The following is a 115343-nucleotide window of genomic DNA, read 5'->3' as shown; positions in this document are numbered from 1 at the left end:
TTTTCATCTAAACTAAAACCTAGTGGCTTTATTAAATGGAGTTTACAATTTGTAAGCACACAAGTTCTAGCTATATTCCCTGTATTTTGAGGTATTTCTGGTTGAAACAAGACTATATTTAAATTCAAAATATTTTCCTCCTATTAAGATAAGATAAAACTATACTAAATGGTACAATAAATATATTACTCCATTATTAAGTTTTAGTAAAGACTATTAAGTACATCATATAGAAACTTTTCGACTATATAATATAATTTATACTTTCTTCTCCAAAATATTTTATTATATTATTTTTAAAAAAATCCTTCATATCATTTAAGTCTTGATCCTTATATATATATTTTCCATATCCAAATTGACCATATTTAAATTTTCTTTCTTCTTCTTCCATAGGAAGTAATGTACTTGGAAATATATCTAATATATTTTGTTTTGCTCGTTTTGTAAATCTATGAGATATAACTTCAAATTTTATTTCTTTATTCCTAAATAAATTTTTTATGGTTAACAATAAATCTGTATATTCATTTTTCCAATTATCATATATAAACACTGGTGCTATTATAAATCCAACTTTATATCCAGCATCTGCTACTTTATATGCAGCATTTAATCTATCCATAATTTGAGGAGTTCTATGTTCAAATTCTTGTATTATTTTTTCTGTATTTATACTAAATCTTATAGTTGTTTTATTATTGTGATTGAGATTTAATAAATTATCTATATTAGTAAACTTAGTAACAAACCTAAACTTCATATTATCTTTTTTACCAAAATATTCTATAGTGTCTTTTAAAGAATTACTATATGGTTCTACTGGTATAGGATCAGATGTTGCTGCCCCTTCAAAAATAGTAGTTTCAGGAAGTCTTTCTTTGGCATATTCTTCAGCTTTATTAAGAATTTCTAAAGTATTAGCATATATTTTTATATATGGTTTTTTACCCATTTGAGTGTTCAAGTAACAATACTCACACATTCCCATGCATCCACTAACTAAAGGTAATTGATAATGGGCTGAGGGTTTACAAGTTTGAAATTTTAAAGATTTTCTTACACCTACAACTAAAGTATTTTTTCCTTCTAAATACATATCGCTAGGAGTTTTACCAGGTATACCAGTTACTCTACCACTTTTTGAATATCTTATATCTAAATTTTTATCTTTAAATTTACTAAGTAATATTTTACCTTTTTCATAATCTAATGCTGCTTCTTCAAATACAACTCTTTTTGGATTAAACATACTTACTATCACCTCTAATAGTATTATTACTATAATTCTAAATTTTATTTACAATAATACTTAATAAATTAAAATAAATACTATCTATTAAACTCCCTTTTTAATTAATTTATCAACAGGTCTATAAAAATCATCTGATACTAATTCTTTTTTTATAATCTTACCGTTTTTTATTATATTTCTATAAGTTTTAACCTTATATCCCATAGATGAATTATTAGTAATTTCAATTTTTCCTTTAGGAATACTAGAGTCATATATATATTTTTCCTTTGGTGTTATAGTATCATAAACCTTAGAGCTTATTTTATAACTTATATTATTTAAAGATTTATTAGAATAAATGTTAAAGTTCACATTTCCATTTGAAGTTTTTCCTTCTATATATATGGGATATTTTAAAGTATTTTTAAATTTCAAATCTATGCTACCATAATTAACTGTAGCATCTCTTCCAAGTTCCACATAATGAGATGGAATTGAATGATGCTCTCTTTCTACTGGTTTTAAATTAGCCTCTAAAATACAATTATATAATGTACTAGACACTTGACATATACCTCCACCTAATCCTGGCTGAGCTTTAGTTCCTACTATTACAGGTGCTTTTTTATAGCCTTTTTTTAAAGTCCTTGGGCCTACTATTTTATTAAAACTAAATATATCATTAGGCATAAGAAGAGTCCCATTTATACTGTCAGTAGCAATTTTTATATTATTCATTCTCTCACTAGAAGAAATGCTTCCATAGTTTGTAGTATAATTTGATACATTTTTATTTATTACACTAAGTTTATTTTTTGTTATCTTTGCTTCAGATTCATTTACAGGAGCTTTAATATTTATATCTGAAAATGATTTAGATTTTATTTTTGATTCTAACATTTTGTTAAGTTTATCTTTATCTAGTTTTTTGCCCTTTTTATCATCTGTAATATTTATATTTCCATTTGATACATTTATTTTAGCATTTTCATAATTTCTATTTATTTTCTTTTCTACATAGTTCAAAAATTCTCTCAAATATTTTTTATCATAAGAAAGACTTAATTTATATTTTTTAGTTTCTTTTTTATTTATAATATTATATTTATCTAAAATTTTTAAGTTCTTCCCATAATCGAATGCTTCATCAATAGCTTTATCAATATCATATTTAGGTTTTAATTTAGAATATAAAAGAGAATAACTCTCTCCGTCATCTATTATATTTATATTTTTTTTCTCAATAGGATTTGAAAATTTTTTATTCATTATATTTTTTGCCTCAGTTTTACTTTTAGAAGATAAATTTATATTTTCTATATATACAGAAGGATATATTAAATTATTATATTTAGATACTTCATTCTTAATATATATATACCCTCCCCCTAAAGATATTAGTACTAATGTAACTAAAACTAAAAATATTTTAGTAATTTTACTCATATTAGAAAATTTCCTTACTGCCATAATTCACACCTCATAATAAAATATAAATGTATAGTTATATATACTTATAAAAATTAAACTTAATAACAAAATATAAAATTCATTATATATATTTAGTTTAAATTGATTTTTATATTCATAAATAAAACTATATACATTAAAAATAGCAAGAAAAAAAGTTAAGACTAAAAGTCTTAACTTTCTATTTAATATAGGTTATATTTATTTACCACTTGAATAAATATTAAATGCAATTTGACCATTACTAGTATAACTTTCAATGTATACAGGACTTGAAAAATTATTTTTAAATTTATAATCTATATTTCCAAAATCAACTGTAGCATCTTTTCCTTCTGGAACATAGTGAACTGGTAAAGTATGATGAGTTCTTTCAGTTGATTCTAAACCAGCTTTATCAACTGCATTAAATAATGTTGTTGATACTTGACATATTCCTCCACCTATTCCAGGTTCAAGCTTATCCTTTATTATAACAGGAGCTGCTTGATAACCTTTTTCAGAAGTTCTTTCTCCTACAATACCATTAAAACTAAATACATCTCCAGGCATTATTGTTGTACCATTTATAGCTTGAGTAGCTAGCTCAATGTTATTTTTTCTTCCTGGCTGTGAACCACCATAATTGGTAGAATAACTTCCTACTTGAGTACTTACAGAAGAAAGCTTGTCTGATGTAATTCTTGGCTTAACTGTATTTATAACTGCTGTTTTAGTTACATCATTAAAATTTTCAGGACTAATACTAGAAACTAATTCCTTTTTCAATTTATCTTTATCAAGTGCCTTACCATTTTGACCTGGTGTAACATCAAAATTTCCTCCATTTAATGACAAGGAAGCATTTACAGGATTAACTTTTACAGCTTTTTCAATCTTAGATACAAAAGAATCTATAGTTTTTTTATCATATCCAAAATTCAAATGAAAATTCTTTCCTTTTTTATGTTTTATAATATCATACTTTTTGAATATGATTAAATTTTTACCATAATTAAAAGCATCATCCATTACTTTATCTAAATTACTAGTAGATTTTAACTCAGAATACTTTAAAGTATAAGTTTTATCATTAGCTTTTACATTAATTTTTTTGCCAAGTATTTTATTCCAATAATTTTTTTCAACTAGTTTCCTAGCCTGTTCTTTAGTCTTTCCTGATAAGTCTATACCCTCTATAGATACCCCTGGATATATTAAATTGTTAAAATGTTTTATTTTTGAGTACTGATAAGTTCCAAATCCAGATAATACAAATAATATTATTAAAGAAATTATTATTGCATACATCTTAACTGGCTTTTTAGGTTTAGCCCTCCTTGTTACTCTTACTTTACTTTCCAAATCAATCACCCCTTTAAGACCATAAACATTATACTACAAAATATAAAAACTTTATACAACACATTTAAGTGATTATCTTTTAAAATAACTAATTATAGTATATACTGTAAATTAATCTAAAGTATTGTTATACTTTCAAATACTTTTAAATTTTTATACTTTAAAATTTATCTTAGTTATTTTTAAACTTAATTATAACATAATAACTTATACACACATAATATCAAAAAATCCCTTTTAATTTAATACATAAAGGTTACAACTTTTAAGGAGGTAGTAAATTTTATGGATAAAAAAAATAATATAACTACTAAAGAAAACAAGAAAAATATGGATAATAATAAAGTAGAATTTATTGTAGGTAAACTCTTAACAGAAAAAAACCTTACTATTTCTACTGCTGAATCCTGTACAGGAGGACTTTTAGCTGGAACTCTAATAAACTATCCTGGAATTTCATCGTCTTTTCTAGAAGGGGCTGTTACTTATAGTAATGAATCAAAAATGAAAAGATTAAATGTAAAAAAAGAAACTTTAGATAAACATGGAGCTGTAAGTACTGAAACTGCAAAAGAAATGGCAGAAGGAATACGAAAATCTTCAAATACAGATATAGGAATATCAACTACTGGAGTAGCTGGCCCTGGAGGAGGAACAAAAGAAAAGCCTGTTGGACTTGTTTACATTGGAATTAACATACATGATAAAACTTTAGTTGAAAAATTAAATTGTTCTGGTGATAGGCAATCCGTTAGAAACACCGTTGTAAATAAAACTTTAGATATGTTAAAAAAAGAACTTTTAAAATAACTGTTAAAACTAAAATGCATAAATGTTATATAATGTTTGCTATGAATAAATTTCTAAAAAATAATAATTAATTATTTTTTAGTATAAAAAGTCACTATGAACTTAAAATTTATATGATTTTAAGTTCATAGCAATTTTTATTATCTATTATAAATTTACTTTAAAAACTTTTATTTATTCATATTAATAACTACTTGTTTTACTGAATCTGAAACACATTTTGCTACTCTTTTATCAAAAGGATCTGGAATTATATATTCATTATTTAATTCTTTTTCATCTATTAAGCTAGCTATAGCTTTTGCTGCCGCTAACTTCATTTCTTCGTTTATAACTTTTGACCTTGCATCTAATGCTCCTCTAAATATTCCTGGGAATATTAAAACATTGTTTATTTGATTTGGAAAATCTGATCTTCCTGTAGCAATTACCTTAGCTCCTCCTAATTTTGCTTCATCTGGCATAATTTCAGGAGTAGGATTTGCCATAGCAAATATTATAGCATCTTTATTCATAGTTGATACCATTTCTTTTGTAACTATTTTAGGAGCAGATACCCCTATAAACACATCTTTTCCTTTTATTACTTCTTTAAGATTTCCTTCTTCTTTATCTCTATTAGTTATAGCTGAAATACTTTTTTGAGCTTCATTTAAGCCTTGTCCATTTTCAACTAAAGCACCATTTTTATCACACATTACAATGTTTTTAGCTCCAGCTTCCATAAGAAGTTTACATATAGAAATGCCTGCAGATCCAGCTCCATTTATCAGTATTTTAGCTTCTTCTAATTTTTTATTAACTACTTTTAAAGCATTATATATTCCTGCTAGAACAACTATTGCTGTTCCATGTTGATCATCATGAAATACAGGTATATCTAATTGTTTTTTTAATTCTTTTTCTATATAAAAACATTCTGGAGCTTTTATATCTTCTAAATTTATTCCTCCAAATGTAGAAGATATAAGTTTAACAGTTTTTATTATTTCATCTGGATCCTTACTATCTATGCAAATAGGAAAAGCATTAATATTTGAAAACTCCTTAAATAAAAGAGCTTTTCCTTCCATAACAGGAAGTCCTGCATAGGGACCTATATCTCCTAATCCTAAAACTGCTGTACCATTGGTAACTACTGCAACTGTATTTCCCTTCATAGTGTAATCATAAACTGAATTAATATCTTCTGATATTTTAATACAAGGTTCTGCTACCCCTGGAGTATAAGCTATAGCTAAATCTTCTTTATTTTCAACCTTTATTTTTGATTCAATTTTTAGTTTTCCCCTGTTTTCCTTATGTACCTTTAAAGCCTTTTGTCTTATATCCATAATTGCCTCCTTTTTCATTAAAAATTATCAACAGTTTATATTAAAAACATATCCACATGTGGATATGTTTTTAATATAAACTGTTGATAACTTGCTTATTAATATAATCATACTATATAAAATAGAACAAATGTATATATTCCTATAAAAACTTTCACTTGTCTAAAAAATACTAGTTTTATTTCACAAGGTTATAGTAAAAAATCAACTAACTTTAAAAAACATTTTTACATATTATATATTTTTTAAAATCCTAAATAAATATTTTTACTTATCAATAGAATTATTTATATTATCTTTATAGTAAACACAATATTTACTTATAGGACAAAGATTACATTTTGGGTTTCGTGCAGTGCAACATCTTCTTCCATGAAAAATCAAAAGATGATGCATAAGTATCCATAAATCTTTAGGAATTATTTTTTGAAGCTGTTTTTCAGTATTTAGTACGTTTTTACTTGAAGCTAATCCTATTCTGTTAGATACTCTAAAAACATGGGTATCAACAGCTATAGTTGGAACATTAAAAGCATTAGCTAAAACTACATTTGCTGTTTTTCTTCCTACTCCAGGCAAAGTAATTAAATCTTCATAACTATTAGGTACACTGCCATTAAAATCTTCTTTTAATTTTGTACACAAAGCTACTATATTTTTTGATTTGTTTCTATAAAGACCTATTTTTTTTATATACTCTTGAAGCTCTAATTGAGATAAATTTAAAAATTCTTCTATAGATGGATATAATAAAAATAAATCTTTAGTTACTTCATTAACTTTTTTATCTGTTGTCTGTGCTGATAATATAGTTGATATTAAAAGCTGAAATGGTGTTTTATAATTAAGTTCACATTTTACATCAGGATATAATTTTTTTAATTCATCAATAATATTATTTACAATCTTTTTTTCCATTTCAACACCACCTTCTATATTTAAATTTTATATACTCCTCTATATTCTTCTGGTAATAGATCTGCTATTTTATACATTATAAGATCTATACATCTTTTCTCGTGCTCATGTTTTGTTTCTTCTTTTACCTTTTTAGGTAACTCTAAAGGTTTTCCTATATTTAAAGTTACATCAGCATTTTGAAAACTTTCTAGAGCCATATTTTTATCATTTATAGGTAAAAGTTTTTCTGTACCACTTAAACCTAAAGGTACAAGTGTTGCTTTAGATAATTTTTTAATCAAAATTACTCCCTTTTTAGGCTCCATTAATTTCCCAGTTCTACTTCTTGTCCCTTCTGGGAATATAAGCATATTGTTACCTGCTTTTAATGTTTTTATAATATTAGATATTGCTTGTTTATCTGCACTATTAGGCTTTATACATACAGTTTTAGTGATTTCCATTCCAAGTTTAGTCAATTCATTACTATTAAGCTTTACACCTGCTACAAAAGTTATATCTTGATCTTTTAATATTTTATCTATAATTAGTGCATCTGAATTACTTAAATGATTACATACAAAAAGTATTGGTTTATCAAGATCTTTTATGTTCTCGTACCCTGTAATATTAATATTTGCATATTTTTTTATATATCCATTTAATATAGTTTTTGCAACAAATCTTAGAACCCCTCTAGGTAAACACCCTATAATCTTTGATGTCATAGGAGAAATCATAGTAAACACCTCACAAAAGTAAATTATTAAAAATTAATACATATAGATTATAATTTGAAATAGTCTAAAAGTCTATTATAATAATCTAATATATATGGGGAATTTATTTTTTCTTTATCAATATAAAGATTATTTAACTTCATCATATTTATTATAGCATTTCTTTGTAATATATTCTTTCCTCTCCACCCTGAAGAAGTTAATTTATATTTTTCTTTAAATATTTTATTATTTATATATATAAGTTCATCTAGGTTTATTTTTGACATAAAATCATAAGGTTTAAATTCATTTAAATTACTCATACTTATATTTTTATTAAAAGGACATACTCTTTGACAGGTATCACAGCCAAATATCCTGCCTCCTAATTTTTCAAACCATTTATCATCTATATGCTTCTTTTGAGTTATATAAGATAAACATATATTAAAATTTTTCTCTTTTAAAGCTCCTGTAGGGCAAGAATCTAAACACAACCTACATTCTCCGCACAAATTTTTTTTAGGTTTATCTTCCTCCATATCTATGTCTGTAATTATTTCTCCTAAAAATACATAGGATCCATATTTAGGAGTAATGAGCATTTTATTTTTGCCTATAAACCCTACACCTGCTAAATAAGCAATATATCTCTCTGGAAGAGCATTACTATCTACAAAATAACAAGCTTTTCCTCCTAAGGATTCTATATAACTACATATTTTTTTTAGATAACTTGAAACTACTATATGATAATCTTTTCCTTGAGTGTATTTAGAAAAATATACTCCTTTATTAATTTTATTATGGAATAAATAAGGGAAAGCAATAGAAATTATTGTTTTCCCATTTTCCATATATTTATAAAGATTAATTCTATTTTCTAAATTAGATTCTTCAAATTCATTTTCTAATCCGTTTAATTTTCTATTTTTTAATACTAAAGTAAGCTCATCAAAAATTCTACATTTAATAGTACCTATTGTATCAATCCCTAGTTCATTACAATAATTTTTTATCTTATTTTTATAGTTCATACTTTATACCTCTAGCATAAATTTTTATTATAACTTTATATTACCATATCATTAAATATTTCTTTTGCTTTTCCATCAAAACCATCTATAGTTATTATTGGAGATGTTTTTGTAGCTCTTACAACTTTAGCTGGTATTCCAACTGCTGTAGATCCTTCTTTTATATCTTTTAAAACCACTGCATTTGCTCCAATCTTACAGTTGTCTCCAATTTCTATAGGACCTAATACCTTAGCTCCGCAACCTATAGTTACATTATTTCCTATAGTAGGATGTCTTTTACCTTTATCTTTGCCCGTTCCACCTAAAGTTACTCCATGATAGAGCATTACATTATCTCCAATTTCTGCCGTTTCTCCAATTACAACTCCCATACCATGGTCTATAAAAAGTCCTTTTCCTATAGTAGCTCCTGGATGAATCTCTATTCCTGTAAAAAATCGTGCTAATTGAGATATAAGTCTTGCTATGAAAAACAACTTAATTTTGTAAAAAAAGTGAGCTATTCTATGCTGTATTAAAGCATGCATAAATGGGTATAAAATAATTACTTCTAATGGATTTCTAGCTGCTGGATCTTTTTCCATAGCACTTTTTATATCATAAGCTAACATTTTAAACGGATTTCTCATAACTTTTCCTCCTTATTTTAATTTAATCATATAATCCTGTGGATATATATTTTTCACCACCATCAGGAGATACAGTAACTATCTTTTTACCTTTTCCTATCTTTTGAGCTACCTTTATAGCTCCTGCAATATTAGCTCCTGTAGATATACCAACTAATATTCCTTCTTTTCTTGAAAATTCTCTAGCATATTTATAAGCTTCTTCATCAGATACAGTTATAACTTCATCTACAAATTTTTCTTCATACACTTTTGGTATAAAACCAGCACCTATACCTTGTATCTTATGAGCACCTGGTTTTCCTCCAGATATTACTGAAGAACTTGAAGGTTCTATAGCTATGATTTTTATATCTTTATTGATTTCTTTTAATTTTTTACCTATTCCAGATATAGTTCCACCAGTTCCTACAGATGCTATAAAAACATCTAAATCCTCTATATCTGAAATAATTTCAATTGCAGTAGTTTCATAATGTTTTTTTGAATTAGATGGATTTGAAAATTGTTCTGGTATAAAATATCCTTCTTTTCCTTTAGCTATTTCCTCAGCTTTTTCTATAGCTCCACTCATTCCTTTATTTCCTTCCGTAAGAACAAGCTCCGCTCCATAAGCTTTTATCATATTTCTTCTTTCTATACTCATAGAATCTGGCATAACTATTATTACTTTATATCCTTTAAGAACACCAACCATAGCAAGACCTATACCCGTATTTCCACTAGTAGGCTCTACTATAGTATCCCCTTTTTTTATTAATCCTTCTTTTTCTGCATCCTCAATCATACCAAGAGCTGCTCTATCTTTTATGCTTCCACCAGGATTAAATTTTTCAAGCTTAACATAAACTTCCCCCGAATTTTCTTTATCTGAACTTTTAAATTTTATAACAGGAGTATTACCTATCAATTGTAGTGCGTTATCATATATCATTATAATTCCCCCTTAAATTTAATATACTTTTTTAATATTTTAAAAATTTCACCACAAAGGAGCTAATATTTTATAAATAAAAAAACCCCGTCTCTAAAATATAGAGACGAAGTTATGCTCCGTGGTTCCACCCTAGTTATGCTATTATAGCATCTCTTGTTTTTTAAAGCACAGCACAATTTATCATAAGCTATACTCTATCTCTATAACGGGAGAACCCCGATGTAGCCTACTTCATTCGGTACATAACTCCAAAGGGCACTTCACATAAAACCTCTTTAGAAACCTCTCAGCAATTAGTTTCCTCTCTTAAAATTAATTTTATGTTACTTTCCTTTTTCAACGTTTTTATTTATTTCCGAGTATTTTAGTAAAGATTATATAATATTATTATATGACTATTTTGAATTTTGTCAACCATTTATTATAAATTTTTAATTACAAAATCTATGCTTACCTATAATCTTAATTAATGGTCTTGACCAAATCCAAGCACTTGTAGCCTTATCAGGGTTAAAATAATATATTGCACCTCCAGATGGATCCCAACCATTTAAAGCATCTCTTGCAGCATTTATTGAACTTTGTTTTATTTGAGCATTTATTTGACCATCAACTATAGCTGTAAAAGCACCCGGTTGATATATTACTCCTGCTACAGTATTAGGGAATTTAGAATTTCTTGTTCTATTTAAAACAACTGCACCTACTGCTACTTGACCTTCATAAGGTTCTCCTCTCGCTTCACCATTTATAAGCCTTGCAAGTAACATTACATCTTGATTATTAGTATATTTTTTGCTAGAAGAAGAAGTTTTACTACCTACATTTATACCTAATGCAGCTAAAGTTCTATCTCCTATAACTCCATCTACTTTTAACTTATTTTTTGACTGAAATTTTCTTACTGCTTTATAGGTATTATATCCATAAACTCCATCTACTGATCCAGTATAATATCCCCATGCCTTTAGTTTGGTTTGAGTGTCAGTTATTATTTTACCTTTTGAACCATAGTAATAAGATACTGCTCTACTAGCATTTTTATAAGGTAATATGTAAAGAGTTGTACTGCTATATGATAAAATTATTGCTAATACAAATATTATAGCTCTTTTTAAATATATATTATTCTTTTTCATAAGAATCCTCCTACTACAATTCCAATATCTAACAAATAATTTAATACTCTTTTATTTTTATAGTTTCAGAGATATTAACATATTTTTATAAATATTTTAAATATAATTATTTATAAACTTATTTTGTGCATAATAAAATAAAAAATACCTATTATTTCATAAAAAAACAAAAGAACCAGTACAATATTTATACTGATTCTTTAGGCACTGAAAATAAATAACAGGTCAAAGATGCGACGGATATCTATTTGAATGTGCCTTAATATTCTAATATATTATTTTTTATTTTAATATAATCTACATAATTAATCTTTTTATCTTTTTTTTCCACATAGGTTTAAAAACGTCTGATATTATATCATCTATAACTATAGAACCACACAATTTTTCATTGTCTTCTATAACTGGTATAGATAACAAATCATATTTAATAGCTAATTCTATAACGTTATTTATATTGTCCATATCTTTTATCTTTATAACTTCTTCATTCATAATATCTTTAAGTTTATTATTAGGAGATGCTATTATAAGATCTCTTAAGGATACTATTCCCTTTAATCTTTCATTTTCATCTACTATATATATATCATAAAACATTTCATCTTTAGGTTTTAATCTTCTTAATACATCTATAGTTTCTTCTGCAGTTATATTTACATTAAAAGATATAAAATCTTTATTCATCATACTTCCTGCTGTTTCTTCCTTATAGTCCATAAGCTTTCTTATATCTTTAGCATCTTTTTTTTCTATATTTATAAGTATCTTTTCTACAGTTTCTTCATCCATATCTAGTAAAACATCTGCTGCTTCATCTTTATCCATATTATATATTACCTCTATCTTTTTAGGTAGTGGTATATCTTTTAATATTTGAGCTTGAACTTCTGGTTCTATTTCTTCAAAAGTATTTGCTGCTAAATCTTCATCTAAATTTTCAAAAACTAATTTTCTATAGTTAATATTCATATCTTCTATTATGTCTGCTAAATCAGCTGGATGTAATTTAGACAACTTTTGATAAGGAACACATAATTTCAAATTATTATGAAGCATTTCTAAAGACTCTACATTGTCCCACATAATTAAAGTATCTGTAGGTTTTCTATTAAATGATTTATATAGCTTATAACCTAATTTCTCTAGCCCAATCTTTCTACTAAGTGCTAAAAACCCTGTATCAACAGCTATTACCTTGTATTCACCTGCTATTTGTCCTATTCTTAAATCATTAACTTTAACTAATTTTTTGCCATTAATATCTATTATTTGTTTATTCAAAAGATTTTCTGATAGTAAATAAGAATATTTTCTTAATATTATATCTCTGCATCCTCTAACTTTTATTATCGCTCTTCCATCATCATCGTAAAAATCTATATTCTTAAACTCATAATTAGATGTTTCTCTTCCTTTTTTTAGCTTATAAGCTATAGCCCTAGGATAACTATCTTCTGTAGTTACATAAATGTCTACAAGTTTTCCTATACAGTCTCCATACTCATCATATATTCTTTTGTTAAGAACTTTACTCAAGAAGAAACTTTGTAATTTTTTCATAAATATTCCTCCTCTCAATTGTGCAGAGGAATACCCATTAGACTTAGCTTAATAAAATATCCCTCTGCCTTTTATTTTTTTTATTTTTGATACTCCTCCGACTAAGAGGGACACCTTCCATCTAATCATCACCTTTACAAATTAATAAAATTAAAAGGAGCCTAAATTAGACTCCTAAATACTCAAACTAAAATTAACCTAAAAACTTTAATCGTTGAGTTTTAGCACTATATAGCTTTAGATTTAATAAAATCCAGCTACATTAAGTAGAACCTTAGTTCGGTAATACCTGGTGACCCATTGGCATCTCTCGATGTTTCCGGGCAGCAGCGTATATCTATATAGGAGCCTCACCTAACGTACAAATTATTATATTGTCTTATACTTTCATTATATTTATTATCATGCAAATTTGCAACCAAAATTATTAAAATTTATTTAATTCTTTTGGTAATTATGAAACATACAGGAATATTACAAATTTCATAGCTAATCATTTAATATTATCTATTTCCTTTGATAATATTTAAGTACACTTGTATAATAAGATTATTGTTAATAATAAATGATAGGAGAATAAAAAACATTGAAAAATAATAAATTTTTGCCTGTAAATAAAGAAGACTTAAAAGCTAGAAATATAGATCAATTAGATTTTATAGTAGTAACAGGAGATGCCTATGTTGACCATCCATCTTTCGGTACAGCAATTATATCAAGAATATTAGAAAGTGAAGGATTTTCTGTAGGAATTATTCCTCAACCTAACTGGCAAAACACTGAAGATTTCAAAAAATTAGGTGAACCTAAATATGGTTTTTTAGTTAATTCAGGTAATATAGATTCTATGGTAAATCACTATACAGCTTCTAAAAAAAGAAGACACGATGACCTATACTCTCCTGGTGGAAAAGGTGGCCATAGACCTGACAGAGCTGTAATTGTATACTGTAACAGAATAAAAGAAGCATACAAACATGTTCCTATAATTATTGGAGGAATAGAAGCTAGTCTTAGAAGATTTGCTCATTATGATTATTGGGATGATAAAGTACGTAGAAGCATATTAATAGATTCTAGTGCTGATTTACTAGTATATGGTATGGGAGAAAAACCAATAGTCCAGATAGCAAATCTATTAAAATATGGAATGAAAATAGATAAAATAAGAGATGTAGAAGGTACTGTTTTTGTATCTGATACCTTAGATGATATTAAAGATTACATACTATCCCCTTCTTTTGAAGAAGTATCTACAAATAAAAAAGCCTATGCAGAAAGTTATAAAATACAATACTATGAACAAGATCATATAAGAGGTAAAGCAATAGTACAACAACATAAGAATAAGTACATAGTTCAAAATATTCCTCAAGAACCTTTAGAGACAGAAGAAATGGATAAAGTATACAATTTGCCTTACGCTAGAACATATCATCCAATGTACGAATCTCAAGGAGGAATTCCTGCAATCAAAGAAGTTAAATTTTCTATAACAAGTCATAGAGGTTGCTTTGGAAGTTGTTCTTTCTGTGCTTTAACTTTTCATCAAGGTAGAGTAATTCAAAACAGAAGTGGTGAATCAATAATAAAAGAAGGAAAAGAAATTACCAAAGATGAAAATTTCAAAGGATATATTCATGATGTTGGTGGTCCTACTGCTAACTTTAGACATAAAGCTTGCAAAAAACAGGAAACTTATGGTACTTGTAAAGATAGACAATGTATGTTTCCAACTCCATGCAAAAACCTTATTGCAGACCACAAAGAATATTTAAGTGTACTTAGAAAATTAAGAAGCCTACCTGATGTTAAAAAAGTTTTTATACGTTCTGGTATTAGGTTTGATTATCTAATGCACGATAAAAACGATGAATTTTTCATAGAATTATGTAAACATCATATAAGCGGACAATTAAAGGTTGCCCCTGAACATATAAGCGATAAAGTTCTTAGCTGTATGGGAAAACCTAAAAAAGAAGTTTACAATGCTTTTGTTAAAAAATATTTTTCTATAAATAAAAAATTAAACAAAAAACAATTTTTAGTTCCATATTTAATGTCTAGTCATCCTGGAAGTGATTTAAATGCAGCTATTGAACTTGCTTTATACATAAAACAAATGGGATACACTCCGGAACAAGTTCAAGATTTTTACCCAACGCCAGGAAGTCTTTCAACTACTATGTACTACACTGGAATAAATCCTTTAACTTCTAAAAAAGTTTATGTTCCTAAAAGTCCAAAAGAAAAAAGCATGCAAAGAGCACTACTACAATTTACTGTACCTAAAAACTATGATTTAGTTAAAGAAGCTCTTATAAAAGCTAATAGATTAGATTTAATAGGATCTGGTCCTAATTGTTTAATACCAGATAAAAAACCTAGAAATTATAGAAAAAGAAATCACAGTAATACTAAAAATAAGCCTAAATCTAGAAATGAAAAAAATACTGAATATAAATCTAAATCTAGGTCAAAAAATATTTCTTTTTCAAAGAAATCAAAAACTAATAATAAAAACAAAAGAAAAAGACGCTAAAATAAAAAATATTTATTTTTTATTTACGCAAATAAGACGGACACATTTTTGTATCCGTCTTATTTATAATTAAATTTCACGTTATCTAATTTTTCATTCTTATATAAGATACCAAAATAAAATAATAATACTCCAATAGAAAATAGAATAATTTCATACATAATAATCCATTGAGCTGTAAACTCCTTTAAATTAAATAAACAAGTAACATTTAATGGATATACTTTTAATGTTATAAACAAAGTTTCAGATAATACGCAATAAAAAAATGGAATTAAATATGATATATACTTATTATTAATTATAGTTGAAATACCTAAAGCTAAAGTTGAAAATATAGCATAAAAAATAAATGAATTAACTAAAATTATAATGCAATATAACCATTTATTACTATAATATATATAATTAAAAGGCCCTTGTATATTAAGACTAGGGTTGATATTTATTATATTTATACCATAAGTACACCCTAAAATTATAAGCATAACTAATGATGATAACACTATTATAACTCCACTAACTACAGCATTAACAATCAATCTAGTTAATACATATGTATATTTATTTTCTTTACTATAAATAATATCTAAATATCCAGATCTTTTATCTTGTAAATATGAACTAGAATAAACTATTGCAGCTAATAAAGGTGATATTATAGAAAGCATACTAAACCTTCCAATATTTCTACAATATAAAAATACATCTATAAAATCATAAGTATTTTTAAAATTATATACACCTAAACGTATAAATTCTAGAAAATTAATAAAAAATATGCTTAAAATAACACCAAAACATATTATTGAGTTTTTAGAGAAAAATCCTCGTTTAAACTCATCTTTTATATAACTTATCATAAGTTTTCCTCCTTAAAAGCAAATTATTAATAAAAATAAAATTTGATTAATAATATATTGATTGTAAAATAATCTCTATTATTTAATTATCTTTTAAATATTACCAAAAATAAAATTTAAAGTAAACAATTTTATTAAAATTAAAAGCATTAAAATAGAGCTTAGCTCTATTTTAATGCTTTTCTACTTTTTTCAAATAATAATAAGTAGTATATACCCAGAATAAATCACAAATCATATTATAAGGTATAATGCTGTAGTCTCCTATATTTAGTATTGACTGAATAATACCTACAATACTACTTATTATAACCATAGATATTACATTAAAATTAACTAAATTTCTTTTTAAAATTCTAAAACTTACTACTAAAAATAATAAATTTAAAAGTATATAATAAATATCTATATCTATTGGAGTACATAAGTTCATTGTATATAATTTATTATTATATACATTAATCAAAGTAGGATATTTAACGGTAATAACTAAGTATAGCACTGTTAATACTAACATAACAAAATAAGTATAAGATAAATTTAATTTATTATTTCTAACAGATATATATATACAAATTAATCCTGCTATAGGTATAGATATGCTATTCATGAAATAAAAATATTTTAGTAAATATAAGTTTTTTATATTGGTAGAAAACATTAAAAAACTTATAGAAACATATCTTAAAATTAAAGTTAAAAACACAAATAGTAAAATAGCTTTAATCTTTTTAGGACAATATAAGGTCTTAATTAACCCTTTTATTAATAGCAAAAATATAAGTAATAAACAAAATATAATAGCAAAAATATCAAACATACTATATATCTCCAACAACATTATTCTTAACTTATATCTATTAATAAAAATAATCAATTATTACTACAAATTTTCTATTCTAAGCATCCAAGCACTTGTAATTTATCTTTTTCACATTCTATAGATAATGGAAAATCTGGACCTCTTTCTCCATCTATATCTGTAACAATATTTTCATGACATTCTATTTCTAATTTTTCTGTTTTAAAATATTCAATAGCATTTATATTTTCTAAATGCTCTCCCTTTATCATTTTTATAAATAAATTTATCATATCTTTTATAGGACATGCTTTTATTATTATTACATCTAATAAACCATCATCCATTTTAGCTTTGTAGGCCATATTTAAATTTCCTGCTGTTTGTCCATTAAAGACCAACATAAGATACATATATCCATCAAATTTTGACTCTTTTGAATTAACTTTTATTTTTAATTTTCTAAAGTTAGGTAATTGTTCTAAGCCTTTTACATAATAAGCTAATTTACCTATGGTGTTTTTTAAATTTACATCTGTTTTTTGAGATATGTCAGTAAATAAACCTGTACTTGCTACATTTACAAAGTATTTATTGTTAATTTTACCTAAGTCTATATATTTTGGCTTACTACTTAATATCCTTTCACAAGCAAGTTCTATGTCTAAAGGCATTTTTATAAATTTGGCGAAATCGTTAGCAGTTCCAACTGGAAGTATTCCTAATGGTAAATTTATATTTCTTTTTTTCATATGATTTACAACATTATCTACAGTACCATCTCCACCAGCAACTAATATATATCCATAAGTATCATCTATATCATCAAAGGCATTATCTATTCCATATTCAAGTCCTATTCTATAAGGAACTACTTCATAATTATATTTTTGATGCATCATTACAACAGTATCCAATCTTGATATTATCGTTTTTTCTCCTGAATATGGATTATATATAAATTTTACTTTTTTCATTTTCAAACCCCTCTATACAATGTCTTTCTTTATTATAAAATAACTATTTAATTATATCACTATATGTAGATAGTCTACAAGATTGTAATCTAAATCTTGTAGACTATAATTTTTTTAAAAACTAACTATTTTGCTGTGAAATACCTGATAGTGCACATCCTGCTTCATCTTCATGTTTAGGTTCTATTGCTATATCCCCTAAAGCAACTATTCCAACTATTTTATCATTTTCAGTAACTGGAAGTCTTCTTATTTGTCTTTCACTCATTAGTCTACTTGCTTCGTGTATATCCATATCCTTACTTCCGCATACTGGATTAGAAGACATTATATCAGATACTTTTAAATTATTATTTTGTTTTTCTGCAACAGATCTTAAAGCAATATCTCTATCAGTTATTATTCCTATTACTTCTTCATTATGGCATACTGGTATTGAACCTATATTATGTTTTTTCATAAGCTCTGCAGCTCTTTCTATACTATCGTCTCTTTCTAAAGTTATAACATCTTTGCTCATAACATTTTGTAAATTCATAAAAACACCTCCGAATTTATATTTCCCATAAATAATAAATTTTATTTTGGAAAATTTTGAGTCAATTCTTAATTTATTATAAAGAAAACATTATTTTTTGCATAAATAATGTTTAAAGGCTTAAATATATTGTAAAAATATTGTATAATAATATATAATCTATCCTACACACTATGATTTTACTTAATCGAAATTTAATTTTTTTTTTAGGAGTGATAAAATAATGGCTAAAATAGCTAAAAGTGCTGTGCCAAACACATTTACTTTAGGTAATTTAAGTTGTGGAATAATGTCTTTAATGATGACATTCCAACAAAACTATAGATGGGCTTGTTTATTTATATTATTAGCAGGAGTAATGGATAGATACGATGGTAGAGTAGCTAGATTTTTAAAAGTAGATAGTCCAATTGGAAAAGAGTTAGATTCTCTTGCAGATTTAGTTTCTTTTGGTGTGGCACCTTCTATATTAATTTTTCATACTTATAATTTTGTAAATTTAGGAATATTAGGATATATACTAGTTTTATTATTCCCTATAGCAGGAGCATACAGACTTGCCAAATTTAATATAACTGAATTTGACGGACAATTTTCAGGTATTCCAATAACTATAGCTGGAATGGTATTAGCTTTATTCAATCTTGTAACTTTAGGTAAAAATGTTTTACCTACTTTTACAATAATCTTAGTTGTAGCTTTATCTTATTTAATGGTAAGTAATGTAAAACTTAAAAAGTTTTAAAATCGTGGTTTTTAAACCACGATTTTTTTAATCTTTACATTCTAAATCTTCTTGTATTTCTTGTTGTATATTTTGAGCTTGAAGTTTACATCTTATAATTTTAGATTTTAATCTACAGTAATTTAAATAGGTACAATTTGTTTGTTCTAAAACACAAACAATTTCATCTATCATATTGCCTACTTCATCTACTCTTTCTAGTGCATCTTTAACCTGCTTTCTTCTTGCTAAAGCAATAGAATTTAAATCAGCTGCTCCTCCAATTAAAAGTCTATATGAATTAACTAATCTTGTAAGTATTTCGCATAAATTATTTACATCACAGTAATAGTTATTAACTACTTTTCTATATCCCATAAAATACACCAAATAAATTTATATCATAAATATTATATTATAAAAATCTTTAAATCATGCAATATAATAATAAGCAAGTGTAACTATAATATAGGTAGATATTAATACCACTCCTTCAAACCAATAAGTTTTACCATCTTGAAACACAAAGAATGACATAATTCCAGCTATAATTGCAATTATTATTTGAAAAGGACTAAATAATAAAGTCATGTTTAAATTTAAAAAATATGAAAATATAACTAGAATTGGAGTTACAAATAAAGATATTTGTATGCTAGATCCTATAGCTATTTCTAAACTTAAGTTTATTTTATTTTGAAAAGCACATATTATAGCTGATAAATTTTCTCCCATATTTCCCAATAGTGGTATTAGTATTATTCCTAAAAATTCTTCTGATACATTATATGCATGAACAACTTGTTTTATATTTAAAACTAGACTTTCACTTATAAAATAAATAAAGAGTGAACAAATTATTATTTCAAACAATAGTTTATAAAAATTTTTATCCTTTTTTAATATATTTTCTTCATTTTCTCCTGTTGTTACTATAAATAAATTACTATGGGTATATAAAGAAAAGACTAACCCTAAAATATATACAAAAATCAATACTACTGCAACTTTCACACTTAATACTGCTATGGTATGCTGACCCATTTTATTAAAAGAGGACAGGGAAGCTATTATTATCATAGTAGACAATGCTATAAAAAGCATACTAAAATTTGTCCTAGCTACTATTTTATTAAATTTTTGTTCTTTATATTTAACTCCTCCTGCAAATATAGATACTCCTAATACTAAAAGTATATTGCTTATTATTGCTCCAATCAAAGCAGATTTCGCCATACTTATCATTCCACATTTTATAGACCAAATTCCCATACTAAGCTCTGGTATATTACCAGAAGCTGCAGACAATAATCCGCCCTTTTTTTCTCCAATATATTCTGATATAAAAGAAGTATTTTTCCCAACTATAACTGCTAAAGGTATTATGATTGTAGAATATAATAATATATTAAATATACTGCTACTAGTAGAAATATTCATTATAAATATAGATAAACATATTATTATATATTTTATATATATTTTCTTCATATAAAGCTCCTTCTCACTGTAGTTAGCGAATAACATATTATTTAAAAGTAAGTTAACTTAATATAAATAAAATACAATCACATATTTAATTTTAATTATTTTATTCTCTAGTATTTTATTCCCTAAGGTTAAAAGTGTTACTTAAGGAATATAAAAATAAATAACAAGTAAAAAATAAAGAAAATATTTTATAAAAGACTTACTAATTAGTTATTTCACAGTATATAAATAACTAAAAAAATAAACTCGAAATAAAAAACTTTATTTCGAGTTATATAAAAACATTTAATATTTATAAAAACAACTTCCTCCTATAAATTCTCTTAAAATAGAATTATTAGGAACATCGTCTGTTGGAACTTCTTTAAAAAAGTTTAGAAAGCTTTTTAATCTTAAAGCTTCATAATAAACAGGACTTTGAACATTAATTTTATTAAGTTCTTCTAATGCATATTTTTTGAGCACACATAATTCATAAACTAGAGTTGAATTAAACATAACATCTGCATTTTCTTGAAATACAAATATATTTTTTTCTTCACCTTTTTTAATAGAAGGCCACATTTTTAATGTATCTTCTGCCCCGTATCCTCTTGATAAATAATCTCTAACTATTCTTCTTATAATTCTAACATCTGTAGTAGAAATCCTATTATGATCGTCTATATTAAGTTGAGTTAAAGCACTTATATATATTTTAAATTTATTTTTGTCAGGAATATGCTCAGTTAGTATATTATTTAATCCATGTATTCCTTCTATTATAAGTATGCCATTTTTAGGTATCTTTATTTTTTTACCTTCCCACACTCGCATTCCCTTTTTAAAATCAAATGATGGTAATTCTACTTCTTTACCTAAAGAAATATCTACAAGATTTTTATTAAATAACTCTAAATCTAAAGCATATATAGATTCAAAATCATATTCTCCATTTTCATCTTTAGGAGTATGCTCTCTATCAACAAAATAATCATCTAAGGATATTGAAAAAGGAACAAGACCATTAACTCTTAACTGTATTGATAATCTATTTGCAAATGTTGTTTTACCTGAAGAAGAAGGTCCTGCTATGAGTATTATCTTTACATCTTTTTTTTCACTTATAAGATCTGCTATATTGGCTATCTTTTTTTCATGAAGAGCTTCAGAAACTCTTATTACATCTGGAGTCTCTCCCTTTACCACTTTATTATTTAATGCTCCTACATCCCCAAGGCCTAGTATACCAGCCCATTTTTCTGTTTCTCTAAATATTCTTGTAAGCTTTTTATATTCTATAAATTCTGGAATTTCAATAGGATTTTCAGCTGTTGGATATCTTAAAATAAATCCTGGTTCATAATACATAAGATCAAAATTCTTTAATACTCCTGTAGAATAAACCATAGGTCCATAAAAATAATCTTTTCTACCTTCAAGCTCATATAACTTAACTTCTTTTAAAGATATATTACTTAAAAGTCTTACTTTATCTTCCATATTATACTGTGAAAATATTTTTATAGCTTCTTCTATTTTTACAGTAATCTTTTTAATAGGTATATCTTCCTCTATTATTTCTTTCATTCTATTTTTTATTTTAAATATATCATCTTCATTTAAAGAATTTGATTTATGAATTTCTCCAAATAATCCTTTACTTAAAGAATGTTCTATAGTAATTTTACAATCTTTAAAAACATCTAAAGCAGCTTTTATTAATACAAACCTTAAACTTCTTATATATGTTCTTAATCCCATATTATCATCTATAGTTACAGGAATAAAATCTCCCTCTTCATTAATTTTAGAACTAAGTTCATAATATTTTTTATTTATTTTTCCAAGAACTATAGGCATACTACTATTGAATTTACTGTGTTTTAATGCATCATATAAACTTTCGCCCCTAGAAACATGTATGTCCTTTCCATTAGGTAGATTTAGCTTAAACTTTTTCAACATACTCATCTCCTTATTTAAAGCTGTATTAATATTATATACTTTTAAATTAAAAAGTTGTTATATTACTCATATTTTTATTTAAATTCGACAAAATATATTTGTAAGGAGGAATACCATGTTCATTGTTCTTATAAGAACCTTAATATTATATTTCATAGTTGTACTATCTATGCGCCTTATGGGTAAAAAACAAATAGGTGAATTGGAGCCTTTTGAATTAGTTATAACTATAATGATATCCGAACTAGCTTCTCTACCAATGGAAGATAGTAGAATACCTATATTACACGGTATAGTTCCCATAATAACTTTACTTATAGCTCAAACTACTATATCCTTAGTTCAACTTAAAAGTGAAAAATTACGTAAAATATTAGATGGAGAACCTTCTATATTAATTAAACATGGGCAAATTAGTACAAAAGAACTTAGAAATCAAAGATTTAATATAAATGATTTAATGGAAGAACTTAGACTTCAAGGCTATTATGACATTTCAGATATAGAATTTGCTATATTAGAAACCAGTGGTCAACTGTCTATAATGCCTACACCGGAAAAAGACTTAATAACTAAAAAAGATTTAAATATAAAATCCTATAGTCCTTCTATACCAGTAACTTTAATTTTAGATGGTAAAGTAAATAAATTTAATCTAAAGTTAATAAATAAAAATGAATCTTGGCTAAAGGTCAAGTTAAAAGAACACAACATAGCATCTTTTGATGAAATACTAATTGCTACTCTAGATTCTAAAGGTGAATTTTATTATCAAAAAAAATAAATTGAAAGTAGGTGTTATTATTAAAAAGACTATTGTATCTATTATATTATTTATTGTAACGATAACTATAGTTACTTTTTATTCTTTTGCTTTAAACAAAGAATGCACTGAACTTATAAATCAAAGTAATACACTAGAGAATTTAGTCTTATCCAATTCATGGGATAAAGCTTACAAACAATCTAATAAACTATTAAAAGATTGGCAAAATGATGATAACAAAATATCTATGGTTATAAATCATTCTGAAATAGAAAACATACATGTTGAATTATGGAAATTTACACAGTATATAAAAATGAAAAATAAGGATGAAGCTTTAGCTTCAATTCATGTAATTAAATATTCCCTTAAGCATATCATAAATAATGAAAAAGTTAATATAAGAAATATACTATAATATTAGTTTAAATTAAAGAATAAAAGTATACTATTAACATATATATAATATATATTTGCACTATTTAGTTTGAAAAAGTATACAAATGTTTTATAATTATACTATAACAATATAAAATTAAATATTATTATAAGTAACATCTAGAAAATATTTGATTTATGGATTATAATATATCTATAGAGGTGTGAAATTCATCCCACAGGGACCAAATATGTCCCTAATTTATTATATCGGAAGGTGGAATTAACATGGCATTAGTAACAACTAAAGAAATGTTTAAAAAAGCTTACGAAGGTAACTACGCTATAGGTGCCTTTAACATTAACAATATGGAAATACTTCAAGGTGTAGTTAACTCTGCAAAAGCTGCTAACTCTGCAGTTATACTTCAAGTATCATCTGGTGCTTTAAAATATGCTGGACCTAAATACTTAAAAGCAATGGTAGACGCTGCTATCGAAGATACTGGTATAGATATAGCTCTACATTTAGATCATGGTGCTAGTTTTGACGTTGTAAAATTAGCTATTGATACTGGATTCACTTCAGTAATGTTTGATGGTTCTCATTATGAATATGAAGAAAATGTAGCTAAAACTAAAGAAGTTGTTGACTACGCTCACGAACGTGGAGTTGTTGTTGAAGCAGAACTAGGTGTTTTAGCTGGTGTTGAAGATGATGTTAAAAGTGACGTACATATCTACACTGAACCAGATCAAGCAGTAGATTTCGTAAACAGAACTGGTGTTGATTCACTAGCTATAGCTATAGGAACTAGCCACGGTGCTTACAAATTTGCTGGTGAAGCAAAATTAAGATTTGATATATTAGAAGAAATCCAACAAAAATTACCTGGACTACCAATAGTTCTTCATGGTGCATCTTCTGTTGATCCTGAATCTGTAGAAACTTGCAACAAATATGGTGGAGAATTAGGTGGAGCTAAAGGTGTTCCTGCTGATATGCTTAGAAAAGCTTCTTCAATGGCAGTATGTAAAATAAACATGGATACTGACTTAAGATTAGCTATGACAGCTGGAGTAAGAGAAGTATTTGGAACTGATCCTAAACAATTTGACCCAAGAAAATATTTAGGAGCAGGAAGAACAAGAATAGAAAAAATCGTTGCTGATAAAATCAAAAACGTATTAGGATCTACTGATTCTTTAAAATAATATTTAAGAGGATTTGAATTTTTCAAATCCTCTTTTATTTATATATATTAAAATATAATTTCAAACTTTATTTTAAATTAAGTCATATAATATATTTAAACCTCAATTTAAATATAAATTTTTATTTTTGAGTGTAATTACAAACATTTTTTATTGTTATATTTAAAGACCCATCTCCTACTCTTTTTACTTCAAGCCTAGAGTTGTCATTATATGATTCTTCATTTATGTATAGATCTATATCTTTATCAATTTTAAGTCTAATTCTTTTAAACTTTTTTTCTACCCATTCCTTATCTACATCTACTTTTTCATTTATTCCTTCATCTTTTATATATTGGTTATAATTAAGTTTAACATCATTATTTTCTCCAAATATATCTTCTGATAACTGTTTTACATCTATTGAATCATCTTCTTTAAGTTTTTGATTAACTGATCTTATAACTTTTTCTGCCATAGATGCATTATTTTCTAAATTAGATTTAGCCCACTCACCAGTAGCTTTTACAAATTTCTTAGTAGCATCTCTTTCATTTTCTACTATTTTGCAACCTAAATATTTATTTATAAAATAGTTAGATCCATATTCATCTTTTGACTTAGATTTTTTCTGTTTATCTATAACCATTAAATTAAATTCCTGATCTTCTCTTATAGGTTTTATAAAAGCACATTTCCTTATTTTTTGAGAACTTACTGGAAGTCCTGTAAGTTCAGGAATTATATTTATTCCTATTTTATCTTCTACAAAATCTACTACATGAATATAATTTTTAACATAATCCATTTTAAATACTCCAAGCATTGGACCATACTCTGTAGATATAGAAACTATCATTAAATCACAAGAAGATATATTATCATTTCCTTTCATTAGTATAAATAATTGCCTTGCTAATTCTTTAGAAACATTAACTATATCATTTTGGCCATTAAGATATTCTTGAGAAATCTCTTTTACTATATTTCTTTCATCATTAAAAATAGCATATTTTAGCTCTTCATCCTTTAAACATCTCTCTACATGCTTTAATATAAATTTATAAACTTCATCATTTAAACTAAGTTTATATTCATTTAATACTGCTTCATCTCCACTATTATCTAAAATATGTATAATAGCTTCGTTTATATTTACCTCTTTTATATATTCCACCAGTTTCACCTCTAGCATTATTTTACTTTAGACATATAAATGGTATGTCTTATTTATTATCTTTATATAAATATTCTTAAATTATTATTATAAATATTATAATAACATAAATTTTAAATACACTACATATGACTTTATGTTATAATTCTTATGTTAGGAGTGATATGGTTGAAAGAAATGGAAACAAGAATTATAAAAATTGACATAGATTTTATTAGAACTAAACTGGCTTCTATAGGCGCAAAAAAAGTAAAGCAAGAAAACCAAATAAACCATATATATGACTTTCCTGATAACAGATTAATAAAAAATAAAGGCTATGCAAGAATACGATACATAGATGATATGATAAATAGTACTAATAAATACTATATGACTGTAAAAAAATTATTAAATCAGGAAAAATATAAAGTAATGGAAGAAAATGAAACTTTAATAGAAGACTACATAGAAGGTCAAAAGATATTTGAAGCCTTAGGTCTAACTTTAATACAGTCTATAAAGAAATATAGGGAAAGCTACAAATTTAAAAATACATTAATAGAAATAGATATTAACGACAAATCTTTTTGCCCATTCCCTTATATTGAACTAGAATCGGAAAACGAATCTGAATTAAAAGAAATAGTTAAACTTCTAGGATATTCTATGAAAGACACTACTTCAAAAACTATATATGAAATATTAAAAACAGAAAATGGTGAATAATTTATATGTTTGGATACGTTACTCCCTGTAAAATGGAGTTAAAAATAAAAGAATATGAGAAATTCAAAGCATATTATTGTGGTCTATGTAAATCCATAAAAAAAATTTTTGGAGAACTTCCAAGGCTTACCATAAATTATGATATGACTTTTTTAGCTATATTATTAGATTCTTTAAAAGATGAAAAAAATACTTATAAAAAAGAACGTTGTATTGTTCATCCTATAAAGAAAAAAATCATAATAACTAGTAACGAAGCTATAGATTATGCAGCTTTTTTTAATATATCTTTAAGCTATTATAAGCTACTTGATAATGTTCAAGATGATAACTCTCTTAAAAGTAAAGTAACTTCTAAATTTCTTAAAAGATATATCACTGACAATGAGCTTAATAAACACAATATAGTTATAGAAGATAACCTAAATAAGTTATATAATATAGAAAAGAATTATAAAAATGAAAGCATAGATGAAATATCTCATCACTTTGCACATATTACAGGATATATTCTTTCATCTTATAAAGACTTTGAATTTAATGAACAATTGTATTGGCTTGGATACAATCTAGGAAAATGGATATATATAATCGATGCATATAACGATTTAAAAGATGATTTAGAAAAAAATAAGTTTAATGCTATAAATTCAGTATATAATAAAAATAATTTACCTTATAAAGAATTTAAAAATGAAATTAAAAATAGAATAGATTTTCTACTAGTAACTTGCGGTAAATGTTGCCTCCAAAATCTTAACAAACTTCCTTTAGTTAAAAACAAAGGTTTGCTATATAATATCTTACAACTAGGAATGGTAGAAAAAATGGATAAAATTCTAAAAGGAGTGGAAGAAAATGAACAATCCATATGAAATATTAGGGGTACAACAAAATGCATCAAAAGAGGAAATACAAAGAGCTTATAGAAAATTAGCTAAAAAGTATCATCCTGATCAATATGGTAATAATCCTTTAAGAGACTTAGCAGAACAAAAAATGAGAGAAATAAACGAAGCCTATGACTCTTTAATGAAAAATCATAGTTCTTCTAATAATAACAATAGTTATAATAGCAATAACTATAGTAACACTAATAATAACAATCCTACTTATCAATCTATAAGAATGGATATAAATCAAAGAAATTTTCAAGCAGCAGAATCTAAACTAAATAGTATAAATGTTCGTAATGCAGAATGGCACTATCTTATGGGACTTGTAAACTATTCAAAAGGCTTTTATGATGCAGCTTATAATAATTTAAATACTGCATGTAATTTAGATCCTTCAAACTTTGAATATAAAGATGCTTTAAATAGAATAAGTAGAAGCAATAGTTCTTATAGAAGGCCTTACTATGGTAACAGAAGAGGCAATGATTCTGATATGTGTAACATCTGTGCTCAATTATATTGTTTAGATTGTTGTTGTGAATCTATGGGTGGAGATTTAATAAGCTGTTGTTAGCCCCTTCATATCATTAGGTAGATTTAAATAAATAACTAGTCAGTATGATAGTCTATTTTCATATACCTTAATCTTTTTAATGGAGATGATAAATATGAAAAATAATTCCTCTAACTCACTTAATTTAGCTAAAGGTGGTATTTTTACAGCTTTAAGTTTTTTATGTATATATTTAAGTAGCATATTGCCAGTTAATAAATTATATTTATTATCTATGGCTTGTGCTTTAATAACAATTTCCGTTGTATATACTGATATAAAGAATGGATTTTTAGTATATTTAGCTAGTTCTATACTATCTATTATGTTAATAGGTTTAGGTAGAGTTGTAGTTATTTCTTATATAATATTTTTTGGATCTTACGGATTAATAAAATATTATATAGAAAAATTAAATAAATTAACCTTAGAAATAATATTAAAGTTTATTTTCTTTAATATTTGTTTGGTTATAATGTTTTTAATATATAAATTTTTCATTCCATCTATACCACTAATAGATAAATACCTTTGGATATATATACTAGTTGGTCAAATAGTTTTCTTTATATTTGATTATATATTAACTTTGTTCATATTTTATGTTGAGAAACATTTTATTAAAAAATTAAAATAGAACTTATTTAAATATAAAATTACATTACATTGACAAATTTCCACAATTTGATATAATAGTCATGTTGTTGTCCATTCGCCAAATGGTAAGGCGCTTGCCTCTGGAGCAGGTATCTGCTGGTTCGAATCCAGCATGGACAGCCAAAAGAGTTCTATTTTATAGAACTCTTTTTATTATGTCTATTTTTATTAAGAATATAAAAATAAATTTATTTTTTACTAAAACTCATAAAAATCACCTACTTGAGGGAAAATATAGATATTCCCTATTAAGAAAGGTGGATTTAAATTGTGTAAAATAAGAAAAAAGAAATTTTGTTTATATACTTTATTTATAATAATTTTAAATTACTTTTTATTAACCCCATTATATAAAACTAGAGCTTTCATCCCTATATCACCTATAGAAGTAAAGCAAATAATAAACTCCCCTTCTTCATCTGCAATTATAATAGATGTAAGAACTCCTAAAGAATATAGCAAAGGCCATTTAAAAAACAGTATTAATATTCCTTTACAAATATTAAAAGATAGTATATTATCTAAAAATATAGATAAGAATTCTAAAATAGTAGTATATTGTTCTAGTGGAGTTCGCTCCAAAAAGGCAACAACAATTTTAAATTCTATAGGCTACAATAATGTATCTGAACTAGGTGGAATAAATAATTGGCCTTACGAACTTGAAAAATAAATTTTTATTTTTCTTGACAATATATGTATAGTGTTATAAAATCTAGTATAAACTAAAAATTAATTATCAAAGCCTTGAATAGGAGTAGTAATATTAGTTTCTATTTTTAGAGAACTGTTGTATGGTGAAAAACAGTATGAAACAATATGAACTTGCCTAGGAGCTTGTTTACTTAGAAGTAAACACGGTGTAACCCGTTATGTTATAAAGTGAAATCTTTGATTTTTATCTTAGATTTAACTAGAGTGGTACCGCGGAATCAACTTTCGTCTCTATTTTTTATAATTGAGATGAAAGTTTTTATTTTATGTAAAAATATATTAATTTAGTATAAAAATTACTTGAAAATATATTAACTTAGGAGGTAAATTATGGGTAACTACAATATTAAAACTGATGAAAAATGGCAAAGCAAATGGGAAAAAGATAAGCTATATAAGTTTGATAACAGCAAGCTAGATAAAAAATTATATACTCTTGAAATGTTTTCTTATCCTTCTGGCAGCAAATTACATGCCGGCCACTGGTTTAACTATGGACCTGTAGATTCATGGGCTAGAATGAAAAGAATGGAAGGATATAATGTATTCCAACCTATGGGATTTGATGCTTTTGGTCTTCCTGCTGAAAACTACGCTATAAAAACTGGTATTCATCCTAAGGATTCTACTTTTAAAAACATAGAAACTATGGAAAAACAATTAAGAGCTATGGGAGCTATGTTTAATTGGGAAAATGAAGTAATTACATGTTCCCCAGACTATTACAAATGGACTCAATGGGTATTTTTAAAGCTATATGAAAAAGGCTTAGCTTATAAAAAGAAAGCTCCTGTAAATTGGTGCCCTAGCTGTAACACAGTCTTAGCTAATGAGCAAGTATTGGACGGAAAATGTGAAAGATGTGACAGCGCTGTAGAAAAGAAAGATTTAGAACAATGGTTTTTAAAAATAACAGATTATGCTGATGAATTATTAGAAAAATTAGATGATTTAGATTGGCCTGAAAGAACTAAAGCTATGCAAAGACATTGGATTGGTAAATCAACAGGTGCTGATGTTACTTTTAAAGTAGTAGATTCTGAAATAGAATTTAACGTATTTACTACAAGAGTTGATACATTATTTGGAGTTACTTACGTAGTGCTTGCCCCTGAAAATGAACTAGTAGATAACCTAACTACTGACGAACATAAAACTGAAGTAGAAGCATACAAAATCCAAGCACAAAATCAATCAGACATAGAAAGACAATCTATAACTAGAGAAAAAACTGGTGTATTTACTGGATCTTATGCTACAAACCCTATAAACGGTAAAAAAGTTCCTATATGGGTTGGTGACTATGTTTTAAATACTTATGGAACAGGATGTGTAATGGCTGTACCTGCTCATGATGAAAGAGATTTTGCTTTTGCAACTAAATACTCTCTTCCAATAGATAGAGTTATTGAAGGTGGAGACTCTCTTCCATTTACTGATTACGGTAAATTAGTAAACAGTGAAGATTTTAACGGCTTATACGGCGAAAAAGCTAAGGAAGCTATAGTTAATAAATTAGAAGAAACAAAGTTTGGTAAAAAGAAAACAAATTATAGATTAAGAGACTGGCTTGTATCTAGACAAAGATACTGGGGTGCTCCAATTCCTATAGTACATTGTGATAAATGTGGTACTGTACCTGTTCCTTATGACCAACTTCCAGTAGAATTACCATACAATGTTGAATTTTCACCAGACGGAGAATCACCACTTGCTAAATGTGATGACTTTATAAATACTACTTGCCCTGTATGTGGCGGTCACGCTAAAAGAGAAGCTGATACTTTAGATACCTTCGTTTGTTCTTCTTGGTATTATTTAAGATATCCTGATAACAAAAATGATAAGGAACCTTTTAATAAAGAACTTATAAACAAAATGCTTCCTGTAGATAAATATGTAGGTGGACCTGAACATGCATGTATGCATCTTTTATATGCTAGATTTGTAACAAAAGCCTTAAGAGATATGGGCTACTTAAACTTTGACGAACCATTTAAATCTCTTGTTCACCAAGGATTAATCTTAGGCCCTGATGGTCTAAAAATGAGTAAATCAAAGGGAAATACAATCTCTCCTGACGATTATATAAATAAATATGGATCTGATGTATTTAGAATGTATTTAATGTTTGGATTTGATTATACTGAAGGTGGAGCTTGGAGCGATGATACTATAAAATCTATAGCAAGATTTGTAGATAGAGTAGAACGTATTATAGGATCTTGTGAAAATGAAATAACTGATGCTTCAAACAATAAAACTTCAATGGACAAAGAAGAAAAAGAGCTAAATTATGTAAGAAATCATACTATAAAAGCCGTCACAGAGGATGCTGATAAATTCCAGTTTAATACTTCTATAGCTAGAATGATGGAATTTACTAATGCACTTTCTAAATATACAGCAAGTAAGTCTACTAAAAATTCTGCTTTCTTAAAAGAATGTATAGTTGATTTTATAAAACTTTTAGCACCATTTGCTCCTCATTTTTCAGAAGAATTATGGGAATTACATGGATTTAATAGTTCTGTATTTAATACTAAATGGCCTTCTTTTGATAAAAAAGCCTTAGTTAAAGATGAAATTGAAATGGCAATTCAAATAAACGGTAAAGTAAAAGCAAAAATAAATGTTCCTTCTAGTTCTTCTGAAGATGAAATAAAAGAAATAAGTCTTAATAATGAAGATGTAAAAAAACATATAGAAGGAAAAACAATAAGAAAAGTTATAGTAATTAAAAATAGATTAGTTAATATAGTTGCAAACTAATATAAAGAACCTGAGATTTAAAATCTCAGGTTCTTATTTATACATTTCTATAGTTTTTTCTGTAGCTTGTAAAAGTTTATTTAGTTCAAAAACTTCCCCTTCTTCTATAACTTTATTTAACTGAGATTGATAAATGTTTGCATCAGAAGTTTTCCCCATAGAAGATAGTATAAGTATATTGTCCATTATGTAAGAAACTAAACTAGATTTAACTTCAAATAATTTTTGAGCATCCTTTATTTCATCTTTTATTTCAAGCATAAGTTCATCAAGATTAAAAGCTGCATCTGCTGCTGATTTAAGCTTTAATTTTATATGCGGTGGTATATCATGCTTATATTTATAATTTAATGAATGTTCTATTGTAGCCCAAAAATTCATAGCTAATGTTCTTATCTGAAATTCTGCTAAAATATTTTTTTGTCCTTCTGCCATATTAACAGGATATTTTATTATAACATGATAGCTTCTATATCCACTATTTTTAACATTAGTTACATAATCTTTTTCATAAACTACTTCCATATCTTTTCTTTCTCTTATTATTTCTACAACTTTTTCTATATCACTTGTAAATTGGCACATTATTCTTATTCCTGCTATATCTTCTACTTCATATCTTATTCTATCTAATGGTATATTAAATTTATTTGCCTTTTCTAATATACTTGAAATTTCTTTTACTCTTCCTGTTACAAACTCTATAGGAGAGTATTCATTTTTCTTTCTGCATTCTTTCCTTATGCTCTTAAATTTAACTTTTAATTCTTCTACTGCCTGCTGATAAGGTATTAAAAAAGTCTTCCATTCCCCTAAAGCCATATGTATCACCTTTCTCTTACTTTATTTTCAATTTAAAAAAGTATATGTACTTATAAAATTAGTATTAAAATAAAACCTTAATATTATTATTATTATACAACATTTATTATGTATAACAATATAATTCTAATTTAATATCTGATATAATACTAATAGATATTATTATTATGAAGGTGATTATTTTGGAAACTAAAGATGGCTCAAATAACAAAGTTAAAACTACAAGAGGTAGTAAGGAACCCTCTTGGACACCTAAAAAAGAAAATAGCCCTGAGTGGCTTCGAGAAAAATCCTTTTTATACAATAAAAAAATAACTTGTCCTGTATGTGGTAGCACCTTTGAAGCAAAAGCAGTAAGAAGCTCTTCTTACAGAATACTCTCAAAAGACACTGATCTATTTATAAGATATTCAGTTATAAATCCATACTTTTATGATGTTTGGCTTTGTAATAATTGTGGATATGCCACTATGAAAGTAGACTTTTTAAAATTAAGAAAATATCATGTAGATTCAATAAAAGAAAGAATAACACCCTCTTTTAAACCTAGAGAATATCCAGATATATATAATATAGATATAGCTATCGAAAGATTCAAACTTTCTCTTTTGAATTATGTGGTTATGGAAGCAAAAGCTAGTAGTAAAGGTGTAAACTGCCTTAAGCTTGCTTGGATGTATAGATTAAAGAAAAATAAAGATAAAGAACTATTATTTTTAAAACAAGCTTTAGAAAACTTCAAAGAAGCCTATTCTGCTGAAGATTTCCCTATATATGGCATGAATAAACATACAATAATGTATCTTATAGCAGAACTATTAAGAAGAACAGGTAATGAAGAAAAAGCTTTAATGTGGTTAAGTCAAGTTATAACCTCTAGAGGAGTTAATGTAAGGCTTAAAAACTTAGCTAGAGACCAAAGAGACTTAATAAAAGAAAAACAAGATAAAGAGGCTTTAGAGGCTGAAAAAAGCAGACTAGAACTTATTAGTTTAAAAGAAGCTGAAGAAGCAAAAACTAAAAAGAAAAGTATATTCTCAAAATTCTTTAAAAAATAAATTTAGGGCTGAAAATCAGCCCTTTTTTAATATGCCTTATATAAATAAATTTAAATTAGAGTCTTCCGCTTCTCCTAAGTAATATCCAACTCCACCTACTTCTACTCCATCTATTAATTCCTCTTTTTTTATACCCATAACATCCATAGACATTTGACAAGCTACCATATTTATTCCACTATCCATTCCTGATTTTATAAGCTCTTCTAAAGAATAAACATTTTTATCTTTCATAACTTTTCTAATCATTTTGGAGCCCATGCCCATCATGTTCATTTTTGAAAGCTTTAATCTTTTACTTCCTCTTGGCATCATCTTTCCAAACATTTTATCCATAAATCCTTTTTGAACACTTACTCTTTCATGTTTTCTTAGTATATTAAGTCCCCAAAATGTGAAAAACATTGTAACTTTCTTACCCATAGATGCAGCACCATTAGCTATTATAAATGAAGCTATAGCTTTATCAAGATCTCCACTAAATACAACTATTGTTTTGTTATCCTTTGTATTTTCAATATTAACTTTAGTATTATTTTCTATTTTATTTTCTTTATTTCCTTTTTGCAAAACTGCTGTTATAATTCCTTTATCTTTAGATCTATCTAATAGGTTATTATTAGTTCTTTTAGCAAAGGATTTAATATCTTCATAAAATCCAGGATCTGATGCTTTTATTTTTAAAAATTCTCCATCTTTCATATCATTCATTTTATTGCTAACTTTCATTAATGGCCCAGGGCAACTTAGTCCACAGGCATCAAGGATTAAATATTCATCTTCTTTTACTTTAGATTTTTTCATTTCATTATTTCCTTTACTAATTTTATTAATCTTTTTAGGAACAAATTTACTCATAGTATATGTCTTATATCCTCCACTAATATTTTTAACTTTAAATCCTTTTGCCATTAATATTCTACATGCTATATATCCTCTAAGACCTGCCTGACAGTAAACCCAAATTTCCTTATCCTTTGGAATTTCTTTTAATCTACTTCTTATTTCATGCAATGGAATTTCAAGTGCATCTTTTATCTTTCCATTTTCTATTTCTATATCTTCTCTTACATCTAATAAAAGGGCTTTATTTTTATCCATGTTATCTATTTCTTCTACTCTTACAGTATAGACTTTTCCTGTCAATATATTTTCTGCTGCAAAACCTGCCATATTAACTATATCTTTAGCAGAAGAATAAGGTGGTGCATATGAAAGTTCCAATTCTTCTAAATCATATATTGTTCCACCATACCTTATGGCTACAGCTATATCATCTATTCTCTTATCTATTCCTTCATACCCAAAAGCTTGTGCTCCTAATATTTTTCCTTTTTCATCAAATATAACTTTTAAAGCTATAGGAGTAGCTCCTGGATAGTATCCTGCATGAGATTGTTCATGTACATGTACAACATTATAGGAAATATTATTTGCTTTTAAAGTTCTTTCATTATTTCCAGTGCTTGCTCCTGTAAGACCAAAAACTTTTATTATAGCAGTTCCTTGTGTCCCTTTATAAGTAGATTCAATTCCTATTATATTATCTGCTGCAATTCTTCCTTGCTTATTTGCTGGTCCTGCTAAGGCTATAGCAGTCTTTTTGTTATTTATATAATCTACTACCTCTACTGCATCTCCAACAGCGTATATACCTTCTAAGTTTGTTTTCATATGGTTATCAACTATGATATGTCCTTTAGGTCCAAATTCTATTCCTGAATCTTTAAGAAAACTAGTATCTGGCTTTACTCCTATAGATAATATAACCATATGAGCATTTAATGTTTCACCATCTTGAAGTAATACTTCTATATTTTCACCATTATCTTTAAAAGATTTCACTCCATTTTTTAAAACTAAATCTACACCACTATCTTCTAATTCTTTTTCTGCAAAAGTTACCATATCAGAATCAAAAGGAGCTAATATATGAGGAGCTGCTTCAGCTAAAACTACATCTAAACCTCTTTCTTTAAGATTTTCTGCCATTTCAACTCCAATATATCCTCCGCCTATAACTACAGCACTCTTAGGTTTTTCTTTATCTACATAACTTTTAATTTTATCTGTATCTGGAATGTTTCTTAAAGTAAATATTTTAGAACTATCTATTCCTTCTATAGGTGGCTTTACTGGAGTAGCTCCTGGAGATAAAATCATATAATCGTAACTTTCTTCATACTGACCTTTTTCACTATTTTTTACAGTTATCTTTTTATTTTTAGAATCTACAGCTATAACTTCACTATTTATTCTCACATCAATATTAAATCTACCCATCATTTTTTCTGGTGTTTGAACTAAAAGATTTTCTCTTTCTTTTATTGTTTCTCCTATATAATATGGAAGTCCACAATTTGCGAAAGATATATACTCACCTTTTTCAAACATTATTATTTCAGCATCTTCATCAAGTCGTCTAAGCCTAGCTGCAGAAGATGCTCCTCCTGCTACTCCCCCAACTATTATAATTTTCTTGCTCATTTAGACTCCTCCTAAAATTAATTTAATCTTTTGTATAAGGCACATTCAAATAAAATTTAGTTTTCTAAAAACAATACTTCTATAAGTTTTATTACTTTTTCACTACATACTGAATAATTTATTTCAAGACCATTTCTCTCACCTTTTATAATTCCTGCATTTCTTAATTTTTGAAGATGTTGAGAAACTGTTGATTGAGGCAAATGGAGGCATTCTTTCATATAACTAACATTACATTTTCCCTTATTTAAAAGTCCTCTAATTATACAAATTCTTACTGGATGGGCTATTACTTTTAAAAGTTCTGCTTCTTTTGTGTACTTTTCAAATTCCTTATTCATTTTCTTACCTCACTTTTACTTAAGGCACATTCAAATAATTTATTTTTATATACCTAACATTATTATTTACCGATTACTTTCATTAAATTTATATATCACTATATTTATATATTACGATATAGTGATATATACGTCAACATCTAAATTTTTCTAACTATACACTAAAATTTTAAAATAACATTACAACTAAAGCATTTATACTCATATAAAACAAAAATAATAAAATAAAAACCATTAATACCAAATATTGAATTTTAAATTCTATATGCTATAATGTAACTGTACTCAGGGCGGGGTGTAATTCCCCACCGGCGGTAATTTTGCTATTTTGCAAATTAGCCCGCGAGCACTACTTGTCTTATTAGACAAGATTGCAGACTTGGTGTGATTCCAAGGCCGACGGTAATAGTCCGGATGGGAGAGGCAAACAAATTATTATTTAGGTGATAACTATCTTATCTAATTTTTTGTACATTTCTATCTCTCGTCATAAGCCTTGATAAAAATTCTATTTTTAGAAAGGAGTTTTATGATGAAAAAATCATTATTATCCCAATTTGGTACTAACCCTATTGAACGTGTAGAAAAGGCACTAGAAAATCTTAAACAAGGAAGAGGTATACTTCTTATTGATGATGAAGATCGAGAAAATGAAGGTGATCTTATTTTCCCAGCTGAAACTATAACTAATTCTCAAATGGCAATGCTTATTAGAGAATGTAGTGGAATTGTATGTCTTTGCCTTACATCAGAAAAATTACATGAATTAAAATTACCACAAATGGTTTCTAATAATACTAGTAAATATGGGACAGCCTTTACTATATCTATTGAAGCTAATAAAGGAGTGACAACAGGTGTTTCTGCCGCTGATCGTGTTACTACTATTCTAACTGCAGTAAAAGATAGTTGCACTCCTAAAGAAATTGATAGTCCAGGACATGTTTTCCCGCTTTGTGCATCTGATAACGGTGTTTTAACTAGACGTGGACATACTGAAGGAACTGTAGATTTAATGAGACTTGCTGGATTTAAGCCAGCAGGAATTCTTTGTGAATTAACTAATCCTGATGGAACTATGTCTAAATTACCTGAAATAACTAATTTTGCACATAAAAATAATATGACTGTTGTTACTATTGAAGATCTAGTTAAGTATAGAACTGAATTTAAATTATAATTTTCAATGATTTTCTTATTAGTTAAATACACCTATTTTTAATCTAATAAACATACTAAATAAAATTTATAATTTCATTAATTTAAAAATAAAATCCCGTAAAATTTATAATAATTTTACGGGATCAAATTCTAAATAATCACAAGATGTTAACTTATATTCTATATCATCTTTTATTCTATTAAAAAAATCATTTCCTGGGTTTATTCCATGAAGATGTCCATATATAACTTTTTCTACTTTATACTCTTTGAAAACCTCTGTAAAATCTGAATCTTTAAATTCATCATTATATGGAGGATAATGGATCATAACTATAATTTTTTTCATATTATCCTTAACTGCAGCATCTAAAGATAACTTAAGTCTTATTAGCTCTCTTTTATAAACTTTCTCATCATGAGTAGTAAATTTTTCTGAAGAATTTTGAATCCATCCTCTTGTTCCACATATAGCATAATCTTCATATTTAAAAAAATTATTTTGAATAAAACTCATATCATCATATAATTTATTTAATTTACTAATAGAAGTCCACCAATAATCGTGGTTTCCTTTTATAAATATTTTTTTTCCTGGTAAACTATGAATCCATTCTAAATCTTTAAGTCCCTCTTCCATACTCATAGACCAAGAAATATCCCCTGCTATTAAAACAGTATCTTCTTTTTTTATTTTCTTTATCCAATTTTCTTTTATCTTTTCATGGTGCATATACCAATTGTCTCCGAAAATATCCATAGGTTTTTCTTCATTAAATGCTAAATGTAAATCTGATATTGCAAATAAACTCAATCTATCACCTCTATTTTTTTATGTCCTCATCTATATCCATAACATAAGCTATTACTTTTGCAACTGCATCATATAATTCGTAAGGAATAGAATCTCCAACATCTACTTTAGTTAAAAGGTCTGTAAGCTCTTTATCATATACTACTGGCACATTATTTTCCGTAGCTTTATCTATTATCTTATCTGCCACATATCCCATACCTGTAGCGCTAACTACTGGTGCTCTATATCCTTTTTCATATTTTAACGCTGCTGCTTTTTTTCTATCTTCCAATTTAATACACCTTACCTTTTAACTACGCCATTATATCTACAGCATTTAAATTTTTATCATCAAAAAACTTAGAACAACTAGATATATTTAAATCTTCTTTTTTTTCATCTAAACTAACATAAATATTATAACCCATTTTTTCTAAATCTTTTAGTAATTTTTCTTTATTTTTAGAAAGCATTGGTATCCATGTCTTTAGTGACTTTATATTTACATCCATATTTTCATTTTTAACTTTTATATAAATATCTACTATATCCATATTTACTGTAGATACAGATGCTGCTATTTTAACATCTTTTGAATCTATTTTTTTACCTTTTCCTCTTTCATCTTTAATTACAATTTTACATTGATATTCCTGCTCTTTAAGACTTAAAGGTAAATCTAAATAATAATATTCATTAGATAAAGTATTAAAAAGTTTAAAATCATTAATATTATTTTTTAATACATTCATTACTTTATCATAATTCATATTAGATTTATCATTATTAATATTTTTTAATAAATCTTTAATTATATTTTTCATATCTAATGTTTTTTCGTTTATTTGGTTTTTTATAACTGATGATTTACCATTATTTATATTTTTAAATTTACTATTACCTTTAATATCTTTACCTAACTTTTCATTATTTATATTTTTTTCTACATTAGTTCCTTCTTTAGTTAAAGTATCTTTATTTACTACTTTACTACCATTTTCATTCTTATTTACATTCTTAACATTTTCCTTAGAAATATTTCCATTATCTAAAGTTTTTAAATTTGAAGAAGTACTTTTATTATTTTCTTTATTAATAATACTTTCTTTATTAGAAACTACTTCTTTACTAGCATTATTTAAACTATTATCTCCATCTTTTAAAGATAAACTTTCTTCACTCCTTAATTTTTGTAATATACTTTTTTGAGTAGTACTATCCATTTTCCCTAATATCTCTTTAGCTATAGAAACATTCTCTTTATTCCCAGAATTAATCAATTGTTTTAAAGTATTTAATATTTTATTTTCTTTTATATTACTTTTTTGATCTACATTTGTATTTTCTCTAGGTTGATTTATATTACTTTGCTGATTTTTAATATTTGAACCATTATTAATTTCTTTATCAATCTCATTAATTAAATTCTTTATATTGGAAGCTAAATCTTTTTCAGTTTTTGTATTATTTATACTAACTGAATCTGGATTTTCATTATTTAATTTATTTTCATTTTGAACATTATTATCTTTGACTAAATTTTCAACTGTCTTTAATCCCTTATAGATAGAATTAGTTCCTTTAAATGTGTCATTGAAACTTTTTATATTTTCAGAAGTTAAATCTATACCATTTTCTAAAAATAAAAATAAATCTTCTTCACTCATATTTTTCATATTATTAAATACGTCTTTTAGTATATTTGTTATAGCTTGTCCTTCTTTACTGTTAGGACTTATATTCCTGCTTTCCATATATACTTTAATAAAATCCTCTATTTCCTTTGGACTAGACTTTGCTTTAGCTGCAAAATCTAATAAATTCATCACATCAGATATATTCTCTTTTGTTATAGGAATATTATGTTTTACCATTTTCTCTAAAATAGCATATTCTTTTTTGTTTATATTTATATCTAATTTTTCTATTAAACTTTCTATAGAATCTTTAGATATATTTTTATTACCTTCACCGCTATCTTTTAAAACTTTTAATTTAATTTTTCCATCTTCACGGCCTACCACTTTAAATTTTGTTATACCTTCTTTTAAAGGTTCGCTATTTTCTTCAAGAGAAGCTGTAAATTCAAAACCATCCACCATTTTTAATTTTACTTCATTTCCATTTTCTCCTTCACCAATTGCCTTAGCTCTAAATACCTCATCTACTTTAAATGACAATTTGGTAGATAGCTTTTTACTTTTAATATTAGTTAAATTATTTACTGGAATAATATTTGGCATTCAATTCACCTCTCAATAACTTTGCTTAATTATCGTATACAAAAGTATTTATATTTAATAAGTATTAAATTCCATATTTATTATTAAATCTCTCTACAAAAATATAATATCATTTTGTACAAAAATTAGGTACTTATGATAAAAATAAATTTAATAGTTTATATATTAAATTTAGATTTATTTTAAATAAAAAGAATAGATGCATATATCTTTATAAAAACTATTTTATTGACTAAAAATCATAAAATCACATAATATATCTTTACATATGTTGGTTGAAAATGGAGATTATTGTTGATATAATAACAACAACGTATTAGAATAATAAACTATTTTTGTAATATATTTCAATAAGTAAAATCAATATAAAAGAGATGATATTTAAATGTATAAAACTAAAAATAAATACTTATTTATTGCCATTAAAATTATTCTTTTTTTAATAGTAGTTTTTATATTAAAAAATGCAATAGAATCTGCTGTTAATGGATTTATAGATGGTATGGTAGAACCCTTGTAAGTAGAATTTTAAAAACTTATGTCTAAAAAATATATTTTAAAAGAGGTTATCTATATGAATAAAAAGAAAAAAACTATTTTTACCCTAGGAATGTTAATATTTGTTTTACTAGCAATTGCAGATATTAATCCTATATATGATGCTTTTAGAGATTTTGCTATAGGAATTGTTTCTGGCTTTACAGAAACTGCTATAAACCTAGGTATCATAGTATTATAAAAAAATATATAAATATAATAGCTATATATTAAAAATTTTAAAACTGTATAACAAAAAAGTAGCCTACCAACATAATTGGTATTGCTACTTTTTTTATAATACTATCTTTATTAACTCCTCTAAAGAGCTAAATTACAATCTATTATTAGCTAATTTCTTACTAGTATTTTCACTTTTATTAATAACAACAGATACACTTTTATAAATAGAAACTGTAATAGCTGAAACTATTACTCCTTTAAGAATGTTAAAAGGTATTATAGCCCATATTATAAATGAATTTAAGTCTGTAACTTTTGGGTTTACTTTATTTCCTAAAGCAACTACTGCTTTAATTGGAAAATGTAACAATGTTTCATATAAAGGTAGTAATACATAATAATTTAATATTCCAGCTACACCTGACATTGCTATAGTTCCTAAAATTAATCCTAAAACCGCATTTTTCTTATTTTTATTTCTTCTATATACTAACGAAGCTACAACTACAAGGACAGATCCTACGAAAAAGTTTGCTGCTTCCCCTACAAAAGCTGTTCCTCCTTTAAATATTCCATGAAGTATGTTCTTTATAAGTTCTACCATTATTCCAGATACAGGTCCTAATGCAAACCCTCCAACTAGTGCTGGTATATCGCTTACGTCTAATTTTAAGAATTCAGGAAATATTGGAATTGGCACTTCTATAAACATAATTAAAAATGCAATAGCCCCAAGTATAGAAACCTTTACTAGTTTATTTAATTTTTTATCTTGCATATTTTTAACCTCCTAATTTTTTATAATCTTTAGGGAGGTACAATTACAAGTAAAAAAAGCCCTGATAAATATCAGGGCTTTAAAATCGCAATTGCATCTTCTTCCATCCAGACTTTACTGTCGGCTTCGGAATTTAACCGAATCATGCCTATATAGGCTCGCGGGCTTTACCGCCGGTGGGGAATCTAACCCCGCCCTGAAGATATATATTATTATATATATTTTTCATTTACTATTATATATCAATTATTTTTTTTATTCAACTATCTAAATAACGTAATATATAATATTTTTTAAAATTTTCACAATTTACTTTTATTTCTTACATTTAATTTTATAAATTTATACTAAAATATATGCTAATTATTTTTTCATGCTTAAAGATATTCTCTTTCTTTTTTCATCTACTTCTAAAATTCTAACTTCAACTATATCTCCTACTTTAACTACATCTAAAGGATGTTTTACAAATTTATCTGAAAGCTGACTTATGTGTACTAATCCATCTTGATGAACTCCTATATCTACAAAAGCTCCAAAGTCAGCTACATTTCTAACTGTTCCTGTTAAAACCATATCTGGTTTTAATTGAGACATATCAACTACTCCTGTTTTTAATATAGGTTTAGGTAATTCTTCTCTTGGATCTCTTCCAGGTTTTTTGATTTCTTTTATTATATCAAGTAATGTTGGTTTCCCAATATTTATTTCTTCACATATTTTATCTAATTCTAAGTCTTTAATTCTTGTATCTATATCATTTAGATTATTATTTTTAATGTCATCTACTTTGTATCCTAAGATTTTTAAAAGTGATTTTGTAGCTTTATAAGATTCTGGGTGGATTGAAGTATTATCTAAACATTCTTTGCTTTCCATAACTCTTAAAAATCCTGCACACTGCTTAAAAGCTTTTTCACCTAATCTTTTAACTTTTAAAAGCTCACGTCTTCCTTCAAATTTTCCTTTTTCTTCTCTATAGGCTACTATATTTTTAGCAATAGAAGCATTTACCCCTGCTATATAAGATAAAAGGGATGGTGTAGCTATATTTAAATCTACTCCTACAGCATTAACACAATCTTCTACTACACCTTTTAAAGATTCATCTAATCTCTTTTGAGATACATCATGCTGATATTGTCCTACTCCTATTGATTTAGGATCTATTTTAACAAGTTCTGCTAAAGGATCTTGCAGTCTTCTACCTATAGATATAGCTCCTCTTAAAGATACATTTATATCAGGATATTCTTCTGATGCTAATTTTGAAGCTGAGTATACAGAAGCTCCTGCTTCAGATACTATAACATAGTAAACATCTTTTCCTTTTTCTTCTTTTACTGTATTTATAAGCTCAGATATAACTTCTTCTGATTCTCTACTTGCAGTTCCATTTCCAAGAGATATAACATCAACATTATGTTTATATATTAATTCTTTTAATGTTTTTATAGAACCTTTTACATCATTTTGTGGAGCTGTAGCATAAACTGTTGCTGTATCTAATAGTTTACCTGTTTCATCTAAAACTGCTATTTTACATCCTGTTCTAAATCCTGGGTCATATCCTAAAACTACTTTTCCTTTTATAGGAGATTGCATTAAAAGAGCCTTTAAATTTTCTTTAAATATGTTTATAGCTCCTTCTTCTCCCTTTTCTGTTAGCTGAGATCTTATTTCTCTTTCTATTGATGGATATATTAATCTTTTTAGAGAATCTTTTATTGATTCTTCTATATAAGTATCTGTTTGTTTATTTCCTTTTAAACATCTTTTATTAAGATATTCTACTATTTTTTCTTGATTACAAGTAATCTTTACATTTAATATTTTTTCTTTTTCTCCTCTATTTATAGCTAATATTCTATGAGAAGGTATTGTTTTTACTTTTTCATTATAGTCATAATACATTTCATAAGGAGTTGTATCTTCACTGTTCCCTTTTGTTTCTATAACCCCTTCTCTTTCAACAAACTTTCTTATCCATTTTCTATATTCTGCTTCATCAGATATAATTTCACTTATTATATCCATTGCTCCTTGAAGAGCATCATCTTCTTTCAAAACTTCTTTTTCTTCATCTATAAATTCACTAGCATATGCTATTATATCTTCTTTAAAACTTCCTTCCCATATACAATTTGCTAAAGGTTCTAACCCCTTTTCCTTTGCAATAGTTGCCCTAGTTCTTCTCTTAGGTTTATATGGTCTATATAAATCTTCTACTTCTGTAATAGTTTCAGCTTTTGAAATAGATTTTTTTAATTCTTCTGTTAGTTTTCCCTGTTCATCTATTATTCTTAAAACGTCTTCTTTTCTGCTTTCTAAATTTCTTAGATAAGTAAGCCTATCTGTAAGATCTCTTAAAAGGCTATCGCTCATGCCTCCTGTCATTTCTTTTCTGTATCTTGCTATAAAAGGAACTGTATTCCCTTGATCCAATAAATTTATTACTGCTTCTATATACTTAATAGATAAATTAAACTCTTTAGCTAATATATCGTTTATATTTCTCATTTTTACCTCCGAAAACTATTAAATTATAAATAATGTCACTAAAAATATATTATAACAGTTATATATATTTTATCAAACTAATATAAATTTAATTATAAACACTATTAAGGAGAATTATATGAAAAGAGCAATTAAATACTTAGTTATAATACTTCTATTTGTAACCTTGTCTTTGAGCTTACAAAAATTTTTTTGTATAAAAAAATTTAATGTAGATTCTGTTATAAAAAATATAGACTTCTTATCATCTGATAGTTTTAAAGGGAGGCTACCTGGTAGTATAGAAAATACTGCAGCATCAGAATTTGTAAAAAGCAGTTTTAAAAAAAATAATATACTTCCTTATAAAAACAACTATTTTCAATCTTTTTCTTGTTATTATCCTAAAAAACAAAATAATAAACCTTACCTTAAAGTATTAAATAATAAAGATAAAGTAGTAAAAGAATATTCCTATGGAAAAGATTTTAAAGAAGATATGCTTAATTTTAGAAAAAATAATTTTTCTTTCAACAAAGAAAGTGATATTGTAATGAAAAAAGATTTTATTCAAATAAAAGATGATAAAGAACATTTTGTGATATTTTCTAGCCCAGAAAACAAATTAAATTTTAGAAGTTCTTTTATGAAAGATGCTCCACATGGTATGTATATAATGGTTACAAAAGAAATTTTTGAAGAATTAAAACATAATGTTGACTTAGGTTATAGAATTAATTGCTTTATACCTTATACTGTAGAAAAAACGACTTTAAATAATGTAGTTGGACGTATAAAGGGAAAAGACTCATCAAAACCTCCTATTGTACTATCTGCTCACTTTGATCATGTAGGGGAAGATTTAAATGGCACAATATATTCTGGTGCTTTAGATAATGCTTCTGGAACCTGCTTTATGCTTGAAATGAGTAAATACATTAAATCTTTAGGAAAACCAGACAGAGATATTATATTTGTAGGATTTAATGCAGAAGAATTTGGTTTTCTAGGCTCTAAAGCCTTTTTAAAAGATTTTAACAAAGTTTTAAAAGGTAGTACTGTCTTAAATTTTGATATGATAGGTGGAGCTAAATCTGTACCCCTTTGTATAATGGGATCTAAAAAAGATACAATAAATACACCTCTTATAAAAAATGTTTCTTCTATATGTTCAAATAGTAAAATAAACTTTAATTATATTTTTGAAGACTCTAGCGATCATAGTCCTTTTAGAGAAAAAAATATTCAAGCTATAACTTTTTGCGATAACGATTCTTCTAAAATACACACTCCTAAAGACAAAATTGATTTTATAAATAAAGAATCTATAAAAAGATGTTACAATATATCCTCAAAAGAAATAGTTAATCTTGCTTTCTCAAATAATATATTTATTTTATACTATAAACCTATAATTTTTGTATCTTTAACTGGGTTAGTTTTAATAATTTTAATCCCTAAAATATATAAAAAGAAAAAAGCTTAGCAAAGTTTTCTTTATCCTTAAAAAAGATGACTTCTATAAAAAGAAGTCATCTTTTTTATATCATCTAAAAATTTCCCTTTAGGTACTCCATTATAAACATATCTATATCTCCGTCCATAACTGCACCTGTATTAGCTGTTTCCACATTGGTCCTATGATCTTTAACTAAATTATATGGATGGAATATATAAGATCTTATTTGACTTCCCCATCCAATATCTTTTAACTCTCCAGTTAAATCTTCAACTTTTTCTTTGTGAGCTCTTTCTTTTAGCTCTACTAATTTAGATTTTAACATTTTCATAGCAGTATCTTTATTTGTATGCTGACTTCTCTCATTTTGGCACTGGACAACAATTCCTGTAGGTATATGAGTAATCCTAACTGCAGACTCTGTTTTGTTTACATGCTGTCCTCCTGCTCCTCCTGCCCTATAAGTATCTATCCTTAAATCATCACTTTTTATTTCTATTTCTTGATTTTGAGTAAGCTCTGGTACTACTTCTATTGATGCAAAAGAAGTTTGCCTTTTGCCATTAGAATTAAATGGTGATATTCTAACTAATCTGTGTATACCTTTTTCAGATTTTAAATATCCATAAGCAAATTGTCCAACTACTCTTAAAGTAACACCTTTAAGACCTGCTTCATCTCCGTCTATTAAATCTAATATTTTAACTTTAAGTCCTTTTCTTTCTGCCCATCTAGTGTAAAGTCTAAAAAGCATATCAGTCCAATCCTGGGCATCTGTACCTCCAACCCCTGCATGAAGTGTCATTATAACATTATTTTTATCATACTCACCAGATAGAAGTGTTTCTATTTTAAAATTGTTAATATCATCACTTAAAAGCTTATATTCCTTAAAGATTTCTTTTTTCATTGAATAATCTTCTTCTTCTATAGCCATTTGTATTAAAATATCTAAATCTTCTATTCTTGTTTTTATATTATTAAATTTATTAAGCTTATCTTTTATAGACTTTTCTTCTAAGCTTATACTTTGAGCCTTTGATACATCTTGCCAAAAATCTGGCTCTTGCATTTTATTTTGTAGTTCTGATACTCTATTTTCTAATTTTCCCTTGTCAAAGAGACTCTCCAATCTCTTTTATAGTATCCATTAAAATATTTAGATTATCTGTTAATTCTTCAAATTGTAATATCATATAAAACTCCACCTCTTATAGGGCACATTTAAATAAATAATTAGTCAATTATTATTTATTTTCATATACCTAAAAATAATCTATATAAAAACCAGAAACCAATTAATGATTCCTGGTTTTTTTATATATTTTAAGCTCTTCTTCCACAACAATTTTTATACTTTTTCCCGCTTCCACAAGGACAAGGATCATTTCTTCCAACTTTATTTTCATTTCTAACAGGCTCTTTTTTAGAAGATTCACTACTATCATAATTAGTAGTTGTTTCTCTTGCTACTTGCTCTCTTTCTGGTGCTTTTTCTATTTGAACATGGTAAAGATATTTTACAGTATCTACTTTAATATTGTAAATCATCTCTTCAAACATTTCACTACCTTCAAATTGATAAGCTTGAACTGGTTCTTGTTGTTTATATGCTCTAAGTCCTATACCTTGTTTTAAATGTTCCATGTTATCTATATGATCCATCCATTTAGTATCAACTACTCTAAGTAATATAACTCTTTCAATTTCTCTCATTTGTTCTGTTCCAACTTCAGCTTCTTTAGCATCATATATTACTCTAGCTGTTTCATATAATTTTTCTTTTATTTCATCATCAGATAATTTTAAAATATCATCTATTCTTATAGTATCTTTAGGAAGATATATATCTTCTAAGTATTCAACTAAATTTTTAATTTCATTTTCAAATTCTTCTTCTTCTCCTGAAATATGGTTAGCTACAGTTTGATCAACTAGATCTTTTATCATAGCTTCTACTTGATCTTTTAAATCTTCACCTTCTAATACTTCTGTTCTTTGTTTATATATAATTTCTCTTTGTTTATTAATTACATCATCATATTGTAGTAATGTTTTTCTTATATCAAAGTTATTTCCTTCTACTTTCTTTTGAGCACTTTCTATAGCTGAAGATACCATCTTACTTTCTATTGCTTCATCTTCTTCTAATCCAAGTTTTTCAACTATATTTTGCATTTTTTCAGAACCAAATATTCTCATAAGATCATCTTCTAAAGATACAAAGAATCTTGATTCTCCTGGATCTCCTTGACGACCTGAACGACCTCTTAATTGGTTATCTATTCTTCTTGATTCATGTCTTTCTGTTCCTATTATAACAAGTCCACCAGCTTTTTCTGCTTCTTCAGTTAACTTAATATCCGTACCACGACCTGCCATATTTGTTGCTATAGTAACTGCACCATATTCTCCTGCATGAGATATTATTTCTGCTTCCTTCTCATGATATTTAGCATTTAAAACTTGGTGACTAACACCTTTTCTTTTAAGCATATCAGATAAAAGCTCTGATTTTTCAATACTTACTGTACCTACTAAGACTGGTTGACCTTTTTTATTTCTATCTGTTATTTCTTCAACTATACATTTGAATTTCCCTTTTTCTGTTTTATAAACTAAATCTGGTTGATCTTTTCTTATCATAGGTTTATGAGTAGGTATAACTAATACATCTAATCCATATATCTCTCTAAACTCATTTTCTTCTGTTTCTGCTGTTCCTGTCATACCAGATAACTTATTATACATTCTAAAGTAATTTTGATAAGTTATTGTAGCTAAAGTTTTAGATTCTCTTTCTACTTTTACAGATTCTTTAGCTTCTATAGCTTGGTGAAGACCATCACTATATCTTCTTCCTTCCATAGCTCTTCCTGTAAATTCATCAACTATAAGAACTTCTTCACCTTTAACCATATAATCTTTATCTTTTTTCATCATATAGTTAGCTTTTAATGCCTGAACAACGTGATGTTGTATTTCCATATTATCTGGATCAGCGTAGTTTTCTAATTTAAAGAAATCCTCTGCTTTTTCTACACCTTGATCTGTAAGTATTACTGAATTAGCTTTTTCATCTATTGTAAAGTCTTTTTCTGCAATAAGTGATTTTGCAAAATAATCTGCTACTTTATAAAATTCCGTAGATTTTTCACCTTGTCCTGATATTATAAGAGGAGTTCTAGCTTCATCTATAAGAATAGAGTCAACCTCATCCACTATAGTAAAGTTTAGCTCTCTTTGTACTCTTTCTTCTTTATAAACAACCATGTTATCTCTTAAGTAATCAAATCCAAATTCACTATTAGTTCCATATGTTATATCACAATTATATTCTTCTTTTCTCTCATCATTATTTAAATCATGAAGTATAACTCCTGCTGTTAATCCTAAGAATTCATATATTGGAAGCATTATATCTCTATCTCTTTTTGCAAGATAGTCATTTACTGTAACTATATGTACTCCCTTTCCTGTTAAGGCATTTAAATATGCAGGTAATGTAGCAACTAATGTTTTACCTTCACCAGTTTTCATTTCAGCAATTCTTCCTTGGTGAAGTATAATTCCACCTATAAGCTGTTCTTTATAATGTCTTAAGCCTACAGTTCTAACAGCTGCTTCTCTAACTAAAGCAAAAGCTTCTGGTAAAATACTTTCTAATGTTTCACCATTTTTTACTCTTTCTTTAAATTCTTCTGTTTTAGGCTTAAAATCTTCATCTTTTAAACTCTTAAACTGAGGTTCTAATGATTCTATTTTATTTATTGTAGAATTGACTCTTTTTAGTTCTCTTTCACTATAAGTTCCAAATAATTTATCAAAAAGCTTCATATTTTTTCATCCTCGCTATTTATTATTAATCTTTTAAAATTATATCATTTAACAATATACCATTCAACTTATTAAGCTATATATAAGGTATAAATTTTGTAAAACATGCTAATTTTTTATAAAAATTAATGCAGCACACTTGAAAAGTCTGCTGCACAACCTTTTATATTAATTTTATGTTAAAATTCTGGTTCTATTAATCCATAATCTCCATCTCTTCTTTTATAAACTACATTTACTTCTTCAGTATCTGCATCTTTATATACAAAGAAATTATGTCCAACTAACTCCATTTGTAACACTGCTTCTTCAGATGACATAGGCTTCATTGCAAACCTTTTTGTTTTTACTATTTTAGGTTCATCATCTTCTTCCTGTTTTCTATCAGGTATATATTTAAATCTCAATGAATCATTATATTTTCTTTTTTGAAGTTTTGTTTTTTGTTTTCTAATTTGTCCTTCTAATTTGCCTATAACTAAATCTATAGAAGCATACATATCTCCATTTGATTCTTCGCCTCTTAATACTACTCCATTAAAAGGAATTGTAACTTCTATGTTTTGTTTGTTTCTCTCTACACTTAGTGTAGCAGTTGCCACCACATTTGGGTTGAAAAATCTGTCTAACTTAGATAATTTCTTCTCCACAGTATCCCTTAAGGCTTCTGTTACCTTGATATTTTTACCTATAACATTTATTTTCATTCTTCAGCCCCTCTTTCTGTCCCAATTATGGGTTATAGTTAAATTTATTATTTTTTATTTAAGTTTGTTTTTTATTGTTTAAATATATTTTAATACTTTTAACACAAAAATACAACACAATTATTTAGAATTTACAAAATATTAAGTTTAATTATATAAATATTAAATAATAATAACTATTAGCTTGTCCTTTAACATTTGCTGTATAAAAAAATAAGACTCATATAAATATGAATCTTATTTTCACAATCAAATTAGTTGACCTGGTTTTTGACCCCACACTCGCCTGCTGGAACGTTTGCTACCCGGTGTTGTGCCTCTCACTAATAGTTCTCTCGTTTCATCTTGTGAAACGGCAGGTCTTACTTCTAAACCGCACCATGCTCATTAAATATTTTATTTAACTTACGTGGATCGCTTCGCCTGCGACTGGCATCGACTTTCAACCACAAACCTAATTTAATTACATTTAAATTATACACGACTTTTGGCTGCAGTCAATACAAAAACATTATTAATCTTTAATTTTTTTAATTCTTTAAAGCAATAAAAGGTAGTAGCTCCAGTAGTTAAAACGTCATCTACCAAAAGTATATTTTTATTTTCAATATTTTCTTTAAACTTTAAGTTAAAGCTATTTTTTACATTTTTCCATCTTTCTTCTTTATTTAAGCCAATCTGATCTTTAGCATTATCATTTTTAGTTAAAAGATTAATTATAGGTATTTTCGTATAATCACCTATAATTTTAGCTAAATATTTACTTTGATTGTAACCTCTTTTTTTAAGGGATTTATTAGTAGAAGGAACATAAGTTATATAATCTATATTTAAATTTTCTTTTAATATTTTTTTATACATTAAAAATCCTAATACTTCTCCACTTTTAAAATCACTTTTATATTTAAGTCTTATAATAAGTTCTAAAATTATTCCTGAATAGTAGGCTACTGAATATATTTTAACTTTTAACCCATTTTTATCAATTATATAAGGATCATAACAATATTTTATTTTATTTTCACAATTTCTACATAAGAATTTATTTTCTACATAAGAATCACATATTATGCAATTGTTAGTATGAGGATATATAACCTCTAAAACACAATCTCCTATATATTTTATAAATTCAATAAACCTATTTTCCATGCTCTTTTATTAAAGTTTCTAATTATATCTTTAGCTTTATCCATACTTTCCTCTTCACTATTAGCTAAAAACATAATTTCTCCTCTAAAATTATATTCACTCCTTCCAACTACTCCACATAAATAAACAAGTTCTTTATAATTAAAAGAATCTGCTCCATAAACTATAAGATCTGTATTTTTTATGTTACAAGGAATGTTATTAAAATTATTGGTTATTATTATACCTTTTTCACTTTTCATAAATTCGTCAATCTTTTTGTAGTTTTTATAATTTTTATCTACAGTTACACTAACACCAAAATTAATATTGTTGTTATTTATATATTTATATAAATTTTCACTAACCCTATTAGATGAAGTATAAACTATAACTTTTCTTTTAGACTTTATAGACCATTCTAAATAATCATACATTATAAACGGTATTTCTTTATTAAGATCTATTCTAGTAATCATAATCCTAGGTTCTATTATAGGCATTTTATCTTCTCTAAAAGGTATATAAAAGTGTCTATAATATGGAAGTATTGGTTCAATAGAATAGGATATAGCTTTGCCTTCATTTTTAAGCTTAGATTTTATTAATCTTTGTATATTTTCTTTACTATGAAAAGAAAAATTACTTATATCATCATATATTACTAAATCAAATTTTTCATTTAAATAATCCCCTATATTAAAATCTGTTATTTTTAACTTTGATTCTACTTTAGTTTTTGGATTTTTCACATAAGAATAATCATTAAAACCTGTTAGCTTTTTTAAATATCTAACTATCTTTACATTTGTTTTTTTTTCATTAGTTACATATAATATATTTTTGCCATGATTTATAAAATATAATATAATATCAACAAAAAATTTACAATCATTATAAGGTATTGCTATAACATTTAAAAATCTTTCTTCACTCTTACACCATGAAGATATATAATCTAAGACTTCACTAGGTTCATGTTTTTCATAACCATACTTTTTTAATAAAGTCATAAAAACTACTCTCCTTTAATTGTTATCATTATTTTCACTTGAAAGCCCATTCTCTATTACATTAACTATTCTCCATTTAAGAAGTGAAAATCTTTCAAAGCTCTTATTATTGCTTATCATAAAACTAGTAGCTTTTAAAGATCCTACTAATACAACTAACTTTTTTGCTCTTGTTATTCCTGTATAAAGGAGATTTCTATTCATTAAAAGTGGCGGACCCATAAACATTGGTATAATAACCACTGGAAATTCACTTCCTTGACTTTTATGTATAGTTACAGCATATGCTAAATCTATTTCATCTAAATATAAATCTTCATAAACTACCCTTTTATCTTCATCAAATAATACAGTTATTGTCTTTTTTTCTTCATCTACGTCTTCTATATATCCTACATCTCCATTAAATACCCCTACACCATCTTTTTCTAATTCACTATATTTTCTAGTCCATTTTAGGGTATAGTTATTTTTTATTTGCATAACCTTATCCCCAACTCTAAATATAGTGTCTTTAAAACTTATTTCTTTTTTATCCTTATCTTTAGGATTTAAAATTTCTTGCAAATGAACATTTAAATTATTGATTCCAAGTATTCCTTTTCTCATAGGGGACAGTATTTGTATATGCTTCTTTTTATCCCACTTTTTATTGAATTTTGGTAACCTTTTGTTACAAAGGTCTATTAAAGTATCTGAAATTTTATTTGGATCTTCACATTCTATAAAATAAAAATCTTTATCTTTTTTATTTAATAAGGGCATTTCTCCACTATTAATTTTGTGGGCATTTACTATTATCATACTTTCCTTTGACTGTCTAAAAATATCTTTCAATCTAACAATCTTAACACATCTACTATCTATTAAATCTCTAAGAACGTTACCAGGACCTACAGAAGGAAGTTGATCCACATCACCAACTATAATAAGTCTTGTGCCTAAAGATATAGCCTTAAGCAAGCTATGCATAAGCATTATATCTATCATAGAAGCTTCATCTATAATAATTACATCACATTCTAATGGAGTATCTTCACTTTTTGAAAATAATCCTTCCCTATCTTCTCCTATTCCCATCTCTAATAGTCTATGTATAGTTTTAGCTTCTCGTCCTGTAGATTCTGACATTCTCTTTGCTGCTCTTCCTGTAGGAGCTGCCATAAATACCCTCATATTGGCTTTTTCAAATATATCCGTTATGCAGTTTATTATAGTAGTTTTACCAGTTCCAGGTCCTCCAGTAATTACTTCAACCCCATTATCAAAAGCTCCTTTTATGGCTTCTTTTTGTGATGGTGCAAAAGTTATACTATTACTTTTTTCAAATATTCCTATTTCTTTTTCTATATCTATTTTTAAATCTTTATACTCATTTAAAGATAACATTAATATCTTTCTAGTTACTCCTAATTCACAATAGTAGTAGGGTAAATTAAATACACATTTATTATTATAAGCTTCCTCTATCTTAAGTTTATTTTCAGAAACACTTACATATATATTTCTTTCAATCTCTTCTTCTTTAACACATAAAATATCTATTGCTTGTTTTTTTAGTTTATCCATAGGCATATAAGTATTTCCTAACGCACAAAACTGGTTTATTATATAGGTTATTCCACTTTGAATTCTAAAAGGTGAATCTGCTTCTATCCCTAAACTTTTAGCAATTTTATCAGCAGTTTTAAACCCTATACCAGATATATCTTCTGTAAGTATATATGGATTTTTACGTACTTTATTTATAGAATTAACTCCATATTTTTTATGTATCTTTACACACTGGTTAGCAGTAACTCCATATTGCTGGAAAAATATCATAATGTTTCTTACTTCTCTTTGCTTTTCATAAGAAGATTTTATAGTTTCTATTTTCTTTTTACCAATACCTTCTATCTCTTTAAGCTTTTCTATATCATTATCTAATATATCTAAGGATTTCTCTTTAAATTTCGCAACTATTTTTTTAGCAGTTACAGGCCCTATACCAGACACTATACCAGAAGCTAGGTATCTTTCTATTCCTAAAACGGTATCTGGAGTTATCTCTTCACAACTTTCAACTTTAAACTGTTTACCAAATTGCTTATGAACAACCCATTCACCTTTTAATTTTAAATTTTGACCTTCTGTTATATAAGGAATAAACCCAACTATAGTTATAATTCTGTTTTTGTCTTTAATTTTTGCAACCATATATCCGTTATCCTGATTTTCAAAAACTATATCCTCAACAAAGCCTTGTAATTCCTGCATATGATCTCTCCTAAACTACTTTATTATATAAATTATAACATAATTTATTTACATATATACAAATACTACCTAATTAAAAGAGTTAGACCATAAAGCCTAACTCTTCTTATATTATAAGTATTTTTTTATTTCATCAACCTTATCTAACTTTTCCCATGGAACATCTATATCTGTTCTTCCAAAATGACCATAAGCTGCTACTTGTTTATATATTGGTCTTTTTAATTTTAAATCTCTTATAATAGCTCCTGGTCTTAGATCAAATACTTTATCTACTATTTGAGATGTTTTTTCTTCTGATATTTTTCCTGTTCCAAAAGTATCTATAGATATTGAAACTGGCTTAGCTACTCCTATAGCATAAGATAGTTGTATTTCTAATTTATCTGCTACTCCTGCTGCTACTAAGTTTTTAGCTACCCATCTAGCTGCATATGCAGCTGATCTATCTACTTTTGTTGCATCCTTACCTGAGAAAGCTCCTCCACCATGTCTTCCATATCCGCCATAAGTATCAACTATTATTTTTCTTCCTGTTAATCCTGAATCCCCTTGTGGTCCTCCAATTACAAATCTACCAGTTGGGTTAATGTAATATTTTGTATTCTCATCTAATAATTCTTCAGGAATTACAGCATTTATAACATGCTCTTTTATGTCTTTTTGTATTTGTTCTTGTGTAGCTTTTCTGCTATGTTGAGTTGAAACAACAATAGAATCTATTCTAACTGGTTTTTCATCTTCATATTCTACTGTAACTTGTGCTTTTCCATCTGGTCTTAAATATGCTAAAGTTCCATTTTTTCTAACTTCTGATAATCTTCTTGTTATTTTATGAGCTGTTTCTATAGGAAGAGGCATATATTCTTTAGTTTCATTAGTAGCAAAACCAAACATCATACCTTGATCTCCAGCACCTATAGCATCTATTTTTTCCATTTCTCCAGCTTTTGATTCTAATGCTTCATCAACACCTACAGCAATATCTGAAGATTGTTCATCTATTGAAGTTAATACAGAACAAGTTTCACAATCAAATCCGTATTTAGCTCTATCGTAACCTATTCCTTTTATAGTTTCTCTAACAACTTTAGGTATATCTACATAACAATGAGTAGATATTTCCCCCATTACTAATACCATACCAGTAGTAACAGCTGTTTCACAAGCTACTCTACCTTCTGGATCTTTTTCTAATATAGCATCTAATATAGCATCTGATACCTGGTCACAAATTTTATCTGGATGTCCCTCTGTAACTGATTCAGATGTAAAAATTCTTTTCATACTTTAAACCTCCCATTTAATGATTTTAAAATTGCAAAAAAATAAGCCTCTTCAATAAGAAGAGGTTATATACTAACTTCTCTCTTATCTTGCAGAACTAACTGCCGGAATTGGCACCTATAGTGAACATCACTACTCACTGGTTGCCGGGTTTCAAAGGGCCCTTTTCCCTCCACCTCTCTGGATAAGAGTTTACTATTAACTTTTACTATTAAAAATCATAACATAACATCATATAGGTGTCAACAACCTAAAAAAATTATATTATAATTTATTCTACCATAAAATAAAAAACCTTTACTAAAGTAAAGGTTTTGGTGGAGGAAGATGGATTCGAACCATCGAAGCAAATTGCAACAGATTTACAGTCTGCCCCCTTTGGCCACTCGGGAACTCCTCCATATGGAGCTGGCAATAGGACTTGAACCTACAACCTGCTGATTACAAGTCAGCTGCTCTGCCAATTGAGCCATGCCAGCATATTATTAAATTTTTTATAAAATTTTATGGTGGGCACAACAGGGCTCGAACCTGTGACCCCCTGCTTGTAAGGCAGATGCTCTCCCAGCTGAGCTATGCGCCCATAAAATTTTGGTGGAGGAAGATGGATTCGAACCATCGAAGCAAATTGCAACAGATTTACAGTCTGCCCCCTTTGGCCACTCGGGAACTCCTCCACATATGGAGCTGGCAATAGGACTTGAACCTACAACCTGCTGATTACAAGTCAGCTGCTCTGCCAATTGAGCCATGCCAGCATATTTTGTATTTATGTTGAAAGTTTTGAACGCTTTCGACAAGAAATAGTATATCTGTTTTTAATTATAATTTCAAGCCCATTTATTTATGTTTTTACTGCTTTATTCCTTTGTATCTTTTATTATCTCTAATTTTCTTTATTTTATACACATATACCATTTATAAAACATATAAGGTTTTAATGGTATAATTATTAGTACATTTTTACAATATAATCTAAATAACTACAATATATTCATACTTAGGAGGTACTTATGCAAAAATTATTAAGTAAATTAAGAAAAGCTATAAATGATTTTGATTTAATTCAAGACAATGACAAAATAGCTGTCGGTTTATCTGGTGGAAAAGATAGTATATGTTTATTACAACTACTAAAAAAATACCAAAGGTTCTCCCCTGAAAAATTTGATTTAATAGCTATAGTTATAGATCCAAATAGTGGTGCAGATTTTTCTCCTATGGAAGAAATGTGCTCTGAAATGGATATACCAATACACATTTATAAAACTAATATAAAAGAAATAGTTTTTGATATTAGAAAAGAAAAAAATCCTTGTTCCCTTTGTGCAAATTTAAGAAGAGGTGCATTAAATGATTATGCTAAAAAATTAGGCTGTAATAAACTTGCATTAGGTCATCATAAAAATGATGCTGTTGAAACTTTACTTATGTCTATGTTCTATGAAGGAAGAATTAGTAGCTTTTCTCCTAAAACTTATTTAAACAGACGTGATATAACTTTAATAAGACCTATGGTTTATATAAATGAATATGAAACCAAAAGCATATCAAAAAAATATAATTTTAAAATAATTGACAACCCTTGCCCTGCTAATGGATATACTAAAAGAGAGTATATGAAAGATTTAATATCTTCTTTAGAAAAAGATATACCAGGAATAAGGGATAGGCTTCTAGGATGTCTTACTAATACTGACCAATTAAATATATGGAAAAAAAATTAAAATTTTTATTTAATATTTAATTATCCCTATTCATATAAATTAATATAGGGAGGGATGTACTTTGAGTAAAATTAAAACACCTTATAACAATTCGCTATCCTACTATAAAATAGCATATTTTTTAAAAGATTATATTAATAAAGATACTTTAATAGTATGTATAGGAACTGATAGGTGTATAGGTGATTCTTTAGGACCTCTAGTAGGTAGTATGTTAAGATCGAAAAATTTTCCTCTACATGTATATGGAACTATAGATAATCCTATACATGCTTTAAATATAGAAGAAAAAATATCTCAAATCAAAAATCGTCACCCAAATAGCAATATAATAGGCATAGACGCTTGCTTAGGTGATAAATGCAAAATTGGAGAACTGCAGGTAAGAGACTATCCTGTTCATCCCGGAAAGGGTGTAGGGAAATCTCTACCTAATATAGGAGAAGTATCTATAATAGGAATTGTAGACTCTCATGAAAACAATGAATTATTTCATTCTAATACTATTAGATTAAGTTTAATAATGAATATGGCAAAAACTATAGTTAACTCATTACTACATTGCTATTATATGGTATATAATGAACCTGAATAAGCACCATAATAATAGTTATTATTATGGTGCTTATTCATATAAAGCTATATGTTATTCAACTAAATTTAATCCATCACCGGAAGATGATATACCCATTTTATCCAAATAAGCTAGTACCTTTCCAGTACCTTCTGCTACGCAAGAAACTGCATTATCAGCTATATGAACAGGTACTTTAGTAACGCTTCCTATTAAGTCACTAAGTCCATTTAATAAAGCTCCTCCACCTGTCATTATTATTCCTTTATCTGCTATATCTGCAGATAACTCAGGTGGAGTTTTTTCTAGAACAGAATGAGCAAGATCAGCTATAGCATTAACTGATTCTTGAAGAGCTTCTCTCATTTCATCTGAAGTTACAGTTATATCTTTAGGAAGTCCTGAAACTAAATCTCTTCCTCTTATTTGCATAGGAACCGGTTCCCCTTTAGCAAATGCAGAACCTATATTAATTTTAAGATTTTCTGCTGTTCTTTCCCCTATCATAAGTTTATGTTTTTTCCTTATGTATTTTATTATTGATTCATCAAAACTGTCCCCTGCTCTTTTTATAGAAGATCTAACAACTATTCCACCTAGAGATATTACGGCGATATCAGTAGTTCCACCACCTATGTCAATTACCATACTTCCACTAGCTTTAGTTATATCAAGGTCTGCTCCAATAGCTGCTGCTAACGGTTCTTCAATTAAAAATACCTTTTTAGCACCAGCATTCTTTGCTGCATCAATAACCGCTCTTTTTTCCACTTCAGTAGCTTCACATGGAATACAAACAACAACCCTTGGAGCACCTATTTTTTTCTTACCACAAGCTTTTGTAATAAAATAATTTAACATTCTTTCTGTAATATCATAATCAGATATTACTCCATCTCTCATTGGACGTATTGCCACTATATTTCCTGGAGTCCTTCCTATCATTTCTCTTGCTTCTTGTCCAACTGCTAGGACTTTATCTTTGTTCCTATCTATAGCTACCACTGAGGGTTCATTCAAAATGACTCCTTTACCCTTTATATATACAAGTACTGTAGCGGTACCTAAATCTATTCCCATATCAGTGCCTACACTAAAAAACATTCCCTTATCCTCTCCTACTCTCTAAACTTATATAATAATTATAAGAAAAATAAAAATAGCTTTACTAAAAGCCTATAAATTTATTATAATAGGAATGCTTTTAACCTTCAATAGCTTTATATTTCATTTTTGTTGCTTCTCCACCTCTTATATGCCTCTCTGCTTTATTATAGTCTAAAATCTCCTTGGCCTCTTCAGCTATCTGTGGATTTATTTTAGGTAACCTCTCTGTCATATCCTTGTGTATTGTACTTTTGCTTACTCCAAACACTTTAGCTGTTCTTCTTATAGTAGCTTTAGAATCTATAATATATTTAGCGACTTCAAGGACTCTTTCTTCAATGTAATCTTTCAAAGTGCTACCTCCCTTAATCCTTTATAATTATAATTATGCTAATTTAACAAATTAAATTCATTTTTAAGCCACTTTTCGATTAAAAGCGAAAAATGGCTTAAATTTCAAATTAATACTTAATGTATTTAGAAGGATTTATGTAATTATTACCCTTCATCATAGCAAAATGTAAATGGTCACCATATTTCTCATAAGCTGAACGTAATGTAGTTTTACCTACTTTACCTATAACATCACCTTTTTTAACCGCTTGACCCTTTTTAACATTTGTTTTGGCAGCTAAATTAGAATATACACTTTTTAGTCCAGATTGATGATTGATAATTACTTTAACTCCATCTTGACTTGAACTAACAACATTTTCTACTTTTCCATCTTCAACTGCTAAAACAGATTTACCTAAGTTTGTCTTTATATCCATACCTAAATTTGGTCTATAACTTGATGTAGAATTCCAAAATACTGGATCTTCTGAATAAACTCTTGCTATAGTTCCTTCAACTGGTTTTATAAATTTAGGTTGAACTTGCTTTGATACTTTAGCTGTATCTTTTTCTTGAGTTTTTTCTTCAGTCTTTGGTTTAGTATTTTCATCTTCTTTTTTTACTTGAAGAGCATTTTCATAACTTTTAGTTGGTTGTTTTACAGCTTTAGCTGTATCTTTACTGGTATCTTTTTTAACTACTTTATTTTCAATAGGTTTATTTCTAACTTGTTTGCTATTTTTAACAGTTACTCCAGCTACAACAGCTATAACACATAAACAAACAAATAAAATTACATAAAAGCCCTCCCTCTTAAAAAATTTTGATGTTTTCTTAAATGGTTTTTTTTCCATATCAGCACCTCCATTTTCTAGTTTGTCCAGACTATAGAAAAAAATACATATTTTATTAATTTTTTATACTTAAATTAAATTTGATATAAAAAAAGAGAAAATCAACATTAATTGATTTTCTCTTTAATAATTTAATTTTTTTATATTTACACCACTATAATAATGTTTTAATATATATTCATATTTTTTTCCATCCTTACCCATAGAATTTGCTCCCCATTGACTCATTCCTACATTATGGCCATATCCATTACAATTTATAAGTATATTGCTTCCTTTAAAATCTATTGTAAATTTAGATGAATTTAAAGATAAAAGCTTTCTAAAATTAGGTCCTGTAATAGTTATATTTCCTATTTTTATAGTTTTAACACTACCGGAATCACTTTTTGATAATATTTTTACTTGATTTTTTAATTTAGAAGTACTAAGTCCTGATTTAGGATATTGACTATTTACTTTCTTTATAAATTCATTATAAGAAAATTTTGCAGAAGTCTTAAATTTAGGAGCTTTTTCTTCTCCTGGACTACTTACACTTTTTAAATAAGGAACTTTACTTTTAAATACATTTTCACAATCCTCTGTTTTACCATTACTTGTAGCAAAATAATAAGGTGACATAACTATATCTCCATTGTAAACTAATATTTGACCAGAGGTACTTTTTACAGATTTATCTATTTTATTCCAATACTCATTTCTTTTATTTTTAGGCCATGCCTTAAGCCTCTTATCTTTTGGCATATACACTTGAGAATATATAGTATCACATACATCCGCATTTATTCTCTCATTAAACTGATTGTCCCCAAAGTTTTTCATGTGAGCCAATGCATATGTCCTAGCAGCTACTGCTTGTGCTTTTAATGCCTCCTCATTAAATTCTACTGGCATCTCTGCACTAACTACCCCTCTTACATATTCTTCTAATGGTATAGCTCTTACTTTTTTCTGCTTCATAAAATACACATTAACTTTTGGTTCCTCTTTCACATTATATTTTTTATTTACATCTACTACAGCTTCCTTTTCTACTGAGTTATCCTCTACTTTGTTTTCCACTACATTTTTGTCTTTTATATTCTTTGAATATATTTGAGATCTAGTTAAAAATGAAAGTATTACTGCAAGTACTAATATTATCCCGATACTTGAAATTATGCCCCAAAACAATCTCCTTATATGTACACAATCTTCATCCCTTCTCATAGCATACCTCTTTTCTATCTAAAGTTAATCAATATAAATATATTTATAATTTTAATAAATATGATAAAAATATAAATTGAACCCATATAAAAAAGATTATTTTTAAGTAATTACCTAAAAATAATCTTTCAAAATTTCTATATATTTTTAATTTGTTCTTTTTATATCTGCACCTAAATTTTTAAATTTATCTTCAATTTTCACATATCCTCTATCTACATGATATATATCTGTTACTTCTGTACACCCTTCTGCTATTAATCCACATAAAATAAGTGCAGCTCCAGCCCTTAAATCTGTAGCTTTAACTTGAGTTCCTGTTAAATTATCTACTCCTTCTATAACTGCACTTCTTCCATCTATTTTTATATTACAGCCTAATCTTTTCATTTCTGAAACATGCATAAATCTATTTTCAAATATAGTTTCAGTTATAACGCTAGTTCCTTTTACAGAACAAAGTATAGCCATAATTTGAGCCTGCATATCTGTTGGAAATCCTGGATAGGGCATAGTCTTTATATCTATAGGTTTTAGCTCTTTAGTAGCATCTACTATAGCACTTTCTCCTTCTATTTTTATGTCTACTCCCATTTCTGTAAGCTTTGCTATAATAGGTTTTAAATGCTCTTCTATTACCCCATTTATTTTTATTTTACTTCTAGTTATAGCAGCAGATGCCATAAAAGTTCCTGCTTCTATTCTGTCATATATAGGCCTATGAGTAGTTCCTTTTAATTTTTTAACTCCTATAATTCTAACTGTATCAGTTCCTGCCCCTATAACGTTTGCTCCTATTTCATTTAAAAATTTTCCTAAATCTTCTATCTCAGGTTCTGCTGCTGCATTTTCTATTGTAGTTTCTCCTTCTGCCATAACAGCTGCCATCATTAAATTTTCTGTAGCACCTACTGATGGAAAATCTAAATATATATTATTTCCTATAAGTCTATCTGCAACACCTTTTACATATCCATGACCTATAGTGACTTTAGCTCCTAAAGCTGTAAATCCTTTAAGGTGTAAATCTATAGGCCTAGTTCCTATATTACATCCTCCTGGAAGAGATATTTTAAAACTACCAAATCTAGACATCATAGGTCCCATTAAAAGAAAAGATGCTCTCATTTTTTTTACAAGTTCACTATCTGGTTCACAGTTTGCAATTGAACTGGTATCAATAATTATTTTATTATTATCTCTATTTATATCTACTTTTGCTGATATACTTTTTAAAATTTCTCCTATAACATTTACATCTTCAAGCATAGGAGCATTGTCAATAACACATTTATCTCCACTTAGTATACTAGCTGCAATTATAGGTAATACTGAATTTTTAGCGGAGCTTATGTTTACTTCCCCTTCTAATTTATTACCTCCTCTAACCACTATCTTATCCATACTTTTCCTCCATTCATTATTACTAGTACGTTGTATTTATTTGTGGAGTTCCTATTATTACATAGTTTCCAGAATCATATTTACATACAGCACAATTTAAATCCACAAATTTATCATTAGATATAATTTGATCATATTTCTTAGTATTAGTATATGCTATAGTACTATAACCTCGTTCTAATCTTATTGTATTAATATTACTGCATCTATATTTTTTTAATGTTTTTAATAAATTTTTGTTTATATTATCTATATTTGTATCTGATGATTTACTTTTTACATACTCAAAAATTTTAAAATTATATTTTTTTTCCTTAAGATTTAATTGTATATCATTTTTTATTTTATCTATTATGTGTAGCCCCTCTCTTTTAGAGGAAAGTTTTATACTTATTATAGTATTATTATTTTCATAAAATTTATCTATATACCCTATAATGTTATTTTCATCTAATTTTATGGAATTATTATTATCTAATTTATTTAGTACCTTTTTATAATTTAAATTTAAATAACTACTTATTTTTTTTAAATCATTTTTATTCTTTAGTGTAAATACAAATTCTACTCCTTTTTCTTTCACTTTACTGTTTGTCTCATTTATTATTTCATCAAACAAATTTATATTCTTTTTTGCATAGGATTTATTATAAAAAAAACAACTAAATGAAATCGTAACTAATATAATAATCATAGTAAATAACATAGTACCTTTAGTTTTTTTCATCTTAACTCCCCCTCATCTTTAGATTATTTACATTTTTATCTATAGTATTCACATTTAATATATTATTAATATATAAAGATAAAGTTAAAATGTGCCCTTTTTAATCTAATAAATATTTACTCATAAAAAAAAGAATGGTTTAATATTTAAACCATTCTAAAAAACTTTATATTTGTTTAGCTTTAATTCTTGAAACAGCCCTAAAAAGTGCCATTTCAGCCCTTTTCACATCTATTTTATCTTTACTTTCTCTTAATCTTTTTTCTGCTCTTTCCTTAGCTTCTTTAGCCCTTTTTAAATCTATATTTTCAGGATATTCAGCAGAATCACATATTATGTACACATTATTTTCTTTAACTTTTAGTGTACCTGTAGATGTAAAAATATTTTTCTTTTCACCATTTAAATTTACAAATTGGGTAACAGTAGGTTTTAAATAAGCGATCATAGAAATATGTTTTGGTAATATTGCCAAACTTCCTTCTATAGTTTCTACTATTACTTCTTTTACTTCTCCTATTTTTATTTGTTTTTGAGGAGTGAATATAGTAAACTCTAAGTTATTTTTCATACTAATCTCCTTCTACCAAATAAATCTATAAAAGAAAGTAATAAATTATTTACCTTCTTTTATTTTTTCAGCTTCTTTTAAAACTTCTTCTATAGTTCCCTTAAATAAGAAAGCTGGTTCTGGTATATTATCATATTTTCCTTCAAGTATTCCTTTAAATCCTTCAACAGTATCTTTTATAGAAACATATTTACCTTCCATTCCTGTAAATTGCTCTGCTACAGTAAATGGTTGTGATAAAAATCTTTGTATTCTTCTTGCTCTACCTACTACTAGTTTATCTTCTTCTGAAAGCTCATCTATTCCAAGAATAGCTATTATATCTTGAAGTTCTCTATATCTTTCTAGAATATTTTTAACTTTTATAGCAGTTTCATAATGATCTTTACCTATAATTCTAGGATCTAACATTCTAGATGAAGATTCTAGAGGATCTACTGCTGGATATATTCCAAGTTCAACTATAGATCTTGATAAAACTGTCATAGCATCTAAATGAGTAAATGTAGTTGCCGGTGCAGGGTCAGTTAAGTCATCTGCTGGAACATATACTGCTTGAACTGAAGTAATTGATCCATGTTTTGTAGATGTTATTCTTTCTTGAAGAGCACCCATTTCAGTAGCTAGTGTAGGTTGATATCCAACGGCACTAGGAATTCTTCCTAAAAGTGCTGAAACTTCTGATCCTGCTTGAGTAAATCTAAATATGTTATCTATAAAAAGCAAAACATCTTGCCCTTTATCTCTAAAATATTCAGACATTGTAAGACCAGTTAAAGCAACTCTCATTCTAGATCCTGGTGGTTCATTCATTTGACCAAAAACTAAAGCTGTTTTATCTATTACTCCAGATTCTTTCATTTCATAATAAAGATCGTTACCTTCTCTTGTTCTTTCTCCAACACCTGTAAATACTGATAAAGCTCCATGTTCTTTTGCTATATTATTTATAAGTTCTTGTATTAATACTGTCTTTCCAACTCCAGCTCCTCCAAATAATCCTATTTTACCACCTTTTTCATAAGGCGCTAAAAGATCTATAACTTTTATACCTGTTTCAAATATTTCAGGTTCTACAGATTGTTCTTCAAAACTTGGAGCAGATCTATGTATAGGATAAAAATCCTTAGTATCTACTTCACCGGCACCATCAATAGGATTACCTAATACATTAAATAATCTTCCTAAAACTGGACTTCCTACAGGAACCATTATAGGTCTTCCTGTATTAGTAACTTCCATACCTCTTTTTAAGCCTTCTGTATTTTCCATAGAAATGGCTCTTACAACATCGTCTCCTATATGCTGTTCAACTTCTGCTATAATTTTTCTATCTTTTAAAGTTATTTCTAATGCATCTAAAAGATTAGGTAAATTATTAGAATTAAATTTTATATCTATTACAGGTCCTATTATCTGAATTACTTTTCCTATATTATCTGGCATAGTACACCTCCATTACTTCTGTGCTTCTGCCCCTCCTACTATTTCCGATATTTCTTGGGTTATAGCACTTTGTCTTAATCTATTAAATTTCAAAGTTAATTTATCTAGTAAATCATTAGCATTGTCTGTGGATCCATTCATAGCTGTCATTCTTGATCCATGTTCACTAGCTTTAGAATTAAATAAGAAATTCATTATATTAGCTTTTATATAATTATTCATACATACCTTTAAAAACTTATCACTTTCTGGAGAAATTTCAACATAAGGATCATTAGAAGATACTTTTTCTTTTTTTCTCTCAATAGGTAATATTTTTTCTGTTTTTACTATTTGCTTAACTGCAGAGTAAAATTCAGAATAAACTACATATACTTCTCCAACTTTGTTAGCTTCATATAAATTAATTATATTGTCAGTTATTGTTCTACCTTCTTTTATTGTAGGCACATTAGGCATATCAACATATTCTGATATAGTTTTAACACCTAATTTTTTTAAATATGCCCTTCCCTTTTGTCCAACTACTATAACTTCTGCATTATCTTTATCTTTGTTTATTTCATCTATAGAAGTATTTATTACACTTGCATTAAAGCTACCACAAAGCCCAGAATCAGATGTAAGTATAACGTATAATTTCTTTTTACTTTTATTGCCGTCCACATAAAGATTCTTTTCTTCTATACTGTTAACTACATCATTCATAACTAATTGATATTGATTATAATGATTTTTATCAATTTCTAAACTAACTCTCGCTTTTCTAAGTTTAGCAGTAGCTACAAGACCCATAGCCTTAGTTATTTTCCTTATGTTAGTTACAGATTTTATTCTTCTTTTTATACCAATAAGCCCTGCTCCTGCCATATTTAACCTCCTTCAGAGATATGAATTCTATTACATCTCTGATAAAAATACTTTTTTGAATTCCTCTATAGAGCTATTCAATTCTTTCTTTATATCATCTGTCATTTTTTTGTTCTCTATTATTTTCTTAGATATATCTCTATGATGAGTATCTATATATTCAAACAATCCTGATTCAAATTCAGAAATTTTATTTACTGGTATATCATTTAAGAAGTTATTAACTCCTGCATAAAGAATCATTATTTGTTTTTCTACAGACATAGGCCTATATTGTGGTTGTTTTAATATTTCTACTAATCTTTTACCTTTTTCAAGTCTTTTTCTAGACTCTTTATCTAAATCAGATCCAAATTGTGAAAATGCTGCTAACTCTCTATACTGAGCAAGTTCTAATCTTAAAGTTCCAGTAACTTGCTTCATAGCTTTTATTTGTGCATTTCCACCAACTCTTGATACAGATATACCTGCATTAACTGCCGGTCTTTGTCCTGCATTAAATAATTCTGATTCTAAGAATATTTGACCATCTGTTATAGATATAACATTAGTTGGTATATATGCAGTTACATCACCTGCAAGAGTTTCTATTATAGGTAGTGCTGTTAAAGATCCTCCACCTAATTCTTTTGATAACTTAGCTGATCTTTCAAGTAATCTTGAATGAAGATAAAAAACATCTCCTGGATATGCTTCTCTTCCTGGTGGTCTTTTTAAAAGTAATGACATAGTTCTGTAAGCTACAGCATGTTTAGACAAATCATCATATATTATAAGTACATCTTTTCCTTTATGCATAAAATATTCACCCATACTACAACCTGCATAAGGTGCTAAGTATTGTAGTGGAGCTGAATCTGATGCAGTAGATGATACAACTATAGTATAGTCCATAGCTCCCATTTTAGTTAAGTCATTAACTATATGAGCTACTGTTGATTGCTTTTGACCTATTGCTACATATATGCATACTACATCTTTATCCTTTTGATTAAGTATAGTATCTATAGCTATAGCAGTTTTTCCTGTTTGCCTGTCTCCTATGATTAATTCTCTTTGTCCTTTTCCTATAGGTATCATAGAATCAATAGCTTTAATTCCTGTTTGTAGTGGTTCTTTTACTGATTGTCTTCCAATAACCCCTGGAGCTTTAACTTCAACTGGTCTTGTTTCTGTAGTTAAAATAGCACCTTTACCATCTATAGCTTTTCCTAGTGAATTAACTACTCTTCCAACTAAAGCATCTCCAACTGGAACTTCTACAACTCTACCAGTACTTTTTACTATATCTCCTTCTTTTATACCTTCTTCTGAGCCTAGTAAAACACAACCTACGTTGTCTTGTTCTAAGTTTAAAGCCATTCCATATACATTGTTTGGAAACTCTATAAGTTCACCTTCCATACAATCATCTAAACCATAAACTCTTGCTATTCCATCTCCAATTTGAATAATAGTTCCTGAATCTATAGTATCTACTTTATTATCAAATTTTTGTATTTGTTTTCTTATAATCGATGTTATTTCTTCAGGTTTTATATTCATAAGCTCACCTCTATTCTCTCTTAAGCATTATTTCTTTCATATCTTTAAGCTTAGTTTTAATAGTTCCGTCTATAACATCATCGCCAACTCTAACATAAACTCCACCTATTATGCTTTTATCTATTTCTTCTTTCATTATGATCTTTTTGTTATACACTTGTGTTAGTTTATTTTTTAATTGTTCTTTTTCATCTTCTAAAAGTGGCAAAAATGTTTTTACATTAGCAATAAGTATATTCTTTTTCTCTAAATCTATATATTCTAATTGTTTTAATTTTTCTTTTAAATAGAGAATTCTATTTTTTTCTATTAGAACTAATAAGAAAGATAAAAGTTCATTATCTATTTTTCCTTTAAATATTTCTGTAAATATGCTTTTCTTTTTTGAAGTAGTTATTTCTGGATGTCTTATGACTTGTTGTATAGTCTCATCATTTTCTATTAAGTGGACTATTTCTTTTAAATCACTTATGTACTTATCTACTTTTCCTTTTTCTTCAGCTACTTCATAAAGAGCCTTAGCATATCTTCTATCTAAATATTCATACATGTTATATACCTACCTTACTTATAAAATCTTTTATAAGTCTTCTATGCTCCTGCTCATCTATAGATTTCATTAATGCTTTAGATGAAACTTCTACTGCTAAATCTACAGCTTGAACTTTTATCTCTTCTTGAGCTTTTTTCTTTTCTCTTTCAGCTTCCATTCTTGAACGCTCTATAATTTTATCTGCTTCACTACGAGCTTCTTTTAATATATCATCATAAACATTTTCTGCTTTTGATTTATATTTTTCTACTATGCTTTTCCCTTCTTGCTTTGCATTACTTAATGCTAACTGATTTTCTTCTTTTAATTTTTTAGCATTTTCTTTATCTTCTTTAGCTTGAGTTATATTAGTCATTATGTCTTTTCTTCTTTCATCTATTACTAAACTAATTTTTTCAAACCAAAAATGTTTTACTACAAAAAGTATTATTAAAAAATTTATTATAGTTATAATCGTTGTAGAAGTACTTACGCCCATCTATATAGAAGCCTCCCTTCAGGCTTAATATAAGTACCTAACAAAATTAGGTACTATTAAAGTTATTCTATATTATTTAAATATTAATAAAAGCGCTACTATTAAAGCGTATATTGCTGTTGCTTCTGAAAAGGCACTACCTATGATTAGAGTATTCATGATTTTTCCACTAGCTTCTGGTTGTCTTGAAACCCCTTCAACTGCTTTTCCTGTTGCATTTCCTGTTCCAATTCCTGCACCTATACATCCTAGAGCTGCTATTCCTGCTCCTAATAATGCTATATTTTCCATAATAATTTTTCCTCCTTAAAAATTAAATTATTCTTCAGATATAATTTTTATGTTAATCATTGTAAGCATAACAAAGATAACCATTTGAATAGTTCCATCAAACAAATCAAAATATACATGTAACGGTATTGGTATAGCTACTTGAGCTATCCAACTTAGTTTATTTAAAGATGAATAAGCTAAGTCCATTATTATAACTGCTGCAGTCATGTTACCAAATAATCTTAAACTTAAAGATACAGGAAGCATAACTCTTTCTATAATGTTAAGTGGTGTTAAAAATGCATAGGGTTTACCATATCCTATTAAATAATTAATAATTCCTGATTTCTTAATGGCATATCCCTGTACTACTAGAAAAGATACAGATGCCATGGCTAAACTTACGCTGTAATCTGAAGTTGGTGGTTTAAATCCTATAAGCCCCATAAAATTCATTGAAAGTATGTAAATCATCATAGCCCCAATAAAAGGAATAAAGGCCCTAGCATCTTCACCCATATTATGTCTAACTAAGTCATCAACTAAATTAAACATCATTTCTATTACTGTTTGTTTCTTGTCAGGTACTTTTTTTAAGTTTCTAGTGAAAATTATACCAGTTAATGCTACAACTAATATAATAATCCATTGAATTAAAACACTTGAAGTAATTCCAATTTTATATCCAAATAAATTTAGATTAAATAATATAGGAAAACTCTCCAAATCATCACTTCCTTTATGCCTTATTTTTAGCTAAAGTTATTCCATATATAATTATGGAAATAAAGTTTGCACAATAACCCAATAAAAAAGCTATAGCATAATAAAGATTATAGCTATATATAAACACAACAGATAATGCTACTGTTAAAACTCTTAATACAAACCCTATAATACTAAAAAAATGATTTTTATTTTTTATAAGTACCATTTGGGTAACTATTGTATTCATCATTAAATTTATTGTGGCTAAAAGCAATCCTAGCAAAAAATATAAACCATATTTCTTAAAAGTAAATTGAATAATAAAAAACAATACAAATCCAATTAAGAAATTTAAAGTTAAAATTTTTGTCACAACTTTATTAACTTCTTTTCCCAATTACAATTCCTCCGGAGTTATCTTTTTGTTAATTCATTATATAACTTATCTTGCAAATAAATAAAATCTGAATTTTAGTCATTTTTCTGTTTTTCCTATGATTTTATTTAATTTATCAAATCTATCTTGGGTTAGAACTATTTCTCGCCAAGTTAATACATATTTCTTAATTGCAAAATATTTTATCAAAATTGATTCATTTATCAGAATATACAGAATCTTATAATTCTTTTCAATTTTCTACTTTATCGTTTACAATTTGCCTTTTTTATGCATATAACACTATTTTTTCTATATATATCCATAAAAATTCGCCTTTTACCAACTTTATTTATGAATAAAAATATAATACGATTAACAATATTTAAAAAATTCAACATAAATTGTTCAAACAAATTTAATATTTATTTTATATTAATATTTCTAAAATACTCTTTCTTTCTATATATTTTGTACAAAAATCTCTATATTATTTATAAATACAAAATTTTTAAATATAAATAAAGGATATAATTTTTTTAAATTATATCCTTTATTTAATAAAATAATAATTAAATTATAAAGTTTTACTTAAATTCTTCCGGTTTATCTTTTAACTTTTTAAAATGATATAGTATACTATCTGCTATTCTTTTTGAAGCATTTCCATCTCCATATGGGTTTGTAGCTTTACTCATATTACTATAACTTTCTTTATCTGTTATTAATTTTTCTGCTTCTTTTTTTATAAAATTAGTATCTGTTCCTACTAATTTTACTGTTCCAACTTCAACAGCTTCCGGTCTTTCTGTAACTCCTCTTAAAACTAATACAGGTTTTCCTAAATGAGGAGCTTCTTCTTGAAGTCCACCTGAATCTGTCATAACCATATAACATTTATTCATTAAATTGTGAGTTTCTTTTGTATCTAAAGGATCAAGTAAATGTACTCTTTTAAGTCCTCCTAATATACTATTTACTGTATTTCTTACCACAGGATTTAAATGAACTAAATATATTATTTCTACATCTTCATGGGCACATACTATATCTTTTAAAGCATTACATATATTTTCTATGCCTTCTCCCCAATTCTCTCTTCTATGAGCTGTAACCATTATAACTTTTTTATTTTTATAATCTATAGTATTAAGCTCTTCTCTACTAAATTTATAATCTTCTTCTACTGTGAAATTCATAGCATCTATTACAGTATTACCTGTAACAAATATATCTTTTTCTTTTATACCTTCTCTAAGTAAATTGCTTTTAGAAGATTTTGTTGGAGCAAAATTCAAATCTGCCATAGAACCTGTAAGTTTCCTATTCATCTCTTCTGGAAAAGGAAAATACTTATCAAAAGTTCTAAGTCCTGCTTCTACGTGTCCAATATTTATCTTTTGATAAAAAGCTGCTAAAGCGCCTGCAAAGGTTGTTGTTGTATCTCCATGAACTAATACTAAGTCTGGTTTTTCTTTTATAAATACATCCTCTAATCCTTCTAAAACCCTATTAGTTATTCCTGTAAGAGTCTGTTTACTTTTCATAATATTAAGATCAAAATCTGGTTTTATATCAAATAAATCTAATACTTGATCTAACATTTCCCTATGTTGTGCTGTAACACAAACTTTATTACATATTTCTTCTCTTTTTTCTAATTCCTTTACTAAAGGAGCCATTTTTATGGCCTCTGGTCTAGTTCCAAATATAGTTATAATATTTATTTTTTCCAAACCTTTCCCCTCCATTATTCTTTATGTTTAAAAAATCCACATTTCCAAGCCAATATTATAAATATTAGCATAATCACAGCTAATAAAAAATAGGCTCTTCTATTACTTAATTGCATAGCAAGTATTGCAAAACTACCTAAAACTGCACTTATTAAATACATTATTATTACTACTTGCCTTTGATTTAATCCCATATCTAACAATCTATGATGTAAATGACCTCTATCAGCTTGCATTATAGGTTTGCCATTTATTTTTCTTCTTACCATAGCAAATAAAGTATCATATATAGGCAATCCTAAAGCTAAAATAGGAACAACAATAGCAAAAGCTGTTGCTGATTTAATAGCACCTTCTATAGAAATAGCCGCTAACAAAAACCCTAAAAATTGAGACCCAGTGTCACCCATAAATATACTTGCCGGATTAAAATTATAAGGTAAAAATCCTAATATAGATCCAATTAATATACTAGTTAACATAGCAGATTCCCATCTTTGATTTAATATAGATATTACAAACATAGTTATAGAAGAAATAAGTGCTATTCCTGCTGCAAGACCATCTAATCCATCTATTAAGTTTATAGCATTAGTTATTGCTATAACCCAGATTATAGTGATAGGTATAGCTAACATATGTAAGTCTATGTATAAGACTGAATTACTAATAGGATTTGTTATAAAATTGATTTTAACCCCAAAAATAATAAGACATACTGCTCCTCCTAATTGAAATAATATTTTGCTTATAGGAGATATATCAAATTTATCATCTATTATTCCACCTAGTACTATTATAGTTGCACCTAAAACTATTCCTAATTCGCCTAAAGTTAAAGGTCCTCTTTTAAATATAAGAGTTCCAATAAAAGATATGTACATAGCTACCCCTCCAAGAAGAGGTATTGGTTTTTTATGTATTTTCCTTTTATTTTTAGGTATATCTACTACTCCAATATAAAAAGCTAATTTTTTTACTAAAGGTGTTAAAACAATTGATAAAACAAATGCTATAATAATTTCTAATACGTATATTTTACTACTCATAGTAAAGTCTCCTTAATTTATACAATCTTAGTAACTAACTTCATCTGTAAGAGATTCGTCGTTTTCTATCCACTTACTTACAAAAACAGATCTGTATTTAGTTTTTGTATCTCTTATAATAACTTTATCTATACCTGCATTTATAATAAATCTTTTACACAAAGCGCATGGTGATGCATTCAAAACATACTGAGATGTTTCATATTCTTTACCAACAATATACATAGTAGAATTTAGCATATCTTGTCTTCTTGCTGAAATTATTGCATTTTGTTCTGCATGAACAGATCTACACAATTCATATCTTGTACCTCTTGGCACTTTTAATTCGTTTCTCATGCAATAACCTAAATCACTACAATTTTTTCTACCTCGAGGCGCTCCTGTATATCCTGTAGATATTATTTCATCATTCTTAACAATTATAGCTGCAAAGTTTCTTCTTATGCAAGTTCCTCTTTCTAAAATAGTTTCACATATATCTAAATAATAATTATCTTTATCTATTCTACCCATATTTCCTCCTTTATTTCCAAAACTAAAACCACATAATAAAAATATAACTTCACTTTATTCTATAATAAAACTTAATTAATTAAAAGTAGTGTTAAAATATTTTATATATATTTACGGTATTAATAAGAAAAATTCAGGCAATATAAATATCACCTGAATTTCTATTATTAATACTGTATTATTTTGTTCCGTATAATCTATCTCCTGCATCTCCTAAACCTGGAACTATATATCCATCTTCATTTAATTTTTCATCTACTGAAGCTAAATATATATCAACGTCTGGATGAGCATTCATAACTTCTTTAACTCCTTCTGGAGCTCCTACAAGGCACATTAATCTTATATGCTTAGCACCTTTTTTCTTAAGAAGTGATATAGCATCTATAGCAGATCCTCCTGTAGCAAGCATTGGATCTGTAACTATAACTTCTCTTTCTTCTATATCTTGTGGTAATTTACAAAAATATTCTACTGGTTTTAATGTTTTTTCATCTCTATATAATCCTATATGTCCAACTTTAGCTGCAGGAATTAGTTTAATCATTCCTCCAACCATTCCAAGTCCTGCTCTTAATATAGGTACTATTGCTACTTTTTTACCAGCTAATTTTTTACAAGTAGCTGTACATATTGGTGTTTTAATTTCAACATCTTCTAAAGGTAAATCTCTAGTAACTTCATATGCCATAAGCATAGCTACTTCTTCTACAAGTTCTCTAAAATCTTTTGAACCTGTTTCTCTATCCCTTATCAAAGTTAGTTTATGTAGAATTAATGGGTGTGCTATTTGTGTAACTTTACTCATTTATATATCCTCCTAAATATTACTTACTATATTTTTCTTCTATTTGTGATATTTTATTAACTCTTCTTTCATGTCTTCCAGCTTCAAATTCTGTATTTAAGAAAGTATCAACTATATCTAAAGCTAAGCCTTGACCTGTAACTCTTTGTCCTAATGCTAATATATTAGCATTATTATGTTCTCTGCATGCATGAGCACTAAATGTATCTCCACATAACGCAGCTCTTACTCCTGGAACTTTATTAGCAGCTATGCTTATTCCAATTCCTGTACCACAAATTAGTATTCCAAGCTCAAATTCTTTTGAAGCTACATTTTCTGCTACTTTCATAGCGTAATCTGGATAATCACAAGAATCTTCTGTATAAGTTCCAAAATCTTTTATTTCTATTTTTTTACTTTCTAAGTGATCTATTATTTGTTTCTTTAAAGGTAATCCAGCGTGATCACTACCTAATGCTATTTTCATTAAAAACACCTCCATAATGTTTATAAAATTATATTTTGCAAAAAAAGAAGACATAACACTTATAAATAATGCTTATCTTCTTTTAATTTTTTCAAAATTAATAAAATATTTTTCTTTATATAGTTATATGTATTATTGTATACTTCTATGTTTTTACCAAAAGGATCTGGAATTTCTCCCTCTTCTCCTGAGTATTCAGTTATACAAAAAGTTTTTTCAGAAATTTCAGGAATATTTTTTATCAATAAATCTTTTATGTCATAGGTCATTGTCAGTATTAAATCAGCTTCTGATATACTATAATTATTTATTTGAACAGCTTCTCTATTATAAATATCTATATTTAAATTATCTTTCAATACTTTACATGCATTATTTGAAGAAATACTATTATGTACTACATATATTCCTGCTGATTTTGCAATGTATTTATCTGAATCTTTTATTGAATTAAATATAGCTTCCGCCATACAACTTCTGCAAGTATTACCTGTACAAACAAATAATATGTTCATCAGTACCTCCTAATCTATATACATAATATTAAATCCTGCGGATTTTTTAAGTCTATTCATAATCGCAAGTCCTATACCTTTTTCTTCAAAAGACTCTGATAGTATTATATCTACCTCTTTATCATCAAATTCTCTTAAAACTTCAAATAAGTTATGAGCTATAGTTGATGTATTTTCTCTACTTCCTATAGATATAACTTCTCCTAAAGAATATCTGTCTAAAGTCTCATCAGTTGCAATTATTCCTACCCTTTTATTATCATCTATATAATTTTGCACCATTTCGTTAATTTTTGCAATAGTTTTCTTTAAATCTCCACTAATAATTTTTAAAGGAGCTTTAGGTGCATAATGTCTGTATTTCATTCCAGGAGCTTTAGGCTTAAAATCTTCACTAGGTTTTTTCATTATAGCTTCATCTATATAAATTTTACTATCTACCTCTTTTAACATTTCAAGGGTAATTCCACCAGGTCTTAATATACAAGGAGGATAGGAAGTACAGTCTATAACTGTAGATTCAACGCCAACATCTGATTGACTTTCACCTATAATATAATTGACTTTCCCTTTTAAATCTTCTACACATCTATCCATATCTGTAGGACTAGGTTTTCCTGATAAATTAGCAGAAGGAGCAGCTATGGGACACTTAGCTTCAGCTATTATTTTCTTTGCTATCAAATTAGAAGGCATCCTTATACCAACACTATTAAGCCCTGCACTAGTCTCATCAGGTATTAAATCTGTTTTAGGTAAAATTATAGTCATTGGCCCTGGCCAAAATTTATCCATAAGTTTTTTAGCAACATCAGGAATTTCTTTTACTAAAGGTTTTATTTCTTCAATATCACTTATATGAACTATTAAAGGATTATCTTGTGGCCTACCTTTAGCTTTAAAAATTTTTTTCACTGCATTTTCATCTAAAGCATTTGCTCCTAATCCATAAACTGTTTCTGTAGGAAATACTACTAGTCCTCCATTTTTTAAAATCTTCCCTGCTTCTTCTATAATTTCTTCATCAATGTCTTTGCCTTGTAACTTGGCAATTTTTGTATTCATTTTAAACACCATCCTATATTTAATTATAATACATTGATTATAAAAACTCCTACTATAATCCCAATAATTATGAATAGCATAGGTATCTTGTTTCCATATAATTTAGAAGATTCTGGTATCATATTGCCACAAACAACATACAGCATTATGCCTGAAGCTAAAGATAGAAGAATTCCTATAAAGCCATCAGATACCCTGTACATATATATACCTATAAAAGATCCTATAGCCGTTGGAAAAGCTGTGAAAAACACATATAATAAGGTCTTATATGGTTTTTCCTTAGAAGCTATAAGAGGAGCTGCTACAGCTATTCCTTCCGGTATATCATGAATAGCTATTATAAAAGACATCTTAAGCCCTAAATTATTTCCTGTAGCAAATCCACATCCCATAAGCATACCTTCTGGAAAGTTATGGAGCATAAGCCCTATGGCTGCTAAAAAGGCTACTTTCTTGTGCTCATTTATAGATGTATTATTTGACTTTATATCTATAACCATAATTAAAGATATCCCTAATATAAAACATAGTACCATGTTTTTAATATTATGTTTACTTAAAGCTTCTGGGATAAGATCAAATACCACTACAGATAACATTAGTCCTGCAGAAAATCCTATTAATTTGCCTAATAATTTATTAGAAGGATTTTTTATGGATATACCTAAAAAAGCTCCTATCATAGTACCTATCAAAGATATAAAAGATCCGAAAAATACTACATATAATATATTGTTATTCAAGACATCACCTTAAACATTAATTATATATAATACTTATTACTTCATATATATATTTATTCTAGTTATCTATATCTACTTCTTTTCTAAGAATTTTAATTTTCTCTATACATTCTTCTGTAAAATCACTATATACACAGGTTCTATATAAAGCATCTAGAAGATAATATTTTTTAGCTCCCCCTCGTTTTACTATAGTATAATAACAAAGGGTATGTGGATGCATACCCTCTAGCTTTTTATAATAGTGAAAAACATAGGGATGATTTTTCAAAAATCTATTATTTACAAGTACCATCCTTTGACTTCTAAAAGTTGAGGTAGCTAATAGTATTATCTTAAAATCCTCATTTCCATAAACATCTGTATATTTTTCTACATGAACTAACTTAACTTTATCGCAAACTATGTTTAGTTTTTTGTTTCTAAATCCTAAATAAACTTTTAATCTATTATTTTTATAATAAAATTCTAATTTTTCTTTACTTGATCTAATAAGAACAGATGCCAGTATAAGTAATTCTATGAAAATTAAATAAGTTAAGTAAAAAACATTATTAAAATTACCTGATAAATAGAGAATTACTGGCAAAATAAAAAAAATAAAGCTCATAAGTAGCAAGAATCTTTTAAAAGATTTATTCTGCTTTCTGATGGCTTTATTTAAATCCATATATCTCTCTTCCTTTTCAATAAAATTAAATTTAAATTAGTAATTAAACATTACTTCCTAAATCTTTCATCTTTTCAGCTTGATCTGCTGTTATCAAAGAATCAATAACTTCATCTATATCTCCATCTAAGAAAGATTCTAGTTTATACAAAGTTAATCCTATTCTATGATCTGTTATTCTTCCTTGAGGATAGTTATATGTTCTTATTCTTTCACTTCTATCCCCTGTTCCTATTTGACTTTTTCTGTCTTGTGCTATACTTGCCTGTCTTTCTGATTCTGCTTTTTCAAATAATCTAGCTTTTAAAACTTTCATTGCTTTTTCTTTATTTTTAAGTTGAGATTTTTCGTCTTGACATGTAACTACCATACCTGTAGGTAAATGTGTAATTCTTACTGCTGAATCTGTAGTATTTACACACTGTCCACCATGTCCAGATGCTCTATAAACATCTATTCTAACATCATTAGCACTTATTTCTATATCTACATCGTCAACTTCTGGAAGAACTGCTACAGTTGCAGTTGAAGTATGTATTCTACCACTTGATTCAGTATCTGGAACTCTTTGAACTCTATGAACTCCACTTTCATATTTTAATCTACTGTATGCACCTTTACCTTTAACAGCTACAGTTACTTCCTTAAATCCACCAATATCAGTTGCATTTACACTTATAGTTTCTACTTTCCAGCGAACTCTTTCTGCATATCTACTATACATTCTTAAAAGGTTAGCAGCAAATAAAGCAGCCTCTTCTCCACCAGCTCCAGCTCTAATTTCAATAAATACATCTTTGTCATCATTTGGATCTTTAGGTAATAACATTAAAGTTAACTCTTTTTCTAAGTTTTCTAATGTAGAAGTTAACTCTTTTATTTCTTCTTGTGCCATTTCTTTTAATTCTTTATCTATGTCATCTTTAAGCATTTCTTTATCTTCTTCTAAACTGTCTTTAGCTTCTTTATATTCTTTATATTTTTCTACAATCTGTTCTAAGTCTGCGTGTTCTTTACAAAGCTTTCTCCATTCCCTTTGGTTAGCCATTATGGAAGGATCACTTATTTTATTAGATAATTCTTCATATTTATTTTCTATGAAATTCAGTTTTTCTAACATTATTCTCACTCCGTATACATATTTTCACAATATCATATTATAACATATTTATCAATTAAATTACAACCTATTTAAACCCTTTAACTACTCTATCTTTCCCTGCTAAATCTTTAATAGTAGTTATTTCATGAAATCCATGGTCTCTTAAAATATTTTCCACATCATATTTTTGATCATATCCTATTTCAAAAGCTAATAAACCATCTTTTTTTAAAACTTCTAAACTTTGATTTGTTATTTTTCTATAAAAATCTAATCCATCCTCTCCACCAGATAAGGCTTCATAAGGTTCATAGTTTTTCACATCTTCCATAAGAGTTTCTATTACCTTTTCTTTTATATATGGAGGATTAGATACAATAACATCAAATTTTAAATCTTCTTCTATACACTTTTTTAATAAATCGCTTTTATAAACTTTACACCTATCTTTTAAAGAAAGATTATTTATATTTTTTTCAGTAACACTACAAGCTATATTAGATATATCATAACAATTAACCTTAACATCTTCTAAAATTTTACTTATAGATAACCCTATAGCACCACTTCCACAACATACATCACATATATTTTTAAAATTATTAGTTTTTATATCACTTAATACTTCTTCTACTAATATTTCTGTATCAGGTCTTGGGATTAAGACTCCTTTTTTTATATAAAAATCTATTCCCATAAATTCTGATTTTCCTAAAATATATTTTATAGGCATCTTATTTTTTCTAAGATTAATTAGTTCAGTATATTTCTCTAATATATCTTCATTAATATTATAATTAGGATTAGTTAAAATAAATAGTCTATCCTTTACTAAAACTTTTGATAACAATAACTGAGCATCTAACTGATAGGTATCTATATTTTCTTTTTTTAATTTTTCATAAGCTTTTAATAAAACTTCTCTTATATTCATGTAATCACTCCAATTAATCTTCTATACCTTCTGCAGATTTAAGAGCAGATATAGCTACTTCCAATTGTTTCAAGTCTGGTTCTCTTGTAGTTAGTTTTTGAAGCATAAGTCCTGGCCAAGATATAAATTTACTAATAGCTCCACTACTTTTTCCAAGCCATTTTATAACTTCATAAGTGATTCCTGATACTAAAGGAAGTAAAATAATTCTATAAAGTATTCTCTCTCCTATGCTTTCCCATCCAGTAAAAGAAAATAAAATTATACTTACTATCATAACCAAAAACAAAAAATTGGTACCACATCTTGGATGAAGAGTAGTAAACTTCTTTGCATTTTCTGGAGTAAGCTCTAATTCTTTTTCATAGCAATGAATAGTTTTATGTTCTGCACCATGATACTGAAAAACTCTATTTATATCTTCTATTTTGCTTATTAAGATTATATATGATAAAAAAATAATTACCCTTATTACTCCCTCAATCAAATTTAAGCCTATAGAGTTTTCTACGTCTATTTTTTTAAAAAAATTAGCTATAAAAGTAGGTAATATAAAAAATAATACTGCAGCTATAAAGAAAGAAATTACAACTGTGGTTCCTATTATTACATCATCTGCTTTATCTTTAAATATTTTCTTTAGTAATTTTTCAAATTTTCCTTCCTCTACATCTTCTAAATCTTCTTCAAAAAAAGATGCAGAATAATTCAAAGTCTTTATACCAATAACTAAAGATTCAATCAGCGATATAAATCCTCTTATAATAGGAAGAGAAAATATAAAATTTTTACTAGAATAAGGAGTATGATCTTTTTTATCTATTACTATATTACCATCTGGTTTTCTTACCGCTGTAGCAATTCCTTTTTTCCCTCTCATCATTACCCCTTCTAATACTGCTTGACCACCAACTTTTATATCTTTTTTCATCTATATCACTCCATATTAACCTATTTTATTTTGGAACGCTGTGACACTTTCTACATCTAGCCTCATAAGATTCCTTTGCTCCTATTAAAACTATAGGATCTGAATACTTAGCCGGTCTACCGTCTATAAGTCTTTGAGTTCTTGTTGCTGGATTATTACATTTCATACAAATAGCTTGTATTTTATCTACAAATTCAGCTATAGCCATAAGTTTAGGCATAATTCCAAAAGGCTCTCCCCTAAAGTCCATATCTAAACCTGCACATATAACTCTCTTATTATTTTCAGCTAAATCATTTACTATTTTAACTAAATCATCATCAAAAAATTGTGCTTCATCTATCCCTATAACTTGAGTATCTTCCTCTAATAGTCTTAGTATATCACTACTATTTTTTACTGGTATACACTGAACTTTATTACCACCATGAGAAACAACATCTCTCTTACTATATCTGTTGTCTATTTCAGGTTTAAAAATTTGAACTTTCTGTTTAGCTATCTTTGCCCTTCTAATTCTTCTTATAAGTTCTTCTGTTTTCCCACTATACATTGGGCCAGCTACTACTTCAATCCAACCATGATTTTTAGGACCATACATTTTTACAAACACCTCCACTATAATAACAAAATATATTTTATCAAACATATTTAATATTATAAAGGACTTTAATTAACCATATATGTCAATAAAACGACTTCATTTGTAGTTAAGCCTTTAATATAAATAAGTAAAATACGTAATTTATTGACTTATTAGAAAAGGCTATGTTATAATGGTGTAGTTAAATTAGAGATCACTTAATTTGAAAGAGGTGAAGATAATGAGAGAAGGCATACATCCAGAATATCATCATGATGCTGTAGTTAAATGTGCATGTGGAAATACTTTTACAACTGGCTCAACTAAAAAAGAATTAAAAGTAGAAATATGCTCTAAATGCCATCCATTCTTCACTGGCAAACAAAAAATTGTTGATGCTGGTGGAAGAGTAGATAAGTTCATGAAAAAATTCAACTTATCTAAAGACGATGTAGAATAATAATAACAAAACCTAATCGGATTGATTAGGTTTTATTACTATAGACAGTGCATACTGTCTATTTTTTATTTGTTAGATTTTCTGCTCATTCCGACCTTACTTACTACATTTAAAAATTCTTTATTATCTTTGCTCTTTGACATTAAGCTCAATATCTGTTCTGTAATATTTTCCACATTTTTCTCATCATATAATAATTTTCTTATATTGAAAGCTACGTCTTTTTCTAAAGGATCTACAAATAATAAATCATCTCTTCTAGTTCCAGATTTATAAACATCTATAGCTGGGAATATTCTCTTTTCTTGAAGTCTTCTATTAAGATGTACTTCCATATTTCCTGTTCCTTTAAATTCTTCGAATATCATATCATCCATTCTACTACCAGTTTCAATTAAAGCTGTAGCTAAAATAGTTAAGCTACCTCCATATTCTATATTTCTAGCAGCTCCGAAGAATTTTTTAGGCATTATAAGAGCACCTGGATCTAATCCACCGGATAAAGTTCTTCCAGTTGGAGTTATAGTTAAATTATAGGCTCTAGACAATCTTGTTATACTATCTAAAAGTATTACCACATCTTGACCTTGTTCAACCATTCTTTTAGCTCTTTCAAGTACCATATAAGTTACCTTAGTATGATGTTGTGGTTCCTCATCAAAAGTAGAATAAATAACTTCTCCATTTATAGATCTTTGCATATCTGTAACTTCTTCTGGTCTTTCATCAATTAAAAGTACTATAAGCTTTACATTAGGATTGTTTTTAGAAATACTTTGAGCTATTTTCTTAAGTAAAGTTGTTTTACCAGCTTTAGGGGGAGCAACTATCATACCTCTTTGTCCCTTACCTATAGGTGAAACTATATCCATAAGCCTTGTAGATAAATCCCCTTCACTAGTTTCTAATCTTATTCTTTGATTAGGATATATAGGAACTAAGTTTTCAAAAGGTTTTCTTCCTACTGCTCTTTCTGGATTTTCTCCGTTTACTTTTTCTACATATAATAGAGCCTTAAATTTTTCTCCTTCTTTTGGAATTCTAACTTTACCTTCTACTTCATCTCCAGTTTTTAAGTTAAATCTTCTTATTTGTGAAGGAGATACATATATATCTTCTGGACCTGACAGGTAATTATGTCCTCTTAAAAATCCATAATTGTTATTTTCAATTATCTCTAATACTCCCTTAGCACTATTTGATTCATTTATCATTTCTTTTAATCGTTCTTTTTTTCCAGCATTGTTGTGATTTACATTATTATGATTTGTATTATTGTGAGTAACATTATGATGGGTACCATTATGATCTATTTTCTTTTCTTTTAAAACTTTTCCGTGATTATTTTCTACTTGTACACTATTTTTATTAGAAATTTTTTCAACCAAAAGTTTCCCATCTTTTTTAATAGACACTGGGTTTGTTTTTTTTATTTCTTGTATCAATTCATCTTTTTTATATTTAGATATACTTTTAATACCTAATTCTTTAGCTATGGCTCTTAACTCTTTAACAGTCATGCTTTGGTAATCCTTACTTTCCAAAAGTAACACCTCTCATTATTAGTTTGTACATTTATTAGGGAATTTTTAAAGAAACTTTACGAAAGGATCAGATAAATATGTAGAATTTTATATTACATAAAACATTATAACCTATTTGTACACTTTAATCCATAATTTCAATAAATTTTAAATTAAAAAAACAAAAAACAATAGAGTAGTGTTAACTACTCTACATCATCATATACATTTTTTCTTTTAACTCATTATGTTTTGTCACTCTTTCTCTAACTTTTTCTTTGTTTCCTATGTAAAAAAGAGGAATACCAAAACATTCACATCCACAAACTATCATTTGCCTTTTAAAAAACTCTTTTATATTATAACTATATTTATGAATTTTACCACATAAAGGGCATTTCATTTTAAAAAATATTTGTTTATTCTCTATATTCTTAACTTCTAAAGGCATGTCTTTAAAATCCATACCTTCAATATTAAACAAAGAAAAATCTGTTATGTAATATTTATCAAAAACATCTTTTATGGCTATATTTAACTCTGTATTTAATAGCGTAAAAACACACCTCCTGACTTATAAATAAAACATTTTAATACAAATTAATACAATATATTCTACTTTACTTCATTAATTGATATTTTTATATTTATATATTTCTATAAATATAAATAAAATCCTTCAATAAAAGATAATTTAAATTTAAAATTGTTAATAATTTAGTTATATAAAACCACTCTAACTCACTTTAAGTGTGTATTATAACTATTTGCTAAAATAAATATAAAAAAATAAAAATTATTATTAGATAAGTTTTTCTTTAATTCTTTTATTCTATAATATGTTTACATTTTAAAATAAGTTTATTAACTATCTTAATTTTTATAATTTAAGATATATAAAACATCCATAGAATTTTAATATTTTATTTTATAATATGATATATATATAATAAAAATACCAATTTAAGCTAAAATCTTAAATTGGTATTTTTATTCTTTTATATTTAAATTGATTTTTATATTAAAAATCCATATTATTTATTGTTTAAAGAAGCTTTAACAAATTCTCTAAATAATGGGTGTGGTCTATTTGGTCTAGATTTCAACTCTGGATGGAATTGAACTGCTACAAACCAAGGATGATCTTTAACTTCAACTATTTCTACTAATCTATTATCAGGGCTTGTTCCTGTTAATATAAGACCAGCCTTCTCTAAATCTTCTCTAAATTTATTGTTAAACTCATATCTATGTCTATGTCTTTCATTAATAAGATCTTCTTTATAAGCCTTATATGAATTAGATTCTTTTTCTAATTTACAAGGATATGAACCTAATCTCATAGTACCACCTTTAGAATCTACATCCTTTTGATCTGACATTAAATCTATAACTGGATAGTTTGTATTTGGATTTATTTCTGAAGTATGAGCATCACTATAACCTAAAACATCTCTTGAGAATTCTATAACTGCACATTGCATTCCTAGACATATTCCTAAGAAAGGAACTTTATTTTCTCTTGCCCATTTACAAGCACTTATTTTACCTTCTACTCCTCTATCTCCAAAACCACCTGGTACTAATATTCCATCTACATCTGATAAATGATCTTTAGCATTTTCATCATTTATGTCAACAGAATTTATCCACTTTATCTTAACTTTTGAATTATTAAAGAATCCTCCATGATTTAAAGCTTCAACTACTGATATATATGCATCATGTAATTCTACATATTTTCCAACTAATCCAATAGTAACTTCTTTTGAAAGATTTTTAACATTGTGAACTAAACTTTTCCATTCTGAATTATCTATTTCATTACAATTTAATGATAGTTTATCACATACTAAGTTATCTAATCCTTCATCATGAAGCATTAATGGTACTTCATATAAGTTCGAAGCATCAAGGTTTTGAATAACGTCCTTAGCATCTACATTACAAAATAATCCGATTTTCTCTCTTAAATCTTGAGATATATATTTTTCTGAACGACAAACTATAACATCTGGTTGGATACCTATACTTCTTAATTCTTTTACTGAATGTTGAGTTGGTTTTGTTTTAAGTTCTCCTGCTTTTCCTAAATAAGGAACTAGTGTAACATGTATAAAACAAACATTTTCTCTTCCAACTTCATATTTTATTTGTCTTATAGATTCTAAGAATGGTTGAGATTCTATATCTCCAATTGTTCCTCCAATTTCAGTTATAACTACATCTACATCTCTTTCTTTACCAACTTTATATACATTAGCTTTTATTTCATTTGTTATATGTGGTATAACCTGAACTGTAGCTCCTAAATAGTCGCCTTTTCTTTCTTTTGATATAACTGACCAATAAACTTTACCTGTAGTTACATTACTGTTTTTACTTAAATTTTCATCTATGAATCTTTCATAATGTCCTAAATCTAAGTCTGTTTCTGCTCCATCATCTGTTACAAATACTTCTCCATGTTGATAAGGACTCATAGTTCCTGGATCTATGTTTATGTATGGATCAAATTTTTGTATAGAAACTTTTAATCCTCTATTTTTTAAAAGTCTTCCTAATGAAGCTGCTGTTATTCCTTTTCCTAATGAGGATACAACTCCTCCTGTTACAAATATGTATTTAGTACTCATACCTTTTCCTGCCTTAATAAATTAAAGCAGTTTTCACCCCCTACATAAATTTTTATATCTATACGTCTAAAAAAATTACATTTATATGTTATTTTATATTGACAATAATATTAATAAAGTTTATAATCAATATTACCCTTATTATACTGTTATTATAATAGTATAACTATATATTTTTTTCTTTTATAAAACATACTTGTATATAATAACACAAATTAATTTGTTGTGCTACTGTTTTTTTGTTTTATAATAAATTTATTTTATATTGTCTATTATATCTTCTGCTTCAAAAAACATATTTCTTATCTTTTTATTAGTTAAAAGTTCTTTCTCTGCTTTCTCTATATAAATATAAAGTTCTTTTTTATTCTCTATATTAAAATCTCTCTTTAATAATTTTAAATCTATACAATTATATTTCCTTAGTAATAAGAATAACAAGTATCCACAATCATCATCCTTTAATATACTTATTAGTTCCTTTTTTGACACAGCTTTATATTTACATATTAGTTCTATTATTATTTCATATTTTTTATTATTGGAGAAATACATAATATACACTCCCTACTAATTTAATATATTAGTAATTTTATCCAAATAACTTAGTTTTTAAACTACTATAAAATATAACAGAAACATATTTTTATAAAAGCTTATAGGTTCCTATATAATATAAAAATGAGCTCTTATAAATTTAGAGCCCATTAATAATTTTACTGCGCTTCAATATGTACATTAAGTGAAGTATTTTGTGGTTTTTGACCTTCTACAGTCATATCATAGTCTATAGATATTTTACCACCTTCTTCTCCCATTTCTATGTCTAATTCTTTAGTATCTATACTTAATTGTAATGTTCCATAAGGAGTATTATACATAGATATATTTTTCTTATCCATTTCAAATTCCATTTTGCTTGTAATATTTCCTCTCCTTATTAAGGAAAATTTGTCTTCTCCTATTTTCAATGTAGTTGTAGTTCCTTCCATTCCAGAGATTTCTGTTTCTTCATACATTGCATAATAAAAATCTCCTTTCTTATAAAAACTTCCAGGAGTAACAACCTCTATAGGTTCTTCTTTATCACTTTCATCAGGTTGAACACTAAACACATGAATTAATGCCTTTTTATTCATTTACCATACCCCTTTTATATAATATATTTGTTTATAATATCATCTGATGCTGGCTTTATTTCTATAAAATCATTTAAATCAGTATTAAAATTACCATACTTAATTTTTATTGATTCTTCATTCCTTCCTTTAGAATACCTTCCTGTAATCTTAGCTGCTAACTCTATATCCTCTTTACTAGGATCTCCTATTATAGCAACTAATGACCCCTTATACTTGTCTGCTAAGAATATATAATCGTCTTTAGTTAATAAACTTGTTATAATATCTCCTTCATCTTTAGTCCTACTAGATATAACTTTGCATTTATCAGAATTTCTAAAATGTCTTCCCCATCTTAATAATTCCATGTCATTTTCAGTTGGGTTTTTTTTATTTTCTAATAGATCTCTTAATCTTTTAGAATAATTAGGTTCTGTAAGCTTACATCCCCCTGCTGCTGAAGGATAATCTTTTATATCCCATTTTTCTGCTAATTCCATTTGGATCTTTCTACTTCTTCCAGAGATACCTAAAAGTTTTTCTCTATCTATAAGTCCTTCAAGTTCCATACTAGTTGGTTCTAAATTTTTAGCACAAAGTGGTCTTAATATTTTTTCTTTAAATCCAGATTCTTTTTTAACTAAATTTAAAGCTGATTTATTTTGTGACATAGGTCTTTGATTTAAAACTTCTCCTGTTATTATAAAATCAGCATCATACTTTTTCAAAAGTTCTCCTGAATACTTCATCATCATAGCATGGCAATCGATACATGGATTCATATTTTTACCATACCCATGTTTAGGATCTTTAACCATTTCTAAATGCTCTTTAGAGAAATCTACTACTTCTAATGGAATATCTATTTGTTTTGTCATTCTTTCTGCATTTTTTTCATTAAAAAAATAAGATTTAAAACAAATTGCTATAACTTCTATACCTTGATCTTTTACAAGTTTAGCTGCTAATGTACTATCTAATCCCCCAGACATCATCGCCAAAGCTTTTGTCATATAAAACTCAACCTTTCTTTCTTAAAATATTTTAAATAATATAAATATATTCTATTATAATACAAATAAAGAGTGAATATATATTTATCCACTCTTTATTTTCTTTTATTTACTTTACATTGTCAATTCCCCATTAGGAGTATCTAATATTTGTATAATTCTTTCTTCAAAACCTGTATTTGCATCTATATATATTTTAAAGTTATCTTTCTTATAAGTACCTGAGAATTCATAACATAATTTTTCTGTATTATTAGGTGTAGGTATCATTACTAATTTTTCAGAATTAACTTTAAAATTATCACTTATTTTCTTTTTAGCTTCTTCTTTAGTTACTTTAGGTTTTGGTATATTTCTCTTGTGATGGGCTACTAAATATTTTTCAGATTCTACTCCTATGATTTCACCTTTATCTAAGGATATTTTTAGTTTTATCTGATCTGGATATATCATAACATTATCTTCCTTATATATATAATTTATTACAGCTACATTACTATAATTTAATGTATAAGTAGGAATCATGTTATCAAAACCTATATCCTTTAAATATTTATTGCCAATATCTATAGCTTTATTCATATTAATTTTAGGCTGACCTACATTTCTTTCATCTAACAAATATATTAGTTTACCACCTTTTTTACTAACTTCACATACTATTTTAGAGTCTTTTTCACTTCTACCTTTGATAGATACTATAAATCTATAACTATCTATTCTTGTTTTCCTTTTATTAGTATCTATTTTTATAGACTCTATATTATTTTTCCCTAATAATTTTCTAACAACATTTTCCGCTTCTTTTCTAGTTACAGCTTTTTCACTATTAACCTTAGGTTTTATATCTAAAACATTGTCTGAAAAAGGTCCATCATATATTAATGAAGGATATTGCAATACTTGCTTTTCTATATTTTTAAATTTCTGTGGTATTAATTTATCTTTATCTTTAGCAAGGACTCCACTAACCTTTTTTCTTATTTCTCCCCATTTTAAATTTCCTTGGTTTACATCTGTTACTATACTGCTAAGTTTATTCTCTAGATTAAAAGATTGATCTTTTAATTTTTCTATATTATTATAGCTTTCTTTAGATATATCCTTATTTTCAACAATAGACTTAGCTAAAGTATTAGAAAAATCACCTACTTGAGATAAAAAATTACTAGTGTATTGTATTGTATCTTCACTTATAGGCATAGAATGTAATTTATCATTTGCAATTGATGAGTATCTAAATATCTCTTGAAATGTTATTATCTTTTGGTCTCTAGAATTTATTATTGCTGATTTAGAAAGATTAATCCTTATGTTTTGAACAGAAGATATTAATTCATGCATATTTTTACTATACTCACCTTGTAAATAGTTTCTATAATCACTTCTTTCTAATGTCATTAGAATAGCAAAGGTTGTAGAAAATACAATTATTAATGTTACAATCAATGTATATGTTATTCTTTTTATATTTGCTTTCATGTAAATAACCTCCAAAACTTTCTTAATATAGTATCCGTATTTACATTTTTTCTTATTCATCAAATATACATAATATCTATTAAAATATTAAATAATTTATATAAAATTTGTAATAATAAAACTAAAGACTTGAATTTTATTAGGGTTAAATATTAATTAAGATTTCCTTAAAACTTAATTAAACCAGTTTATTATTGATTATATATCTTATATAATATTATTGAACAAAGATGAATTGGTTATTTAATATAACCATTATTAATCTATAAACCAGAAGGTGAAATTAATGAAAATTTTAATATTATCAGTATCAGCTGGCGGTGGTCATGCAAAAGCTGCTGAATCTTTAAAACAATATATAAAACTAAATAATGCAAATTCTGATATCAAAATAGTGGATACATTAAAATATATAAATCCTTTAATTGATAAAGTTGTTATAGGAAGTTACCTTAAAACTATAAAAGTTTCTCCTGCATTATTTGGTAAAATGTATTCTAATACTGAAGATGATGATGGATTAACTAGTTTTATTACATCAAATTTTAATAAGATGATGACCCTTAAACTTTTTCCATTTATAAAAGAATATAACCCAGACGTTATAGTATCAACCCATCCATTTCCAGCAGAAATGGTATCTATAATGAAAGAAAAAGGGAAATTTAATATACCTTGTGTAACTATATTAACGGATTATGGTTCCCATGGTACTTGGATACAAAAAAATACTGACAGGTACATAGTATCTAATTCTGACATGATAGAAGAAATGGTAGATAAAGGTGCAGACTCAAGGAAAATATTTGACTATGGCATACCTGTTAAACCAGAATTTTTCAAAAAATTTAACAGAAAAGAAACTTTAAAAAGCTTAGATTTAGATCCAAATAAAATCACCCTCTTAATGATGGGTGGAAGCCTAGGAATCGGTAAAATCTCTTCTATATATAAGAAATTAATGAACTTAGAAGATGATATACAAATAATCGTAATTACAGGAAATAATAAAAAATTATATTCTGAATTAGACAAATTGAAAACTAGCGCTAAAAATAAAACTAAAGTTATTGGTTTTACTAATAAAGTTAATAAATATATGCAATGTGCAGATGTTTTATTAACAAAACCTGGTGGACTTACTATAACAGAAGCTTTAATATGTAATCTTCCTATGGCTATATTTTCTCCTATTCCAGGACAAGAAGAAAAAAATGCTAGATTCTTATTAAAAAATAATTTAGCAATAAATATAAACTCTATAGATAATGCTCCAGATGAAATCCATAAGCTATTATCATCTGAAAACAAACTTAAATCTATGAAACATAATTGTAGTATTTTTTCAAAGCCTAATTGTGGAAATGATATATATAATTTATTAAATTCTTTAATAGAATCTAAAAAAAGCAGCGGTTATAACAATAACATATACTTTGATGATAACCCTAAAGACACTAATACTTTTTTTAAATCTATAGAACAACATTTTCTAAAAACCGCTCAAAAATTCTTATTATAAAAAGCCTGTATTTACAAATACAATACAGGCTTTTTTATTTACTTAGAAACAGCTTTTATAGTCTCTACTAATTTTGATTTTATCTTAATAGATTTATTTTTTTTATTATCTATTTTATTATACTCATTTTTTGATATTATCTTTTTCATCTGATTTTCTGTTTTTTTAGAAGAAACTTCTCCTTTTGTTACATCTACAAAACAAAGTGGAGGAAACATAACACACCACCAATTTTGACCTTTTCCATTTCCTATAACTACTCTATATGCTTCATATTTTCCTTGAGGTAAAGTTATATTGCCATATGTTTTTATTGGAAAATTTTCTTTATCTAATGTAGTTTTCAAAGAATAGGAATACCCTTTTTCTTCTATAACTTTATTTGCTATTTTTATTATATTTTTATCTTCTCTTTTTAATATTTCTCTAGATTCACATATATCTTTAGATTTTGATAATTTAGGGTTCATATATTTTATAATTTCATCTTTTATTTTTAATTTTAATGATTGATCTTGAACATTATTGCTATTAGCTATTACATGAAATCTTATTATTTTACTTGCTATATCCTTTTGAACGCTTGTACCTTCTTTTGCAGAAGCTGCATTATTAAATACTATAAACAATAATATAACTACAACATTCATTATACTTAATATTTTTTTCATATTAATACCCCACTCTCATTAAACTATTAAGTATTATTACCAAAATATTGTAGTTATATACAAGTATATCCTTCTTATTTTGTTGATCCAACTCTTCTTATGTTTGTATCTACATTGATATTAACTTTTACTTTCTTGTATATGTTATCCCAATCATCTTTTACTTTTTTCCATGTTTTAGGATGATATTTATATAGGTAGGAGCCTAGCCCTACAACATCACAATCATATTTACTTTGAGTTACTTTTATGACTTGATCTATTTCTTGTTTTATAGATTGATTAAAATCTTCTTCTATTTCATCTATGGCTTTTTTAGAAAATATATTTTTATCTGAATTATAATTTTTAATTTGTCCTTCTAAAGATAAATTTATATCAAAACTTAGTTTTCCACTGTCATCATTTAACTTTATTTTTCTTTCAAAGCCTTCTATAGAATAATCTATGGGACTACCTTCTCTTACAATACTTCTTGTTCCTTTTTTAAAATTCCCTTTTACAAGTTCAATACTATTACCTTCATTTATAGATAAACTTCCTACAATTTTGTAATCTTTTATTAAAGCAAGCTCAGATATTTTAAGCTCTTTATCTTTTTTATCTATACTTACTACTGGAAGTACTGAATTTCCTGTTGTACTTAAATTTTCTAAAAATTCATCTAAAGTAGTAGGAAATGAAGTATTGTTATTTTTATTATTGTTCATAATCCCCTCTATATAGGCTTCTACATCTTTTTCAACATTAGGCTTAAATTCTACTATTTGACTACTTGGAATATTAGTTAAAGATAAATAAATCATTCTATTTATAGCTGGTTGCCTTTCTATATAGTCTATAACTTCCTTAAAAGTTTTTTCATGCTCTACTAACCCTTCATTTAAAAGTAATAATTTCAAATGTCCAAAAGTCAATGCTCTACTGCTCTTTTCTGTAGCTTTTCCTACACTATTTTCCATAGAGTATCCAGAAACACTAATATGTTTTTCAGTTGCTTGTGCTCCTTTTTGTGGACCTAACTCACTTATATCAGGAAAACCATAAGTTATATTAAGTTTTTCCATATCTGTTTTAGAGAAAGGCTCATTTTGCTTTATTTTTTCCATTTCTTCTTCTTTATCTATATCTTTACCTGGATCTATTCCTATCATAGATATAAATAATCTTTTATCTATTTCTACTTTATCCCAACACCCAACCATAAAGGTACACATAAATACTAAAGTCATCATAGCTATAATTTTTTTATATTTCATAGTATAACAGCTCCTAAAAGTTTTAATGTTTATTATATAACCTTTTATCCTTTTGTTCCTGTTCTTGATTTTTTTATGTTACTTGTAATTAATAATACTATTGGTATTATTATTGTATTTATCATAAATAATATAGGAAATATCATTTTACTTATTCTAGATAACTCTGCTACATTTTCTGGATATAGTGCTACTATATAAATAAAAGGTACTAATATTGCAGAGGCAATCTTTATATCTTTTAATTTAAATATATCTTTAGCTATATCTGCTGAAAAATAATAAGAATTTGTAAATGTAGTGAAAAAGAATAACACCCATATAGCCATTACTATACCATCCCATCGCTCTACAAAAGTACCTGGTATATCTATAGATTTAATCATTGTAATTCCTGGCCATATCAAATCTTTAGTTTGTTCTTTTGAAAACATAGTTATAGATAAAACTGTAATAAATATATAAAAACAACCTATGAAAGCTAAGCTTTTTAATAATACTTTTGGGGTTTTTTTTCTATTTTTTACAAAAGGCAAAACTAAAAAAACTATCTCTATTCCTTTAAATCTACTTATAGTACCAATAGTTCCTTTGATATAAGCATCTGGTGGATTATTAAATACCGGAAGTAAATTGCTAAAATCAGATTTATATAAGGTAAACAGCAAAACAAATATTACAGGAATAAAACTAAGCCAAAAAACTACTTCATTAAACTTTACAAGAGAATTTAAATTTCCTCTAATTAAATAGATAGATGTTAAAATACTTATAGCTACTAAAAATTCTGTAGGAGTCTTTTCTAATAAATATATTTTTATCTCTTCTATAAAAGTTCTAAGTCCTATAGACATATAAGCTATGTTATATACAATAAAACTTATACCTATTATGGCTCCAAATGCTTTACCAAAATTATTATTTATAATGTCTGAAAAACATTTATAATCACTATTTTTCACTATTTTATACATAATATAAACTAATATAAAGCTTATTATTGTACTAATTAATATAACTATCCACCCATCGTTTCCTACAAACATTGACACATCACTTGCATAAGAAAAAACCCTTAGACCTATAACACTAGTTACAATAGTTGCAAATAAGCTATAAGGAGATAAAAAACCTTTTTCTTTCACTCTAAATACCTCCAAATCAATATTATTTTTGTCTTATTTTATCTTTAGTTTTCATATATTTAGGACGATGTTTAAAGAACTTAAGATGTAATCTTATAAACATATCTTTAAAATCTTCTGTACTAGAATTAACTGCAGGAGCTAAATATGGTATTCCAAAGCTTTTTAATCTTATTAAATGAATTAAAAGTATTATTAATCCAATCATTATTCCATATAACCCTAAAAAAGCTGAAGCTATTATAAGTAAAAATCTTATTAACCTAAAAGCTGAACTAACCTCATAATTAGGCGCAGTAAAACTAGTTATTGCAGTTAAAGATACTATTATTATCATAATTGGGCTTACTATGCCAGCACTTACTGCTGCCTGCCCTATAATAAGTCCACCAACTATTCCTATAGTAGCTCCTATAGGTTTTGGAAGTCTAACTATAGATTCCATAAGAAGTGCTAAACTGACATCCATAATTATAGCTTCCATATATGCAGGAAATGGAACACCCTCCCTAGATGATGCTATGAAATAAGCAAGTTTTGTAGGTATTATAGCAACATGATAAGAAGTTACAGCAACGTATAGAGCTGGCAAAGTTAAAGAAATAATTATTGATAACAACCTTATCACTCTAACTACAGAGGAATATATCCACCTTTGATAATAATCATCAGGAGATTGAAATAAACTAGGTAAAGTTGTAGGAACTATTATAACAAAAGGTGAATTATCCACTAGTATAGCTATTTTACCTTCATATAAGGCAGATGCCACTACATCCGGTCTTTGTGTAGTTTTAGTAGTAGGAAATGGTGACCATTTGCTATCTTCTATAAATTGCTCTACATATCCACTATCTAAAACTGCATCTATATCAATTTTATCTATTCTTTTATTTAATTTATTGAGTACATCTTGATTTACTATATCATCTATGTAGGTTACTACTACATCTGTCTTTGATCTTTCACCTAAAGATTTTGACACTAATTTAAGCCTAGTATCTCTTATTCTCCTTCTTATAAGAGCAGTGTTAAATCTAATTGTCTCTGAGAATCCATCTCTACTACCTTTTACAACAGTTTCAGATGAAGGTTCAGATATTCCTCTAGCAGGCCAAAATCTTGTAGCTATAACATATCCTTCTGTGCACCCATCTACTAACATAAGAGTATCACCTGAAAGCATAGAGTTTACACCTTTATTAAATTCTTTTATTTCTGTTAAATCTGTAACTGTTAAAATGTTATTTTTAATGTCTTCTATATTATCTAAATTTTCCACATCTTTAGATTGAATCATTAAAGATTCTAAAACATAATCGTTTAATAAAATTTTATCCGCCATTCCATCTATATACATAAGAAAAGCTTTTATATCTCCAATATAAAACTCTCTAAATATTATGTCTGACGTATCTTTAAACATTTCCTTTAGATAAGATATATTGTCATCTATATCTTTATTTATTTCTTTACGTATTTTTTCCTTCATGGTATATACGTCCTCCTAAACAACTAATCACATATTTAAAAATCATAAATTAATAATTAATAGAATGAAATATATATGAGACAACACCTAAAATTACAATAAAAATTCCTATTATCTTTGATTTTCTATATAACTTAAACATCTTTTTTTCTTTAAAGCTTTTAGCATCTACAACACCTACTATAAATCCTTGTATAATCATAAGCATTAAAAAATATTTATCTAAAGCACCTAAAATTTTGTCCATATTATCCTCCTAATTAAAGCATCTATATACTTATTAAGTATTTTCTGTTTTTCATATTAAATTTATACACTAAATAAAACAAAGGCATATATTACTAGAAAAACTTTTCTCTTTATTAAAAAATATATAACTTATTTAATAAAAAAAAATAAAGCTAGCGTAAAATACACTAGCTTTAAATAATTTTATACTTATCTTTACAAGTCACATTCAAATAAATAACATCTTTAATCTGTTATTTATTTTCATATGGCTAAGGGAAATTTTATTTTTTATATAGTCCTAGTTATAAAAACTTCCTTATAATCTTCTTTCATCTTGTCATAACAAAACTGAGCAGATAACATATCTTCAAATATACCAAATACAGTAGGACCACTACCACTCATTATAGAGTTTATAGCACCATACTTTATCATTTCCTCTTTTATAGATTTTATTGTTTTATGTTTTCTTAAGGTTACATTTTCTAATACATTTTTCATATTTTTACATACCAATTGTAAGTCATTATTTTTTATTCCTTTAATTAAATTTTCAGTATTTGGATGAAAATAAATTTTATTTACATCTATATTTTTATATACTTCCTTTGTAGATACACCAAATCCTGGCTTAACTAAAACTAAAATATAATTATCAAATTTTTTAATAGGGGTAACCTCTTCTCCTATTCCTTCACAAAGAGCCGTTCCACCTAAAATACAATAAGGAACATCTGCTCCTATTTTTAAACCTAATTTCATTAATTCTTTATCACTTAAGTTAGGTTTAAAAATATCTCTCATTAATTTTAATGTACAAGCTGCATCTGAACTTCCTCCAGCTAGGCCTGCCGCTACAGGTATATTTTTCTTTATAGATATATATATACCTTTTTCTATATTATATGTCTTTAAAAACAATTCTGCCGCTTTATACACAAGATTTCTTTTATCTTCAGGAACATATTTTTTATTGCAACTTAAAACTATATCTTTTCCCTTTGTAATCTTTAAATTTATTAGATCATATAAATCTATATTTTGCATTATCATTTTTAAAATATGATATCCATCTTCTCTTTTTCTTAATACATCTAAAGATAAATTAACTTTAGCATAGGCTTTTGCTATCATACTTATTCCTCCAAAATTTTATTTCTTAAAATAGTATAATATAAAAAAATTAAAGCTACAATTAAAACAATACTTAATTGTAGCTTTAATTTATATAATATAATATTTAAGCAAAAGCTATCTCTTTATTTTTCTTATTTTTATTTTCTTTTTTCTCTTTTACAATCTTTAAAGCTGGCTGAAATTCTTCAAAAAACATCACTATTAAATCCCCTTCTTTAGAATTATCTATAGCTTTTTTAAGGGCTTCTTCTTCATTTAATATTTTATATATATTATTTTCATTAAATCCACTATTTATCATACCTTTTTGGATCAAATCAGCAATTTCTGAAGGTTTTTTCCCTCTTCTATCTCTATCTTCTTTTATATATACAATATCAAAGTTTTCTGCTGATATATTTGCCACCTTTAAAGTACTACTGTAACTTCTATCTCCTGGAACTCCTATAACTCCTATAAGTTTGTTATGTTCTATTTTCTTTGCCCCTTCAAGAACTGCCTTATAGCCTTCTATATTATGACCATAATCTAAAACTACAGAAACTCCATTTACATTATACATATTAAATCTACCTGGATTAGATTTCTCATCACTAGAAAAAGTTTTTAAACCTTTTCTAAGAATATCTATATCTATACCAATACTTATCATAGCTGAAATAACAGCCATAGCATTTTCTATATTATAACTTAGTTTACCTTCTAAGGTAATAGATATATCCTTCACATCAATTATTTTTATATTTTTATTTTCTTTGAAAAGATAAATACTATTTTTATCTAAATAAACTGCACATTTACCTTCTTTTATATGCTTAGTAATTAAAGGGTTATCTTTATATTTAGAAAATAATATAACATTACTTTTCATTCTTTCTATAACTCTAGTACTTGCTTTATCATCTGCATTCATAACTACATATCCATCTTTTTTAACTGCTTCTCCAACTAAAGATTTTACAAAAGCCATTTGATCTAAAGTATCTATGCCATCTAATCCTAAATGATCTTCCGTTATATTAGTTATAACTGATACATCGGAAAAATCATAAGGTAATCCTCCTCTTATAATACCGCCTCTTGCAAGCTCTAAAACTGCTACTTCTACATCTTTATTTGTAAGCACAGTAGTTGCACTATCATATCCTGTAGTATCTCCCTTTTCTATACATTTATCTCCTACATATACGCCACCAGTTGTTGTATACCCAACTTTTTTTCCACATAACTTAAATATATAAGATATTAGTCTACTTGTAGTAGTTTTTCCATTAGTTCCAGTAACAGATATTATAGGTATTCTTCCATTAGTTTCTTTAAACATCATATCTACTATAGCTTTAGCTACATTTCTTTTTTTACCTTTATAAGGATATTGGTGCATTCTTATTCCTGGAGCTGCATTAACTTCTATTATTCCACCTCTAGGACCTATTGGTTTTGTTATATCCTCACAACATACATCTATTCCACAAATATTAAGACCTATAGCTTTAGAAGCTCTTAAACATATATCCTTTATCTCTTCATTTATTTCATCAGTACAATCTACTGATACTCCACCAGTTGATAAATTAGCATTTTGTCTTAACATAACACTTTCACCTTTTAGTGGAACAGCACTAAGACTATATCCTTGCTTTTTTATATAGTCTTTTAACTCTTTATCTATTTTAATTTTTGTTAAAGGTTTTTCATGACCTTCTCCTCTATTTATATCACTATTAAGTTTGCCTATAAGACTACATATAGTATTTAATCCATCTCCTATAATATAGGGAGGTATTCTTTTAGCCCCTGCAACTATTTTATTATCAACTACACATATTCTATAATCATTTCCTTTTAAAAATCCTTCTACAATTATGTCATCAAAATTTACACTTAAAGATTTATAAGCTTTTATAAGGTCTTTTTGATTTTTTAATTTAACAAATACTCCTTTACCTTGATTCCCATATTGTGGTTTTAAAACTAAAGGATAGCCTATTTTTTCAGCTTTAAGTAGTAAATCTATATAATTATTAACTTTATACCCTTTAGCAACTGGTATACATTGGTCTCTTAAAATATCTTTGCATAATAATTTATCACAAGCTATATCTGCCCCTATGGTACTTGTACTTTCACATATAGTAGCCTCTATTCTTTTACCGAAACTGCCATATCCTAATTGAAACATACTATTGTCTCCAATTCTTGTTACAGGTATACCTTTTTTACTTGCTTCTTCTACTATAGATAAAGTACTAGGGCCTAATCTTTCACTTTTTAATATATACCCTAATTCTTTTATTTTTTCTTCTAAATTAAATTTTTTTCTATTTATTATAGAATTAATTAAACTTACAGCTACTTTTCCACATTCTATAGCCATATTTTTATACTCATATTGATAAATTATATAGTATTTTTCCCCCTGTATTTCTCTAGCTTTTCCAAAGCTTACATCGCTACCTAACATATTTTGAAGGGCAATTATACTATGCTCACATATATGTGATAAATATGTACCTTCCTCTAATCTTTTAAGAAATCCACCTTTTTTACCTATACAACAGCAATGTTCTTTTAATTTTGGTATATAATTTATTAAAGTTTCATTGAAACCATCTATTTCTTTACTAGGTACTTCTCTATATCCTTCTAAATCTAAATCCATTCTAATACATTTCTTATAAGAGTATATATTTTTACCTTCATATACCCTTATTTTATCTATTTTCATGTCTCAACTTTTCCTCCTCTTTAAATGAAATCTTTAAGTATGAGATTTACATTGGTTTTCTTGTATTTATACTGAATTCATCTCTATTTTTAAGAACATGTAATTTAACATCTAGAATAGATAAAAGTTCATCTTGATTTTGTTCTGATACATTAGTATAGCTAATTTCACTTCCATCTATAACATATACTGCCCCAGAACCTATAACTTTAAACTGTAATTTATTGTTTACTACAATGGCTGTATCTTCATCTATACCAATACCTAATACTTCAGGGTTTTCTGCAATTCCAGTAAGAAGTCTTCCTATTCTACCTCTTTGAGCAAAATGTTGATCTATTATTACTCCTCTTATAAAATCTAAACCTGGTGCCATCTTAAGAGTACATTTTCTTGGTGACTCTTCACTTGGTCCTGTTACTATCATGGTATTACTCATAACAGAAGCTCCTGCAGATGTTCCTACAAAATCACATCCACCTTTGTATCTTTCTTTCATCATATAATACAAAGGAGTACCTCCTAATAAACTAGTTATTCTTAATTGGTCTCCGCCTGTAAAAAATACTAATGATGCATTTTTTATCATCTCTATATTTTCTTTATTTAAAGCATCTTTTCTATTTTTTACATTTAAAATTTTTATATTTTTAACTCCTAAATTTTTAAATATATTTTCATATTCTATTCCTAACTCTTCCGGAAGCTGGGATGCTACAGTAGCTATAACTAACTGATCCTTTTCTTTATTTATTTTTGTACAAACTTCTTTTAGTATAGCTTTACCATTCTCTTTATCCTCTGCTCCTCCTATTATTATCAAATTACCTTTTATATTATTTTTCAATATTCGTCCACTCCTTTACGGATATTCATTATTTTCTCCACATAAGGTATTTTTATGCGTGGCTAAAAAAGGTAAAAAAAACATCCTATATATAAATATATAGGATATAGAAATCTATTTTTTATAAGATAAAATTTCATTATATTATAGCTTTCCCAGGTATTATAAGCTTTTGACCTGGTTTTATAACATCTGCATTTTCTATCTCATTAATACTCATTAAATTTTCTATAGTAGTATAATATCTTTTAGCTATTTTCCATAAAGTATCTCCTTGTTGAACAACATATATAGTTATACTAGCCTTTTTTTCTGGCTTACTATCTTCTATTGGCTCTACTCCTATTAAGAATTCTTTATGAACGTTATAATTTACTCTACCATATAAATCTACTATGCCTTTAACTGCAATTGTATTTGCTTCCATTGAAGTTTCTATGTTATCTAAATTAGCTTTTACTATACATTCCATATCAATTTTGCATCCTGGCATATCTATAGAACAATCAAATGGTATGTTATCTTTTAAAGTATATATATATTCTTTATCATCTGTTGTTTTATACATTACTTCTACATTTAAAACACCTTCAACCATTACCTTATCTTCAACTAATTTTTTATCAGTAACGCATACTTTACCATTAGTCATTAATATCTCTTTAACTTTAGGCATAGTAGAATCAATTTCTATGTTATTTTTAACTATATGCTCTTTTTCAGTTTGACCATGCATTACATTTAATTCATAATCTTTCTTTTTTATATCAAGCATAGCTTCTGGACAATACATATCTTCTATAACTTCTATTTCTTTTTTATACATAACTTTGGTATTTGATTTTACAAGAGCTTCTACATCAACAACTCTATTTTCTCCTAAATCATCTTCTTTTACTTCTATTTCAACTCCATCTATTTCAAAATCTGTGTAACTATCCATAAATGAATTTGCGCCTTCTAAATCTATTTCTTTATTTATAAAAACTTCGTCATTTAAACAACATATGTCTCTAGTGTCTTTTCCTCTATAAGCTAATTCTATATTAGCAAAAGCTTCTACATTAATTTTATCTTCTAATACTTCAACTTTTCTTTTATTTATACTTATATTACGTTTTATTATACTTCCAACTTCCGGTTTATCTGTAGAAATTTTTATGTTAGATTTTGCTATAAGCTCTCCAGTAGCTGTTCCTACTATCTTATCAACAGATGTTGGATTTCTAAGCATCTGTATATCTTTCATATCATCTACATCTTTTACAACTTCAAAATTATAATCTTTATAAACCTCAGCTTTTAATCTTACAACTCCTTCAACAGATACTTTTCTTTCATTAACAACCTTGCACTCCATATCTTCTACGAAACATTCTGCTTCGCACACCATATTATCTTCTGCTCCTGAAATTTGAATATCATTAGAAAATTTTCCTGTGTATGTTGTATTATATAAAACATCTTCATCTTCTTCTTTAGTTAAATAAAGAATATTATAATCTATTAACCCTTCTACATAAACTTTATCTTGTACAATTTTTTTAGTAGTTATAGATGGCTTAGTATCTAACATTATAACTTTATAAACATCAGGATGAGTATCTGGAATAACATACTCTCCTTTCATTGGAGTATTTACGAAGCTTTCCCCTAACAGTTGTTCACACTCTATATTTTCTCTCACTAAGTTTAAATCCATTTTTATCCCTCCCATAAAACCTACTAATAATTTATATATAAGTTTTATGGAAAATATGACTAATTTATTATAAATAAAAAAAAATTGGTACAAAAGTACCAAGTTTATAATACAAAATCTAATTGAACAGTTTTAGTTAATACATCTGAATAGCTATAAGTGACTTTCCTTTGGGTGTCATCTTCTAATCTAATAACGAAAATACTAGGATAAGCCTTTTCAATTGTACCTTTATTTACAAAAGTTTTTCTTCTGCCACCGTTAGCTTTTAAAGTAACTTTATCTCCTACATGGCTTTCAATATCCTTTTTTATGCTAGCAAGCACATTTCTTGTTCCCACTATCAACACCCTCTTTCTACATTATATATTATACCCAATTTTTTTATAATTGTCAACCAAACTTTTTATTTTATCAGCTTAAGAACTGCTTGTCAATATTAATTTTTTGTAAATAAATATATTTTACCTAATATTTATTATGATTAGTTAGTTTTCCCTTTTAATAGCTTATATATGCATAATTATATATATTGAGATTTAGGAAACCCTTCTCTATATTTACCTCTAGTTTGAAGTCCTCCTATCCCCTTCAATCCTGTTATTGTATTTTCAGTAGCATCCTTTATAGATACGACTTTTTCAATGTTACTATAAGCTATTTTTTCGCATAAAAATACAGGGTCTAAGCAATGTATAAGTATTCTTCCTGGAGAACTTGCAAAATTTGCTCCTGCATCTAATATAGCTTCATAACAAGATTGACATGCTCCTGCAAATATTACTAATTCATCATAACTTTTCTCATAATCTCTAAGAATACTTACAGTTTTAACAAAATACTTAGAGTTTCTATAATTATTTATATCAGTATAATTTTCAGTTTCCCTTAAGACCGCATCATGACCTGTTATAACTACTATATCTGGCTTAATTTCTTTAACTAAATCTATTATTTTTTCTGGTTGTTCTTTTTCCATTACATTCTTTCCTATAACATCTAAACCAAGTTGCTTATATACCTTTATACAAGTATCTAAGTACTCTGAGTCTCCATCTACGTGGAGTATCTTACCTGGCCTTCCAAAATATAAATCATTGTCCTTAGCATGGATATCAGACCTATACATCTTTTTTAGCTTTTTTTTTACATTTTTTCTTTTATCATTTGATTTTTCTTTTTCATAACCTTCTTTTCTATAACTTAATATGTTTTTAATTGAATCATTAACTTTTTTAGTAAATACTTCTTCATCTTTAGTAACTGTATTAGTGCTAACCTTCTTTAAGTCACTTGAAGGAGAATCCGCAATAATTCTAACATTTACACCTTTTAAAGTGTATATATTTCCATTAGTACCTTCCTTTATATCTATTATCTTAAATGTAATATCTTTTTTATATGATTTTCTTACAACTATATCTCCTATTTCCATAAAATTCATCTCCACATAATAAATCATGATATATATTATGAAATTATTATGGGATTTGTGATATAAAAGCAAAAATCAGACATACAAAACATTTATAAGTTTCATATGTCTAAATTATATACTATTCCTTTTGTGAATATAATTTTTTAAATTCATTAATAAAATTAACATACTTTTCTTGTTCAGAAATCAATTCCTCCATTTTATTGTTAAAAGTATTAGATGGCCAAGTTACCTCGTTATAATAATATCTATTGCATAATCTCCAAAATCTTTGAGGAAATAATAAAAATGCAAATAATGTTTCATACTCATCTTCATCTAATGGATATATTCCATTATATGAGTTAAGTATTATTTCAGCATAATCTATATTCCAATCTACCCTTTTTAAGACTTTTATCATAAAATTAGATAAATCATAACTTCTTATTTCTCTTTTACAATAATCAAAATCTATAACATTAACATCATTTTTTTTATCAATTATTATATTATGATAAGTATAATCATGGTGGCAAAAACTTTTTTCTTCTTCTGCCTTACCGCAAATTTCAAGATACTTAGATTTATTTAAAACATTCATTGCTCTTTTCCCAAAGTCTTTAAAAAATTCTATATTTTTTATATAATTTAAGTCAAAATCTGTTTTATTATTTCTTTTCCTTACCATATCCCTCATCTTATCAAAAGACCTAACTCTTTTTTTCATTAAATGAGGCCATCTTCCAAGATCCGTTTTTAATTTACTATTCTCTGGAGGCTCATATCCTTTAGAAGATATATGAAGATAAGCTAAAGCTCTAGACGCTATTATAAGATCTTCCTTATCTTTAAAGTTACATTCTCTCCCTTGAATCCACTCAGATAAAGTATATATGTCTTCATTTACAAGGGCATATGGATTTCCTTCTAAATTCAAAGAATACTTATCTACATAATTGAATCCGTTTTGCATTAAATGTTCTTTTGCTCCATATACAAATAATAATTTTTGTACTCCATAATCAATCTTTTTTAAACATTTCTCCCCTTTATTGGTTTTCAAATAGTAAACTCCTCTATATGGTTTTAGCTTTTCAATTTTAATATTAAATTGTCTTTCAATCTCGAATTCTCTCATCATAGTTAATCACCCCTATATAATCTATATGTCCATCTAATTAATTTTAGAAGGTTTTTAACACTTTAAATCTACTTTTAATATAATGAATTATAATAACTTAGAAAGGATTATTTCCTATGAAAATTGGTATTGATGGAAGGCCCGCTTATTTTTATAGAGGCACCGGTATAGGAACTTATACCTATCAATTAATAAATTCTTTAAACAAAGTAGATTCTAAGAATAACTATGTGATTTTCACTCCAGAAAAAGAGTCATCTAATATGAATTTAAGTAAAAATATAAAAGAAAATACCATAAATAATTTTTGGGATGAAGTTAACATACCTAACATACTAAAAGATAGTAATATAGATATATATCATGTACCTCAAAATGGAGTAGGATTACCAGAAGAAAAAACTTGTCCTTTTACTATAACCTTACATGATGTAATACCTTATAGAATGCCTGAAACTGTAAGTGATAGATATATGAAAATATTCTCTGAAAAAATTCCTAAAATAGTTTCTATGACAGATGGAATAATTACTGTTTCCGAGTTTTCTAAAAAAGATATAATAAAATCCTTTGGCTATCCTGAAGATAAAATATATGTATCTTATTTATCTAATGAAGATATATATAAACCTTTAAAAAAAGATATCTGTAAAAATATAATAAAAAAGAAATATAAAATAGAAAAAGATTTTATATTTTATGTAGGTGGATTTAGCCTTAGAAAGAATATTCCTGGATTAATAAAAGCTTTTAGTAAATTAATAACTTTATATGATAAAGAAATCTCTCTAGTTATAGGAGGAAAAACTGGACCTCTTTGTGAAGAATATAAAAAATTAGCAGAAAAATTAAACATAAAAGCTAAAGTAATTTTCCCTGGGTTTATTCCTTTAAATGATATGCCCTATTTCTATAACGGAGCTAATTTATTTGTATACCCTTCTTTTTACGAAGGATTTGGACTTCCTCCAGTAGAAGCCATGGCTTGTGGAACCCCAGTTATAGCATCAAATACTACTTGTATACCGGAAATTGTTCAAGATGGAGCTAAACTAGTAAATCCTTATGATATTAATGATTTATGTGACTCTATTTTACAAGTTCTTTTAGATAAAAAATTCAGTGAAAAATTAAGAATATCCGGTCTTAAAAGAGCATCTAATCTTAGTTGGAGAAGATGTGCTAGAGAAACTTTATCTGCTTATGAAAAAATAATAAATTGTTAAATTATTTTCTTATATTAAAAATCTGTAGTAATTTTACAGATTTTTTTATTAGTTTAAGAGCTATAAAAAAAATTATTGAGAATTTTTATCCCAATAATCCTACATAAATTAAATTATATTATCTTTAAAATACTTTAAAAATTCTTTTCTATCTTCTTTATATCCACATTTTTTTATAAGCTTATTTAAAAAAGCTCTCTCATCCCAATCTTTACATTTAGTATAATAATTTTTAGATATACTATAAAAATCTTCTGGGAAAGTTAATATAGCATATAAAACTTTTAATTCCTCTCTATCAATAGTATTTTCTTTAGAGTAAGAGTTTAATATATTTTCAGTTTTTTCTATATCAAAGGCTGAATTTTTTATAGCCTTAGTTATAAAATTGCATAAATCATGGGATTTTAAATCTAATATAGAATAATCAAAATCTATAAAATAAGCCTCTTCATCTTTTATTAATATATTATGATGAGCTAAGTCATGATGACAAATTACGTTTTTATTTCTTTCTTTAGACAGTTTATAATAATTACTATTTTTAAGTAAATTTATACTTTCATTTATTTGATCTATATAATAATCCACTTCTTTTAAAAAAATATTATCAAATTCATTTTTTGTTTCATGAATATTGGCTATATTTTTAAAAAACTCCATTTCTTCTTTTTTAACTTCAAATTTATCTATAAGCTTTCCTCTATTATCTCTCTTATCTATATCACATTTAAAACCTACAGAAGCTTTATGAAAATTTGCAATTCCTTTAGAAGCTATTTTTAAATCTATAGGATTATCAAAATCACACTCTCTTCCTCTTATAAGATCTATAATGCAATAAACTTCCCCTTTATACATAGTATATATGTTTCCATCTCTACACCTTGCAAATTTCATTGTTCTATTAAAATTTTTATTTAAATAACTTATCATATTATCTATAAATTTAAGCTCTTCTAAAGAATAATCTAATTTTTTAAAAATTTTTTCTCCTTTGTCTGTACTAATCATAAAAACACTTCTTATTGGACAAACATCTCTTACATGAAAATCAAACCTATCAAATATATCTAAAGATAAGTTATATCTTTTTAAATAAGTTTTATCTAATCTATCACTCACTTTATCACTCCTTTAAATGAGAATAGCTTTATCTTCATCCATAGCTTTCTTAAATTTTATTATATATTTATCTTCATCCCAATTTTTTTTATCTTCTATATACCTATTACAACACTTAATTACAGAATAAGGATATGAAACAAAGCTTAATATAAACTCATTACTTTTTTCTGTTAACCCTTCAAATTCACAAAACTTAGATGACAGCTTTTTCATATTTAAATTTAAGTTTTTTTTCTTTAACTTATAAAGGAAATCTATACAATCAAATTCAACCATATTATAACAACAACTACTAAAATCTTTTATTTCTATAGATTCATTTTTTGTTAAGTTATCAAAATATATATTTCCTAAACATACTTCTGTTTTTTTCATACTTCTATAAATTAAATTTATATAATTATCATTGCATATTTTCTTTAAACAAAAATCTGATAACTTTATATATTTTTCTATTTCTTTTAAAAAAATTTCTTCAAATCTATTTCTACAACCTATACTTTTAATTTTATTTAATAGTCTTTTTACTCTTTTAAGCTCTACTTTATATTTTTCAACCATTTTACCAGTTTTATTTTCTAAATCTGATACTACATAATTTTCATAACCAGATGCTAATTTGTGAAATAAACTAATATTATATAATTGATCTATTACTAAATCTTCTGTAATATGTTTTAATTTTTTTTTATCATATTTTATATTAGTTACAATTTTTATATTCTTACCTTTTAAGTAAGAATTAAAAGAATTATTAGATGTGATTAAATTCATCTATATACTTTCACCTCCAATAAGACCTACCTATATTTCTTTTTTATTTTTTTTAACATTTCTTTTTCTTCTTCTTTTAGTTTTTTTATTTTCTTTTTTCTTTTTTTAATCTCTTTTAATTTTTTTACTGATTCTTTCAATTCCTTCAATTCTTTTTCATAAGAGGTTACATTTTTAAGATCTAATTCATTTTCATCTTTATTTTTATCCCTTTGACCCATAGTATCCCCCCTTAATATTTAAAGCTTCTAAAATCACCTACAAATTCTTGTCTATCTTCTATATCTTTTTCTATCTTTTTTAACTTATTAATAAAAAACTCTTTACTCCAAGGTTGTTGTTCCCAATAATATTGAATTCCTATTTGCCAATAATCCTGAGGGAATTCTATAAATGAAGCCATTATAGGTAAATCTCTCTCATCAATTGTTTCTTCTTTACTATAAGAATTTAATATAGTTTTACAAATATCTATATCCCACTTACCATTTTTCATCACTCTAATCATTAAACTAGAAAGATCATGAAGTTTACTATCTAATATACAATAATCAAAATCTATTATATTAACTCCACCGCTTTTATCTATTAAAACATTATGATGAGCAAAATCATGATGGCAAAATCCTTTTAATTTTATCTCTTCGCTCATTTTATTAAAATATTCTGTTTTTAATAAACTATTTATAGAATCTCTTGCTATATTTATTTCTTCCTCCATTACCTCTAAATATAATTTATCAAATTCATCCATCTTATACTTTTTAAAAATCCTATCTTTAAAATCTAAGATTTCCTTTATTCTAGTATTAAAAGTATTTGGCCATTTAAACCAACCAATTCTAGGATTCATATCTTTAGTTAAGTAAAATCCTTTACTTTTTTTATGAAGCTGTCCTAATTCACAGGCTGCTGTAGCAATATCTACGGGGTTATTATAATTGCACTCTCTTGAGTTAATCCAAGGTGTCATATATGCATAATTATTTTCTATTTTTATATAATCTTTATTATTTTTAGTCTGTATTATTTCAGGAATTTTATTAAATCCATTATGTTGAAGATGCTTAATACAATTTAATATAAATAAAAAATGATTAAAATCATATTTTATAACTTTAAGACAATATGAAATATGTCCATTATCTATTTTATATACATTTTTTATTTTTTTTATGTTGTTAAATTCTATATGGTAATTGTCCTTAATCACTTCCTCTACAAGATTTACATGCAAAGTTATTCCCCCATTTAAATTAATCTATATGTATTATATGTAGATTATTACAGGTTGGTGATAAAATGACACATTTTTAGTAAAGTATAATAATATAATTACAGTAATGATATTTATACATCTTATTTTTAATTTATATAATGAGGTGGTTATTAAAATGAAAATTTCTATAGATGGACGTGGAATTAATTGGTACAAAGGAACTGGAATAGGAACTTATACTGAAAAAATATTAAAACACATGATAAATAAGTATAGTGAGGATTTTTTTAATATTTATTGGTCTGGAGATAATTATCAGTCTTTTAAAAAAGAAAATACTAGAATAATAATGACTTCTAAAAGATATAGTAGATTTTTTGAACAATATTTTTTCCCACATGATTTAAACATAGAGAATCCTGATATATACCATGTTCCTCAAAATGGTATTGGTCTTTCTGAATATATACATTGTAAAAAAATATCAACTATTCATGACTTGATACCTTATATAATGCCTGAAACAGTAGGTAAAGGATATTTATATAAATTTTTAAGAGATATGCCTAAAATAATAAATTTATCTGATTCTATAATAACTGTATCTAATCAATCAAAAAAAGATATAATCAAGTTTTTTAACGTTGATAAAGATAAAATATTTTCTATTCCTTTAGCTGCAGATGAAAAATATAAACCTTTAGATAAAGAACATTGCAAAAATACAGCAAAAAATAAATATAATATAACTAAGCCATATATACTATATCTTGGTGGTTTTAGTGCTAGAAAAAATGTTAAATCACTAATACTTGCTTTTTCTAAAATATATAATAAGTTAAATAAAGAATATCAGTTAGTAATAGTTGGATCTAAGAAAGATAGGGCTCCTTACCTTGAAAAATTAACTAGTACCTTTAAAATAAAATCTAATATTATATTTACAGGATTTGTACCTGAAGATGATTTACCTATTTTATATAATGGATCTGATGCATTTGTATATCCATCACTTTATGAAGGATTTGGTCTTCCTCTTTTAGAAGCTATGAGTTGCGCTACTCCTATAATTACATCTAACGTATCCTCAATTCCTGAGGTAGTTTCTGATAGTGCACTTTTAATTGATCCTTCTAATTTAGATGATTTATCTAACTCTATAGAAAAATTAATTAATAATTCAGCTTTACAAAAAACTTTAAGTGAAAAAGGATATGCTAGATCCAAACTTTTTTCTTGGGAAAAAACTGCTTCTTCAACCTTTGAAGTATATAAAAAATTATCTCTAATATAATAAAGAGTCAAAATTAGATTTCTAATTTTGACTCTTTAATATTTATAAACTTATCCTAACCTTCTTTGTCAAATAAGCCCCCTTAAATTTAATCCCCTAAAAAATATTATATAATATTTTTTTAGATATGTAAACGTTTCTAAGACTTTTTAATTTACAACTTTTTCTATAATTTCTTTCATATGTTTTAATTTTACATCTATATCATTACTATTGACTACTTCTTTAATAAAGGTTGCTACAATTTTATCTATCTGATTAAAATTCTCTGTATAATTTACTATTGGTATATCTTTGCTTATCTTCTCAAAAAACTTCCATAGCTTTAAATTATCAAAAGCTTCAATAGACTTAGAAAAATTACTACAATCATAGACTGGAGTATATGATGGAAATACACCATATTTTTCAAAAGAAGTTTTTAAATTTTTTTTATTTAATGTTATATATTTAGCTAATTTAACGCTTAAGTCATTATCATTTTTACTATCTTCAGAATCTATAATAACTAAAGAAGTTCCTCCTAATGTAGCAGAATTTTTCCCTCCATTTTCAAAAGCAGGTAATCTCATAACTCCCCAATTATTATTTTTTTCTTTACTTTTTTTTATATAATCTGCTACAGATATATCTCCTATTACAGTTGCTACATTTTGATTTTTATTAAAATCAAAATAACCTCCTGTTTGAATTATTTTAAAGTTATACATATTTTTTATAATTTCCATAGATTTTTTACTATTTATATCATTTATACTTAACATTCCTTCTTTATTAAAATAGCTGCTTTCTTTTTCATTCAACAATATTTTAAACATGTCTTCATCACTATTTACATAAAGCATCTTAGTTTTATTATCACTTTTATTTAATATTGTTTTACCTACATTTATAAAGTCATTCCAAGTTTTTATATCTAAAGGATTTATATTATACTTCTCAAATACATCTTTTCTATAATATAAAGCTACTGGTTTTACACTATAGGGAACAGCTAAAATATTATTATTTATATTAACAATATTTTTTTTATACTTTAAAAACTTATCCATATAAGAATTAAACTTATCATTTAAATTTAATACATCTCTATAATATTTAAATGTAAACTCTCTTAATCTATTATCATCTAAACATATTATGTTAGGAAACTCTTTCTGATCTTTTATTTTACCAAAATCTTTAATAACTTCTGAAGATTTTTTCTTAACAAATTTTACAGTTACATTTGGGTAACTCTTATTAAACTCTTTTACCGCTTCATACATTGACTGATTATATGTAGGATCTCCCCATATAATTAAATTTTCCTTAATATAAGATTTATAATTTTTATTTGAACCTTTACAGGAAGCAAACATAACTAATACTGTAGAAAGTATCATTAATACTCCTATTATCTTCTTTACACTTTTCATTTTTTACTCCTTTATATAAATATAAAAATCATCATTATATTAATAATGATATATCATACAACTACCTTAATCAATTAAAAGTAAATATAATCCTTTAATATATTTATACTATACACAAATTAAAGCTATTAATTTAGAGTTTTTACTCTACTAAATTAATAGCTTTAACTTATAAAACCAATATTATATTTTAATTATGTTAATACATACTAACCTTTAGACATTCCATAATTTCCTTTTCCATCAAAATCCTTTTCCCAAGCTTTATCTGCTACAGGTTTAAAATCCTCTGCAAGCTTGTCTAAATTGTTTTTGAATTCCTCATCATGAAGCATTTTTTCTGCTCCCTTATCCGTAGGTTTTACATTTACTTTATCTGCTACTTCCCTTATTACATTAGGATTATCTATCATCATACATGGTCTTAATAGATTTTTATCATAAGGTTGTCTGTTTATTAATTCTTTAAAGAAAGGTCCTTTAAATACATCAACAAGGTTTTTACCACCTTTTAAATTATCTGTTGCAAAATGAGCAAATATACAAGGCTCTACATCTTCTTTAGAATTTATATGGCAATAATACTTACCTGCTATACAACCTCCAACATATGGAGCATCGTTAAAGAAATCTATTGCAAAATAAGGCTTAGTCTTTCTTATTTTTCTAATAGATTCACCTAAATGAACTCTTTGATCTGGAGTAAGCATTAAATTAAAATCTGGATCTTCTCCTACTGGCATAAATATAAAATACCAACTCATTTTAGCACCTTTTTCTATTAACATATCAATAAATTCTTCAGATACTACAGTATCTATGTTATTTCTTCCAGTAGCTGTAGATACTCCAAATAATACTCCTCTTTCTTTAAGCAAGTCCATTCCATGCATAACTTTATTAAATACGCCTTTTCCTCTTCTTGCATCTGTCTCTTTTTCAAAACCTTCTAATGAAAACATAGGTATTATATTTCCTAAATCCTGAATTTTATCAGCTAATTTTTCATCAAATAATGTTCCATTAGTAAATGGAGTAAATATACAATCATTATATTTTTCATATATATCAATCATATACTCGTTAAAGAAAGGTTCTCCACCTAAAACTATAAAATAATATACACCTAAATCTCTTGCCTCACCGATAATCCTATCTACTTCTTCAAAAGGTATATCATCCTCTTTGCTATAGTTAGCTGCATAACAACCTGTACACCTTAAATTACATCTCATTGATGGGCTTATAAGAATAACAAAGGGCACCTTTGTATCATCTTTTTCCATTATTTTAGCTCTTTTAGGCATACCATACCATGCTGCATTAGCAAAAAAGTTTGTAAAGAATTTTTGCATACAATTTTTATTTGTAGTTTTAAAAATATTTTGTACAAATTCATGAATAGCGGGGTTATTATTGTATTCATCTTCTACTACCTTTACTC

At 26.7% G+C, this 115343-nt stretch carries 110 protein-coding genes, 6 tRNA genes, 1 pseudogene, 4 riboswitches and 2 other annotated features (2 of these 123 cut by a window edge); of the genes and pseudogenes, 24 read left to right on the top strand and 93 right to left on the bottom strand.

From position 1 onward, the window contains the following. The 4 genes from ABDZ71_RS14825 to ABDZ71_RS14810 all read right to left on the bottom strand — a co-directional run. On the bottom strand, window positions 1-128 hold the 5' portion of the coding sequence (locus ABDZ71_RS14825; RefSeq protein WP_343762745.1) for a tRNA (cytidine(34)-2'-O)-methyltransferase. It extends 340 nt beyond the left edge of the window; 128 of the gene's 468 nt are visible here — the first part of the coding sequence; the start codon lies at window positions 126-128; its stop codon lies off the left edge, out of view. Window positions 129-244: 116 nt separating this feature from the next. Beyond that, a complete protein-coding gene (gene splB, locus ABDZ71_RS14820) occupies window positions 245-1252 on the bottom strand; it encodes a spore photoproduct lyase (protein WP_343762743.1) in 1008 nt (335 codons plus the stop codon). 87 nt (window positions 1253-1339) lie between these two features. Then, complete coding sequence (locus ABDZ71_RS14815; RefSeq protein ID WP_343762741.1) at window positions 1340-2707, bottom strand: VanW family protein; 1368 nt, start codon at window positions 2705-2707, stop codon at window positions 1340-1342. Between the two features lie 201 nt (window positions 2708-2908). Then, window positions 2909-3997 (bottom strand): VanW family protein, encoded by a 1089-nt coding sequence (locus ABDZ71_RS14810; protein ID WP_343763016.1) that lies wholly within the window; start codon window positions 3995-3997, stop codon window positions 2909-2911. Between the two features lie 324 nt (window positions 3998-4321). Here ABDZ71_RS14810 and ABDZ71_RS14805 point away from each other — a divergent pair. Next, window positions 4322-4861, top strand: a pseudogene (locus ABDZ71_RS14805) (nicotinamide-nucleotide amidohydrolase family protein); the annotation flags it as partial. 170 nt (window positions 4862-5031) lie between these two features. Here the strand turns inward: ABDZ71_RS14805 and ABDZ71_RS14800 are convergent. The 8 genes from ABDZ71_RS14800 to ABDZ71_RS14765 all read right to left on the bottom strand — a co-directional run bounded on the left by ABDZ71_RS14800 (window position 5032) and on the right by ABDZ71_RS14765 (window position 13125). Further along, on the bottom strand, window positions 5032-6195 hold the full coding sequence (locus tag ABDZ71_RS14800) for an NAD(P)-dependent malic enzyme (protein ID WP_343762739.1): 1164 nt from the start codon (window positions 6193-6195) through the stop codon (window positions 5032-5034). A gap of 267 nt (window positions 6196-6462) precedes the next feature. After that, the gene (gene nth, locus ABDZ71_RS14795) at window positions 6463-7113 is read right to left on the bottom strand and encodes an endonuclease III (RefSeq protein WP_343762737.1); all 651 of its coding nucleotides are present in this window, start codon (window positions 7111-7113) and stop codon (window positions 6463-6465) included. 20 nt (window positions 7114-7133) lie between these two features. After that, window positions 7134-7835 (bottom strand): lysophospholipid acyltransferase family protein, encoded by a 702-nt coding sequence (locus tag ABDZ71_RS14790; protein WP_343762735.1) that lies wholly within the window; start codon window positions 7833-7835, stop codon window positions 7134-7136. Window positions 7836-7882: 47 nt separating this feature from the next. Continuing rightward, on the bottom strand, window positions 7883-8854 hold the full coding sequence (queG, locus tag ABDZ71_RS14785; RefSeq protein WP_343762733.1) for a tRNA epoxyqueuosine(34) reductase QueG: 972 nt from the start codon (window positions 8852-8854) through the stop codon (window positions 7883-7885). Window positions 8855-8889: 35 nt separating this feature from the next. Then, window positions 8890-9486, bottom strand: a complete 597-nt coding sequence (gene epsC, locus ABDZ71_RS14780) for a serine O-acetyltransferase EpsC (protein ID WP_343762731.1) — start codon at window positions 9484-9486, stop codon at window positions 8890-8892. A 22-nt stretch (window positions 9487-9508) separates the two neighbouring features. Beyond that, window positions 9509-10420 (bottom strand): cysteine synthase A, encoded by a 912-nt coding sequence (gene cysK, locus ABDZ71_RS14775; protein WP_343762729.1) that lies wholly within the window; start codon window positions 10418-10420, stop codon window positions 9509-9511. Window positions 10421-10519: 99 nt separating this feature from the next. Continuing rightward, window positions 10520-10772, bottom strand: a binding site (T-box leader). An 82-nt stretch (window positions 10773-10854) separates the two neighbouring features. Continuing rightward, window positions 10855-11562 (bottom strand): spore cortex-lytic enzyme, encoded by a 708-nt coding sequence (sleB, locus tag ABDZ71_RS14770; protein ID WP_343762727.1) that lies wholly within the window; start codon window positions 11560-11562, stop codon window positions 10855-10857. A 297-nt stretch (window positions 11563-11859) separates the two neighbouring features. Beyond that, entirely contained in the window at window positions 11860-13125 is a 1266-nt protein-coding gene (locus ABDZ71_RS14765; RefSeq protein ID WP_343762726.1) for a magnesium transporter, read from the bottom strand. Between the two features lie 201 nt (window positions 13126-13326). Beyond that, window positions 13327-13494: riboswitch (M-box (ykoK) riboswitch) on the bottom strand. A 217-nt stretch (window positions 13495-13711) separates the two neighbouring features. Between ABDZ71_RS14765 and ABDZ71_RS14760 the strand changes: the two genes are divergently transcribed. Next, window positions 13712-15667, top strand: a complete 1956-nt coding sequence (locus ABDZ71_RS14760; RefSeq protein WP_343762724.1) for a YgiQ family radical SAM protein — start codon at window positions 13712-13714, stop codon at window positions 15665-15667. 59 nt (window positions 15668-15726) lie between these two features. On the opposite strand, the gene ABDZ71_RS14755 is transcribed toward ABDZ71_RS14760, so the two are convergent. The 4 genes from ABDZ71_RS14755 to ABDZ71_RS14740 all read right to left on the bottom strand — a co-directional run bounded on the left by ABDZ71_RS14755 (window position 15727) and on the right by ABDZ71_RS14740 (window position 18847). Further along, window positions 15727-16530 (bottom strand): hypothetical protein, encoded by an 804-nt coding sequence (locus ABDZ71_RS14755; protein ID WP_343762722.1) that lies wholly within the window; start codon window positions 16528-16530, stop codon window positions 15727-15729. A 172-nt stretch (window positions 16531-16702) separates the two neighbouring features. Beyond that, entirely contained in the window at window positions 16703-17350 is a 648-nt protein-coding gene (locus tag ABDZ71_RS14750) for a hypothetical protein (protein WP_343762720.1), read from the bottom strand. Window positions 17351-17424: 74 nt separating this feature from the next. After that, window positions 17425-18309, bottom strand: a complete 885-nt coding sequence (locus tag ABDZ71_RS14745; RefSeq protein WP_343762718.1) for a YegS/Rv2252/BmrU family lipid kinase — start codon at window positions 18307-18309, stop codon at window positions 17425-17427. 121 nt (window positions 18310-18430) lie between these two features. Further along, window positions 18431-18847: a CBS domain-containing protein gene (locus ABDZ71_RS14740; protein ID WP_343762716.1), complete on the bottom strand. Its 417-nt coding sequence runs from the start codon at window positions 18845-18847 to the stop codon at window positions 18431-18433. Between the two features lie 223 nt (window positions 18848-19070). On the opposite strand from ABDZ71_RS14740, the gene pssA reads away from it, so the two are divergent. Next, window positions 19071-19592 carry a CDP-diacylglycerol--serine O-phosphatidyltransferase gene (pssA, locus tag ABDZ71_RS14735; RefSeq protein ID WP_343762714.1) on the top strand — a complete coding sequence of 174 codons (522 nt, stop codon included), beginning with the start codon at window positions 19071-19073 and terminating at the stop codon, window positions 19590-19592. A gap of 27 nt (window positions 19593-19619) precedes the next feature. Here the strand turns inward: pssA and ABDZ71_RS14730 are convergent, their stop codons facing one another. The 3 genes from ABDZ71_RS14730 to ABDZ71_RS14720 form a co-directional block, all read right to left on the bottom strand. Then, window positions 19620-19949 carry a hypothetical protein gene (locus ABDZ71_RS14730; protein WP_343762712.1) on the bottom strand — a complete coding sequence of 110 codons (330 nt, stop codon included), beginning with the start codon at window positions 19947-19949 and terminating at the stop codon, window positions 19620-19622. Between the two features lie 54 nt (window positions 19950-20003). Then, window positions 20004-21062: a calcium/proton exchanger gene (gene cax / locus ABDZ71_RS14725; RefSeq protein WP_343762710.1), complete on the bottom strand. Its 1059-nt coding sequence runs from the start codon at window positions 21060-21062 to the stop codon at window positions 20004-20006. A 285-nt stretch (window positions 21063-21347) separates the two neighbouring features. Continuing rightward, the gene (locus tag ABDZ71_RS14720; protein WP_425544718.1) at window positions 21348-23009 is read right to left on the bottom strand and encodes a nucleoside kinase; all 1662 of its coding nucleotides are present in this window, start codon (window positions 23007-23009) and stop codon (window positions 21348-21350) included. A 115-nt stretch (window positions 23010-23124) separates the two neighbouring features. On the opposite strand from ABDZ71_RS14720, the gene ABDZ71_RS14715 reads away from it, so the two are divergent. From ABDZ71_RS14715 to fba, 3 genes are all read left to right on the top strand, one after another. Further along, the gene (locus tag ABDZ71_RS14715) at window positions 23125-23793 is read left to right on the top strand and encodes a DUF421 domain-containing protein (protein ID WP_343762708.1); all 669 of its coding nucleotides are present in this window, start codon (window positions 23125-23127) and stop codon (window positions 23791-23793) included. Then, window positions 23768-24193, top strand: a complete 426-nt coding sequence (locus ABDZ71_RS14710; protein ID WP_343762705.1) for a DUF4363 family protein — start codon at window positions 23768-23770, stop codon at window positions 24191-24193. Before ABDZ71_RS14715 ends, ABDZ71_RS14710 begins: the two co-directional genes overlap by 26 nt. 248 nt (window positions 24194-24441) lie before the next feature. Next, a complete protein-coding gene (fba, locus tag ABDZ71_RS14705; RefSeq protein ID WP_343762703.1) occupies window positions 24442-25368 on the top strand; it encodes a class II fructose-1,6-bisphosphate aldolase in 927 nt (308 codons plus the stop codon). A 121-nt stretch (window positions 25369-25489) separates the two neighbouring features. Here the strand turns inward: fba and ABDZ71_RS14700 are convergent, their stop codons facing one another. Beyond that, window positions 25490-26527: a nucleoid-associated protein gene (locus tag ABDZ71_RS14700; protein ID WP_343762701.1), complete on the bottom strand. Its 1038-nt coding sequence runs from the start codon at window positions 26525-26527 to the stop codon at window positions 25490-25492. 168 nt (window positions 26528-26695) lie between these two features. Here ABDZ71_RS14700 and ABDZ71_RS14695 point away from each other — a divergent pair, with 168 nt between their 5' ends. The 7 genes from ABDZ71_RS14695 (at window position 26696) to leuS (ending at window position 32827) form a co-directional block, all read left to right on the top strand. Next, window positions 26696-27235: a class IV adenylate cyclase gene (locus tag ABDZ71_RS14695; RefSeq protein ID WP_343762698.1), complete on the top strand. Its 540-nt coding sequence runs from the start codon at window positions 26696-26698 to the stop codon at window positions 27233-27235. A 5-nt stretch (window positions 27236-27240) separates the two neighbouring features. Continuing rightward, complete coding sequence (locus tag ABDZ71_RS14690; protein ID WP_343762696.1) at window positions 27241-28110, top strand: DUF5685 family protein; 870 nt, start codon at window positions 27241-27243, stop codon at window positions 28108-28110. Further along, a complete protein-coding gene (locus tag ABDZ71_RS14685; RefSeq protein WP_343762694.1) occupies window positions 28094-28705 on the top strand; it encodes a J domain-containing protein in 612 nt (203 codons plus the stop codon). The genes ABDZ71_RS14690 and ABDZ71_RS14685 overlap by 17 nt, the downstream gene beginning before the upstream one ends. 94 nt (window positions 28706-28799) lie before the next feature. Beyond that, entirely contained in the window at window positions 28800-29321 is a 522-nt protein-coding gene (locus ABDZ71_RS14680; RefSeq protein WP_343762692.1) for a hypothetical protein, read from the top strand. A gap of 68 nt (window positions 29322-29389) precedes the next feature. After that, a tRNA-Gln gene (locus ABDZ71_RS14675) sits at window positions 29390-29464 on the top strand. Between the two features lie 145 nt (window positions 29465-29609). After that, window positions 29610-30014, top strand: a complete 405-nt coding sequence (locus ABDZ71_RS14670; RefSeq protein WP_343762690.1) for a rhodanese-like domain-containing protein — start codon at window positions 29610-29612, stop codon at window positions 30012-30014. Window positions 30015-30079: 65 nt separating this feature from the next. Beyond that, window positions 30080-30291 (top strand) — a binding site (T-box leader). A gap of 94 nt (window positions 30292-30385) precedes the next feature. Then, window positions 30386-32827: a leucine--tRNA ligase gene (gene leuS / locus ABDZ71_RS14665; protein ID WP_343762688.1), complete on the top strand. Its 2442-nt coding sequence runs from the start codon at window positions 30386-30388 to the stop codon at window positions 32825-32827. 33 nt (window positions 32828-32860) lie between these two features. Here the strand turns inward: leuS and yjbM are convergent, their stop codons facing one another. Beyond that, on the bottom strand, window positions 32861-33649 hold the full coding sequence (gene yjbM / locus ABDZ71_RS14660) for a GTP diphosphokinase (RefSeq protein ID WP_343762686.1): 789 nt from the start codon (window positions 33647-33649) through the stop codon (window positions 32861-32863). Between the two features lie 182 nt (window positions 33650-33831). On the opposite strand from yjbM, the gene ABDZ71_RS14655 reads away from it, so the two are divergent. Beyond that, entirely contained in the window at window positions 33832-34707 is an 876-nt protein-coding gene (locus ABDZ71_RS14655; RefSeq protein WP_343762684.1) for a DUF2225 domain-containing protein, read from the top strand. A 36-nt stretch (window positions 34708-34743) separates the two neighbouring features. Here ABDZ71_RS14655 and ABDZ71_RS14650 read toward each other — a convergent pair whose 3' ends face one another. Further along, window positions 34744-37194, bottom strand: coding sequence for a CoA-disulfide reductase (locus ABDZ71_RS14650; RefSeq protein WP_343762682.1), 2451 nt, complete (start codon window positions 37192-37194; stop codon window positions 34744-34746). 56 nt (window positions 37195-37250) lie between these two features. Continuing rightward, the gene (locus ABDZ71_RS14645) at window positions 37251-37535 is read right to left on the bottom strand and encodes an ArsR/SmtB family transcription factor (RefSeq protein ID WP_343762680.1); all 285 of its coding nucleotides are present in this window, start codon (window positions 37533-37535) and stop codon (window positions 37251-37253) included. 277 nt (window positions 37536-37812) lie between these two features. Next, window positions 37813-37964: riboswitch (FMN riboswitch) on the top strand. 103 nt (window positions 37965-38067) lie between these two features. Between ABDZ71_RS14645 and ribB the strand changes: the two genes are divergently transcribed. Next, a complete protein-coding gene (gene ribB, locus ABDZ71_RS14640) occupies window positions 38068-38715 on the top strand; it encodes a 3,4-dihydroxy-2-butanone-4-phosphate synthase (protein WP_343762678.1) in 648 nt (215 codons plus the stop codon). 105 nt (window positions 38716-38820) lie between these two features. Here the strand turns inward: ribB and ABDZ71_RS14635 are convergent, their stop codons facing one another. Genes ABDZ71_RS14635 through ABDZ71_RS14625 form a run of 3 tightly spaced genes read right to left on the bottom strand, consistent with a single transcriptional unit; the run spans window position 38821 to window position 41735 of the window. After that, a complete protein-coding gene (locus ABDZ71_RS14635) occupies window positions 38821-39510 on the bottom strand; it encodes a metallophosphoesterase (RefSeq protein ID WP_343762676.1) in 690 nt (229 codons plus the stop codon). A gap of 10 nt (window positions 39511-39520) precedes the next feature. Beyond that, on the bottom strand, window positions 39521-39784 hold the full coding sequence (locus tag ABDZ71_RS14630) for an EscU/YscU/HrcU family type III secretion system export apparatus switch protein (RefSeq protein ID WP_343762674.1): 264 nt from the start codon (window positions 39782-39784) through the stop codon (window positions 39521-39523). A gap of 22 nt (window positions 39785-39806) precedes the next feature. After that, window positions 39807-41735: a hypothetical protein gene (locus ABDZ71_RS14625; protein ID WP_343762672.1), complete on the bottom strand. Its 1929-nt coding sequence runs from the start codon at window positions 41733-41735 to the stop codon at window positions 39807-39809. A 385-nt stretch (window positions 41736-42120) separates the two neighbouring features. Between ABDZ71_RS14625 and ABDZ71_RS14620 the strand changes: the two genes are divergently transcribed. Together ABDZ71_RS14620 and ABDZ71_RS14615 are read left to right on the top strand one after the other, a co-directional pair. After that, window positions 42121-42255 carry a hypothetical protein gene (locus tag ABDZ71_RS14620; RefSeq protein WP_343762670.1) on the top strand — a complete coding sequence of 45 codons (135 nt, stop codon included), beginning with the start codon at window positions 42121-42123 and terminating at the stop codon, window positions 42253-42255. A gap of 54 nt (window positions 42256-42309) precedes the next feature. Further along, window positions 42310-42474, top strand: a complete 165-nt coding sequence (locus tag ABDZ71_RS14615; RefSeq protein WP_343762668.1) for a hypothetical protein — start codon at window positions 42310-42312, stop codon at window positions 42472-42474. A 132-nt stretch (window positions 42475-42606) separates the two neighbouring features. Here the strand turns inward: ABDZ71_RS14615 and ABDZ71_RS14610 are convergent, their stop codons facing one another. Together ABDZ71_RS14610 and ABDZ71_RS14605 are read right to left on the bottom strand one after the other, a co-directional pair. Continuing rightward, complete coding sequence (locus ABDZ71_RS14610; RefSeq protein WP_343762666.1) at window positions 42607-43233, bottom strand: ECF transporter S component; 627 nt, start codon at window positions 43231-43233, stop codon at window positions 42607-42609. Between the two features lie 91 nt (window positions 43234-43324). Next, a riboswitch (FMN riboswitch) is annotated at window positions 43325-43441 on the bottom strand. Window positions 43442-43596: 155 nt separating this feature from the next. Continuing rightward, a complete protein-coding gene (locus tag ABDZ71_RS14605) occupies window positions 43597-45753 on the bottom strand; it encodes a Tex family protein (RefSeq protein ID WP_343762664.1) in 2157 nt (718 codons plus the stop codon). A gap of 118 nt (window positions 45754-45871) precedes the next feature. Here ABDZ71_RS14605 and ABDZ71_RS14600 point away from each other — a divergent pair, with 118 nt between their 5' ends. Then, window positions 45872-47218, top strand: a complete 1347-nt coding sequence (locus ABDZ71_RS14600) for a M28 family metallopeptidase (RefSeq protein WP_343762662.1) — start codon at window positions 45872-45874, stop codon at window positions 47216-47218. Window positions 47219-47282: 64 nt separating this feature from the next. On the opposite strand, the gene prfB is transcribed toward ABDZ71_RS14600, so the two are convergent. From prfB to ABDZ71_RS14540, 12 genes are all read right to left on the bottom strand, one after another. Continuing rightward, window positions 47283-48387 (bottom strand): peptide chain release factor 2 gene (gene prfB / locus ABDZ71_RS14595; RefSeq protein ID WP_343762660.1). Its coding sequence is split into 2 segments (ribosomal slippage): window positions 47283-48308 and window positions 48310-48387, totalling 1104 coding nucleotides; the frame shifts between segments, so codons are not numbered across the junction. 130 nt (window positions 48388-48517) lie between these two features. Further along, window positions 48518-51028: a preprotein translocase subunit SecA gene (secA, locus tag ABDZ71_RS14590; protein ID WP_343762658.1), complete on the bottom strand. Its 2511-nt coding sequence runs from the start codon at window positions 51026-51028 to the stop codon at window positions 48518-48520. 179 nt (window positions 51029-51207) lie between these two features. After that, entirely contained in the window at window positions 51208-51735 is a 528-nt protein-coding gene (hpf, locus tag ABDZ71_RS14585) for a ribosome hibernation-promoting factor, HPF/YfiA family (RefSeq protein WP_343762656.1), read from the bottom strand. A 474-nt stretch (window positions 51736-52209) separates the two neighbouring features. Next, window positions 52210-52887, bottom strand: coding sequence for a ComF family protein (locus ABDZ71_RS14580; RefSeq protein ID WP_343762654.1), 678 nt, complete (start codon window positions 52885-52887; stop codon window positions 52210-52212). After that, window positions 52860-53879 carry a competence protein ComF gene (locus tag ABDZ71_RS14575; RefSeq protein WP_343762652.1) on the bottom strand — a complete coding sequence of 340 codons (1020 nt, stop codon included), beginning with the start codon at window positions 53877-53879 and terminating at the stop codon, window positions 52860-52862. Before ABDZ71_RS14575 ends, ABDZ71_RS14580 begins: the two co-directional genes overlap by 28 nt. Before the next feature lie 15 nt (window positions 53880-53894). Continuing rightward, a complete protein-coding gene (recD2, locus tag ABDZ71_RS14570; protein ID WP_343762650.1) occupies window positions 53895-56138 on the bottom strand; it encodes an SF1B family DNA helicase RecD2 in 2244 nt (747 codons plus the stop codon). Window positions 56139-56249: 111 nt separating this feature from the next. After that, window positions 56250-57425, bottom strand: coding sequence for a methionine adenosyltransferase (gene metK / locus ABDZ71_RS14565; protein ID WP_343762648.1), 1176 nt, complete (start codon window positions 57423-57425; stop codon window positions 56250-56252). 81 nt (window positions 57426-57506) lie between these two features. Beyond that, window positions 57507-57616: riboswitch (SAM riboswitch) on the bottom strand. A gap of 124 nt (window positions 57617-57740) precedes the next feature. Beyond that, window positions 57741-57825: transfer RNA gene (locus ABDZ71_RS14560), tRNA-Tyr, on the bottom strand. Window positions 57826-57828: 3 nt separating this feature from the next. After that, window positions 57829-57904: transfer RNA gene (locus ABDZ71_RS14555), tRNA-Thr, on the bottom strand. A gap of 28 nt (window positions 57905-57932) precedes the next feature. Then, window positions 57933-58008, bottom strand: a tRNA-Val gene (locus ABDZ71_RS14550). 9 nt (window positions 58009-58017) lie between these two features. Then, window positions 58018-58102 (bottom strand) — tRNA-Tyr (locus tag ABDZ71_RS14545). A gap of 5 nt (window positions 58103-58107) precedes the next feature. After that, window positions 58108-58183: transfer RNA gene (locus ABDZ71_RS14540), tRNA-Thr, on the bottom strand. Window positions 58184-58438: 255 nt separating this feature from the next. On the opposite strand from ABDZ71_RS14540, the gene ABDZ71_RS14535 reads away from it, so the two are divergent. Next, window positions 58439-59152 carry a tRNA 2-thiocytidine biosynthesis TtcA family protein gene (locus ABDZ71_RS14535; protein WP_343762646.1) on the top strand — a complete coding sequence of 238 codons (714 nt, stop codon included), beginning with the start codon at window positions 58439-58441 and terminating at the stop codon, window positions 59150-59152. Window positions 59153-59213: 61 nt separating this feature from the next. Beyond that, window positions 59214-59747: a spore protease YyaC gene (yyaC, locus tag ABDZ71_RS14530; RefSeq protein WP_343762645.1), complete on the top strand. Its 534-nt coding sequence runs from the start codon at window positions 59214-59216 to the stop codon at window positions 59745-59747. Window positions 59748-59798: 51 nt separating this feature from the next. Here yyaC and mreB read toward each other — a convergent pair whose 3' ends face one another. From mreB to ABDZ71_RS14390, 28 genes are all read right to left on the bottom strand, one after another. After that, entirely contained in the window at window positions 59799-60830 is a 1032-nt protein-coding gene (gene mreB, locus ABDZ71_RS14525) for a rod shape-determining protein (protein WP_343762643.1), read from the bottom strand. Window positions 60831-60930: 100 nt separating this feature from the next. Then, complete coding sequence (gene spoIIID, locus ABDZ71_RS14520) at window positions 60931-61185, bottom strand: sporulation transcriptional regulator SpoIIID (RefSeq protein ID WP_343762642.1); 255 nt, start codon at window positions 61183-61185, stop codon at window positions 60931-60933. Between the two features lie 109 nt (window positions 61186-61294). Next, a complete protein-coding gene (locus tag ABDZ71_RS14515; RefSeq protein ID WP_343762641.1) occupies window positions 61295-62023 on the bottom strand; it encodes a peptidoglycan DD-metalloendopeptidase family protein in 729 nt (242 codons plus the stop codon). A gap of 123 nt (window positions 62024-62146) precedes the next feature. Beyond that, window positions 62147-63235: a stage II sporulation protein D gene (gene spoIID, locus ABDZ71_RS14510; protein ID WP_343762639.1), complete on the bottom strand. Its 1089-nt coding sequence runs from the start codon at window positions 63233-63235 to the stop codon at window positions 62147-62149. A 147-nt stretch (window positions 63236-63382) separates the two neighbouring features. Next, the gene (gene murA / locus ABDZ71_RS14505) at window positions 63383-64639 is read right to left on the bottom strand and encodes a UDP-N-acetylglucosamine 1-carboxyvinyltransferase (RefSeq protein WP_343762638.1); all 1257 of its coding nucleotides are present in this window, start codon (window positions 64637-64639) and stop codon (window positions 63383-63385) included. 22 nt (window positions 64640-64661) lie between these two features. Further along, window positions 64662-65366 (bottom strand): hypothetical protein, encoded by a 705-nt coding sequence (locus ABDZ71_RS14500; protein WP_343762636.1) that lies wholly within the window; start codon window positions 65364-65366, stop codon window positions 64662-64664. 166 nt (window positions 65367-65532) lie between these two features. After that, window positions 65533-65937: a F0F1 ATP synthase subunit epsilon gene (locus ABDZ71_RS14495; protein WP_343762635.1), complete on the bottom strand. Its 405-nt coding sequence runs from the start codon at window positions 65935-65937 to the stop codon at window positions 65533-65535. A 45-nt stretch (window positions 65938-65982) separates the two neighbouring features. Then, window positions 65983-67383 carry a F0F1 ATP synthase subunit beta gene (gene atpD, locus ABDZ71_RS14490; protein ID WP_343762633.1) on the bottom strand — a complete coding sequence of 467 codons (1401 nt, stop codon included), beginning with the start codon at window positions 67381-67383 and terminating at the stop codon, window positions 65983-65985. A 12-nt stretch (window positions 67384-67395) separates the two neighbouring features. Next, window positions 67396-68253, bottom strand: a complete 858-nt coding sequence (gene atpG / locus ABDZ71_RS14485) for an ATP synthase F1 subunit gamma (protein WP_343762631.1) — start codon at window positions 68251-68253, stop codon at window positions 67396-67398. Window positions 68254-68283: 30 nt separating this feature from the next. After that, the gene (gene atpA / locus ABDZ71_RS14480; RefSeq protein WP_343762629.1) at window positions 68284-69798 is read right to left on the bottom strand and encodes a F0F1 ATP synthase subunit alpha; all 1515 of its coding nucleotides are present in this window, start codon (window positions 69796-69798) and stop codon (window positions 68284-68286) included. A 10-nt stretch (window positions 69799-69808) separates the two neighbouring features. After that, complete coding sequence (locus ABDZ71_RS14475; protein ID WP_343762626.1) at window positions 69809-70348, bottom strand: F0F1 ATP synthase subunit delta; 540 nt, start codon at window positions 70346-70348, stop codon at window positions 69809-69811. Between the two features lies 1 nt (window position 70349). Beyond that, window positions 70350-70829 carry a F0F1 ATP synthase subunit B gene (locus ABDZ71_RS14470; protein WP_343762624.1) on the bottom strand — a complete coding sequence of 160 codons (480 nt, stop codon included), beginning with the start codon at window positions 70827-70829 and terminating at the stop codon, window positions 70350-70352. A 72-nt stretch (window positions 70830-70901) separates the two neighbouring features. Continuing rightward, entirely contained in the window at window positions 70902-71120 is a 219-nt protein-coding gene (gene atpE, locus ABDZ71_RS14465) for an ATP synthase F0 subunit C (protein ID WP_343762622.1), read from the bottom strand. A gap of 27 nt (window positions 71121-71147) precedes the next feature. Beyond that, on the bottom strand, window positions 71148-71828 hold the full coding sequence (locus ABDZ71_RS14460) for a F0F1 ATP synthase subunit A (RefSeq protein ID WP_343762621.1): 681 nt from the start codon (window positions 71826-71828) through the stop codon (window positions 71148-71150). Window positions 71829-71841: 13 nt separating this feature from the next. Next, the gene (locus ABDZ71_RS14455) at window positions 71842-72207 is read right to left on the bottom strand and encodes an ATP synthase subunit I (protein WP_343762620.1); all 366 of its coding nucleotides are present in this window, start codon (window positions 72205-72207) and stop codon (window positions 71842-71844) included. A 566-nt stretch (window positions 72208-72773) separates the two neighbouring features. Beyond that, complete coding sequence (wecB, locus tag ABDZ71_RS14450; protein WP_343762618.1) at window positions 72774-73922, bottom strand: non-hydrolyzing UDP-N-acetylglucosamine 2-epimerase; 1149 nt, start codon at window positions 73920-73922, stop codon at window positions 72774-72776. Window positions 73923-73936: 14 nt separating this feature from the next. Further along, on the bottom strand, window positions 73937-74971 hold the full coding sequence (locus ABDZ71_RS14445) for an MraY family glycosyltransferase (RefSeq protein ID WP_343762616.1): 1035 nt from the start codon (window positions 74969-74971) through the stop codon (window positions 73937-73939). Window positions 74972-74998: 27 nt separating this feature from the next. Beyond that, entirely contained in the window at window positions 74999-75487 is a 489-nt protein-coding gene (locus ABDZ71_RS14440) for a deoxycytidylate deaminase (RefSeq protein ID WP_343762614.1), read from the bottom strand. Window positions 75488-75665: 178 nt separating this feature from the next. Beyond that, window positions 75666-76295, bottom strand: coding sequence for a uracil phosphoribosyltransferase (upp, locus tag ABDZ71_RS14435; RefSeq protein WP_343762612.1), 630 nt, complete (start codon window positions 76293-76295; stop codon window positions 75666-75668). Between the two features lie 19 nt (window positions 76296-76314). Continuing rightward, window positions 76315-76764, bottom strand: coding sequence for a ribose 5-phosphate isomerase B (rpiB, locus tag ABDZ71_RS14430; protein ID WP_343762610.1), 450 nt, complete (start codon window positions 76762-76764; stop codon window positions 76315-76317). Between the two features lie 59 nt (window positions 76765-76823). After that, window positions 76824-77279 (bottom strand): low molecular weight protein arginine phosphatase, encoded by a 456-nt coding sequence (locus ABDZ71_RS14425; protein WP_343762608.1) that lies wholly within the window; start codon window positions 77277-77279, stop codon window positions 76824-76826. 9 nt (window positions 77280-77288) lie between these two features. Then, on the bottom strand, window positions 77289-78344 hold the full coding sequence (locus ABDZ71_RS14420) for an L-threonylcarbamoyladenylate synthase (RefSeq protein ID WP_343762606.1): 1056 nt from the start codon (window positions 78342-78344) through the stop codon (window positions 77289-77291). A 23-nt stretch (window positions 78345-78367) separates the two neighbouring features. After that, complete coding sequence (locus ABDZ71_RS14415) at window positions 78368-79030, bottom strand: ZIP family metal transporter (RefSeq protein WP_343763011.1); 663 nt, start codon at window positions 79028-79030, stop codon at window positions 78368-78370. 118 nt (window positions 79031-79148) lie between these two features. Next, window positions 79149-79760 (bottom strand): hypothetical protein, encoded by a 612-nt coding sequence (locus ABDZ71_RS14410; RefSeq protein ID WP_343762605.1) that lies wholly within the window; start codon window positions 79758-79760, stop codon window positions 79149-79151. 43 nt (window positions 79761-79803) lie between these two features. After that, on the bottom strand, window positions 79804-80880 hold the full coding sequence (prfA, locus tag ABDZ71_RS14405; RefSeq protein WP_343762603.1) for a peptide chain release factor 1: 1077 nt from the start codon (window positions 80878-80880) through the stop codon (window positions 79804-79806). 67 nt (window positions 80881-80947) lie between these two features. After that, the gene (gene prmC / locus ABDZ71_RS14400; protein WP_343762601.1) at window positions 80948-81796 is read right to left on the bottom strand and encodes a peptide chain release factor N(5)-glutamine methyltransferase; all 849 of its coding nucleotides are present in this window, start codon (window positions 81794-81796) and stop codon (window positions 80948-80950) included. A 13-nt stretch (window positions 81797-81809) separates the two neighbouring features. Further along, window positions 81810-82727, bottom strand: a complete 918-nt coding sequence (locus ABDZ71_RS14395) for a DUF1385 domain-containing protein (RefSeq protein ID WP_343762599.1) — start codon at window positions 82725-82727, stop codon at window positions 81810-81812. Between the two features lie 25 nt (window positions 82728-82752). After that, window positions 82753-83328: a thymidine kinase gene (locus ABDZ71_RS14390; protein WP_343762597.1), complete on the bottom strand. Its 576-nt coding sequence runs from the start codon at window positions 83326-83328 to the stop codon at window positions 82753-82755. 223 nt (window positions 83329-83551) lie between these two features. Between ABDZ71_RS14390 and rpmE the strand changes: the two genes are divergently transcribed. Further along, entirely contained in the window at window positions 83552-83770 is a 219-nt protein-coding gene (gene rpmE, locus ABDZ71_RS14385) for a 50S ribosomal protein L31 (protein WP_343762595.1), read from the top strand. A gap of 65 nt (window positions 83771-83835) precedes the next feature. On the opposite strand, the gene rho is transcribed toward rpmE, so the two are convergent. From rho to ypeB, 7 genes are all read right to left on the bottom strand, one after another. Further along, on the bottom strand, window positions 83836-85314 hold the full coding sequence (gene rho / locus ABDZ71_RS14380; RefSeq protein WP_343762593.1) for a transcription termination factor Rho: 1479 nt from the start codon (window positions 85312-85314) through the stop codon (window positions 83836-83838). 190 nt (window positions 85315-85504) lie between these two features. Then, window positions 85505-85777 (bottom strand): hypothetical protein, encoded by a 273-nt coding sequence (locus tag ABDZ71_RS14375; protein ID WP_343762592.1) that lies wholly within the window; start codon window positions 85775-85777, stop codon window positions 85505-85507. Between the two features lie 550 nt (window positions 85778-86327). Next, entirely contained in the window at window positions 86328-87929 is a 1602-nt protein-coding gene (pyrG, locus tag ABDZ71_RS14370; protein ID WP_343762590.1) for a CTP synthase, read from the bottom strand. Window positions 87930-88184: 255 nt separating this feature from the next. Continuing rightward, window positions 88185-88484: a hypothetical protein gene (locus ABDZ71_RS14365; RefSeq protein WP_343762589.1), complete on the bottom strand. Its 300-nt coding sequence runs from the start codon at window positions 88482-88484 to the stop codon at window positions 88185-88187. A 161-nt stretch (window positions 88485-88645) separates the two neighbouring features. Next, a complete protein-coding gene (locus ABDZ71_RS14360; protein ID WP_343762588.1) occupies window positions 88646-89068 on the bottom strand; it encodes a YwiB family protein in 423 nt (140 codons plus the stop codon). A gap of 14 nt (window positions 89069-89082) precedes the next feature. Beyond that, the gene (locus ABDZ71_RS14355) at window positions 89083-90063 is read right to left on the bottom strand and encodes a tRNA 4-thiouridine(8) synthase ThiI (protein WP_343762586.1); all 981 of its coding nucleotides are present in this window, start codon (window positions 90061-90063) and stop codon (window positions 89083-89085) included. A gap of 114 nt (window positions 90064-90177) precedes the next feature. Further along, window positions 90178-91545, bottom strand: coding sequence for a germination protein YpeB (gene ypeB, locus ABDZ71_RS14350; RefSeq protein ID WP_343762584.1), 1368 nt, complete (start codon window positions 91543-91545; stop codon window positions 90178-90180). Window positions 91546-91831: 286 nt separating this feature from the next. Between ypeB and ABDZ71_RS14345 the strand changes: the two genes are divergently transcribed. After that, window positions 91832-93067, top strand: coding sequence for an MGDG synthase family glycosyltransferase (locus ABDZ71_RS14345; protein ID WP_343762581.1), 1236 nt, complete (start codon window positions 91832-91834; stop codon window positions 93065-93067). Window positions 93068-93105: 38 nt separating this feature from the next. On the opposite strand, the gene spoIIR is transcribed toward ABDZ71_RS14345, so the two are convergent. The 12 genes from spoIIR to ABDZ71_RS14285 form a co-directional block, all read right to left on the bottom strand. Further along, complete coding sequence (gene spoIIR, locus ABDZ71_RS14340; protein WP_343762579.1) at window positions 93106-93738, bottom strand: stage II sporulation protein R; 633 nt, start codon at window positions 93736-93738, stop codon at window positions 93106-93108. 74 nt (window positions 93739-93812) lie between these two features. After that, on the bottom strand, window positions 93813-94997 hold the full coding sequence (locus ABDZ71_RS14335; protein WP_343762578.1) for a Ger(x)C family spore germination protein: 1185 nt from the start codon (window positions 94995-94997) through the stop codon (window positions 93813-93815). Window positions 94998-95041: 44 nt separating this feature from the next. Continuing rightward, the gene (locus ABDZ71_RS14330; RefSeq protein WP_343762577.1) at window positions 95042-96142 is read right to left on the bottom strand and encodes a GerAB/ArcD/ProY family transporter; all 1101 of its coding nucleotides are present in this window, start codon (window positions 96140-96142) and stop codon (window positions 95042-95044) included. A gap of 22 nt (window positions 96143-96164) precedes the next feature. Then, window positions 96165-97634, bottom strand: coding sequence for a spore germination protein (locus ABDZ71_RS14325; protein WP_343762575.1), 1470 nt, complete (start codon window positions 97632-97634; stop codon window positions 96165-96167). A gap of 49 nt (window positions 97635-97683) precedes the next feature. Then, entirely contained in the window at window positions 97684-97881 is a 198-nt protein-coding gene (locus tag ABDZ71_RS14320) for a CLC_0170 family protein (protein ID WP_343762573.1), read from the bottom strand. A 272-nt stretch (window positions 97882-98153) separates the two neighbouring features. Next, a complete protein-coding gene (ispE, locus tag ABDZ71_RS14315) occupies window positions 98154-98999 on the bottom strand; it encodes a 4-(cytidine 5'-diphospho)-2-C-methyl-D-erythritol kinase (protein ID WP_343762571.1) in 846 nt (281 codons plus the stop codon). 106 nt (window positions 99000-99105) lie between these two features. After that, window positions 99106-101730: a cyanophycin synthetase gene (gene cphA, locus ABDZ71_RS14310; protein WP_343762569.1), complete on the bottom strand. Its 2625-nt coding sequence runs from the start codon at window positions 101728-101730 to the stop codon at window positions 99106-99108. 46 nt (window positions 101731-101776) lie between these two features. Then, a complete protein-coding gene (locus ABDZ71_RS14305) occupies window positions 101777-102577 on the bottom strand; it encodes a cyanophycinase (RefSeq protein ID WP_343762567.1) in 801 nt (266 codons plus the stop codon). Window positions 102578-102716: 139 nt separating this feature from the next. Further along, window positions 102717-104279, bottom strand: coding sequence for a DUF3794 and LysM peptidoglycan-binding domain-containing protein (locus ABDZ71_RS14300; protein ID WP_343762565.1), 1563 nt, complete (start codon window positions 104277-104279; stop codon window positions 102717-102719). A gap of 104 nt (window positions 104280-104383) precedes the next feature. Further along, entirely contained in the window at window positions 104384-104620 is a 237-nt protein-coding gene (locus tag ABDZ71_RS14295) for a Veg family protein (protein WP_343762563.1), read from the bottom strand. A 182-nt stretch (window positions 104621-104802) separates the two neighbouring features. Further along, on the bottom strand, window positions 104803-105714 hold the full coding sequence (gene yabG / locus ABDZ71_RS14290) for a sporulation peptidase YabG (RefSeq protein ID WP_343762561.1): 912 nt from the start codon (window positions 105712-105714) through the stop codon (window positions 104803-104805). 121 nt (window positions 105715-105835) lie between these two features. Further along, window positions 105836-106840 carry a CotS family spore coat protein gene (locus tag ABDZ71_RS14285; protein WP_343762559.1) on the bottom strand — a complete coding sequence of 335 codons (1005 nt, stop codon included), beginning with the start codon at window positions 106838-106840 and terminating at the stop codon, window positions 105836-105838. Window positions 106841-106956: 116 nt separating this feature from the next. Here ABDZ71_RS14285 and ABDZ71_RS14280 point away from each other — a divergent pair, with 116 nt between their 5' ends. Continuing rightward, on the top strand, window positions 106957-108066 hold the full coding sequence (locus ABDZ71_RS14280; RefSeq protein WP_343762557.1) for a glycosyltransferase family 4 protein: 1110 nt from the start codon (window positions 106957-106959) through the stop codon (window positions 108064-108066). A 108-nt stretch (window positions 108067-108174) separates the two neighbouring features. On the opposite strand, the gene ABDZ71_RS14275 is transcribed toward ABDZ71_RS14280, so the two are convergent. The 4 genes from ABDZ71_RS14275 to ABDZ71_RS14260 are packed head-to-tail and all read right to left on the bottom strand — an operon-like array spanning window position 108175 to window position 111205. After that, the gene (locus tag ABDZ71_RS14275) at window positions 108175-109191 is read right to left on the bottom strand and encodes a CotS family spore coat protein (protein ID WP_343762556.1); all 1017 of its coding nucleotides are present in this window, start codon (window positions 109189-109191) and stop codon (window positions 108175-108177) included. Window positions 109192-109203: 12 nt separating this feature from the next. After that, a complete protein-coding gene (locus ABDZ71_RS14270) occupies window positions 109204-109968 on the bottom strand; it encodes a spore coat protein CotS (protein ID WP_343762555.1) in 765 nt (254 codons plus the stop codon). A gap of 26 nt (window positions 109969-109994) precedes the next feature. Then, the gene (locus ABDZ71_RS14265; protein ID WP_343762554.1) at window positions 109995-110189 is read right to left on the bottom strand and encodes a hypothetical protein; all 195 of its coding nucleotides are present in this window, start codon (window positions 110187-110189) and stop codon (window positions 109995-109997) included. 11 nt (window positions 110190-110200) lie between these two features. Beyond that, the gene (locus ABDZ71_RS14260; protein WP_343762551.1) at window positions 110201-111205 is read right to left on the bottom strand and encodes a CotS family spore coat protein; all 1005 of its coding nucleotides are present in this window, start codon (window positions 111203-111205) and stop codon (window positions 110201-110203) included. 157 nt (window positions 111206-111362) lie between these two features. On the opposite strand from ABDZ71_RS14260, the gene ABDZ71_RS14255 reads away from it, so the two are divergent. After that, window positions 111363-112481, top strand: coding sequence for a glycosyltransferase family 4 protein (locus ABDZ71_RS14255; RefSeq protein WP_343762549.1), 1119 nt, complete (start codon window positions 111363-111365; stop codon window positions 112479-112481). Between the two features lie 149 nt (window positions 112482-112630). Here ABDZ71_RS14255 and ABDZ71_RS14250 read toward each other — a convergent pair whose 3' ends face one another. Beyond that, window positions 112631-113899, bottom strand: a complete 1269-nt coding sequence (locus tag ABDZ71_RS14250; RefSeq protein ID WP_343762546.1) for an ABC transporter substrate-binding protein — start codon at window positions 113897-113899, stop codon at window positions 112631-112633. A 209-nt stretch (window positions 113900-114108) separates the two neighbouring features. Then, window positions 114109-115343, bottom strand: partial view of a radical SAM protein gene (locus tag ABDZ71_RS14245; RefSeq protein WP_343762543.1) — the 3' portion only. Its footprint extends 151 nt past the window's final position; 1235 of the gene's 1386 nt are visible here — the last part of the coding sequence; the start codon falls outside the window, past its right edge — the gene reads right to left on this strand; the stop codon is at window positions 114109-114111.

This window comes from Clostridium oceanicum, from assembly GCF_039521385.1.
Classification (GTDB): domain Bacteria; phylum Bacillota; class Clostridia; order Clostridiales; family Clostridiaceae; genus Clostridium_F; species Clostridium_F oceanicum.
The sequence above is the reverse complement of the archived record's forward strand: the minus strand, read 5'-3'. Positions and strand labels throughout refer to the sequence as shown.

Bases quoted from the DNA above. Each gene is read 5' to 3' on its own strand.
- splB (WP_343762743.1), bottom strand. From the start codon at position 1,252: ATGTTTAATCCAAAAAGAGTTGTATTTGAAGAAGCAGCATTAGATTAT.
- ABDZ71_RS14815 (WP_343762741.1), bottom strand. From the start codon at position 2,707: ATGGCAGTAAGGAAATTTTCTAATATGAGTAAAATTACTAAAATATTT.
- ABDZ71_RS14810 (WP_343763016.1), bottom strand. From the start codon at position 3,997: ATGTATGCAATAATAATTTCTTTAATAATATTATTTGTATTATCTGGA.
- ABDZ71_RS14800 (WP_343762739.1), bottom strand. From the start codon at position 6,195: ATGGATATAAGACAAAAGGCTTTAAAGGTACATAAGGAAAACAGGGGA.
- nth (WP_343762737.1), bottom strand. From the start codon at position 7,113: ATGGAAAAAAAGATTGTAAATAATATTATTGATGAATTAAAAAAATTA.
- ABDZ71_RS14790 (WP_343762735.1), bottom strand. From the start codon at position 7,835: ATGATTTCTCCTATGACATCAAAGATTATAGGGTGTTTACCTAGAGGG.
- queG (WP_343762733.1), bottom strand. From the start codon at position 8,854: ATGAACTATAAAAATAAGATAAAAAATTATTGTAATGAACTAGGGATT.
- epsC (WP_343762731.1), bottom strand. From the start codon at position 9,486: ATGAGAAATCCGTTTAAAATGTTAGCTTATGATATAAAAAGTGCTATG.
- cysK (WP_343762729.1), bottom strand. From the start codon at position 10,420: ATGATATATGATAACGCACTACAATTGATAGGTAATACTCCTGTTATA.
- sleB (WP_343762727.1), bottom strand. From the start codon at position 11,562: ATGAAAAAGAATAATATATATTTAAAAAGAGCTATAATATTTGTATTA.
- ABDZ71_RS14765 (WP_343762726.1), bottom strand. From the start codon at position 13,125: ATGAAAAAATTACAAAGTTTCTTCTTGAGTAAAGTTCTTAACAAAAGA.
- ABDZ71_RS14755 (WP_343762722.1), bottom strand. From the start codon at position 16,530: ATGATAAGTTATATAAAAGATGAGTTTAAACGAGGATTTTTCTCTAAA.
- ABDZ71_RS14750 (WP_343762720.1), bottom strand. From the start codon at position 17,350: ATGTTTGATATTTTTGCTATTATATTTTGTTTATTACTTATATTTTTG.
- ABDZ71_RS14745 (WP_343762718.1), bottom strand. From the start codon at position 18,309: ATGAAAAAAGTAAAATTTATATATAATCCATATTCAGGAGAAAAAACG.
- ABDZ71_RS14740 (WP_343762716.1), bottom strand. From the start codon at position 18,847: ATGAATTTACAAAATGTTATGAGCAAAGATGTTATAACTTTAGAAAGA.
- pssA (WP_343762714.1), top strand. From the start codon at position 19,071: ATGGCTAAAATAGCTAAAAGTGCTGTGCCAAACACATTTACTTTAGGT.
- ABDZ71_RS14730 (WP_343762712.1), bottom strand. From the start codon at position 19,949: ATGGGATATAGAAAAGTAGTTAATAACTATTACTGTGATGTAAATAAT.
- cax (WP_343762710.1), bottom strand. From the start codon at position 21,062: ATGAAGAAAATATATATAAAATATATAATAATATGTTTATCTATATTT.
- ABDZ71_RS14720 (WP_425544718.1), bottom strand. From the start codon at position 23,009: ATGTTGAAAAAGTTTAAGCTAAATCTACCTAATGGAAAGGACATACAT.
- ABDZ71_RS14715 (WP_343762708.1), top strand. From the start codon at position 23,125: ATGTTCATTGTTCTTATAAGAACCTTAATATTATATTTCATAGTTGTA.
- fba (WP_343762703.1), top strand. From the start codon at position 24,442: ATGGCATTAGTAACAACTAAAGAAATGTTTAAAAAAGCTTACGAAGGT.
- ABDZ71_RS14690 (WP_343762696.1), top strand. From the start codon at position 27,241: ATGTTTGGATACGTTACTCCCTGTAAAATGGAGTTAAAAATAAAAGAA.
- ABDZ71_RS14685 (WP_343762694.1), top strand. From the start codon at position 28,094: ATGAACAATCCATATGAAATATTAGGGGTACAACAAAATGCATCAAAA.
- ABDZ71_RS14680 (WP_343762692.1), top strand. From the start codon at position 28,800: ATGAAAAATAATTCCTCTAACTCACTTAATTTAGCTAAAGGTGGTATT.
- leuS (WP_343762688.1), top strand. From the start codon at position 30,386: ATGGGTAACTACAATATTAAAACTGATGAAAAATGGCAAAGCAAATGG.
- yjbM (WP_343762686.1), bottom strand. From the start codon at position 33,649: ATGGCTTTAGGGGAATGGAAGACTTTTTTAATACCTTATCAGCAGGCA.
- ABDZ71_RS14650 (WP_343762682.1), bottom strand. From the start codon at position 37,194: ATGAGCAAGAAAATTATAATAGTTGGGGGAGTAGCAGGAGGAGCATCT.
- ABDZ71_RS14645 (WP_343762680.1), bottom strand. From the start codon at position 37,535: ATGAATAAGGAATTTGAAAAGTACACAAAAGAAGCAGAACTTTTAAAA.
- ribB (WP_343762678.1), top strand. From the start codon at position 38,068: ATGAAAAAATCATTATTATCCCAATTTGGTACTAACCCTATTGAACGT.
- ABDZ71_RS14625 (WP_343762672.1), bottom strand. From the start codon at position 41,735: ATGCCAAATATTATTCCAGTAAATAATTTAACTAATATTAAAAGTAAA.
- ABDZ71_RS14620 (WP_343762670.1), top strand. From the start codon at position 42,121: ATGTATAAAACTAAAAATAAATACTTATTTATTGCCATTAAAATTATT.
- ABDZ71_RS14615 (WP_343762668.1), top strand. From the start codon at position 42,310: ATGAATAAAAAGAAAAAAACTATTTTTACCCTAGGAATGTTAATATTT.
- ABDZ71_RS14610 (WP_343762666.1), bottom strand. From the start codon at position 43,233: ATGCAAGATAAAAAATTAAATAAACTAGTAAAGGTTTCTATACTTGGG.
- ABDZ71_RS14605 (WP_343762664.1), bottom strand. From the start codon at position 45,753: ATGAGAAATATAAACGATATATTAGCTAAAGAGTTTAATTTATCTATT.
- ABDZ71_RS14600 (WP_343762662.1), top strand. From the start codon at position 45,872: ATGAAAAGAGCAATTAAATACTTAGTTATAATACTTCTATTTGTAACC.
- secA (WP_343762658.1), bottom strand. From the start codon at position 51,028: ATGAAGCTTTTTGATAAATTATTTGGAACTTATAGTGAAAGAGAACTA.
- hpf (WP_343762656.1), bottom strand. From the start codon at position 51,735: ATGAAAATAAATGTTATAGGTAAAAATATCAAGGTAACAGAAGCCTTA.
- ABDZ71_RS14580 (WP_343762654.1), bottom strand. From the start codon at position 52,887: ATGGAAAATAGGTTTATTGAATTTATAAAATATATAGGAGATTGTGTT.
- ABDZ71_RS14575 (WP_343762652.1), bottom strand. From the start codon at position 53,879: ATGACTTTATTAAAAAAGTATGGTTATGAAAAACATGAACCTAGTGAA.
- recD2 (WP_343762650.1), bottom strand. From the start codon at position 56,138: ATGCAGGAATTACAAGGCTTTGTTGAGGATATAGTTTTTGAAAATCAG.
- metK (WP_343762648.1), bottom strand. From the start codon at position 57,425: ATGAAAAGAATTTTTACATCTGAATCAGTTACAGAGGGACATCCAGAT.
- ABDZ71_RS14535 (WP_343762646.1), top strand. From the start codon at position 58,439: ATGCAAAAATTATTAAGTAAATTAAGAAAAGCTATAAATGATTTTGAT.
- mreB (WP_343762643.1), bottom strand. From the start codon at position 60,830: ATGTTTTTTAGTGTAGGCACTGATATGGGAATAGATTTAGGTACCGCT.
- ABDZ71_RS14515 (WP_343762641.1), bottom strand. From the start codon at position 62,023: ATGGAAAAAAAACCATTTAAGAAAACATCAAAATTTTTTAAGAGGGAG.
- spoIID (WP_343762639.1), bottom strand. From the start codon at position 63,235: ATGAGAAGGGATGAAGATTGTGTACATATAAGGAGATTGTTTTGGGGC.
- murA (WP_343762638.1), bottom strand. From the start codon at position 64,639: ATGGATAAGATAGTGGTTAGAGGAGGTAATAAATTAGAAGGGGAAGTA.
- ABDZ71_RS14500 (WP_343762636.1), bottom strand. From the start codon at position 65,366: ATGAAAAAAACTAAAGGTACTATGTTATTTACTATGATTATTATATTA.
- ABDZ71_RS14495 (WP_343762635.1), bottom strand. From the start codon at position 65,937: ATGAAAAATAACTTAGAGTTTACTATATTCACTCCTCAAAAACAAATA.
- atpD (WP_343762633.1), bottom strand. From the start codon at position 67,383: ATGCCAGATAATATAGGAAAAGTAATTCAGATAATAGGACCTGTAATA.
- atpG (WP_343762631.1), bottom strand. From the start codon at position 68,253: ATGGCAGGAGCAGGGCTTATTGGTATAAAAAGAAGAATAAAATCTGTA.
- atpA (WP_343762629.1), bottom strand. From the start codon at position 69,798: ATGAATATAAAACCTGAAGAAATAACATCGATTATAAGAAAACAAATA.
- ABDZ71_RS14475 (WP_343762626.1), bottom strand. From the start codon at position 70,348: ATGTATGAATATTTAGATAGAAGATATGCTAAGGCTCTTTATGAAGTA.
- ABDZ71_RS14470 (WP_343762624.1), bottom strand. From the start codon at position 70,829: ATGGGCGTAAGTACTTCTACAACGATTATAACTATAATAAATTTTTTA.
- atpE (WP_343762622.1), bottom strand. From the start codon at position 71,120: ATGGAAAATATAGCATTATTAGGAGCAGGAATAGCAGCTCTAGGATGT.
- ABDZ71_RS14445 (WP_343762616.1), bottom strand. From the start codon at position 74,971: ATGAGTAGTAAAATATACGTATTAGAAATTATTATAGCATTTGTTTTA.
- ABDZ71_RS14440 (WP_343762614.1), bottom strand. From the start codon at position 75,487: ATGGGTAGAATAGATAAAGATAATTATTATTTAGATATATGTGAAACT.
- upp (WP_343762612.1), bottom strand. From the start codon at position 76,295: ATGAGTAAAGTTACACAAATAGCACACCCATTAATTCTACATAAACTA.
- rpiB (WP_343762610.1), bottom strand. From the start codon at position 76,764: ATGAAAATAGCATTAGGTAGTGATCACGCTGGATTACCTTTAAAGAAA.
- ABDZ71_RS14425 (WP_343762608.1), bottom strand. From the start codon at position 77,279: ATGAACATATTATTTGTTTGTACAGGTAATACTTGCAGAAGTTGTATG.
- ABDZ71_RS14420 (WP_343762606.1), bottom strand. From the start codon at position 78,344: ATGAATACAAAAATTGCCAAGTTACAAGGCAAAGACATTGATGAAGAA.
- ABDZ71_RS14415 (WP_343763011.1), bottom strand. From the start codon at position 79,030: ATGATAGGAGCTTTTTTAGGTATATCCATAAAAAATCCTTCTAATAAA.
- ABDZ71_RS14410 (WP_343762605.1), bottom strand. From the start codon at position 79,760: ATGGATTTAAATAAAGCCATCAGAAAGCAGAATAAATCTTTTAAAAGA.
- prfA (WP_343762603.1), bottom strand. From the start codon at position 80,880: ATGTTAGAAAAACTGAATTTCATAGAAAATAAATATGAAGAATTATCT.
- prmC (WP_343762601.1), bottom strand. From the start codon at position 81,796: ATGAATATAAGAGAAGTTTTATTAAAAGCTTATGAAAAATTAAAAAAA.
- ABDZ71_RS14395 (WP_343762599.1), bottom strand. From the start codon at position 82,727: ATGAAAAAAGATATAAAAGTTGGTGGTCAAGCAGTATTAGAAGGGGTA.
- ABDZ71_RS14390 (WP_343762597.1), bottom strand. From the start codon at position 83,328: ATGTATGGTCCTAAAAATCATGGTTGGATTGAAGTAGTAGCTGGCCCA.
- rpmE (WP_343762595.1), top strand. From the start codon at position 83,552: ATGAGAGAAGGCATACATCCAGAATATCATCATGATGCTGTAGTTAAA.
- pyrG (WP_343762590.1), bottom strand. From the start codon at position 87,929: ATGAGTACTAAATACATATTTGTAACAGGAGGAGTTGTATCCTCATTA.
- ABDZ71_RS14365 (WP_343762589.1), bottom strand. From the start codon at position 88,484: ATGTATTTCTCCAATAATAAAAAATATGAAATAATAATAGAACTAATA.
- ABDZ71_RS14360 (WP_343762588.1), bottom strand. From the start codon at position 89,068: ATGAATAAAAAGGCATTAATTCATGTGTTTAGTGTTCAACCTGATGAA.
- ABDZ71_RS14355 (WP_343762586.1), bottom strand. From the start codon at position 90,063: ATGACAAAAGCTTTGGCGATGATGTCTGGGGGATTAGATAGTACATTA.
- ypeB (WP_343762584.1), bottom strand. From the start codon at position 91,545: ATGAAAGCAAATATAAAAAGAATAACATATACATTGATTGTAACATTA.
- ABDZ71_RS14345 (WP_343762581.1), top strand. From the start codon at position 91,832: ATGAAAATTTTAATATTATCAGTATCAGCTGGCGGTGGTCATGCAAAA.
- spoIIR (WP_343762579.1), bottom strand. From the start codon at position 93,738: ATGAAAAAAATATTAAGTATAATGAATGTTGTAGTTATATTATTGTTT.
- ABDZ71_RS14335 (WP_343762578.1), bottom strand. From the start codon at position 94,997: ATGAAATATAAAAAAATTATAGCTATGATGACTTTAGTATTTATGTGT.
- ABDZ71_RS14325 (WP_343762575.1), bottom strand. From the start codon at position 97,634: ATGAAGGAAAAAATACGTAAAGAAATAAATAAAGATATAGATGACAAT.
- ABDZ71_RS14320 (WP_343762573.1), bottom strand. From the start codon at position 97,881: ATGGACAAAATTTTAGGTGCTTTAGATAAATATTTTTTAATGCTTATG.
- ispE (WP_343762571.1), bottom strand. From the start codon at position 98,999: ATGATAGCAAAAGCCTATGCTAAAGTTAATTTATCTTTAGATGTATTA.
- cphA (WP_343762569.1), bottom strand. From the start codon at position 101,730: ATGAAAATAGATAAAATAAGGGTATATGAAGGTAAAAATATATACTCT.
- ABDZ71_RS14300 (WP_343762565.1), bottom strand. From the start codon at position 104,279: ATGGATTTAAACTTAGTGAGAGAAAATATAGAGTGTGAACAACTGTTA.
- yabG (WP_343762561.1), bottom strand. From the start codon at position 105,714: ATGGAAATAGGAGATATAGTTGTAAGAAAATCATATAAAAAAGATATT.
- ABDZ71_RS14285 (WP_343762559.1), bottom strand. From the start codon at position 106,840: ATGATGAGAGAATTCGAGATTGAAAGACAATTTAATATTAAAATTGAA.
- ABDZ71_RS14280 (WP_343762557.1), top strand. From the start codon at position 106,957: ATGAAAATTGGTATTGATGGAAGGCCCGCTTATTTTTATAGAGGCACC.
- ABDZ71_RS14270 (WP_343762555.1), bottom strand. From the start codon at position 109,968: ATGAATTTAATCACATCTAATAATTCTTTTAATTCTTACTTAAAAGGT.
- ABDZ71_RS14265 (WP_343762554.1), bottom strand. From the start codon at position 110,189: ATGGGTCAAAGGGATAAAAATAAAGATGAAAATGAATTAGATCTTAAA.
- ABDZ71_RS14255 (WP_343762549.1), top strand. From the start codon at position 111,363: ATGAAAATTTCTATAGATGGACGTGGAATTAATTGGTACAAAGGAACT.
- ABDZ71_RS14250 (WP_343762546.1), bottom strand. From the start codon at position 113,899: ATGAAAAGTGTAAAGAAGATAATAGGAGTATTAATGATACTTTCTACA.